88 protein-coding genes, 1 tRNA gene and 1 pseudogene are annotated in these 105932 nt (G+C 58.0%); 50 read left to right on the forward strand and 40 right to left on the reverse strand.

Annotated features, from left to right (window positions below; genetic code table 11):
• Positions 1 to 108 precede the first annotated feature (108 nt).
• Positions 109 to 846, reverse strand: coding sequence for a GntR family transcriptional regulator (locus AFK24_RS21760; protein ID WP_065835193.1), 738 nt, complete (start codon positions 844 to 846; stop codon positions 109 to 111).
• Between the two features lie 230 nt (positions 847 to 1076).
• Between AFK24_RS21760 and lapG the strand changes: the two genes are divergently transcribed.
• Positions 1077 to 1772 (forward strand): cysteine protease LapG, encoded by a 696-nt coding sequence (gene lapG, locus AFK24_RS21765; protein WP_065835194.1) that lies wholly within the window; start codon positions 1077 to 1079, stop codon positions 1770 to 1772.
• 23 nt (positions 1773 to 1795) lie between these two features.
• Positions 1796 to 3742, forward strand: a complete 1947-nt coding sequence (gene lapD, locus AFK24_RS21770) for a cyclic di-GMP receptor LapD (RefSeq protein ID WP_065835195.1) — start codon at positions 1796 to 1798, stop codon at positions 3740 to 3742.
• Here the strand turns inward: lapD and AFK24_RS21775 are convergent, their stop codons facing one another.
• Positions 3743 to 4948 carry an MFS transporter gene (locus AFK24_RS21775; RefSeq protein ID WP_065835196.1) on the reverse strand — a complete coding sequence of 402 codons (1206 nt, stop codon included), beginning with the start codon at positions 4946 to 4948 and terminating at the stop codon, positions 3743 to 3745.
• A gap of 102 nt (positions 4949 to 5050) precedes the next feature.
• Between AFK24_RS21775 and AFK24_RS21780 the strand changes: the two genes are divergently transcribed.
• Positions 5051 to 6010 carry a LysR family transcriptional regulator gene (locus AFK24_RS21780; RefSeq protein ID WP_065835197.1) on the forward strand — a complete coding sequence of 320 codons (960 nt, stop codon included), beginning with the start codon at positions 5051 to 5053 and terminating at the stop codon, positions 6008 to 6010.
• Between the two features lie 109 nt (positions 6011 to 6119).
• On the opposite strand, the gene AFK24_RS21785 is transcribed toward AFK24_RS21780, so the two are convergent.
• The 4 genes from AFK24_RS21785 to AFK24_RS21800 form a co-directional block, all read right to left on the reverse strand.
• Positions 6120 to 6449, reverse strand: coding sequence for a hypothetical protein (locus AFK24_RS21785; RefSeq protein ID WP_065835198.1), 330 nt, complete (start codon positions 6447 to 6449; stop codon positions 6120 to 6122).
• Entirely contained in the window at positions 6446 to 7006 is a 561-nt protein-coding gene (locus tag AFK24_RS21790; RefSeq protein WP_065835199.1) for a thiamine pyrophosphate-binding protein, read from the reverse strand. The genes AFK24_RS21785 and AFK24_RS21790 overlap by 4 nt, the downstream gene beginning before the upstream one ends.
• Complete coding sequence (locus tag AFK24_RS21795; protein WP_065835200.1) at positions 7003 to 8196, reverse strand: PepSY-associated TM helix domain-containing protein; 1194 nt, start codon at positions 8194 to 8196, stop codon at positions 7003 to 7005. Before AFK24_RS21795 ends, AFK24_RS21790 begins: the two co-directional genes overlap by 4 nt.
• A gap of 358 nt (positions 8197 to 8554) precedes the next feature.
• Positions 8555 to 9247, reverse strand: a complete 693-nt coding sequence (locus tag AFK24_RS21800; RefSeq protein ID WP_065835201.1) for an HAD-IA family hydrolase — start codon at positions 9245 to 9247, stop codon at positions 8555 to 8557.
• A 310-nt stretch (positions 9248 to 9557) separates the two neighbouring features.
• On the opposite strand from AFK24_RS21800, the gene AFK24_RS21805 reads away from it, so the two are divergent.
• Positions 9558 to 11045, forward strand: a complete 1488-nt coding sequence (locus AFK24_RS21805; protein ID WP_065835202.1) for a YdgA family protein — start codon at positions 9558 to 9560, stop codon at positions 11043 to 11045.
• 53 nt (positions 11046 to 11098) lie between these two features.
• Here AFK24_RS21805 and AFK24_RS21810 read toward each other — a convergent pair whose 3' ends face one another.
• From AFK24_RS21810 to AFK24_RS21825, 4 genes are all read right to left on the reverse strand, one after another.
• Positions 11099 to 11917, reverse strand: a complete 819-nt coding sequence (locus AFK24_RS21810; RefSeq protein ID WP_065835203.1) for a mechanosensitive ion channel family protein — start codon at positions 11915 to 11917, stop codon at positions 11099 to 11101.
• A 246-nt stretch (positions 11918 to 12163) separates the two neighbouring features.
• Positions 12164 to 13294 carry a mechanosensitive ion channel family protein gene (locus AFK24_RS21815; protein WP_065835204.1) on the reverse strand — a complete coding sequence of 377 codons (1131 nt, stop codon included), beginning with the start codon at positions 13292 to 13294 and terminating at the stop codon, positions 12164 to 12166.
• Positions 13295 to 13427: 133 nt separating this feature from the next.
• The gene (gene cysC / locus AFK24_RS21820) at positions 13428 to 14075 is read right to left on the reverse strand and encodes an adenylyl-sulfate kinase (RefSeq protein ID WP_065835205.1); all 648 of its coding nucleotides are present in this window, start codon (positions 14073 to 14075) and stop codon (positions 13428 to 13430) included.
• Positions 14068 to 14763, reverse strand: coding sequence for a sulfotransferase family 2 domain-containing protein (locus tag AFK24_RS21825; RefSeq protein WP_065835206.1), 696 nt, complete (start codon positions 14761 to 14763; stop codon positions 14068 to 14070). Before AFK24_RS21825 ends, cysC begins: the two co-directional genes overlap by 8 nt.
• 621 nt (positions 14764 to 15384) lie before the next feature.
• Between AFK24_RS21825 and AFK24_RS21835 the strand changes: the two genes are divergently transcribed.
• Together AFK24_RS21835 and AFK24_RS21840 are read left to right on the forward strand one after the other, a co-directional pair.
• A complete protein-coding gene (locus AFK24_RS21835) occupies positions 15385 to 17007 on the forward strand; it encodes an acyl-CoA synthetase (RefSeq protein ID WP_065835208.1) in 1623 nt (540 codons plus the stop codon).
• A 111-nt stretch (positions 17008 to 17118) separates the two neighbouring features.
• Complete coding sequence (locus AFK24_RS21840; RefSeq protein ID WP_065835209.1) at positions 17119 to 17616, forward strand: GNAT family N-acetyltransferase; 498 nt, start codon at positions 17119 to 17121, stop codon at positions 17614 to 17616.
• A 189-nt stretch (positions 17617 to 17805) separates the two neighbouring features.
• On the opposite strand, the gene AFK24_RS21845 is transcribed toward AFK24_RS21840, so the two are convergent.
• From AFK24_RS21845 to AFK24_RS21875, 7 genes are all read right to left on the reverse strand, one after another.
• Positions 17806 to 19152 carry an MFS transporter gene (locus AFK24_RS21845; protein ID WP_080482238.1) on the reverse strand — a complete coding sequence of 449 codons (1347 nt, stop codon included), beginning with the start codon at positions 19150 to 19152 and terminating at the stop codon, positions 17806 to 17808.
• Positions 19153 to 19563: 411 nt separating this feature from the next.
• Entirely contained in the window at positions 19564 to 20328 is a 765-nt protein-coding gene (locus AFK24_RS21850) for a hypothetical protein (protein ID WP_240500427.1), read from the reverse strand.
• A 152-nt stretch (positions 20329 to 20480) separates the two neighbouring features.
• Positions 20481 to 22115: a GMC family oxidoreductase gene (locus AFK24_RS21855; RefSeq protein WP_020293732.1), complete on the reverse strand. Its 1635-nt coding sequence runs from the start codon at positions 22113 to 22115 to the stop codon at positions 20481 to 20483.
• A complete protein-coding gene (locus AFK24_RS21860; RefSeq protein ID WP_240500428.1) occupies positions 22112 to 22654 on the reverse strand; it encodes a sorbitol dehydrogenase family protein in 543 nt (180 codons plus the stop codon). Before AFK24_RS21860 ends, AFK24_RS21855 begins: the two co-directional genes overlap by 4 nt.
• A 16-nt stretch (positions 22655 to 22670) precedes the next feature.
• Entirely contained in the window at positions 22671 to 24068 is a 1398-nt protein-coding gene (locus AFK24_RS21865; protein ID WP_065835211.1) for a c-type cytochrome, read from the reverse strand.
• A 573-nt stretch (positions 24069 to 24641) separates the two neighbouring features.
• Positions 24642 to 25898 carry a M20/M25/M40 family metallo-hydrolase gene (locus AFK24_RS21870; protein ID WP_065835212.1) on the reverse strand — a complete coding sequence of 419 codons (1257 nt, stop codon included), beginning with the start codon at positions 25896 to 25898 and terminating at the stop codon, positions 24642 to 24644.
• Between the two features lie 183 nt (positions 25899 to 26081).
• Positions 26082 to 26158: transfer RNA gene (locus AFK24_RS21875), tRNA-Arg, on the reverse strand.
• Positions 26159 to 26496: 338 nt separating this feature from the next.
• Between AFK24_RS21875 and gabD the strand changes: the two genes are divergently transcribed.
• From gabD to AFK24_RS21890, 3 genes are all read left to right on the forward strand, one after another.
• Positions 26497 to 27939: an NADP-dependent succinate-semialdehyde dehydrogenase gene (gene gabD / locus AFK24_RS21880; protein ID WP_065835213.1), complete on the forward strand. Its 1443-nt coding sequence runs from the start codon at positions 26497 to 26499 to the stop codon at positions 27937 to 27939.
• Positions 27940 to 28077: 138 nt separating this feature from the next.
• Positions 28078 to 29358 (forward strand): 4-aminobutyrate--2-oxoglutarate transaminase, encoded by a 1281-nt coding sequence (gabT, locus tag AFK24_RS21885; protein WP_065835214.1) that lies wholly within the window; start codon positions 28078 to 28080, stop codon positions 29356 to 29358.
• Positions 29359 to 29517: 159 nt separating this feature from the next.
• The gene (locus AFK24_RS21890; protein WP_065835215.1) at positions 29518 to 30891 is read left to right on the forward strand and encodes an HDOD domain-containing protein; all 1374 of its coding nucleotides are present in this window, start codon (positions 29518 to 29520) and stop codon (positions 30889 to 30891) included.
• A 107-nt stretch (positions 30892 to 30998) separates the two neighbouring features.
• On the opposite strand, the gene AFK24_RS21895 is transcribed toward AFK24_RS21890, so the two are convergent.
• The gene (locus AFK24_RS21895) at positions 30999 to 31991 is read right to left on the reverse strand and encodes a GGDEF domain-containing protein (protein ID WP_065835216.1); all 993 of its coding nucleotides are present in this window, start codon (positions 31989 to 31991) and stop codon (positions 30999 to 31001) included.
• A 136-nt stretch (positions 31992 to 32127) separates the two neighbouring features.
• Entirely contained in the window at positions 32128 to 33312 is a 1185-nt protein-coding gene (gene desA, locus AFK24_RS21900; RefSeq protein WP_065835217.1) for a delta-9 fatty acid desaturase DesA, read from the reverse strand.
• Positions 33313 to 33469: 157 nt separating this feature from the next.
• On the opposite strand from desA, the gene dibA reads away from it, so the two are divergent.
• The 6 genes from dibA (at position 33470) to AFK24_RS21930 (ending at position 39753) form a co-directional block, all read left to right on the forward strand.
• On the forward strand, positions 33470 to 35401 hold the full coding sequence (gene dibA / locus AFK24_RS21905) for a phosphodiesterase DibA (protein ID WP_065835218.1): 1932 nt from the start codon (positions 33470 to 33472) through the stop codon (positions 35399 to 35401).
• A gap of 163 nt (positions 35402 to 35564) precedes the next feature.
• Complete coding sequence (gene oscA / locus AFK24_RS21910; RefSeq protein WP_020293745.1) at positions 35565 to 35747, forward strand: sulfur starvation response protein OscA; 183 nt, start codon at positions 35565 to 35567, stop codon at positions 35745 to 35747.
• 142 nt (positions 35748 to 35889) lie between these two features.
• Positions 35890 to 36897 carry a sulfate ABC transporter substrate-binding protein gene (locus AFK24_RS21915; RefSeq protein WP_065835219.1) on the forward strand — a complete coding sequence of 336 codons (1008 nt, stop codon included), beginning with the start codon at positions 35890 to 35892 and terminating at the stop codon, positions 36895 to 36897.
• A gap of 158 nt (positions 36898 to 37055) precedes the next feature.
• Positions 37056 to 37877: a sulfate ABC transporter permease subunit CysT gene (cysT, locus tag AFK24_RS21920; protein WP_065835220.1), complete on the forward strand. Its 822-nt coding sequence runs from the start codon at positions 37056 to 37058 to the stop codon at positions 37875 to 37877.
• A 13-nt stretch (positions 37878 to 37890) separates the two neighbouring features.
• Complete coding sequence (gene cysW / locus AFK24_RS21925) at positions 37891 to 38763, forward strand: sulfate ABC transporter permease subunit CysW (protein WP_065835221.1); 873 nt, start codon at positions 37891 to 37893, stop codon at positions 38761 to 38763.
• Between the two features lie 3 nt (positions 38764 to 38766).
• Positions 38767 to 39753 (forward strand): sulfate/molybdate ABC transporter ATP-binding protein, encoded by a 987-nt coding sequence (locus AFK24_RS21930; protein ID WP_065835222.1) that lies wholly within the window; start codon positions 38767 to 38769, stop codon positions 39751 to 39753.
• A 121-nt stretch (positions 39754 to 39874) separates the two neighbouring features.
• Here the strand turns inward: AFK24_RS21930 and AFK24_RS21935 are convergent, their stop codons facing one another.
• Positions 39875 to 40399 (reverse strand): DUF962 domain-containing protein, encoded by a 525-nt coding sequence (locus tag AFK24_RS21935; protein WP_065835223.1) that lies wholly within the window; start codon positions 40397 to 40399, stop codon positions 39875 to 39877.
• An 85-nt stretch (positions 40400 to 40484) separates the two neighbouring features.
• Between AFK24_RS21935 and AFK24_RS21940 the strand changes: the two genes are divergently transcribed.
• From AFK24_RS21940 to AFK24_RS22005, 14 genes and pseudogenes are all read left to right on the forward strand, one after another.
• On the forward strand, positions 40485 to 41195 hold the full coding sequence (locus AFK24_RS21940) for a Crp/Fnr family transcriptional regulator (RefSeq protein ID WP_065835224.1): 711 nt from the start codon (positions 40485 to 40487) through the stop codon (positions 41193 to 41195).
• A 24-nt stretch (positions 41196 to 41219) separates the two neighbouring features.
• Entirely contained in the window at positions 41220 to 41894 is a 675-nt protein-coding gene (locus AFK24_RS21945) for a response regulator (protein WP_065835225.1), read from the forward strand.
• A 514-nt stretch (positions 41895 to 42408) separates the two neighbouring features.
• Positions 42409 to 43695, forward strand: coding sequence for an MFS transporter (locus AFK24_RS21950; RefSeq protein ID WP_065835226.1), 1287 nt, complete (start codon positions 42409 to 42411; stop codon positions 43693 to 43695).
• 309 nt (positions 43696 to 44004) lie between these two features.
• Positions 44005 to 44586, forward strand: a complete 582-nt coding sequence (locus AFK24_RS21955) for an alpha/beta hydrolase (protein ID WP_065835227.1) — start codon at positions 44005 to 44007, stop codon at positions 44584 to 44586.
• A gap of 130 nt (positions 44587 to 44716) precedes the next feature.
• Positions 44717 to 45667 carry a sigma 54-interacting transcriptional regulator gene (locus AFK24_RS21960; RefSeq protein ID WP_065835228.1) on the forward strand — a complete coding sequence of 317 codons (951 nt, stop codon included), beginning with the start codon at positions 44717 to 44719 and terminating at the stop codon, positions 45665 to 45667.
• Positions 45668 to 46050: 383 nt separating this feature from the next.
• Entirely contained in the window at positions 46051 to 47022 is a 972-nt protein-coding gene (locus AFK24_RS21965; protein WP_139110560.1) for a hypothetical protein, read from the forward strand.
• 136 nt (positions 47023 to 47158) lie between these two features.
• Positions 47159 to 50698 (forward strand): RHS repeat domain-containing protein, encoded by a 3540-nt coding sequence (locus tag AFK24_RS21970; RefSeq protein ID WP_080482241.1) that lies wholly within the window; start codon positions 47159 to 47161, stop codon positions 50696 to 50698.
• The gene (locus tag AFK24_RS21975; protein ID WP_065835231.1) at positions 50695 to 51885 is read left to right on the forward strand and encodes an RHS repeat-associated core domain-containing protein; all 1191 of its coding nucleotides are present in this window, start codon (positions 50695 to 50697) and stop codon (positions 51883 to 51885) included. The genes AFK24_RS21970 and AFK24_RS21975 overlap by 4 nt, the downstream gene beginning before the upstream one ends.
• Before the next feature lie 190 nt (positions 51886 to 52075).
• The gene (locus AFK24_RS21980) at positions 52076 to 52858 is read left to right on the forward strand and encodes a MetQ/NlpA family ABC transporter substrate-binding protein (protein ID WP_065835232.1); all 783 of its coding nucleotides are present in this window, start codon (positions 52076 to 52078) and stop codon (positions 52856 to 52858) included.
• Between the two features lie 314 nt (positions 52859 to 53172).
• The gene (locus AFK24_RS21985; RefSeq protein ID WP_065835233.1) at positions 53173 to 54069 is read left to right on the forward strand and encodes a TauD/TfdA dioxygenase family protein; all 897 of its coding nucleotides are present in this window, start codon (positions 53173 to 53175) and stop codon (positions 54067 to 54069) included.
• A gap of 20 nt (positions 54070 to 54089) precedes the next feature.
• Positions 54090 to 54967, forward strand: a pseudogene (locus AFK24_RS21990) (ABC transporter ATP-binding protein).
• A gap of 52 nt (positions 54968 to 55019) precedes the next feature.
• Positions 55020 to 55886 (forward strand): ABC transporter permease, encoded by an 867-nt coding sequence (locus AFK24_RS21995; RefSeq protein WP_065835235.1) that lies wholly within the window; start codon positions 55020 to 55022, stop codon positions 55884 to 55886.
• A 149-nt stretch (positions 55887 to 56035) separates the two neighbouring features.
• A complete protein-coding gene (locus AFK24_RS22000; RefSeq protein ID WP_065835236.1) occupies positions 56036 to 57055 on the forward strand; it encodes an ABC transporter substrate-binding protein in 1020 nt (339 codons plus the stop codon).
• 297 nt (positions 57056 to 57352) lie between these two features.
• Positions 57353 to 57565 (forward strand): DUF6124 family protein, encoded by a 213-nt coding sequence (locus tag AFK24_RS22005; protein ID WP_065835237.1) that lies wholly within the window; start codon positions 57353 to 57355, stop codon positions 57563 to 57565.
• A gap of 193 nt (positions 57566 to 57758) precedes the next feature.
• On the opposite strand, the gene AFK24_RS22010 is transcribed toward AFK24_RS22005, so the two are convergent.
• The gene (locus AFK24_RS22010; protein WP_065835238.1) at positions 57759 to 58217 is read right to left on the reverse strand and encodes an REP-associated tyrosine transposase; all 459 of its coding nucleotides are present in this window, start codon (positions 58215 to 58217) and stop codon (positions 57759 to 57761) included.
• A 332-nt stretch (positions 58218 to 58549) separates the two neighbouring features.
• Here AFK24_RS22010 and AFK24_RS31245 point away from each other — a divergent pair, with 332 nt between their 5' ends.
• A complete protein-coding gene (locus AFK24_RS31245) occupies positions 58550 to 59731 on the forward strand; it encodes an RHS repeat-associated core domain-containing protein (protein ID WP_065835239.1) in 1182 nt (393 codons plus the stop codon).
• Positions 59732 to 59781: 50 nt separating this feature from the next.
• Here AFK24_RS31245 and AFK24_RS22020 read toward each other — a convergent pair whose 3' ends face one another.
• On the reverse strand, positions 59782 to 60942 hold the full coding sequence (locus AFK24_RS22020; protein ID WP_065835240.1) for an AAA family ATPase: 1161 nt from the start codon (positions 60940 to 60942) through the stop codon (positions 59782 to 59784).
• Between the two features lie 149 nt (positions 60943 to 61091).
• Here AFK24_RS22020 and AFK24_RS22025 point away from each other — a divergent pair, with 149 nt between their 5' ends.
• Genes AFK24_RS22025 through AFK24_RS22035 form a run of 3 tightly spaced genes read left to right on the forward strand, consistent with a single transcriptional unit; the run spans position 61092 to position 66399 of the window.
• Complete coding sequence (locus tag AFK24_RS22025) at positions 61092 to 62228, forward strand: efflux RND transporter periplasmic adaptor subunit (RefSeq protein ID WP_065835241.1); 1137 nt, start codon at positions 61092 to 61094, stop codon at positions 62226 to 62228.
• Positions 62229 to 62239: 11 nt separating this feature from the next.
• Positions 62240 to 63307 (forward strand): efflux RND transporter periplasmic adaptor subunit, encoded by a 1068-nt coding sequence (locus AFK24_RS22030; RefSeq protein WP_065835277.1) that lies wholly within the window; start codon positions 62240 to 62242, stop codon positions 63305 to 63307.
• Positions 63304 to 66399: an efflux RND transporter permease subunit gene (locus AFK24_RS22035; RefSeq protein WP_065835242.1), complete on the forward strand. Its 3096-nt coding sequence runs from the start codon at positions 63304 to 63306 to the stop codon at positions 66397 to 66399. Before AFK24_RS22030 ends, AFK24_RS22035 begins: the two co-directional genes overlap by 4 nt.
• A 49-nt stretch (positions 66400 to 66448) precedes the next feature.
• On the opposite strand, the gene AFK24_RS22040 is transcribed toward AFK24_RS22035, so the two are convergent.
• Positions 66449 to 66925 carry a hypothetical protein gene (locus tag AFK24_RS22040; RefSeq protein ID WP_065835243.1) on the reverse strand — a complete coding sequence of 159 codons (477 nt, stop codon included), beginning with the start codon at positions 66923 to 66925 and terminating at the stop codon, positions 66449 to 66451.
• 538 nt (positions 66926 to 67463) lie between these two features.
• Here AFK24_RS22040 and AFK24_RS22045 point away from each other — a divergent pair.
• Both AFK24_RS22045 and AFK24_RS22050 read left to right on the forward strand, forming a co-directional pair.
• Positions 67464 to 69392 (forward strand): RecQ family ATP-dependent DNA helicase, encoded by a 1929-nt coding sequence (locus AFK24_RS22045; protein ID WP_065835244.1) that lies wholly within the window; start codon positions 67464 to 67466, stop codon positions 69390 to 69392.
• A 141-nt stretch (positions 69393 to 69533) separates the two neighbouring features.
• A complete protein-coding gene (locus AFK24_RS22050; protein ID WP_065835245.1) occupies positions 69534 to 69965 on the forward strand; it encodes an acyl-CoA thioesterase in 432 nt (143 codons plus the stop codon).
• Positions 69966 to 70024: 59 nt separating this feature from the next.
• Here the strand turns inward: AFK24_RS22050 and AFK24_RS22055 are convergent, their stop codons facing one another.
• From AFK24_RS22055 to AFK24_RS22070, 4 genes are all read right to left on the reverse strand, one after another.
• Positions 70025 to 70510 carry a YMGG-like glycine zipper-containing protein gene (locus AFK24_RS22055; RefSeq protein WP_065835246.1) on the reverse strand — a complete coding sequence of 162 codons (486 nt, stop codon included), beginning with the start codon at positions 70508 to 70510 and terminating at the stop codon, positions 70025 to 70027.
• A 901-nt stretch (positions 70511 to 71411) separates the two neighbouring features.
• Entirely contained in the window at positions 71412 to 73742 is a 2331-nt protein-coding gene (locus tag AFK24_RS22060) for an FdhF/YdeP family oxidoreductase (RefSeq protein WP_170826380.1), read from the reverse strand.
• Positions 73743 to 73744: 2 nt separating this feature from the next.
• A complete protein-coding gene (gene fdhD, locus AFK24_RS22065; RefSeq protein WP_065835248.1) occupies positions 73745 to 74584 on the reverse strand; it encodes a formate dehydrogenase accessory sulfurtransferase FdhD in 840 nt (279 codons plus the stop codon).
• A 101-nt stretch (positions 74585 to 74685) separates the two neighbouring features.
• A complete protein-coding gene (locus AFK24_RS22070) occupies positions 74686 to 75573 on the reverse strand; it encodes a LysR family transcriptional regulator (protein ID WP_065835249.1) in 888 nt (295 codons plus the stop codon).
• 148 nt (positions 75574 to 75721) lie between these two features.
• On the opposite strand from AFK24_RS22070, the gene lysM reads away from it, so the two are divergent.
• Positions 75722 to 76171 (forward strand): peptidoglycan-binding protein LysM, encoded by a 450-nt coding sequence (lysM, locus tag AFK24_RS22075; RefSeq protein WP_065835250.1) that lies wholly within the window; start codon positions 75722 to 75724, stop codon positions 76169 to 76171.
• Positions 76172 to 76389: 218 nt separating this feature from the next.
• Here lysM and yrfG read toward each other — a convergent pair whose 3' ends face one another.
• Positions 76390 to 77052 carry a GMP/IMP nucleotidase gene (gene yrfG, locus AFK24_RS22080; protein ID WP_065835251.1) on the reverse strand — a complete coding sequence of 221 codons (663 nt, stop codon included), beginning with the start codon at positions 77050 to 77052 and terminating at the stop codon, positions 76390 to 76392.
• 96 nt (positions 77053 to 77148) lie between these two features.
• Here yrfG and nudE point away from each other — a divergent pair, with 96 nt between their 5' ends.
• Positions 77149 to 77715: an ADP compounds hydrolase NudE gene (nudE, locus tag AFK24_RS22085; protein WP_065835252.1), complete on the forward strand. Its 567-nt coding sequence runs from the start codon at positions 77149 to 77151 to the stop codon at positions 77713 to 77715.
• Positions 77712 to 78554 carry a 3'(2'),5'-bisphosphate nucleotidase CysQ gene (gene cysQ, locus AFK24_RS22090; protein ID WP_065835253.1) on the forward strand — a complete coding sequence of 281 codons (843 nt, stop codon included), beginning with the start codon at positions 77712 to 77714 and terminating at the stop codon, positions 78552 to 78554. The genes nudE and cysQ overlap by 4 nt, the downstream gene beginning before the upstream one ends.
• Before the next feature lie 137 nt (positions 78555 to 78691).
• On the opposite strand, the gene AFK24_RS22095 is transcribed toward cysQ, so the two are convergent.
• The 7 genes from AFK24_RS22095 to rfbB form a co-directional block, all read right to left on the reverse strand.
• Entirely contained in the window at positions 78692 to 79159 is a 468-nt protein-coding gene (locus tag AFK24_RS22095; RefSeq protein WP_065835254.1) for a thioesterase domain-containing protein, read from the reverse strand.
• Complete coding sequence (locus tag AFK24_RS22100; protein ID WP_065835255.1) at positions 79156 to 80532, reverse strand: sigma-54-dependent transcriptional regulator; 1377 nt, start codon at positions 80530 to 80532, stop codon at positions 79156 to 79158. Before AFK24_RS22100 ends, AFK24_RS22095 begins: the two co-directional genes overlap by 4 nt.
• On the reverse strand, positions 80529 to 82343 hold the full coding sequence (locus AFK24_RS22105; RefSeq protein ID WP_065835256.1) for a sensor histidine kinase: 1815 nt from the start codon (positions 82341 to 82343) through the stop codon (positions 80529 to 80531). Before AFK24_RS22105 ends, AFK24_RS22100 begins: the two co-directional genes overlap by 4 nt.
• Before the next feature lie 177 nt (positions 82344 to 82520).
• Entirely contained in the window at positions 82521 to 83414 is an 894-nt protein-coding gene (rfbD, locus tag AFK24_RS22110; RefSeq protein ID WP_065835257.1) for a dTDP-4-dehydrorhamnose reductase, read from the reverse strand.
• Positions 83411 to 83959 carry a dTDP-4-dehydrorhamnose 3,5-epimerase gene (rfbC, locus tag AFK24_RS22115; protein ID WP_065835258.1) on the reverse strand — a complete coding sequence of 183 codons (549 nt, stop codon included), beginning with the start codon at positions 83957 to 83959 and terminating at the stop codon, positions 83411 to 83413. Before rfbC ends, rfbD begins: the two co-directional genes overlap by 4 nt.
• Complete coding sequence (rfbA, locus tag AFK24_RS22120) at positions 83956 to 84831, reverse strand: glucose-1-phosphate thymidylyltransferase RfbA (RefSeq protein WP_065835259.1); 876 nt, start codon at positions 84829 to 84831, stop codon at positions 83956 to 83958. The genes rfbC and rfbA overlap by 4 nt, the downstream gene beginning before the upstream one ends.
• Positions 84828 to 85910: a dTDP-glucose 4,6-dehydratase gene (rfbB, locus tag AFK24_RS22125; protein ID WP_065835260.1), complete on the reverse strand. Its 1083-nt coding sequence runs from the start codon at positions 85908 to 85910 to the stop codon at positions 84828 to 84830. Before rfbB ends, rfbA begins: the two co-directional genes overlap by 4 nt.
• 288 nt (positions 85911 to 86198) lie before the next feature.
• Here rfbB and AFK24_RS22130 point away from each other — a divergent pair, with 288 nt between their 5' ends.
• The 6 genes from AFK24_RS22130 (at position 86199) to AFK24_RS22150 (ending at position 94741) form a co-directional block, all read left to right on the forward strand.
• Entirely contained in the window at positions 86199 to 89111 is a 2913-nt protein-coding gene (locus AFK24_RS22130) for an aminotransferase (protein WP_065835261.1), read from the forward strand.
• 260 nt (positions 89112 to 89371) lie between these two features.
• The gene (aguA, locus tag AFK24_RS22135) at positions 89372 to 90478 is read left to right on the forward strand and encodes an agmatine deiminase (RefSeq protein WP_065835262.1); all 1107 of its coding nucleotides are present in this window, start codon (positions 89372 to 89374) and stop codon (positions 90476 to 90478) included.
• A gap of 639 nt (positions 90479 to 91117) precedes the next feature.
• Positions 91118 to 92389: an OprD family porin gene (locus AFK24_RS22140; protein ID WP_065835263.1), complete on the forward strand. Its 1272-nt coding sequence runs from the start codon at positions 91118 to 91120 to the stop codon at positions 92387 to 92389.
• Between the two features lie 223 nt (positions 92390 to 92612).
• The gene (locus AFK24_RS22145; protein WP_065835264.1) at positions 92613 to 93380 is read left to right on the forward strand and encodes an AraC family transcriptional regulator; all 768 of its coding nucleotides are present in this window, start codon (positions 92613 to 92615) and stop codon (positions 93378 to 93380) included.
• Between the two features lie 186 nt (positions 93381 to 93566).
• Positions 93567 to 93740: a DUF1427 family protein gene (locus AFK24_RS30135; RefSeq protein ID WP_080482243.1), complete on the forward strand. Its 174-nt coding sequence runs from the start codon at positions 93567 to 93569 to the stop codon at positions 93738 to 93740.
• Positions 93741 to 93781: 41 nt separating this feature from the next.
• Entirely contained in the window at positions 93782 to 94741 is a 960-nt protein-coding gene (locus AFK24_RS22150; RefSeq protein ID WP_065835265.1) for a quinone oxidoreductase family protein, read from the forward strand.
• 108 nt (positions 94742 to 94849) lie between these two features.
• Here AFK24_RS22150 and AFK24_RS22155 read toward each other — a convergent pair whose 3' ends face one another.
• Positions 94850 to 96415 carry a PAS domain-containing methyl-accepting chemotaxis protein gene (locus AFK24_RS22155; RefSeq protein ID WP_065835266.1) on the reverse strand — a complete coding sequence of 522 codons (1566 nt, stop codon included), beginning with the start codon at positions 96413 to 96415 and terminating at the stop codon, positions 94850 to 94852.
• A 546-nt stretch (positions 96416 to 96961) separates the two neighbouring features.
• Between AFK24_RS22155 and AFK24_RS22160 the strand changes: the two genes are divergently transcribed.
• From AFK24_RS22160 to AFK24_RS22170, 3 genes are all read left to right on the forward strand, one after another.
• Positions 96962 to 97606: a hydrolase gene (locus AFK24_RS22160; RefSeq protein WP_065835267.1), complete on the forward strand. Its 645-nt coding sequence runs from the start codon at positions 96962 to 96964 to the stop codon at positions 97604 to 97606.
• 493 nt (positions 97607 to 98099) lie between these two features.
• On the forward strand, positions 98100 to 98954 hold the full coding sequence (locus AFK24_RS22165; RefSeq protein ID WP_065835268.1) for a CAP domain-containing protein: 855 nt from the start codon (positions 98100 to 98102) through the stop codon (positions 98952 to 98954).
• Positions 98955 to 98997: 43 nt separating this feature from the next.
• Positions 98998 to 99369, forward strand: coding sequence for a PH domain-containing protein (locus AFK24_RS22170; RefSeq protein WP_065835269.1), 372 nt, complete (start codon positions 98998 to 99000; stop codon positions 99367 to 99369).
• Positions 99370 to 99387: 18 nt separating this feature from the next.
• On the opposite strand, the gene AFK24_RS22175 is transcribed toward AFK24_RS22170, so the two are convergent.
• Positions 99388 to 99774, reverse strand: a complete 387-nt coding sequence (locus AFK24_RS22175; protein WP_065835270.1) for an ester cyclase — start codon at positions 99772 to 99774, stop codon at positions 99388 to 99390.
• Positions 99775 to 99886: 112 nt separating this feature from the next.
• Here AFK24_RS22175 and AFK24_RS22180 point away from each other — a divergent pair, with 112 nt between their 5' ends.
• Entirely contained in the window at positions 99887 to 100174 is a 288-nt protein-coding gene (locus AFK24_RS22180) for a hypothetical protein (protein ID WP_065835271.1), read from the forward strand.
• Between the two features lie 43 nt (positions 100175 to 100217).
• Here AFK24_RS22180 and AFK24_RS22185 read toward each other — a convergent pair whose 3' ends face one another.
• The 3 genes from AFK24_RS22185 to AFK24_RS22195 form a co-directional block, all read right to left on the reverse strand.
• Positions 100218 to 101111 carry a hypothetical protein gene (locus AFK24_RS22185; RefSeq protein ID WP_139110562.1) on the reverse strand — a complete coding sequence of 298 codons (894 nt, stop codon included), beginning with the start codon at positions 101109 to 101111 and terminating at the stop codon, positions 100218 to 100220.
• A gap of 183 nt (positions 101112 to 101294) precedes the next feature.
• Positions 101295 to 101525 carry a DUF6124 family protein gene (locus AFK24_RS22190; RefSeq protein WP_065835278.1) on the reverse strand — a complete coding sequence of 77 codons (231 nt, stop codon included), beginning with the start codon at positions 101523 to 101525 and terminating at the stop codon, positions 101295 to 101297.
• 534 nt (positions 101526 to 102059) lie between these two features.
• A complete protein-coding gene (locus AFK24_RS22195) occupies positions 102060 to 102353 on the reverse strand; it encodes a DUF6124 family protein (RefSeq protein ID WP_065835273.1) in 294 nt (97 codons plus the stop codon).
• A 511-nt stretch (positions 102354 to 102864) separates the two neighbouring features.
• On the opposite strand from AFK24_RS22195, the gene AFK24_RS22200 reads away from it, so the two are divergent.
• Entirely contained in the window at positions 102865 to 103158 is a 294-nt protein-coding gene (locus AFK24_RS22200) for a CopG family ribbon-helix-helix protein (protein WP_240500429.1), read from the forward strand.
• Positions 103159 to 103407: 249 nt separating this feature from the next.
• Positions 103408 to 105060, forward strand: coding sequence for a methyl-accepting chemotaxis protein (locus tag AFK24_RS22205; RefSeq protein ID WP_065835274.1), 1653 nt, complete (start codon positions 103408 to 103410; stop codon positions 105058 to 105060).
• Positions 105061 to 105932: the final 872 nt, after the last annotated feature.

Genomic DNA, 105932 nt, shown 5'->3' on the forward strand with positions numbered 1-105932 from the left:
CAAGATTGAATTCCAGAACCCCTGATCGCTTACGCGTTCAGGGGTTTTGTTTTTCTGCAGACTGAATAACAGTGACGCGATACCAGACGCGCACAAGTCGCACCCACGTCAACTATTACTCTTTTTTTGTTCGGGCAGTTTTACCGGTTCGGCACTCGGCCGGCTACTGAGGTACCGGGTGATGGCTTCCATAGCGCGATTGAGGTGATGCACGAGCGCTTGTACGGTTTGCTCCACCAATTTGTCTTTGGCCAGCTCAAACAGATGCCAGTGATCCTTCTGAGACAGTTTGCCCAGGCCCATCGCTGAAAGATTGAAACGCAGGAATCGCTCTTCCTCATTCAGGCCTTGTTCCACCAAGTTCATTAGTCGTTTGTTGTGTGTCTTGGCATACAGCGCCATATGGAACATTCGATTAAGCCTGCCCATTTCGCTGTAATCGGTTTCGACCTCCAGTTGCTCCACGCAACACCGCGCCAGGGCGAGATCCTCTTCGTCCAGCAAAGGAATCGACTGACGCAGCGCTTCGGATTCCAGCAGGATCCGCAGCGCGTAGGCGTCCATGGCATCTTCATTGATCAACGGTGCGACCACCGCCCCTTTGTGCGTCTCGACGCGCAATAAGGACTGCGCTTCGAGCTGACGCAGTGCTTCGCGTACCGGCATGCGACTGACACCAAACAAGGTCGCCAGCTCCTGTTGACGCAGCGCGATGCCGGCGGGCAAGCGACCATCGAGGATCGCGTTGCGAAGCCTTTCTTCGATAACCGTCCTGGCCAGATGCGCTGGAGGCTGTTCATCGCCCAGAAGTCCGCGCAGTAGGCTTTGTCTATCGAGATTGCGCATAACCATACTTCTTTGAGGGAGCTACGGGATTGGATCCAATTGACACTAGAACAGCTCAACACATTGTCAAACCTTGCCAAGGGATTAGTCGTTCCATGGCGCGCTTGCAACGCGGTTGACCCTGCGTACTGTCGCTTATCTATTGAGAAGATGATCTCACCGCGCCATTGTCTTTCTCCGAACGAAACTGCAACATCAAGCGCAAATGGCCAGCCACACGGAATCACTGCATGGCGGCACGCTCGGCGTTTGATCAACTTGGCTGCGGGCCTTGTATCGCGCTCGTGCTGGTTGCCCTCAGCTTCATCGGCGCGGTTCATGCTGACTGGGATTTTGCCGTCATCAGCCATCGTGCCGAATCCTTGTATGGGCCGCTGGGGGAAGGGCGGGAGCGCATCGACGCCTGGCAGAATCTGTTGGCCACACGCAGCCAGTCCAGCGAGTTGGAACAGTTGAACCTGGTCAATCGGTTCTTTAATCGCCAACTGCATTATCGAGAAGATAGCGAGCTGTGGCACCAGCCGGATTACTGGGCGACGCCGGTGGAATCGCTGATCAAGGGCGCAGGGGACTGTGAGGACTATGCAATTGCCAAATACTTCAGCCTGCGGCGCCTGGGCGTCCCCAGCGAAAAATTGCTGATTACCTATGTGAAGGCGTTAGGCCTGAATCGCGCTCATATGGTGCTGACCTATTACGCCACTCCAGCTGGCGAACCCCTTGTTCTGGACAGTTTGATTGATGTGATAGCGCCCGCAAGCCAGCGCCCAGATCTGCTGCCGGTGTATGCGTTTAACGGCGAAGGTGTATGGCTCCTGGGTGATTCCGGCAATACAAGGGCGGGCGATAGCAAGCGTCTGTCCCGTTGGCAGGATGTATTGAAAAAAATGCGAGCCGAAGGCTTTCCGCCAGAACCTGAACGATAGTCTGCCCGGAGCAAGGAGCGCCGATGTCATTGTTCAAACAGCTATTGATCGCCATATGCCTGTTTTTGATCGTTGCCTTCAGCGGCGGCTTTTTGATCAGCCTGGAAAGCTCACGTAGCCAATACGTCGCCCAGTTGCACTCCCATGCCCAGGATGCGGCGACGGCACTGGCGCTGTCGCTGACTCCGGTCGTCGATGATCCGGCGATGGTCGAATTGATGACTTCAGCGATTTTCGACAGCGGGTATTACACAAGTATCAAGGTCGTGGACGTGGCCAGTGGGCGATCGCTGGTACAGCGCCAGGCTCAACCCAATACCAACGACGTGCCTGCATGGTTTATCAAATTGATTGCGCTGGAACCTGCCGGTGGGAGTGCAATTATCAGTCGCGGTTGGCAGCAGGCGGCACGGGTCGAGGTGGTAAGCCATCCCCTGTTCGCCGTGCAGAAACTCTGGCAAAGCGCGTTGGGCAGCCTGGGTTGGTTATTGATCTGTGGCTTGCTCAGCGCAGTATTGGGCGGCCTGTTGCTCAAACGCCGGCTTCGACCGTTGGACTACCTGGTTGCGCAAGCTAATGCCATCGCCCGTCGTGAGTTCCTGAGTCTGTCAGCGCTGCCCGGCACCCCGGAATTGCGGCGGGTGGTGCAGGCGATGAACCAGATGGTCGACAAGCTGCAAGCGCTGTTTGTCGAGAACACCCAGCGAACCGAGCAGTTGCGTGTCGAGTGCTGGCAAGACAGTCTGACCGGGCTGGGTAACCGGCGTTATTTCGATATGCAGCTCGCGGAGTATCTGACCTGTCGAGAGGATGCCAGCCCAGGTTATCTGCTGTTGTTGCGGGTCAACGATATGGCCGGGTTGAATGAGCGTCTGGGTGGCAATCGCACCGATTCGCTGCTGTTGGCAATCAGCGATCTGCTCGCGCGTCAATGCGCTGGCCATCTTCAAACGCGTCACCTGCTCGCGCGCAATCGGGGTGGTGAATTCGCCGTGCTGGGTCCTGGCATGGGCCGGGAAGATGCGTTGCTGCTGGTTCAAAAGCTGCGAAGCGGCCTCGTCAGCCTGCAGGAAACCGGCGCTTCTGATGTCACACCCATTGCGTCGATTGGCTTGGCGGCATTCAGTCCGGGCGACAGCCCCTCAACCGTGATCGGGCTGGCGGACCAGGCATTGGTCGAGGCGGAAAATCAGCACGATCCGGGTTGGAGCATGGCGCCGCGTAGCGCAGTATCCAACCCAGAAGATGATCATCACGCCTGGTATCGCTTGCTGGATCAGGCGCTGACTCAGCGCAGCTTTCAGTTGTTTTTCCAGCCGGTGGTGGACACTCGTGACGCCACGCAGGTGCTGCATCACAAAGTGCTCGCGCGGTTGCGTGACCCACACGGGCAGTTGCTCCCGGCCGGTCAATTCCTGCCCTGGATCGAACGCTTCGGCTGGTCGTCGAGGCTGGATCTGTTGATGCTTGAGTCTGTTTTTGAACAGCTGGCTCAGCACCACAAACCACTGGCATTGAGCGTCTCGGGCACTACGCTGGAGGCCCCGGCCATCTGTGAGCAAGCCTTCGAGCTGCTGCGTCGACACGCTTCAGCTGCCTCGCGGCTGACCCTTGAAATCGATGCCCGACGCATGTCTGAGCAGGCCGGGTTGCAAGCGCTGACCACGCGCCTGCATGAGTTGGGTTTTGCCTTGGCGGTGCAGCATTTCGGCGGCCGCTTCAGCATGATTGGCGACCTCTCAAGCCTGGGGCTGGCTTACCTGAAAATCGACGGCAGCTATATCCGCAACATTGATGTAGAAGTGCCAAAGCGCCTGTTTATCGAAGCGATGCAGCGCGCCGCCCACAGCATCGATCTGCCGCTGATTGCCGAACGTGTCGAGACCGAGGGCGAGTTGCGCGTCATTCGTGAGATGGGCATTCAGGCGGCGCAGGGTCAACTCTTCGGAGAGCCTGCGCCTTGGCAATGATCAGCTGGAAGTCTCATCCGCCAAGTCCTGAACATCGGTCCCCAGCGCTACGCTGCGTCCGCTCCAGAAGCACAGCATGCCGCCCATGGCGGTCAGTCCGGCGAGGACATAGAACATGGTCGGCGCTGGCGTGTTGATCAGCAAGTAGCCACAAATCACCGGGCTTAATGCGCCACCAAACGCCGCAAGGTTTTGCGCGCCGTAGTAACTGCCGCGCAGGTTCTCGGGCGCGATGGTGTCGACGAACAGATATTCAGCGGGATAGATGATCATTTCACCGAGAGTGAACACGAACATCGCGATGCACCACGCCAGCATGCTGTGGGAAAAACTGAACGCCAGTAGACCGATCACGAACAACGCGGTGCCCGCCACGATCCAGTAAGGCAATTGCTCGCGCTTGAGAAAGCGTCCGATCTGATACTGCAGCAAAATCACCGTCACTGCGTTGCAGGCCAGCATGGCAGAAAGAATCTTCAAGGCATCTGCCGCAGACGTCTGGGTCACCAGCAGAAATTGCGAGAGATACAGGGTGAAGCGCCCATGCACGATGGTGCTCAGCAGGCTGCCACTGGTGAACAGGATAAGCGTGCGATCGTTTTTCAACGTGTGCAGCGTACTGAGAAAACTTTGCGGTTTGACCTCGTCGCTGCGTTGGGTCGGCGGGATGCCAATCATCAAGAACAGGCTGCCGAAGGCGATGGCGCCAGCGATAAAAAACGGCGCCAGCGGCCAATAGCCGGCGATGATCACGCCCAGCATCGGGCCGGTGGCATAGCCGATATTGGTGAGCGTGTAGCGCAGGGAGAAGGCTTTGGCGCGCAGACCAATCGGCAGGTTCTCGCTGATGATGGCTTTGGACCCGATCAGAAACAATGCCGATGCCGTTTCGGTGATTACCAGCGTCAGCGTGGTCAGGTACACGTCGTGGGCGAAGGTCAGCAACGTGAAACCTATCGCGCTGGAAAGCATGGCCACGATCAGCAGTTTGCGTTTTTCCAGACGATCAATGCTGTAACCGCCATACAGCCCGAGCAAGGTTGCCAGGAACACTGCAATGCCCATGAGCAAGCCGACATCCTGTTGATTCAGCCCCAATCGCGTGCTCAGAAACAATGTCAGCAACGGACTGGTAATCGCCCGGCTGACGACGATGGTCAGCGAGCAGATCATCAGGCGGCGGATAACGAGAGAGTAAGTGGCCACGCGAGGTTGATGTCCTTGAGGTGAAGTTGCCAATCACCGTTGGCTATGTTCGTATCGTGGCTCGCAGCCTGTTGAAAAAGGCAACTGAGGTCAATCAGCTTTATGGACACTCCACTTTCCGGTTCTGGAAACTTGCCCCCCAAGCCCGGAAATCGTCCCCCGTTGTCACTCAGCGGACTGGATTTCAAACTCTTGCGGGTGTTCAAGGCGGTGGTCGAGGCCGGCGGTTTCAGCGCCGCGCAAAACGAACTCAACGTTGGCTTGGCCGCCATCAGCAAGCAGATTTCCGATCTTGAGATTCGCCTCGGCATGCGCCTGTGCACCCGTGGTCGGGAAGGCTTTTGCCTGACCGAAGAAGGCAAGCTGGTCTATCAGGCTTCCATTGATTTATTCGCCTCGGTGGACAGTTTTCGCGACCGCCTGAGTTCTGCGCAAAATGAGCTGACCGGAGACCTGAACATCGGGGTGATCGACAACACGTTCCAGGACCCCAACTCGCCGCTGATTGCCGCGTTGCGCGTGCTGCATGACGAAGCGCCCAAGGTCAGATTGCGCCTGCATGCCTCGCCGCTGGATGACATTGAGCGCGGCATCGTTGAAGGACGCCTGATCGTCGGTGTCGTCCCGGTTTATCAGCGTCGCGAAGAGTTCGATTACTTCGATCTTTATCAGGAAACTTCAAACGCCTACTGCGCAATTGGCCATCCGCTTTTCGATGTCGATGAGCGCGAGATTGATGTCGACGTGCTGCGCGGCTGTGAAGTGGTCAACCATCGTTATGCGCTGCATGGCGACAAGGCCAACTTCGTGACCCTGGACAGCCAATCCGCGACAGCTTCCCAGGTCGAAGCGGTGGCAATGCTGGTCATGACCGGGCGCTTTATCGGGTTTTTGCCCGAGCATTTCGCTGCGCACCTGGTCCGTGACGGCGTGTTGCGTGCGTTGCGTCCCGACCTGATCAACATTCGCACCAACCTCAACATGATCCTGCGCCACAACGCCCCGCGCAGCCCCTTGGTCAAGGCGTTCGCCACGGCGCTGGGGATTAACAAGGAACTGTAGGAGTGAACTTGTGTGGGAGCGAGCTTGCTCGCGAATTGGGCGCCTCGATGGTCCAGATCTACCGCGTTATCGTACTTCGCGGGCAAGCCTCCAACAGAGTCAGAACTCCTCAAAGCGCCGGCTTGATCTGCAAATGATCCACTTCCAGAACATGCCCTGCGCCCACATCCATCAGCACGTAGAACTCGCCTTTCGGACGTTTGAAGGTAAACGTGGAGTCAGGGCCGAATTTGCCGGGGATCAGGATGCGTTCGTTGTAATCAATGACATCCACGGTCACGTTGGGCACGCCGTCACCACTGGAAAAACCACCAACACAGCGCACTTGCTGGTCGGGCAGTTCTTCGCAGCTGCACACCAGACCGTGGGCGTAGGCGGTGTTGCCCACGCCGATCAAGCCGACGAGCGCGAGCAGACGCAATGCGTTCAAGCGGATCATGGTTTGTCTCCATTCTTGGCCAACCACTCGATCGTCTTCGGTGAGGCTTCGGTCAGCGGGATTGCTTTCTGATGCACCGAGCCGTCCCAACCCTCCAGGGTTATCCACAACTGATCATCGGCCTGAGTCGTCGTCGGCACCGGCACTTCTGCGCCCAGCCGGTACGGACTGCCTTCAAAAATCGCTCCGGCAGCGCGCAGGCTGCGGGGTTTGCCAACGCGCATGTAGCCGACCTTTACCTGACTGATACACGCCTGGCAGAGCGCAGCGTTGAATTCCTTGACGAAACCCGCCGGGCCGTCCGACTCGGGGCCTTCGTCATGGACTTCAGCGAGCGTCAGACTCCACGGGCCGACCTGAATATCGCCGATCATCCGTTCGCCAAGCCCGGCATCACCGCGAAAAAACGCAGCGTTCTTGAAGTACGCCGGCATGAAACCCAGCGGAATCAACAGCAGCAGGATATTCAGATGAAAGCGCCACTTGAGCCACCAACGTGCGAGTCGAGTGGTGGGCGCGGCAGGCTTTTTCCTGTTGGCGGTGGCGGTCCGGCTCATGAGTTGAGTTCCTTTCTGAGGGCGTTCACCGCTTTCAGGCGCTGCATGTCACGCTCCGGGCGCTTGAGCAATGCGACGGTAGCCAGCGCCGTTCGTTTGCTCCAGATCAGCAAGCCGCTGAGCACCATCATGCTCAGCAGCAGACCGAACACGAACCAGATCATCTTGATCCAGATCCCGCCGAAATCCCCGGTGTGCAGTGGCCGCATCGATTCGGTCAAGAATTCCAGCTTCGAGTTATCTGCAAGCAGGCGCTGGCCAATGATTGCGCCGTTGTAAGGGTTGATCTCGGCGGTCTGGAACATCAACGGATACCAACCGCGGCCACCCACGGTCAGCGGCGCATAGGCGGTGCCGGGAAGCTCGGCGAAGCTGATTTCCAACCCCGGCACTTCACGTTGGGCGACGTTGATTGCCTGATCAAGATTGAAGGTCGGCGGCCGTTCACCGGAAGGCGAAATTGGCACTTCTTCTCGGGCGACAAAGACCGGTACGCCTTCGGAAGAGATGGAAATGCGATTATCGAACAGCAGCGCCTGAATCAGAAACCAGGTACCGGTGATGGAAATCACGGCAATGAACCAGATCGACCAGATTCCTGATAACCGATGAAAGTCTCCCCAGAAAACCCTGGAACCTTGATTGAAACGCAGCTTGGGTTTCAGGAAGCCGCGCCAGAAACGCTTGTAGACCACCAACCCGGTAATCAGCGACAGCAACATCGGCAGGCCCAGAAACGACACCAGATACCAGCCCCAACTGAACCCATTGGTAAAGGGCACCAGCCACCAACCATGCAGCGCCCGGGTGAAGCCGCGGAAGTTGAACGTTGCTGCTTTGCCCTGAATGACGCCCGTATAGGGATTCACGTACAGCGTGGTCAGCGTGCCGTCGGGATTGCTGACGCTGGCGGTCAGCGCGAAATGTGATTCATCCGGGCGCACGATGTTTCTGATCACCAGTTCCGGCCGCGCCTTGTTGACGGCTATTACCGCCTCGCCGAGGGTCAGCAGTGGGGCGTCATCCGAAGGTTTGGACGCGCGCACCTCAGGCTGCGCGAGCCAGACAATCTCCTGGCTGACCACCGCCAGCGTGCCAGTTACGCACACGATCAACACAAAGAACCAGATGGGCAGGGCGAGCCAGCTGTGAACCAGAAACCAGATACGCGAACGCGACTTTTTGGACATGGGGCGCAATCTTGTCTTGAGAGTGACAACCGGTCCGATGGCGGACAAGGTCGTGCCAAATAAATTTTGGGCATACCCCTAAGACGGATGAGATGCGAAAAAAAGACGACGAAGATGCAAGCAAATGTTACGAGGTGCCGTCACACGGCAAATGCGCTCTTTTGCTGCTCTGTCAGGACCGGACTTGTCCGGAAGGGCGTCAATCTGGGCAATGGCAAACTGGCAGCCAGATTGCGTTTGGCTGAACCGGCCTGTTCGGGGACAAGTCCCCTCCTACAGAGCGTGCGGCAATCAGTAGGACCGGCTTTAGCCGGGAGGGCGTTTTCCCCGATAAAGGCGGTCCTCTGAAACCTGGGCGTTAAGCCTTCATCCCCGGCAAACCCCAGACCTCAAGCGGGAAGTCAGCCAGCGATCCCAGCAGCAGGTCGGCATGTTCATACTGCTCGACGGGCATATGTGAATCAGGCACCGCGACGGCATACATGCCGGCGGCTTTGGCGGCGGTTACGCCGAAGGGTGAGTCTTCAAACACCAGGCAATCGGCTGGGTCGATGCCCAGACGACGGGCGGCAACCAGGAAAATATCCGGCGCAGGTTTGGCTGCGCCCACGTCCGGGTCATCGGCGGTGACGACGATCTCGAACAGCTCGAACCAGCTGCGGTGCAGTTCGGTTTTTGCCTTGAAGTAATGGATCGATGAACTGGTGCCCACGGCGATGGGAATATTGTGCTGCGCCAGATGACGCACCAACGCTTCGGCACCGTGCATGGCCGCAGCCTTGGGAAAACGCTCGTCGAGCATCGGCGCGCGGGTGTCGAGAAACTCATCCACCGACAGCGGCAGCTCCAGCTCCTGAATCACGAACCCGGCAAAATCCCGAGCGCCACGGCCGATGGTGTGCTGTTTCACGGCCCAGTCGAATGTGCGGCCATAGCGGCTGGCAATCAGGTGGGTGACCTCGGTGTAAATACCTTCGGTATCCAGCAACAGGCCGTCCATGTCGAAAATTACGGCCTTGATCGGGCCTCGCTCGCTTTGCAGTTCAGTCATGTTCTCGGATCCTGTTTTTTCAAACCTGACGTCAGCCTAACGTCTGTAGGACGGCTATTGCTACCCGCGAATGAATCTGGAGTGGCTGAAACCAAATAGCCATGTCGCTGCCCAACACCTGTCGAAAAGGAGTATTCGTACACATAACAGGGCAACATCGCTGGGCCGCTCCAAGCCGTCGATGATAATCTCTCGCAACTTTTCACCGAGGCGGCATGATTTTGGTTGGCATGTCTAAGGCCATCAAAACCCGCCCTGGTTCAGGGAAGACTTCTTTCAACATCCAGAAACGGACATCCTCGAGTCGAACATGAATAAATCAGCAGGCATCGCAGTAGGCGTCATCGTCGTCGCAGGAGCCCTGGCCACTGGCGGCGCCTGGTACACCGGCACCAGACTTGAAGGCGTACTGCGCGACTCGATCCAGAACGCCAACCAGGAGTTGAAGAATTCGCTGACCGGCAGCAACAGCAGCATGACGATCGAGCTGCTCTCGATTGACCGCCATGTATTCAGCAGCACAGCGCATTACCGTTTTGTTATTCAGGATCCGAACCTGTCCGCCGACGGCACGAATGCCGAGTTCCTGTTCGTCGATCGCATCGAACATGGCCCGTTGCCGTTCTCCCGTCTCAAGTCGCTGAAACTGTTGCCGGTCATGGCGCAGAGCAACTTCGAGATGGAAAAAAGCCCAAGCGCGGAAAAGTGGTTTGCCATGAGCAAAGGCGTCGCGCCGGTCACGGGTTACGCCAGTGTCGGCTACGACCGTGCAGTCAGCGGGGCGCTGAAACTGTCGCCGCTGGAAATGAACGATACGGACGGCACGTTCAGCTTCTCCGGCCTGACTGTCGATGTGGACGCGAGCGCCGATGCCGAGAAGGTCAAACTCACCGGCAACATGGACAACCTCAAGCTGGACGTTACCGGTCCCGACGGCCAGGTCGTCCTGGGTATGCAGGGCCTGACGTTCGACAGCGGCGGCACCAAGGGCAAATCCGGTTTCTACCTGGGCCACAGTAATCTGAAAATCGCCAGCGCCCTGGCTCAGGTTGCCGGTCAGCCGCCCATGCTGTTCAAGGATGTGGTCAACACCAACCTTGCGCAGGAAGACGACGGCAAATTTGCCGCACAGGTCAATTACAACGTCGGCATGATCAACTATCAGGGTAACGACGTGGGCGCCGCGCAGTTGGCGTTCAAAGTCAGCAACTTTGATGTGGTGGCGACGCAAGCGCTGTATCAGCTGTACCAGACCAAAATCCTGCCGCAACAACAGGCCGCTGCCGCTGCGGGCGAACCTCTGCAGTTGGCGCTGCAGCCTGCTGATCAACAGTTGCTGGATGCCGAAATGGCCAAGTTGCTGGTCGGCAAGCCGCATGTCGAGCTTGAGAAGCTGTCGCTCAAAACCGCCAACGGCGAAAGCCATGTGCGGGTTGCTGTCGATCTGGCAGATCCGGGCTCGCTCGATCAGCCTTCGTCCGCTGTCGCCGCGAAAAGCATCGGCCAGCTGGACGCTAAAGTCGTGTTGTCCAAGCCAATGATCCAGGACCTTGCAACGCTGCAGGCGCGCGCTGCGGGCCTGACCGATGCTGCCGCGATTGCCGAGCAAGCCAAGGCTGCCAGCGACATGGTCGGCGGTATGGCCGTGGTGCTGCAACTGGCCAAGGTCGATGGCGACAACGTGGTCTCAGACCTGCATTACGCCAATGACATCGTGGACTTCAACGGCGTCAAAATGACCCCGCAGCAGTTTGTCGCGATGATCATGGGCAAGGTTGGCGGGATGTCCGGTCAATAAACCCCGACGTCAGGGCTGAGCGCGATCAGCATCAGCCCCGACCTCGCCGCGCATCAGCCAGCGGTCTGGAATTTCGAAATGTTGCGCTGCAAGTCGCGGATCACTGCTACAGATTTGTAATACACCGCCCAGTAATGGTCGTTATGGCAATAAGGCCTGACTGAAAGGGTCAAGGCGTCCGCGGAAATGGCCGAAAGATTGATGTCCACTTCCGGGTTGGCCAGCACATCGGGAATGCTGCCGATCTGTTGCTTGAGCGTTGAAATTACAGCGCGCTCGTCCACTGAGGCGGGCAGCGTTGCAGTCAACTCCATGCGCCGGAACGGGTTGCTGGAAAAGTTGACGATATTGCCGGCAAAAACCTTGTTGTTGCCCACCATGGTCAGCACGTTATCCAGCGTGTTGATCGAGGTGACGAACAAGCCGATTTCCATGACCGTTCCTGTCACATCAGCCGCGCTGATCAGGTCGCCGACCTTGAACGGCCGCAGCACGATGATGAACCCGCCTGCCGCCAGATTCGCCAGCAGCCCGGACCACGCCATACCAATGGCCAGGCCCACTGCTGCCAGTAATGCCGCGAGGCTGGTGGTCTCGATGCCGCAATAACTGAGGATCGCAATGACCAGGAAAATGTTCAGCACCACGGTGATGAACGAGCCCAGGTAGCGCAGCACCGTTGGATCGAATTTTTGCCGGGTCAGCGAAGTCCGGACCATATTGACGACAACCCCGATCAACCAGCGTCCCACGATCCAGAGCAGTATCGCGGTCACTATCTTGAGCAGGATTGCCACCCCGTATTGCAGCACCACATCCCATAAAGCAGTGATTTTATCGGTGCCGATATTGATGAGATTCAGATCGTCCATGATGGCGCTCCATGCCAATGTGCCGCATCGGCAGCATCCCCCCAAATGACGCTTGCTCGCTACTGTCACTTCTGACAGGAAGCAAAGTGCTAGCACCGAACACGCTCCTACAAGAACGCCGCAAATTCCGTTGGAGCGAGGCTTGCCCGCGAAGAGGCCGGTACATCCGTCCATTTTTCCGAATTCAAAACACCGTCTTCGCGGGCAAGCCTCGCTCCAACAAGTTCGGGGATTTGCATTCCATTTTTAAACCGGAGGCTGACGCGGCACCTCCGTTGGGGTTTCGTGACCTTCGATTTCCGGACGCACATTGCGCGAGGAAATTTCGGTACGCAGCATCGGCAAGCTTTGCGGGTACTGTTTGGCGATGAACGCGATCAGGCGTTCGCGCATATGGCAACGGGCATCCCAGCTGCGCGAAGAGTCGGCGGAACTCAACAACACCCGCAGCTGCATCGCCTTGGCGTTGGTGTCGGCGACTTGCAGTACGCACACGCGGCCATCCCACAGATGCGGAATGTCTTCACAGATACGCTGCACCTCGGCGCGCAGGTCTTCCACCGGCAACGAATAATCCACCCAGACGAACACCGAGCCAATCAGGCTGGAGGTGGCGCGTGTCCAGTTCTGGAAAGGCTTCTCGATGAAGTACTGCAGCGGCACCACCATGCGGCGTTCGTCCCAGATCTTGATCACCACGTAGGTGCCGCTGATTTCCTCGACGCGGCCCCATTCACCCTCGACGATCACCACATCATCCAGGCGGATGGGCTGGGAAATGGCGATTTGCAGGCCGGCAATCAAATTGCCCAGCACCGGTTTTGCGGCGAAACCCGCCGCCAGTCCGGCCAGACCGGCCGAGGCCAGCAAACTGGTGCCGATCTGCGCCACCGCCGGGAAGCTCATGAGAATCAGCCCGGTGCCGAACAGCAGCACCAGCGCGTTTACGCAGCGCACCAACACGCGGACCTGAGTCTGAATCCGCCGCGCATTGAGGTTATCCTCGATATCCAGCGGATTGTGAATCGCCACCGCTTCGCCCACGGCATTGACGCAACTGAGCACCAGCCAGGTGAAGCCGGCGATGACCAGCAAGCCGTTGACGTGGCGCACTGTCGGGATCATCAGCAGATCGTCGGGTGCCGCAGTCCACACCGTCTGCAAGGCCAGCAGCGGCAGCAGCCACACGGTCGGGTTTGCCGCGCGGTGCAGCAGTTGTTGAGGCAACACGAATGAATTGGCAATGCGCCGCAATACCGTGAATGCCACCCAGCGAATCAACAAGGCGACAAGTACGGCAAAGCACGCGACGATAACGGTTCTGAGCCACGGCAGGGGCAAAAGCTCCAGCCAGCTCTGGGGCAACAAGTGTTCCATCGATGGGTACTCGCAGCAGAAATGACGTTAAGCCGAGCGGAGACCCTGGAGTTGACCTAAAAGCCGTCCGCCGACCTCGATGGCGATAGCTGCCTGCAAAATGTGAGCCCTGCGGCCCGGGATCGTTCCCGACTCAGAATGATTTGCGCGATAGCGTCGTGGTTGCGTCGCGAAACGCAGCTGACGCCAGGTCGCCCAATTGCCCGGCCACAATCTGATCGATAAGGGCTGTGCAATCATCGACGCTGGTATCCACGCTGAACTCCGGCTGCAGCGGCGCTTCATACGGGCTGTCGTAGCCGGTGAAGTTCTTGATCCGGCCTTGCTGCGCGGCGCGATACAGCCCTTTGGTGTCCCGTCGTGCGCATTCGCTGAAGGGCGTGCTGACATGCACTTCAATGAACTCACCGGCTGCCAGAGAGTGCCTGACGGCATCGCGGTCGGCGCGGAAGGGTGAAATCGCACAGACAATCACGATCAGTCCGGCATCCACCATCAGCCTGGCCACCTCGGCAATACGCCGCACGTTTTCGTGGCGATCGGCATCGCTCATGCCCAGATCCCGGCAGATTCCCTGACGCAATCGATCGCCATCCAGCAAGTAACTGTGCAAGCCATTGTGTTGCAGCGTTCGATCCAGCTCGATGCCCAGCGTTGATTTACCGGCGCCAGACAACCCCGTCAGCCAGATGCAACAGGCATGCTGCTGCTTCATGTCTTCACGTTGCATCTGATTCACCAGCAGATTCGGCGCGATGATCAGCGGTTTGCGCTCAGTCATAAGCGAACAACTCATAGTCACGGGCATAGACCTCGCGCACTCGGCGGCGGGTAGCGGGGGAGCAAAACTGAACGAACTGATTGCCGGGGGCCGACGAGCGATTGATATGGGGCAGTTCGGCTTTGACGTGAAGATGAATGCACAACTTGCGGAAATCTTCTTCCAGGGTTTCCTGACGCCCGATGAAGTCCACATTCAGATGGCCCATGGCATCTTGCAGAAAGTAATGTTGGGGCGTGAAATGTATCTGTTTAGTTATATTTTCCGGGCGCAGCCAGTTATCGATGAACTCGTCAAAGTTTTCGTAGCGACTGACCAGCGCATGGGCGGCCTTGTCCCGGTCTTGTGTGTTATTCAACAAGTAACTATAAGCCGACCAGGCGCGTTGTAACGGATCGCGTACAAAGCCGAACTTGAAATAGTTCTGAAAGCGTTCGTTAAACTGCTTTTCGTACCAGTAGAGCGGCATATGACCGGTGGGCGTGCTGCCGAACAAGGCCGTTGCGACGCTGCTGCCCGCACACTTCGGGACATGAATGAACACACACTCCAGCGCGTCGAACTCCGCAGGAAAGCGGTTCTTGCCGGACAATGTCTTGTTCACGACTTGTCGGTCAATGACCGGAAGACGCTCAAGCAATAGTTCGCGCTGCGTCTTTGGAATCAACTTCCAGAGGAGGCGGTTCATAAATAATGACCTGAGGCGATACAGTTAGGAAGTCGCAAGCGTACAACTTACTTAGCCTTGGATGAACGTCTTTTCATACTATTTACATTGACATTGGATTGTTAGCTGATTGTGTTCCTGTTGTAAGCAAGTTGATACTTGGAAGGGTGTCGTAGGAGCGAGGCTTGCCCGCGAAGCTTTTTTTCAAATTTGGAAATGAGCGGACGTACCGGCCTCTTCGCGGGCAAGCCTCGCTCCAACGAGATGTACACTTTTCCGCGCCCAACAAAAAACCCGCCGAGGCGGGTTTTCTTCAAGACCATTCCAACATCCTGTCGGTAAGCCCTCCGGGCCATGGTCGATCATCCTTGATCCTGTGCGCGTCCTGCGCATCAGTTGTTGGATCCAATCTTAGGCTTCCGGGCGAGGTGCGCACAGAGCCAATTGCCATCAGCTCGTGTAAGCCTTTCGCTATAGCGCGAGATGTTTGCGTTGCACAAACGGTCTAAAAGCGCAATTGATCCAAAGGAGCCAGCGCAGCGGATGGCAGGCAAGCTATAACGTGGAGAGCAATCAATTGAAACCACCGGCTCTTCATCTTGCGTGAAGGGTTCAGAGCTAATAATTCGCCAGGGTGCTGACATGTCCATTTATCACCAGGGGCTCGATAAAGGCCCGGCCAACCATATCGCGCTGACGCCGCTGAGCTTTATCGAGCGCACTGCCGCGACCTATCCCGATTATCCAGCAGTGATCCATGGCGCGATTCGTCGCACCTGGGCGCAAACCTACACTCGCTGCCGACAACTGGCTTCGGCCCTGAGCCAGCGCGGCGTAGGAGAAGGCGACACGGTAGCGGTGATGTTGCCGAATATTCCGGCGATGCTCGACGTGCATTTCGGCGTACCCATGCTTGGGGCCGTGCTCAATACCCTGAACGTGCGCCTCGATGCACCGACCATCGCCTTTATGCTCAAGCACGCCCAGGCCAAAGTCTTGATCGCCGACCGCGAGTTTCAAGCGGTGGTACGCGACGCCCTGGCGCTATTGGACAATCCACCGTTGCTGATTGACGTAGACGATCCGGAATACGGCCAGGGTCAGCAGCTCAGTGATCTGGATTACGAAACGCTGCTGGCCGCTGGCGATCCCGAGTTCGAGTGGCAATGGCCGCAGGATGAATGGGCGCCCATCTCGCTCAACTACACATCTGGCACTACCGGCGACCCCAAAGGCGTGGTGTATCACCATCGCGGTGCGTTTTTGAATGCCATTGGAAATCAGATGGCCTGGGGCATGGGTTTGCATCCGGTGTATTTGTGGACCTTGCCGATGTTCCATTGCAACGGCTGGTGCTACCCGTGGACCATCACCGCTCAGGCCGGAACCCATGTGTTTCTGCGCCGGGTCGACCCGCAGAAAATCATCAGCCTGATCCGCGAGCATCGCGTCAGCCATCTGTGCGGCGCGCCGATTGTACTTAACGGTCTGGCGAATTTACCGGATGCTGGCGCTATCAGCTTCGAGCATCCGGTTCATGCGATGACCGCAGGCGCCGCGCCACCGGCCAAAGTCATCGCGTCGGTCGAAGCCATGGGCATCTGCATCACCCACGCGTACGGTCTGACCGAAACCTACGGTCCGGTCACCGTCTGCGCCTGGAAGGCCGAGTGGGACGAATTGGCCGCCGATGATCGCGCCACGGTCAAGGCTCGCCAAGGCGTGCGCTACCCGACCCTGGAAGGTGTGATGGTCGCCTATCCGCTGACCCACCAACCGGTGCCGAAAGATGGCACGACCATCGGCGAGATCTACATGCGCGGCAACACCGTGATGAAGGGTTATCTCGGCAACCCGACAGCCACCGACCAAGCCTTCGATGGCGGTTGGTTTCACTCCGGCGACCTTGCGGTCTGGCACCCGGACGGCTACCTGGAAATCCGTGACCGGCTCAAAGACATCATCATTTCCGGCGGTGAGAACATCTCGACCATCGAAGTCGAAAGCACGCTGTATCGTCATCCCGCCGTCCTTGAAGCGGCCGTCGTCGCCAAACCCGACGAGAAATGGGGCGAGACCCCCTGCGCTTTCATCACCCTCAAATCAGGCCATGAAGCAGTCACCGAAGCGGAAATCATCCAGTTCTGCCGCGAACGCATGGCAGGCTTTAAAGTCCCGAAAACCGTCCTGTTCGCCGCCCTGCCAAAAACCTCGACGGGCAAGATCCAGAAGTATTTATTGAGGGAGTGGGCGAAAGGCGGTTAATACAGATTTTGTTGGAGCCAACTTGTTGGCGAGGCGTCGTGCCTATTCGCGAGCAAGCTCGCTCCCACACTAGTTCACTCCTTGTATCTCGACCAACGGAGAACCAACGCCGTGCAAGCTTCAAACAACATCCAGATTTCCCGCTTCGAGCCAGCCGACCAGCAAGGCGTCATCGATGTCATCGTGCCGATCCAGCGTGAAGAATTCGGCATCGCCATCACTGCCGAAGACCAACCCGACTTGCAGTCCATCCCCGACTTCTATCAGGTGGGCAGCGGGGATTTCTGGGTCGCGAAACACGACCAGCAAATCATCGGCACCATCGGCCTCAAGGATATCGGCGGGCAGCAGGCCGCGTTGCGCAAAATGTTCGTCGCGCAGGCGTTTCGTGGGCGTGAGTTCGGGGTTGCGGCGCTGTTGTTGAATACGCTGCTGGAGGAAGCAAAACCGCGAGGAGTAGAGGAGATCTACCTCGGCACCACCGACAAATTCCTCGCGGCGCACCGCTTTTACGAGAAGCATGGCTTCGTTGAAGTCGCCAAAACCGAACTGCCGAAGAGCTTTCCGGTAATGGCGGTGGACAGCAAGTTTTATGTTTTGCGGCGTTGAAGCCAGCCCCCGTCGCGCACCTGTGGAACCGGATTTATCCGGGAAGGCACAACCGTTGAATTGAAATGCTCGTTGGAGCGAGCGGGCGGCGTTCCGACTTGCCCGCGAATCAGACGCCTCGGTGACCCAGAGCCACCGCGTTATCGTTCTTCGCGGGCAAGCCTCGCTCCAACAAAGACAGCGACCTATCTACTTGCTGTCACTCGCATGCGCCCAGCGCTTGTCGAGGCGCGGGATGCGGATGCGGATCTTGCGTTTGATCTTGGTAAGGTTCGGTTCCCAGACCGGTTCCGGATCCTGCAGGAACGCAGTCATCACGGCGCTCAGCGCGTACAACCCGGTGAATGCCCAGACCACACCCTCCAGGCCAAAGCTGTCCTGGAACATCGCAACGATTGCCGGACCAACCCAGGTCGAAGCGCCAGCACCCAGACTCAATACCGAAAGCGCTGCGGCTTTGTTCTGCGGTGCGAGGGCCGGCGCGAGTGCCGAAAGGGGCACGAAGCAGGCCAGCGTCAACCCGTAGAAGGCGCCGAACACCGAGGCAATCAGGAAGTCATGGGGGAACGCTTGCGGCATGAAGAAGAACAGCGGCGTGCTGATCGTGCTGCCGACTGCGCCCAGCCAAAGGATCGTGTTGCGATAACCGATGCGGGTGCTGATCACGCTGGAGGCGAGGTTGCCGATGATGTTGAACACGAAGACGATCGTCAGCAGGCGCAGCCATTCTTCGAGGCTGAAGCCGACGGTGTGCATGAAGAACCCCGGCATGATCACCAAAAAGCCGAACATCGACGACGTGTTGATCACACGTATCAGACCGGCCAGTGACACCTTGGGCACTTTCCACATGATGGTGATGTTTTTTGCCATCGACACCATGGGTCTTTCGCCCTCGGGTGCCAGACGCTGCATGCCGTGAGCTTCACGCATGCCCACCAGACCGATCACGCCGCCGACCACTACCAGGGCGAAGGACAGCCAGAAAGTTTGCATCGCACCAATCATCGGGATGCTGATGCTTGCCACCAGCGAACCCAGAGTCGGCAAGCCGGCAGCATAAGCCACCCAGAACCAGCCAACGGCCATGCCCATTTTGCGTGAAGGCGTGGCGGCGGCGATCCAGACCAGGAAGCCATAAGCGAACAGCGGATAACCGAAACCGCGCAAGCCGTAGGTTAGCAGGATCATCGAGTAGCTGAGTTCTTGCAGGCCGTAAATCAGGAACAGGACTTCAAAAGCGCTCCAGATGATCAGGCCGAGCAGCATGACGCGCTTGGGGCCCCAGATATTGGAGAGTGCGCCGGCCAGCCAGGAGGAGATGCCGACAGTGATGCCGTAGGTGGTGAACACCATGGCGATTTCATCGGCGGGCATGCCGCGTTCGCTGAGAAAAGGGGAGAGATAACCGAGCTCGACGCCATCGCCGATCATGAAGATCAGCAGGCCAACGAAGCCCCAGAACATGGGATAGGGAATGCCGGTTTTAGCGCAGAATCTGGCGAGTGCAGTGTTCGGAGTGGATTGATCGCTCAATTTTCCGGTCCTTCTTTTTAGGTACAGCACGGCGTTTGGTGACGCCGCATGAATGGCCTCGATGAGGTTGATAGGCAGGATTGACCAACGCGCAGCTTGCAAGTGAGCGAGCAGAAACGGTCGGACTTTTTATCGGATGCAGGATCGCCGGAATACGACTTTATTGACCCATGAATCTATGTTTTTTATAGATTTTCGAGCCCTTTTGCCTTTCTTTTATCCCATGTGGTGGTCATGGTGGCAACCGCATGAACGGGCGCCACCTGTGACCAGATGTCGCACTCGTATGCACATGACGCCCTGTTTTTGGGGGTAAGGCCGTTACAAAAGATTTCGAAATAAAGTGAAGAAAAAATCACATTGAGGGGTAACGCGCGCAGCGCAATCGCGCAAGGCAGACGTCTGCGAGGCTCAACTCAACGGATTGAAGCTGTCTGCGGCACTGCAAAAACGTTGCTTGATCGCCAGGCTGAAATCCGCGCCGTCCTTGCTTGCACGGGCCGACCATTCCCGGCATTTTTCCCGGAAATACACCTTGGCGCCTTTGCGGCATTCCCGATGTTCGATCGACCCGCGCCGATAGTTGGCGCAGACGCTGGTGCCGTCGATGCGATCGTTGATGACCGTCCATTCGGCAGCGTAGGTGCGTTTGCCGTCCCATTGCCAAACGGTGTCCCTTTCAACGTTCTGGGCGACCACGCGTTTGGTTCGCGCAGGCAGTTGCTCGGCCTTGAATCTGGCCATGTATGACGCGGAAACCATGCCCTGAGCGACTTCGTTCTGGCTGGCACGTGGGAACTGGCCATAGCGGCAAGTGGCAACGGCTTCGTCGATGATATTGTCCGGCTTGATGCACTCGGCCAAGGGTTTGGGCGGGAGCAGGGCGTCAGTGGTATAGATCGGCGGAACGGGGCTGGAGACGGCGGAAGGGCCAGGCGCGATCCGAGCTTGAGGGATCAACTGCGCGACCGGGGTATGGCGGTGGAACAGGTAACCACTGACGGCGGCAAACAGCAGCAGCGCGAACACATTGCGGTAGAGGTTGGATGCATTCGTCGGCCGGCGTCTGCGGCCAGGCGACGCTCGTTGATCGTCATCGGCGCTGAAGCGCTCATATGAATCGCGGTCATCCTTGCTGGCATCCATACCGCCGTCCTTGATGTGCAGCGCATCCATTGCGCGTTGCAGGGAGGTTAGATCGAGTGGAGGCTTATTGCTAGCACTGTATTGATGTGTTGGAGCAAGGCTTGCCCGCGAAGGACTTTAACGCGGAGTGCCTGAAAATCCGAGTCGTCCCGTTCGCGGGCAAGCCTCGCTCCAACGGCCACTTAAACCTCCTTCAACAACGCATCCGCAACCCGCAGGCTCAACGCGGCGCCGGTCAGCGTCGGGTTCACGCAGGACGACGACGGCATGACGCTGGTGCCGGCGATGAACAGGTTGTGGTGATCGTGAGTGCGGCAGTCACGGTCGACGACGGAGTTTTTCGGATCGTCACCCATGATCGTCGTGCCCATGATGTGCTGGCGATTCTGGAAGCCGACGTCGGTACTGAGGATGTCGGCATCGAGCAGTTTGGCGAACTGCTTGAAGTCCTCCAGCGCCTTCTCTTTGCCCGCGTGCCAGTAGTCCGGAACGCTGTAGTAGATCTCCGGCACCGGCAAGCCAATCGCATCGAATTTGGTCTTGCTCGGCGTGACACGGTTTTCCGGCAGCGGCAGGGTTTCGAAGTCCACCGCCCAGTTCAGCGAGCGCGCCGATTGCAGACGAATCTGCTCGTCGAGTTTCGAACCCAGCACGCCTTTGGAAATCAGCGTCGAGGTGATCTGCGACGTCGGCACCGTGTTGCGCACCTTGATCTTGTAGCCGGGGTAATCCTTGCGGAACGCGCCGTCGCGGCTGTTCAGATATACGAGCAGTTGCGTCGGGCCTTCGCCGGGCCACATGTCTTCCTTGGTCATCACGTTCATGCTGATGCCGGTGTGGTCCATCAGATTGCGACCGACCTGATCCGACGAGTTGGCGATGCCGTTCGGGTATTTGTCGGACGTGGACATCAGCAACAGCTTCGGCGATTCGATGCCGTAGGCGGCCAGCACGAAATAGCGCGCGGTCAGTTTGTGCTGGGACTTGTCCGGTCGCATGTACCAGATCGCGGTGATCTTGCCGTCGTCGCCCGCCTCGACTTTATAGACCACCGAATTCTCCAGCACTTTCGTGCCATGACGTTCGGCTTCGTCAATGTGCATGGAGCCATCGTACTTGGCGGCAATCGGGCACACCGGGTTGCAGTTGTTGTTGCCTGCGCACGGCGGACGCTTGCCGTAAGGGCGAGTGGCGCGGCCGTTGGGTTCGAGGATCGGGTTATAGCCGCCCTTGCTCAGCAGCTCCGACAGGCGCTTGAACATGTAACTTGGCTTGAGCCCTTCCATCGGGTACGGAATCGAGCGCGGCGGATACGCCGCGCCGCCTTGCCCGCTTTCATCCTGGCCATCCACGCCCGACACGCCCAGCTCGGTTTCGGCGCGGGCGTAAAACGGTTCCAGCTCGTCGTAGCTGATCGGCCAGTCGCGGCCCCGGCCGTACAAGGAGTTCAGGCGGAAGTCGTTGGGCAGCATGCGCCACAGCGACGAGCCGAAGTGCCAGGTCGTGCCGCCGACCACGCGCAAGTACGAGGTGTTGTACTTCACCGGGCCGACTTGTTGCAGGTAATCGCCATAGGTTGACGGCGCGTGCGGCAGGCTTGGATAGGGCGAGCCGGCACCTTGCAGCTTGGCGTTGGCCAGGGACAATTTGATCGGCGCATTGCGGAAGGTTTCGACCACGTCGCGTCGATTAACCCGTGGACCGGCTTCCAGCACGATCACTGATTTGCCCGCTTTGGACAGCTCACTGGCGATCAAACCGCCCATGACGCCGGAGCCGATGATGACCACGTCGGCGTCGAAATCAGCGTTGCTCATAGTCTGGAATCCTTTGTATCAGCTGGTTTGGCGCCCCATGTAGCCGGGCCACCACCGTAAGTGGGGATGATCAGCGTGCCGTGGGTCGGTTGGTACATCATGGCTTCGGAGTAGCTGATCATTTCTGCGTCAGCCGCTTCGCCGACGATGCCCAGGTACCAGGCGGAAATGATGCTGACGGCCGTGGCCCGTAACGACGGATCGGCGTCGGGTAGCGCCAGATACTCATCGACGTGTTTGAGCTGCTTATAGGCGATCAACCGCTTCAGAGTCGTCACGTTCCCGGCAAAGTTCGGAGCGCGCCGGGCCAGAGCCGCGTAATAGCGCGCCGCCAGAACCGGGTTGGCTGGACGGCTGACCAAAAACTGCGAAAGCGCGATGAAATCGGCGGTCGTCGCGTCTGCGGCCAGCACCGATTGCCAAGGCAGGACACTGCCCACCAGCGTCATCAGGCCCAGCGTTACCGAGCCGCGCAGCAGGTTGCGGCGGGACAAGCCCATCGGCGTTTCAGATTCAGTCGCGGTCTGCTTGTTGCTCATTGAAGTATCCATTTGCTCAAGCTCCCTTGCGGCGGCGGGTGATCATCCACACCACCAGGCCGATCAGCAGGCACACGAGGATGATTGCCGGGATCGTGAATTTGGCCAACACCGCGAGCGGCGCCTTGGGGCCGCCTTCGCGACTCTGGGCGACGTCGGCAGCCGTGACCTTCAACTCTGAATTGCCATAGCGCGACAGCACGTAGTTGCTGACGTCGGCGATCTGCTGGTCATTGAGGCGATCAGTGAACAGCGCGTCCGGCCCGAACGCCGGCATGTCCACAGCCACGCCATCCACCGTGCGATGCACGCCGTATACGATGGCGGCGATCAGATTGTCCGCACGCGTGGTCGCGGTATTGTTGAACAGCGACGGATACTCTTTGGTGCCCTGACCATTGGCTTGATGGCAGTTGGCGCAAGTGCCGCTGAAGATGTGCCAGCCCGGATTGTCTTCCGGCTTGGTGCCGCGCAAGGTCAGCTCATCGGTGGAGGCCACGCCGAATTCGTGACGGGCTTTGTTCTCGCCGGATTTGACCGCTGGCGTTTGCTGCAGATAGGCCGCGATCGCCTTCAAATCGCTATCGCCCAGATACTGCAGGCTGTGCTCGATCGCCTCGGCCATCGGGCCAGCCGCTTGTGCCTTGCCAGCCACGTGACCGGTGCGCAGGTAAGCGACGATTTCATCGTTGGACCAGGCGCCGATGCCGCTGACCTTGTCCGAGCTGATGTTCGGCGCGTACCAACTGCCCAGCGAACCGCCGCCCAGAGGCTTGCCGTTGTCGGCGCCCATCAGGAAATTGCGCGGTGTGTGGCAGGTGTCGCAGTGGGCGAGGGCGTTGACCAGATAATCGCCACGGTTCACTTCAGCGGACTTGCTCGCGTCCGGCTTGAAGCGCGTGTCGCTGTGGAACAGCAGATTCCAGCCGATCATCGAAGCGCGAATGTTGAACGGGAATGCCAGCTTAGTCTTCGGCGAAGGTGTGTCGACTGGCTGCACTTCCTTCATGAAATAGTCGTACAGCGCGGCAATGTCGCTGTCAGTCATTTTCGCGTAGGACGTGTACGGCATAGCCGGATACAGATGAGTGCCATCCGCCGCCACGCCATCACGCACCGCGCGGGCGAACTGCTCATTGGAGTAGTTGCCGATACCAGCCGTTTTGGACGGGGTAATGTTCGTCGAAAAAATCACCCCCATCGGCGAACTGAGCGAATAGCCGCCAGCAAACGGCTTGCCTTCGGGCGCTGTGTGGCAGGCAACACAGTCGGCGGCAACCGCCAGACGTTTACCGGCAGAAGCCGTGGCCTCCAGTTCCTGGCCAAAGACCGATCCCGCCATGCAGACGAGCAGGCACAGCAATCCAGCAAAGGCCTTGGGCAGGCCTCGTCCTTCACGAGCGTAACGTGACATTTGTTTACCTTAGGCAGTTGCGGCCTGGCTTTTTCGAGGTTCGGATTCGGCTAACGCGCTTGGTCAGAACCAATGGCCACGGTGGCATCGGCTCAGCGCATGCGACAGGGTGTCGCACAAAACGGGTGGAATGTTTCACATCACGAAACATTCGGCAACATCTAAAGCAGGCAAAATGCTATCGGAGTTATGAGTCAGGGAAGGCTCTAGACCGGGCCTCCTGGCTGAAGCCCGCAGCCCGCTTGGCCTAGATGTACGATGACTGAAGAATTCGAATGGATGGGGGGTTTGAACATTTGTGCCATTTATTTTAAGGGAGAGCCGTGGGAGACAGGTTGTTGGCGGGGTGATGGTTCTACACAGGCGGATAAATCGCCTCGCGAATAAATTCGCTCCTACAAGATCGGCGCAAATTCCGTTGGAGCGCGGCTTGCCCGCGAAGAGGCCGCAACATCCGCCTGCTTCTCTGAACTCGCCAGCGCGTCGCGCCAACCCGCTCCAATAATGAGCAGCCCAAATGCTATGGTCAGCGTCTGCGCACTACCCACGATTCCCTGTGCAGACGCCGCGCAATCACTGTTTAGGTGTGCCGCGAGAAAGCTCCATGATCATGCGCGTCAGCAGGTAAATCCGTGGCGAGACGCTTTCAACTTCTGCGTATTCTTCGGGCGTATGAATGTTGCCGCCGACGATGCCGAAACCGTCCAGCGTAGGCACGCCGACACTGGCGGCCAGGCTTGCATCGGCTGCGCCGCCACTGCCTTCGATGGTCAGCGTGCGGCCCAGTTCGCCATAAATGCCTTGGGCGATAGCCACCAACTTGTCGCTTTCGGCGGTTTGCGGCATGGGTGGCAGGCCACGAATCAGCTTCGTCGACACTTCGGTTTCCGGGATCAGTTTGTCTGCCGATACTCGCGCGAGATCCTTCTCGATCCGGTCGAACTCTTCCGGCACCGCTGCACGTACATCGGCCTTGGCGGTGGCTTGATCAGGAATGATGTTGGTGCGGTCACCGGAATTGATGGTGGTGAAGTTGATGGTGGTTTTTTTCTCAGGATCGCCCAGTTTGCCCAGTTGCAGGATCTGATGCGCCGCTTCCATCGCCGCGTTACGGCCCAGTTCCGGTGCGACACCCGCGTGGGAGGCTTTGCCCTTCACGTCGACGACTGCCGTGGCACTGCCTTTACGCCAGACAACCAGGCCATCGGCTGGGCGGCCTGGCTCCAGGTTCAACGTCACATCGTGTTGCTTGGCGGTTTTCTTGATCAGGTCGGTCGCAGCGTCCGAGCCGGTTTCTTCGCTGGCGTCCAGCAGGAAGGTGATCTGCGCGTAGTCGGTAAAATTCAGATTTTTCAGAATCTGCAACGCGTAGATGCCGGCAACGATGCCGCCCTTATCGTCCATCACGCCCGGACCATAAGCGCGTCCGTCCTTGATGTGGAAAGGACGGGCAGCGGCCGAGCCTTCCTTGAACACCGTATCCATGTGCGCCATGAGCAATATTTTCGCTTTACCCGTGCCCTTGAGCGTGGCGATCACGTGGTTGCTCTTGTCCGGGGCAGTATTGGGCACAGTCTCAATGGTCGCACCGAGCTTTTTCAATTCCTCGACGACAATGGCGCTCACCTTGCTCAGACCCGGCTCGTAACCGGACCCGGAATCGATATTCACCAGTTGCTCCAACAGCTTCAGCGCGGGCTCCTTGGATTGCTCGGCGCCAGCCTGAACCAGTTTGTCGGGCGTCGCCGCCTGAGCAAGGGAGCCACCACCAAACGTGACAGCAAGCGCCAGAGCGGAGGCGAGGGCAGAGCGCGAAAATATCAACGGCATGAGTCGTTCCTTGAATGGGCTGGATTGATCCAAAACACCCTAACGATTCTTGCGACGTTGCGCATCTGAAAAGTGCAGCCTGCCAATTGGACGCAAAGCCAAACCCCGGAAACAAGAAAGCCCGCACGGGGCGGGCTTCTTGGGGTGTTTTGAGACAGTCTGAGACAGCTCAAAACAGGTAGGTGGTGCACCAGACGGGATTCGAACCCATGACCACTGCCTTCGGAGGGCAGTACTCTATCCAGCTGAGCTACTGGTGCAATGCGGCCGCCATGATACTCATCTGATTGGCATGCGTCCATGCTGGCGAGAGGCTGTTGTTGATTTCGCACGTTTTTGGGGCTGTGGATGACGTTGATCAGAAAATCGAGAGGATTTTGGCAAATACGTTCTTTTTTTCGAACAGCCTATTGTCCTTTACCCCAGCAGTCCCTAGGATTCGTTTGAGATTTCAAACGCTCTTGTCCGGTTCTCCCGCACTTTTGGCGACCCTTCGTTGCGGAGCCCGGCGAATATTTCCTGACGGCAGTCTCGTTCGAGGCGCCTTTGCACAACAATAATTGCTCCGCCCTTGCGCGGTGCTGTTTAGGAGGCCGACATGCAGCTTAAAGACTCGAAACTGTTCCGCCAACAAGCCTATATCAATGGTGTCTGGCTGGACGCGGACAGTGGTCAGACGATCAAGGTCAACAACCCGGCTGACAACGAAATTCTCGGCACTGTGCCAAAAATGGGCGCTGCTGAAACCCGTCGTGCCATCGAAGCTGCTGACAAGGCGCTGCCGGCCTGGCGTGCGCTGACCGCCAAAGAGCGCGGCAACAAGCTGCGTCGCTGGTACGAGCTGATGATCGAGAACCAGGACGACCTCGCGCGCCTGATGACGCTCGAACAAGGCAAGCCGCTGGCCGAGGCCAAGGGTGAGATCGCTTACGCGGCGTCCTTTATCGAGTGGTTCGCTGAAGAAGCCAAGCGAGTGTATGGCGATGTGATTCCGGGCCATCAGCCGGACAAACGTCTGATCGTGCTCAAGCAGCCGATTGGCGTGACGGCGGCGATTACGCCGTGGAACTTCCCGGCAGCAATGATCACCCGTAAAGCCGGCCCGGCGCTGGCCGCTGGCTGCACCATGGTCCTCAAGCCTGCGTCGCAAACCCCTTATTCGGCATTGGCCCTGGCTGAACTGGCCGAGCGCGCGGGCATCCCGGCTGGCGTGTTCAGCGTGGTGACCGGCAGCGCTGGCGATATCGGCAGCGAGCTGACCAGCAACCCAATCGTGCGCAAATTGTCGTTCACCGGCTCGACCGAAATTGGTCGTCAGTTGATGGCTGAGTGCGCCAAGGACATCAAGAAGGTGTCGCTGGAATTGGGTGGCAACGCGCCCTTTATCGTGTTCGACGACGCGGACCTGGATAAGGCCGTTGAAGGCGCGATCATTTCCAAGTATCGCAACAACGGCCAGACCTGCGTCTGCGCCAACCGCATCTATGTGCAGGACGCCGTTTACGACGCGTTCGCCGAGAAGCTGAAAACCGCTGTGGGCAAGCTGAAGATCGGTAACGGTCTGGAAGAGGGCACCACGACCGGTCCGCTGATCGACGAAAAAGCCGTGAACAAGGTCAAGGAACACATCGCCGACGCCGTTGGCAAGGGCGCGAAAGTGCTGCTGGGCGGCAACAGCATGCAAGGCAATTTCTTCGAGCCGACCATTCTGGTCAACGTGTCGAAAGACGCGGCGGTCGCCAAAGAAGAAACCTTCGGCCCGCTGGCGCCGCTGTTCCGCTTTAAAGACGAAGCTGAAGTGATTGCGATGGCCAACGACACCGAGTTCGGTCTGGCGTCGTACTTCTACGCTCGTGACATGAGCCGCGTGTTCCGTGTTGCTGAAGCGCTGGAATACGGCATGGTGGGTATCAACACCGGCCTGATCTCCAACGAAGTCGCGCCGTTTGGCGGGATCAAGTCGTCGGGCCTGGGCCGTGAAGGCTCCAAGTACGGCATCGAAGATTATCTGGAAATCAAATACCTGTGCCTGAGCGTTTAACGCCCGCGCAGTAGCTTCACACGCAATTCCACCCGGTAGCCGGAAGTTGCAGCAGTCGATCATCGTATGCTGCTGCAACTCACCCCGACTGCTTAATCCTTGACCAACGCCGACCGATGAGCGGCGAATGAGGAAACCATGAGTCAAACAAACGCAGAATTGATGAAACGCCGCGAAGCCGCTGTTCCACGCGGTGTTGGCCAGATCCACCCGATCTTCGCCGCTTCGGCCAAAAACGCTACTGTGACTGACGTTGAAGGTCGCGAATTCATCGACTTCGCTGGCGGCATCGCGGTACTGAACACCGGTCACCTGCACCCGAAAATCATTGCCGCCGTGCAAGAGCAACTGACCAAGCTGACTCACACCTGCTTCCAGGTTCTGGCTTACGAGCCGTACGTTGAGCTGTGCGAAAAGATCAACGCCAAGGTGCCAGGTGATTTCGAGAAGAAAACCCTGTTGGTGACCACCGGCTCCGAAGCGGTTGAAAACGCCGTGAAGATCGCCCGTGCCGCCACTGGCCGTACCGGCGTGATCGCGTTCACTGGCGCTTACCATGGCCGCACCATGATGACCCTGGGTCTGACCGGCAAAGTCGTGCCTTACTCGGCCGGCATGGGCCTGATGCCAGGCGGTATCTTCCGCGCAATCTATCCATGTGAACTGCATGGCGTGAGCGTCGATGATTCCATCGCCAGCATCGAGCGCATCTTCAAGAACGACGCCGAGCCGCGCGACATCGCTGCGATCATCATCGAGCCGGTTCAGGGCGAAGGTGGTTTCTATGTGGCGCCAAAGGCGTTCATGGCTCGCCTGCGCGAACTGTGCGACAAGCACGGGATCCTGCTGATCGCTGACGAAGTGCAGACCGGCGCCGGGCGTACCGGTACGTTCTTCGCCATGGAACAGATGGGCGTCAGCGCCGACCTGACCACCTTCGCCAAATCCATCGCTGGCGGTTTCCCGTTGGCCGGTGTGTGCGGTAAGGCTGAATACATGGACGCCATCGCTCCGGGCGGTCTGGGCGGCACATACGCCGGTAGCCCGGTGGCTTGCGCGGCTGCGCTGGCGGTATTGCAAGTGTTTGAAGAAGAACACCTGCTGGATCGCTGCAAGGCAGTGGGCGAGCGTCTGGTGACGGGCCTCAAGGCGATTCAGGCCAAGTACCCGGTGATCGGTGAAGTCCGTGCGCTGGGCGCGATGATCGCGCTGGAGCTCTTCGAAAACGGCGACACCCACAAGCCGAATGCTGCGGCTGTGGCGCAGGTTGTGGCCAAGGCCCGCGACAAGGGTCTGATCCTGCTGTCTTGCGGCACCTACGGCAACGTTTTGCGCGTCCTGGTACCGCTGACTTCGCCGGACGAGCAACTGGATAAAGGCCTGGCGATTCTTGAAGAGTGCTTCGCTGAACTGGCGTGAGTACGCCGGGGTCGTATTGATTAAAATATGACCAAATGGACAAAAAAGACCCGCTTCGGCGGGTTTTTTTGCGTTTTTAGGGGGCAAATATCGCTTTTGGGGTATATCTCCAAACGGATGCATTGGCTAAGGTGAACGCATCGATGTCGGAGACTGCTGATGACAGCTGTAGATTTACCCGCGGTACCTCGCGTCTTGATTGCCGAATCCGATCCATGGGTTCGTGAAACGCTGAGTGAATTGCTCCTGAGTGTGCGCGCTGATATCGACCTTGAGATCTGCACCGATGGCAAACAGGCTGCCGAGTGGATGAAAAAGCAGCTGCCTGATCTGGTCATTGCTGCCAGAGAGCTCCCGGTAATCGACGGTTTGAGCCTGTTGCGCGGTGTCCGCGGGTTACAGCGCAAGCCAGTCATTCCTTTTATCCTGATCAGTAATCGCAGTGACAGCGCCAGTGTCCGTGAGGCCGTGCCGCTTGCGCCGACTGCTTACCTGACCAAACCCTTGAATACTGAAGGCCTGCGCCAGCGCCTTGAACGCCTGTTGCTGGGGTGTCCGGTACCGAATGCGGTTCCGGCGCTGATTCCCGGTATGACACTTGCCAGGTTTCTGGAGCAACGTCGTGACACCACCGACGGTGCGCCTTTGTTCGTGGATGTCGCGACGGCGATCAAACTCAGCAAGGGCGCTTCACGCATCGATACCACTTTGCTGGAGCAGGAGCTGCGCAACGACCCGCATATCACCGCGGTGCTCATCGCGGCGGCCAATAGCGCGGCGCAGCATCTGGGCACGCCTGTGCAGACACTGCCAGCTGCCTTGGCGGTGTTGGGTGGGGCGCAGAGCGCCGACATCGTTTCCGGCCTGGAAAAAAAGCGTACGTCGGTGTTGACCAATGACGAGCTGTTGGCCAAGGCCAGTGAGCTGTGGACGTTATCGCAGCGTACTGCTGAATACGGACGCACTCTGGCGCGCATGCTTGAGGTAGATGCAGAACGCTGTTTTTGCGCTGGCTTATTACAGACGCTGGGTGATCTGGCTGTGGTGGGTTGCCTGCAGGAATGGTTGCAAGCTGGCGGGGAGCTGGATGATGAGCAGATCAGCCAATCACTGGAGCAGTATTCGGCAGCCTTCGGTTCTGCCTTGCGCACTCGCTGGCGTTTGCCGCTTGAGCTGCGAGAACTGATTGCGGCGGTTTATCAATACAACACCGGCGTTTACACCCGCGAAGTATTGATCATGAACCTGGCAGGCCAAATGGCGCGGCTCGGCAACGATGACAGCGTCACGCCCTTGCTCAAGACCAAGCCCGCCAGGTTGCTGAAGATGAACGTCGCAGATTTGCAGCGCCTGCGCAAGAAACTGACGGGCGTCACCGATCCAAGCCTGCTGAAGCCGACTGCCGGGTTGCTGGGGGAGGTTGTGCCGGAGGCCGAAGCGGAAGCGGAAACTGATGATGCTCCAGATGTGCTGGATCTGGCGCCGGAGTCGGAATCTATCGAAGGAGATCCGGAGAAGCCTTCGCAGGGCTAGATTCCGTAGGAGCGTGGCTTGCCCGCGAAGAACGATAACGCGGTGAGTCTGGTCGACCGAGGCGCCTGATTTCGCGGGCAAGCCACGCTCCAACAGTTTGACGTCTGCTATACCAACACGATCTGATTCTTGCCCTGGCGTTTGGCCTGGTACATGGCGGCGTCGGCGCGGCCGTACAGTGCTTCGAGGCTTTGATCGGCGTCGCCCAGGTTGGTCAGACCCTGGCTGGCGGTGATGCCAAATGTCACGCCGTCACGCTGGAAGCTCAAGCGCTGGATTTCCCGTTGCAGGCGCTCGGCGATCTGTTTGGCCATGTCGGGGGCGCAGCCGGGGAAAACTGCCGCGAACTCCTCACCGCCAATGCGCCCGAACAGATCACCACGGCGCAACGTTCCTCGACCGCACTCGGCGATGCGCTGCAACACCAGATCGCCTTCCTGGTGGCCGTAAGTGTCATTGACCAGCTTGAAGTCATCGATATCCAGCAACAGGAACGCCAATGGCGTGCCGTTCAGGCGCGCCTGTTCGAATTCGCGCTGGGCGCATTCGAAGAAATGTCGACGGTTGCTGCTCTGAGTGAGCACATCGGTGGTTGCCAGACGCTGTAATTCGCTCTCCAGCTGCTTCTTTTCGGTGATGTCTTCGGCGATGCCGACCACGATCAAGCGATGCCCGGCGTCCGCCTGATGGCTGACGAAACACTTGTCGCTGAGCCAGCGTATTTCGCCATCGGCGCGGATGATGCGGTATTCGCGATCTTCGATGGAGCCTTTTTCGATCACCTCGTTGAGGCTGCGTTCGGCGTAATTCAGGTCATCCGGGTAGATGCTGTCACGCCATTCGCCGTAATCGGCCAGCAGCAAACCTGCCGAGCGCCCGAAAATCCGCTCATAGGCCGGACTGACATAAATCATTTGCTGAGTCGCCCAGTCGAACGCCCACAAGACCGCGTTGACGCTGACCAACAGCGAACTGAATAGCTGTTCTCGTTCACTCAGGCGCGCGACCTCTGCCTGGGCATGCATCAACGCCAGCAGTGTTTCGGCTGCGGCGGGCATGTCGACAGTAGAGGCGGGGGGAGCGGGGTTCTGGTTGTCCATGGCACTGCATCTCAAGAAGAAGTGCGGCGCACAGCCACAACATTTCCCACGAAGGTTATGGGCTGATGTTCAGAGTGATTTTAAGGGGTGAAGTTCCGCAAAGGCGCGCCCGAGAAGGGCGCGCCGATCAACGGTGTCAGGCGTGGGCAGGACGTAGCGAGTAGGTTTTGAGCTGATCTGCGAAGTCGCGCAGCGAAGCAATGCCGCTGGCTTCGGCCTCGTGGATCCAATCCTTGATCGCTGCAAGCATGTCATGCCCATTGCTGCTGGTCTTGAGCCAGATCTGCTGCAGGGCCAGGCGTTTTTCGTAGATCACTTTCAGCGCCTGGCTGTGCTCCAGCATGGACTGGATATGCAGGTGATGCTTGTCATCCAGCAGACTGGTTTCCCGAGACAACAGCGCTTTGGCACGATGGAATTGATGACGCACCGACGCGTCGGCCTTGGCCAGTTCCTGCGCCACCAGCGGGCCGATAACCAGCTTGCGGTACTGGGCCATGATCTGGAAGCGGTTGTTGAGAATCGCCATCGCGGTGTCCATGTCCATGCTGCCTTTGCCTTCGACCCGATGGGCGATGGGTGCAACGCGCTGTACTTTGGCCAGACGCAGGGCGCTGAACACTTTGATCCACGCCCAGCCCATGTCGAATTCCCACTTCTTGACCGACAGTTTGGCCGAGTTGGGATAGGTGTGATGGTTGTTGTGCAGCTCTTCGCCGCCAATGATGATGCCCCACGGCACCAGATTGGTCGCCGCATCACGGCATTCGAAGTTGCGATAACCCACCGCGTGGCCAAGGCCGTTGACCACACCAGCAGCCCAGAACGGAATCCACATCATCTGGATCGCCCAGACGGTGATGCCCAGCGCGCCGAACAGCATCAGGTCGATAACGGCCATGATCGCGATGCCCAACAGTGGGAAACGGGTATAAAGATTGCGTTCGATCCAGTCTTCCGGGCAGTTTTTCCCGTAGATGCGCAAGGTGTCCGGGTTTTCCGCTTCGGCGCGATACAACTCGGCACCTTTGCGCAGGACGGTAGACAAGCCTTTGATGACCGGGCTGTGCGGGTCATCGACCGTTTCGCATTTGGCGTGATGCTTGCGATGGATAGCGGTCCATTCGCGGGTGTTCTGCGCCGTGGTCAGCCACAGCCAGAAACGAAAGAAATGTTTGAGACCTGCATTCAGCTCCAGCGAGCGGTGGGCCGAGTAGCGATGCAGATAAACCGTGACGCCGACGATAGTCACATGGGTTATCGCCAGAGTGACTGCCACCAACTGCCAGACGGAAAGATCGAGCAGACCGTTGTACCACATAGGCTGTGTTGCCCTCGAAGTGACGCGCGTGAAGAAAAAAGTAACAGTGCGCATTATCACTTAGCCGTCAGATAAAACCAGTCGACCTTTCAGATAAGAGTCGCCAGATGTTTCTTACCCTATAATCCCACCCTTTCGTAAGGCTTTTCGTTTTCTTATGACTGAATCTTCCCGAGACGCCCTGTGTGCGGCCCTGTTGTACGGACTGGTGTCCGTCCTGTGGCTGGCATTCTGCAACTATCTGCTGCCCGATATCATCGAGAATCCAGCGCAATTGGCGTTAGCGCAGCAGATAAGCGGTTATGTGTGGGTGTTGCTCAGTGCCATTCTGGTTTTTGTGGCGCGTGGCCGACTGCTGACATTCATGCGCAGTGACGACAGGGTGCACCGTCAAAGCGAAGATCATGACCGCTTGCGCCTGGCGGCGGCGGTATTCGACAGCACCAACGAAGGCGTCGTGGTCACCAATAGCGAGGGGCTCATCGTTCACGTCAATCGCGCCTTCATGCAGATTACCGGCTACCAGCTGGACGAAGTGCTGGGCATGAATCCGAGCAAGTTCAAATCAGGCCGGCATGGCCCGGAGTTCTATCGGCAGATGTACCGCTCGATTCTCAGTGCCGGGCAGTGGAGCGGCGAGATCTGGAACCGGCGCAAAAGCGGCGAGATATACCCGCAATGGCAGAGCATCCGCAGCATCAAGGGCGACAACGGCGAGATAAAACATTTTGTTGCAGTTTTTTCCGACATCACCGCCATCAAGCGCTCGGAGCATGAGCTGCTGCAATTGGCGCATTACGATGCGTTGACGGGGTTGCCGAACCGCCTGCTGTTCATCGACCGCACCGGCCAGGCGCTGGCATCCGCTCGTTCCAGCAAACGCGGGTGCGCACTGCTGCTGATCGATCTCGATCATTTCAAGCACATCAACGACAGCCTGGGGCATAACGTCGGTGACGAAATCCTCAAGGCTGTGGGCGAGCGTCTCGAAGGTTTCTTCGATAAAACCCTGACTCTGGCACGTCTGGGCGGTGATGAATTCGGCTTGTTGATCGAAAACTGTCAGCAAGTGGTCCAGGCCGCCAACTATGCGCAGCAGATAATCGACGGCTTCAAGGCGCCGTTCATCGTCAATGAGCAGCAGTTATTCATCAGCGCGAGTATTGGCATCAGTTTATTCCCCAGCGATGCGCTGAGCGCCGAGCAATTATTGCGTAACGCTGATTCCGCACTGTTCAAGGCCAAGAGCGACGGCCGTGAAGGTTATGCGTTGTACACCGAAGAGCTCACAGCCCACGCTCAGCAGCGAGTGCAACTGGCCAGTGAGCTGCGCCGCGCCATCGAGAATGATGAGCTGCGCGTCTTCTATCAGCCAATCCATGATCTGCAGGACAGCTGCATTATCGGCGTCGAAGCGTTGGTACGTTGGCAACATCCGAATCGCGGCCTGGTGCCGCCGGGGGAATTCATCCCGATCGCCGAGCAAAGCGGTTTGATCGCAGACATTGATGCCTGGGTGCTGAAGACCTCCTGCTATCAGATGACCCGCTGGCTGGCGGCGGGCGTCGCGATTTCCTTTGTGGCGGTCAACGTCTCCAGCCGGTTGTTCAGTCGCGGCGACCTGGAGCGCCAGGTAGCGAAGGTTCTGGCTGAAACCGGTCTGGACCCGGTCCATCTGGAGTTGGAAGTGACCGAAAGCGCGGTTATGGAAGATCCGGAGCAAGCCATTGAGCAGATGCATCGGCTGCGCGGCCTGGGCCTGAGCCTGTCCATCGATGATTTCGGCACCGGATATTCATCGCTGCTGCGACTCAAGCGGATGCCCGTGCAAAAGCTGAAAATCGATCAGGGCTTCGTTGCCGGGCTGCCCAGCGATGAAGACGACATCGCCATTGTCCGGGTGATCATCGCCCTGGCGAAAAGCATGGGCATGCGGGTGTTGGCCGAAGGCATCGAGCATGCCGAGCAAGCCAGTTTCTTGCTGGACAACGGTTGTCAGCTAGGCCAGGGCTACTGGTTTGCGCGCCCTATGCCTGCCGAGCAGATCGATTGGCTGCGCGCTCCGGGCTTTCGCGAGCCCATCATCTAGTCGGCCAACGTCTCGGTTTCTAACCTAAATTCATTTTGGTTATATATAGATTCTTAAATAGTCTTTTTAAGAATAACCGCGCGTCTCTAGTATTGCCTCCATGCCACAAGCAGTCCGGACCCAGAACCGGTACTGCAGGCCTCTCAATTCAAGGAGCACGATCATGAGCGCATCTCTGCGTAGCGTTGACGGTCAGGACGAAGCGGCGATTCTGCGCGAGATTCAGAGTGCGCTGCGCGACCTGCGTTTCGGAGCGGTTGAAATCACTGTTCACAATGCACAAGTCGTGCAGATCGAGCGTAAAGAGAAATTCCGGTTGCAGAATCCGGGTACCAAACCGAGCTGAGATACGGGATTCCTGTAGGACCGGCTTCAGCCGGGAGGAAGGTCGGGTGGATGCTTGCTCCCGGCTGAAGCCGGTCCTACAAAGACACGATCATCAAAAACTAGAAAAACCAACACAACCAGAATTTCCAGGAGCTTGATCCATGTCCATTCGCCGTTATGCGCTGGCCGCACTCGCCAGTGCCGTGTTTGCCGGTTCCGCTGTTGCCAAGGATTACGAGCTGCTCAACGTGTCGTACGATCCGACGCGGGAGCTGTATCAGGACTACAACGCCGAGTTCATCAGCTTCTGGAAAAAGGCTCATCCGGACGACAAGGTCGACATCAAGCAATCCCATGGCGGTTCGGGCAAGCAGGCTCGCTCGGTGATCGACGGCCTGCGCGCTGACGTAGTGACCCTGGCTCTGGCCGGTGATATTGATGAGGTCGCCAAACTGGGCAAAGGCTTGCCGGAAAACTGGCAGACCCGCCTGCCGGATGCGAGTACGCCTTACACGTCAACCATCGTTTTCCTGGTGCGCAAGGGCAATCCCAAAGGCATCAAGGACTGGAATGACCTGATCAAGAAAGACGTTTCGGTCATTACGCCAAACCCGAAAACCTCTGGCGGTGCGCGCTGGAACTTCCTCGCGGCCTACGGCTATGGCCTGAAGACCGGCGGCAGCGAAGCCAAGGCTCAGGAATACGTGAAAGAACTGTTCAAACACGTCCCTGTGTTGGACACCGGCGCTCGCGGTTCGACCATCACTTTCGTCAACAACGGTCAGGGCGATGTGCTGCTGGCGTGGGAAAACGAAGCGTTCCTGGCGCTGAAAGAAGACGGCGGCGCGGACAAGTTCGACATCGTCGTACCTTCGCTGTCGATTCTGGCTGAGCCGCCTGTCGCTGTTGTCGACAAGAACGCCGAAAAGAAAGGCAACACCGAAATCGCAACTGAATACCTGAAGCACCTATACAGCAAGGAAGGCCAGGAAATCGCCGCAAAGAACTTCTACCGTCCGCGTAACGCTGAAGTCGCTGCCAAATATGAAAAGCAGTTCCCGAAACTGAACCTGCTGACTATCGACAAAGACTTCGGCGGCTGGAAAACTGCTCAGCCCAAGTTTTTCAACGATGGCGGTGTGTTCGACCAGATCTACCAGGCACAGTGATGTAGCTCAGACACCTGTAGGACTGGCTTTAGCCGGGAGGACGCTCTCGCCGGCTAAAGCCGCTCCTACGGTAGATCGCGTTATGTCAGCGAGCGTTTTTTAGCTGAACCATGAACCCGCATTCGTTTGCGGGTTCCGTGTATCAACCAAGGACTTTTATGTCGCGACGTACTTCCCCCGTCATACCCGGCTTCGGGCTGACGCTGGGTTACACCTTGGTGTACCTCAGTCTGATTGTGTTAATCCCGCTGGCAGCAATGTTCATCCATGCCGCGCAGCTGACCTGGGATCAATTCTGGGCAATCATCACTGCGCCGCGGGTGCTCGCTGCTCTCAAACTGAGCTTTGGCACGGCGTTTTATGCGGCGGTTATCAATGGTCTGATCGGCGTATTGCTGGCTTGGGTGTTGGTGCGTTACACCTTCCCCGGTCGCAAGATCATCGACGCGATGATTGATTTGCCGTTCGCCTTGCCCACCGCCGTAGCCGGTATCGCCTTGACGGCGTTGTACACGCCGACCGGGCTCGTCGGGCAATTCGCCGCGGACCTGGGTTTCAAGATTGCCTACACGCCGCTGGGTATCACCCTTGCGCTGACCTTCGTCACGCTGCCGTTCGTGGTACGCACCGTGCAACCGGTGCTGGCTGACATCCCCCGGGAAGTCGAAGAAGCCGCCGCATGCCTGGGCGCGCGTCCGTTGCAGGTGTTTCGCTACATCCTCGTTCCCGCGTTGCTGCCCGCCTGGCTGACCGGTTTCGCCCTGGCGTTTGCCCGTGGCGTCGGTGAGTACGGCTCGGTGATCTTCATCGCCGGCAACATGCCGATGAAAACCGAAATCCTGCCGCTGCTGATCATGGTCAAGCTCGACCAGTACGATTACACCGGTGCGACGGCTATCGGCGTGATGATGCTGGTGGTTTCCTTCATTCTGCTGCTGCTGATCAACTTGCTGCAGCGACGCATTGAAACCCCATCCTGAGGAGGCGCTGAGCATGTCCTATTCATCTGTTGCAGCCGCCGCCTCCGCCAATGCCGCCCGTCGTGGCAGCGCGCTGTCGCGGCGTATCCTGATTGGCCTGTGCTGGCTGGTGTTCATTCTGTTCCTGGGTTTGCCGCTGTTCATCGTGGTTTCCCAGGGTTTGAAAAACGGTCTGGGCGCGTTTTTCACTGCGATTCTCGAACCGGATGCCTTGTCGGCCCTGAAGCTGACGGTCATCGCCGTATTGATTTCGGTGCCGCTCAACGTGGTGTTCGGCGTCAGTGCGGCCTGGTGCGTGAGCAAATACTCATTCCGTGGCAAAAGCATGCTGGTGACGCTGATCGACTTGCCGTTCTCGGTCTCGCCGGTCATCGCCGGTCTGGTCTATGTGTTGATGTTTGGCGCTCAGGGCCTGTTCGGGCCGTGGTTGCAGGATCACGACATCCAGATCGTGTTCGCGCTGCCCGGCATCGTGCTCGCGACCATCTTCGTCACCGTGCCTTTCGTGGCCCGTGAACTGATCCCGCTGATGCAGGAGCAGGGCACGCAAGAAGAGGAGGCCGCGCGTCTGCTCGGCGCCAACGGCTGGCAGATGTTCTGGCACGTCACGGTGCCGAACATCAAATGGGGCCTGATCTACGGCGTGGTGCTCTGTACTGCACGGGCCATGGGTGAGTTCGGCGCGGTGTCGGTGGTTTCCGGGCACATTCGCGGCGTCACCAATACCCTGCCGCTGCACGTCGAAATCCTCTACAACGAATACAACCACGTCGCAGCCTTTGCGGTGGCGAGCCTGTTGCTGATCCTGGCGCTGTTCATCCTGCTGCTCAAGCAGTGGAGCGAAGCGCGCATTAACCGTCTGCGCCAAAGTGCGGCGGAGGAATAATTCATGTCGATCGAAGTCCGTAATGTCAGCAAGAATTTCAACGCCTTCAAGGCCCTGAACAGCATCAATCTGGACATCCAGAGTGGCGAGCTGGTGGCGTTGCTCGGCCCGTCCGGCTGCGGCAAGACCACCTTGCTGCGCATCATTGCCGGTCTGGAAACCCCGGATCAGGGCAGCATCGTCTTCCACGGCGAAGACGTCTCCGGCCATGACGTGCGTGATCGTAACGTCGGGTTTGTGTTCCAGCATTACGCGCTGTTCCGGCACATGACGGTGTTCGATAACGTCGCGTTCGGCCTGCGCATGAAACCCAAGAATCAGCGCCCTAACGAAACTCAGATCGCGGTCAAGGTTCATGAGTTGCTGAACATGGTGCAACTGGACTGGCTGGCGGATCGCTATCCGGAGCAGTTGTCGGGTGGGCAGCGTCAGCGGATTGCCCTGGCGCGCGCGCTGGCGGTCGAGCCCAAAGTGTTGCTGCTCGACGAGCCGTTCGGCGCGCTGGATGCCAAGGTGCGTAAAGAGCTGCGCCGCTGGCTGGCGCGTCTGCATGAAGACATCAACCTGACGTCGGTTTTCGTGACACACGACCAGGAAGAAGCCATGGAAGTGGCGGATCGCATCGTGGTGATGAACAAAGGCGTGATCGAGCAGATCGGCTCGCCGGGCGAAGTCTACGAGAACCCGGCCAGTGATTTCGTCTACCACTTCCTAGGCGACTCCAATCGCCTGCATCTGGGGGAAGATCAGGTGTTGTTCCGCCCGCACGAAGTGTCGTTGTCACGGCATGAACTGGAAGACCACCACGCCGCACTGGTGCGCGACATCCGACCGCTGGGCGCCACGACTCGGGTAACCCTGAAAGTGGAAGGCCAGAGCGAGCTGATCGAAGCCGAAGTGGTCAAGGATCACGACAGCCTGGTCGGCCTGACGCGGGGCGAAACGCTGTTCTTCAAGCCGAAGGTCTGGCAGAAAGTGGCGGATATTTAAACCCCACATTTGTTGGAGCGAGGCTTGCCCGCGAACGGATTTATCAGTCGACATCTGTATCGCCTGATCTGACGCTTTCGCGGGCAAGCCTCGCTCCCACGGGTTCTCGATTCCACTCGCATCAAACTATCGGCTTCAAGTTCCGCTTGTGCACCACCCCAACCCTTTTCTCAATCGCATGCTGCAACGGCTTGCGCAGCCCCAGCAGAAACGCCAGCTCGGCCACGACAAACAGCGGGCCGATGATCAAGCCGGTCACGTCATCGATAAACGCCGGTTTGCGGCCTTCGTAATAGTGGCCGATGAACTGGATGATCCAGCCCACCAGAAACATCCCGACGCCCGCGCTCAGCCAGATCAAGGTCGACTGTTGCGCCAGATGTGCGCCTAACCAAACGCATAGTCCCAGCAAGGCCGCCATCAACACGCCAAACGGGCCATCCAGACGCAGATAGAAGATCACCGATGCCAGGCTCACCAGCGCTGCCGGCGACAGCCAAAAACCGCCCAACATCCAGCCAGGCCGCGACAACAGGACCGCGACCGCCAGAACAATCAGCGGAATACCGATGAAGTGGCTGACAATATTTCGCGAATCGCGGTGGTAGGACGCGTATTGGCTAAGGTGATCGACGAGGTTTTTCATTATTTTTCCTCTTTGGCTGACGCTCGGAGTTTGCTACGGTTTCGGCCATAAAAAATATTTGCCGTCACAGGGAGCAAGCGAAAACATGTCAAACGGAGCTGCATGGCGGTCGCGATTGATGACCGATTATTGGTTCGCTAATCTTCCCGCCGATTTGCAGGATAGCCTGTTGGACGCCTCAAGGCAGCGTCGCCGAACCCCGGGCAAATTGTTCTTCGAAAAAGACGATGCGCCTTGTGGCTTTTACGTATTGCTCGAAGGTGGGTTTCGCGTGGGCAGCGTCGTCGATCAGCGCCTGGCCCCGCGCCTGGAAGAGGTCCGCATGCCTTACTGGTTTGGCGAGGTGTCGTTGTTTGACGGCCTGCCGCGCGCCCATGACGTGTATTCCCTGGGCAACAGCATCTTCCTGCACATTCCCCAGGCGGCGCTTGTCGAGATACTGGCAAAAAAACCGGCGTATTGGCGCTTTTTTGCAGAGTTGCTCAGCCAGAAACTGGGTCTGTCGCTGCTGCATTCCGAGCGCATCAAGCTGCTGCCCGCCAAGGCGCGAGTCGCGTGGCGGCTGCTGTTGTTGTCCGAAGGTTACGGCCCCATGAGCCATGCTCGGCGCTTGATCGCGCTGGATGATATTCAGTCGATGCGCACGGCCAGTTTGTCGCGTCCGGCGCTGCTTGAAGTGCTTCAGGAACTGCACACGCGTAAGATTCTGCGGCTCGATGCGGACCGGGTAGAAATCTTCGATGTGGTGAAATTACGCAAGGCGGCCAACTTCAGGCGTGCCAAATCGTTATGCTGACGGTACAGACCAACGAGGTGAGTCATGCGGCTGCTGTTAGTGGAATACGACGCCAATACGGCGAACAACCTGGCTGAAGGCTTCTCCAAATCGGGTTTTACCCTGGATGTGGCGCTCAATGGCCTGGACGGCCGTCACTTTGTCGAAGAGCAAACCTACGACCTGATCATCCTCGACGTGATGCTGCCAGGCCTCAATGGCTGGCAATTGCTGAAACTGATACGTCAGCGCGGCACCACGCCGGTGTTGTTCCTGACCGCCGCCGACGCCATTGAAGATCGCCTGCGCGGCCTTGAGCTGGGCGCCGACGATTATCTGCTCAAGCCGTTCACCTTTGATGAGTTGCTGGTTCGCGTACGCACCTTGTTGCGACGCGGGCCGACCGGCGATGCCGCGAGCTACAGCATTGCCGACCTTGAAATCGACATCACCCGACAGCGCGTCAGTCGGGGCGGGCAGCGGATTTCCCTGAGTGATAACGAATTCGCCCTGCTGCAATTGCTCGCCAGTCGGCAAGGCGATGTCCTTTCCCGCACCCTTATCGCAGCCCAGATATTCGCTGGCGACACCCGCCCCATCGACGTCGCCGTCCACCGCCTGCGCTCGAAGATCGACGAGCGCTACCTGCCCAAACTGATCCATACCGTGGGTGACGTGGGCTATCAGTTGGCAGTGCTGGAAGCGTTTGATTTGCGCTAGCGCAGGTTCTGTTGGAGTGAGGCTTGCCCGCGAACCAGGCACCGCAGTGGGCGAGACGTTCCGCGTTATCGTTCTTCGCGGGCAAGCCACGCTCCCACATTCATGACCGCCTAGTCATTAGTTGTCGTATGACACTGCCATTAACTCCTTCCCCTTCGTAAAACGCCAAACCCCCTATAGCCAATAGTCGTATCCCCGTTTTATCCGGTTGACATTGTTACAGGATGTGTCTTTAAATCGGTTAAGTCGTACGACGACTAGGCGAAATCGACTTTCGTCCACCATAAAAATAATACAAACGGTAACAACGTCATGAACGCCTCTTTCTACACCCTCGGGTGGGATTTTCCCTGCAGCGACTCTTTCATCGCCCATTCGGCGCTGTCGACTCGCGCGCTGCAATCGGTCACTCATAACTGAACACAACCGCCGCCCGGTATTCACCGGGAGACGCTCGCCACCACTCCAAAAACAACAGGGTGAAGAGATGAAAATCAAAGGAATACGCTGGTGGATGGTCGGGTTGGTCACGGCCGGCCTGATCGTCAATTACCTCGCGCGCAACACGTTGTCCGTGGCTGCGCCGACGCTGATGAGCGAGTTGAGCATCAGTACCGAGCAGTACTCGCATATCGTCGTGGCGTGGCAGGTTTGTTACGCGCTGATGCAACCGGTGGCGGGCTACATCATTGATGCCATCGGCACCAAGATGGGCTTCGCGATTTTCGCCGTGGCCTGGTCGGCCGCCTGTGCGGCGGCCGCCTTTGCCACGGGTTGGCAGAGCTTGGCGATCTTTCGCGGGATGCTCGGTCTGACCGAAGCCGCAGGCTTGCCGGCTGGCGTCAAAGCCACTACCGAATGGTTCCCGGCCAAAGAGCGCTCGGTGGCCATCGGCTGGTTCAACATCGGTTCGTCCGTGGGTGCGCTGCTGGCGCCGCCGCTGGTGGTCTGGGCAATTCTGCAAAGTGGCTGGGAGTTGGCGTTTCTGATCGTCGGCGGGCTGGGCATTCTGTGGAGCGGTCTGTGGTTGCTGCTCTACAAACATCCTCGCGATCAACATCGCATGAGCGATACCGAACGTGACTACATCCTCAGCGGCCAGGAATCGCACCTCAAGGACGTGCCGACTCAGAAAGGCAGCTGGAAAAAGATCATCACCAGCCGCAATTTCTACGCAATCGCCTCGGCGCGCATCCTCTCCGAGCCTGCCTGGCAGACGTTCAATGCCTGGATTCCGCTCTATCTGATGACCGAGCGGCACATGAACATCAAGGAAATCGCCATGTTCGCCTGGCTGCCGTTCCTGGCGGCAGACATTGGCTGCGTATTGGGTGGCTACTTGAGCCCGTTCTTCCACAAGTACTGCAAAGTCTCGTTGTTCACCTCGCGCAAGCTGGTGCTGCTGTTCGGTGCGTCCTGCATGATCGGCCCGGCCTGCATCGGCCTGGTGGACAGCCCGTACACCGCCATCGCCTTGCTGTGTGTCGGTGGCTTTGCGCACCAGACGCTTTCCGGCGCGTTGTATTCGATCACGTCCGACTCATTCGGCAAAAACGAAGTGGCAACCGCGACCGGCATGGGCGGCATGTTCGGCTATCTCGGCGCAGCGGCGTTCACCCTGGTGTTCGGCGTGCTGGTGACCAAGATCGGCTACAGCCCGCTGTTCGTGGTGCTGGCGATCTTCGATGTGGTGGCTGCGATTGTGGTGTGGAACGTTGCCCGGGAATTGCCGAAGCAGCCTGATCCGGTTGCTGTCGAACCAGGAACCCTACCTGTTGGAGCGAGGCTTGCCCGCGAATAGGTCAGTACATTCGTCGATTTATCAAACTCAAAACATTGTTTTCGCGGGCAAGCCTCGCTCCAACGGAGAATCCTGGTCGTTCGTTTTTTTGTAACACAACGAGTCTATCTTCAACCGTGCCCGCAAAAACACGCGGGCACGAACACCACGATTTCATAGGGGGCGCGCCTTAGGCAGGGAGCGACCCCTTTTTTTTATCTTCTCATATTCGATCCAGTGCTTAATAAATAGCTTCTTATTCCTTAACGAATATATGTCCCTTCCTTATACTTGGCCTCATGACCGCACCCCATGCAGGAGGCTGACCCCATGCACAACGAGTCGATTCGCTATCTGATCGTGCCAGGCTGGCAAGGGTCCGCCGATGATCATTGGCAAACCCACTGGCAGAACAGCCTGCCTAACAGCACGCGCGTCGAGCAGGCTGATTGGCTCAAGCCGCGTCGCGAGGACTGGGTTGGCGAATTGCAGCGCAGTATTGCCGCCGACAGCACGCCGGTGATTTTGATTGCGCACAGCCTGGGGTGCGTAACCGTTGCCCATTGGGCGCGCCTGGCGCCGTTGGAGTCCTTGCGTCAGGTGCGCGGGGCGTTGCTGGTCGCGCCAGCGGATGTCGAGCGGCCCAACTGCTCGCCGGCGCTGCGTAATTTCGCGCCGATTCCGAAGGACTTGCTGCCGTTCCCGACGCAGATCGTCACCTCCGACAATGACGCGGCGGTCAGCACGCAACGGGCCATGGAAATGGCTCGGGACTGGGGTGCGGATATCGGCATTCTCAGTGAAGCAGGGCATATCAACGTCAAATCCGGTCATCGACGTTGGGAACAAGGCTTCGCCTATCTGTATCGCTTGCAGAGCCGAATGGAACATCACGCTCTGCGCCGCGCATGAACTCACCAGACGCGATGAACGTCGCGTTTTCCTTTTCCTTATGTCGTCAATTTTCTCAGCCGGGCCCTATGGCCCGGATATTCATTTTTTAACGCGTGAGCCGTCGCAAGGCTCGGGCGGGAGTTTTGCCATGAGCCTCAAAGAACCCTTCGGTCAGCCGTTATTGACCTTTCCCGATGCCGAAAAAAGCCCGCTGAGCATTCGCGCCAAGGCGCTGGTATTCGTTGACCCACGCTCGCGGCAGTTGCGTGAGGAAATGGAACAGCTGGCGCCGCGCTCGCTGCCAGTACTGATCCGTGGCGAATCCGGCACGGGCAAGGAATTGCTGGCGCGCCACATTCATCGCGGCAGTGATCGCACCGGCCTGTTCGTGTCGGTCAATTGCGGCGCGATCAGCCCGACCTACGCCGATGCCGAGCTGTTCGGTTATGCCGCCGGCGCCCACAGCGGTTCAGTCAGCAGCCGTGCCGGCTGGTTCGGCTCGGCCAACGGCGGCACGCTTTACCTGGATGAAATCGGCGATTTGCCGCTGCCGATCCAGACCAAGCTGCTCGCCGCCCTTGAGAACCACGAAGTCACTCGCGTCGGCGCCCAGCAGCCCAGCCCGGTGGACGTGCGCTTGGTCGCGGCCACCAGCATTGATCTGGCCAAGGCCGTGGCTGCCGGTAAATTCCACGAGCGGCTGTTTCACTACCTGAGTGAAGGCCATCTGGAACTGCCCTCGCTGCGCGAACAGCCGGGCAACATCCTGCCGCTTGCCGAATATTTTCTCGGCATCTACAGCAATCGCCTGAACCTCGACGTACCGCTGATCAGTGACGCGGCGCAGCACGTGCTCGAAGCCCATGGCTGGCCTGGCAACACCCGCGAGCTGGAAAACGTCATCCACTTCGCCTTGCTGGTCAGCAGCGGTGACGAGATCCTGCCGGAGCATTTGAACCTGCCGGAAAGCGTCGATCCGCTGGTGGAAATAGAGCGGCTTGTAGGAAAGCTTCTTGTTGATGCAAAGGTTGAGCAACTCTTTGCGGTGCAGCGGCTGCTGGCGACGGTCAAATCCAGACTGGAAATCGAAGCACGCTGACTTAACTCCCTGATTTTTCGACGCCACATCCTTTGCAGGGATGTGGCGTTTTTATTTGGGCACAAAAACGCGCTGAGGGTTTCTTTCATAACCGAAGGATAAATCCTACGATTCGCGACTTGTTATTCCCGCTATAAAATCGAAAATGGTCTATTGAAGTTGCAGTAAGTGTGCTGATTTTGTGGGTGTTTATTACTTTTGATTGCATGTGCTGGACAGGCGAAAATAACTGAACCAGTCTGTTGTCGAGAAACTAAATAATCAGTTTCTTTCAGGGGTAACTTGCTTGGCCCTTTTTTATTAAATTCCAAAGCGGATATCCGCAGCCGGATCAATTCAATTTGTTGAGGCCCCCCTCTTGTGCGGGCATCAGAGGTATTGTCATGACTGCAACATGGAGTCAAACAGAAACATTTTCCATTGAAAGTGCAACAGGTAATAACAGTCTTTACGCGAATGGCCGTCAGTCGATTAAAGTACGTATCGCCGTAAAAGTTATTGATGTAAATAATAAGCCAGTGACCCTCACGGACCGTGAACGATCAACGATCACCCTGGTGAATTATCATGGCGGCAAGGAAATCAAGTATCGCGATGCTCGTATGACTTCGCCGGTTGATTCGCAGTTTGGTGATTGGGACTGGTCGCTGGCGAATATCGGTAACTTTAGTTATTTTCCGGCTCAGGGAGCGTCGACGCCTGTGCAAAGCGACGGTTCGGGCACACAGGTGTCGGGTACTTATTATCTCGATGTCTATGTACGTTCAGTGAGTCAAACGCCCATTACATTGGGGGTGCGAATCCAGCGGGACGATGGCGAAACATTTGACTCTCTTACCCGTTCCGGCGGTAGCCTGGAGCTGAAGCCGGTCGTCCCTCCCGTCTACGACCTATCGAAGTATCAACTGGAGAAGGTGATAATCAAGCCGTGGCCGAGAAATCTCACCAAACTTTCCGGGCTGGTTGCGCTTTCCTATCATCGATTTGTTTTTGTCACAGGGGGAGAAAGCTTGCAGTTCAAGTCTGTCAGTTTGTCCCCTGATGGGCTTTACGCTCATCCTCTGGGCGACGTACTTGTTGCATCAGTCGTTGGGTTTACCGAGCCGGGGAGTAGTCAGATCTCTCACGGATACCCACATGCTCTTTTGCCGTCCAGGCTGGAACTGTCCCCTGCGCGAGGGGAGTTTTACTTTGTTGAAATAGGGTTGGTGGATAAACCTGCTGTTGAAATATACAGGGCTGCTTCAAAGAAAGTTAATCTATCGTGCTTGATCACTGCGTTGGATGTCTACGGTAACCTGCATCAGGTTAACATGCGCTTCGATCCTGATAATTGGCTGCTTGAGCTTATTTGATAGAGGTGTCNACCTGCATCAGGTTAACATGCGCTTCGATCCTGATAATTGGCTGCTTGAGCTTATTTGATAGAGGTGTCGCGCCCGATAATCGGGCGCGACACCTACAGATTGATCCGATAGAGTTGTCTCTTCTATGAAGCATATTTATTCAAATGCCTATAACTTTTTAAGCTTTGTTACCGCCGGCGTCGATCCTCGTACCGGCACATACAGTTGTAATATCTCTTTGTCCTCGCTAATGGCCAATGCCTTGAGTGGTCCATCGGTACCGCTGTCGATAGTGTTCAGCCCTCTGAACACAGCGAACGCGGGATTCGGCATGGGGTGGACGCTGCCTCTTTCGAGGTATAGCAGCACTACGCGTGAGCTGGTTTTGTCGAACGGTGCGCGTTATCGGGCGAATTTGGCCTCGGATTTATTCGTCATCATCGATAAAAAAGTTTGTGACCTGAAAACAACCCGAGTCGGCGATGAGTTATTCGTCGAGCACAAGTCCGGTATCGTCGAAGTATTGACCCGCCAAGGGGCGAACGGGGATGCGTGGCTGGTCTCGAAAATATACTCTCCCGAAGGTCGGGCGGTCAGTCTGGTCTACAGACTTGTTGGCGGACAACAATTGTTACGCGAGATTCGCGACGAAACATATACGTTACTGACAGTGGATGTCCCGACCGGCTCTTCGCTGGCCTCCAGTATTACGTTGTGGCCGGAGAGTCCGTCCCGGAAGTTGGTTTTCATGCTGCAGCTGCAGAATAACGAACTGACAAAAATCAGCGTGTTATTGGATAACAACAGTCGGGCGTCGTGGCGCCTGACCTATGGGACCGTAGATGGGCTGCGCTTGATCACGCGGCTGGAGCAACCGACTGGCGGCATTGAGCGGATTGAATATCAGGCATCAGCCTTGAGCCTGCCAGCGGATGCGCCTGTCAGCGCCCTGCCTGCTGTGTCTTCGCACACCAGTTTTGCAGGCTCCGACCAGCTGCCAGTTACACGGGAATATAAATACTCGTTAAACAACTATCTGGGTTATGGCTCCAGCGCCAAATGGCGGGATGACGGAGATAATCTGTATCAGGCGACGGGCAATTATGAGTACGAGTCCACGGAAGACCTGATTCTGGGCGCTGGAACCAGCAAACAGACAGTACGGAGCACCAGGCGAGTCTACAACCGGTTCCATCTTCCCGTTGAGGAGACGGTCAATCAGAACGGAAAGACCGTCCGTAGCCGCACTGAATATCATAAAAAACCAGGTCTTAAGTTCGATGACCAGCCTGCCAACTTTCAGTTGCCTTTGAAGGTAGAAATTTCCTGCTTCGATACGGCTGCTCCTGACGTCGTCCGTCACGAAACCACGCTTACCGAATACGATGATTTCGGTAACCTTCTCAAGAAGGTTTCACCAACCGGTATTACTGAAGTTTTCACGTATTACCCGCTGGGCGAATCCGATGGTTGTCCTGCCGATTCGTTTGGGGCAGTGCGATGGCTTAAACAGAAAACCTTGATCCCCGCGCCTGATCTGGCTCCAGCGCCCACGTTGGTAAGTCGCTATCGCTACATCCAATTGCCCTCTGCCAACCCGGAAAGAGACGCCTTCCTCGCATTGGAAAAAGAGTCGGTTTTTCAGGATGGCCAGGATGCACCGGTCATGACCATCGCGCGGCAATATGAGACCGATCGCGACAGCATTTTTTTCGGTCGGGCGACGCGAAAAACCGAAACGGTGCAGGGCGTTGAATCGGTGTTTGATTACCGATATGAGCGGGTAGATGACGCCGTATGCACGCAGACGACGCTGACCGCGGCAGATGGTACCAGCGCCAGCAGGTCCACTTGGCAAAACCTGTTCACCGGTATCGAAGAGAAAACCGTTGGGCAGTTGGGCGTTGCGAGCGAGGTAACTCATGACCGCCTCGGTCGTAAAACTATTGAAATGCTCGCGCCACAGACCTCCGCCCAGGCGATGAGAACTCACGGCTATCAGTTGGCTGACAAAGTGGACGATCCAGTGGAAACGCGGACGGTCGCCGCCAACGGTGCCTTGATGCTGACGCGGCTTGATGGCATGAGCCGTAGATCAACGGTTAAAGTCCAGGATGTCGACGCCGATGGGCAGCCGATGCGCGACGTCTACAGCGCCCGATACGATGCGCTTGGTCAGTTGATCGAGGAGACCAATACCGATTGGCTGGGCGGCAAACCTCATGCGCTGTCTAGTCGGTATACCTACGACGATTGGGGCAATCGCAGTGCCCATAAAGGACCGGATGGCGTGTTGAACCATGACCGGCACGATCCGATTGCGCTTACACAGACCCTGGGCAGCGATCAGGCGGGTCTGACCATTATTAGCAAAAATGCGTTTGGCAAAAACGATACAGTCGAGCGTATTGATCGCACCGGCAAGTCCTGCGGAATCACTGCGTACCGCTATGACGGGCTGGGACGATGTGTACAACAAACCGACCCTCTGGGGAATATCACCCGTTTTGAATACGACTTCGCAGATCGTCTGGTGCTTACCCAATTGCCTGACGGCTCGCGTATCACAAAAGCCTTCGTTGCGCACAGCACCGAAGACCTGGCCACGCACATTTGGGTCAACGACTATCTGGTCGGGCAGCGAACTTATGACGGGCTGCTGCGGGTCACCGATATCACCGTGGGCGGGCGTACCGAAAGGTTTACCTACACCGGTTCCCAACCGAATCCGGCCACGCATGTCACTGCCAGCGGCAAGGTCATTGCGTACAAGTACGACCCGGCCCTCAACAATCAAGTTATCGAGCGAGGCGTGGAGGGCAGTAGCAACCTGTCTGCACAATTTCGCTATGACAACCGCCACGCCAGGTTGATTCAGGCAGCAAGTCCGGGCAATCAACAGCAGCGCAACTATTCCCCTTCTGGCAAGCTCGCGAGCGACAGCCTGAGCGAGGAGGGTCAGATTTCACTTGCAACCGTCCAACGCAACTCGCTCAACGGTTTGCCCATGCTTTACGTCAATGCATCAGGCGTAAAACAGATGATTCGCTATGACGCGCTGTGCCGAATCGCCCAAGTAGAACAGGGCACGGTCAAAGCCGACTATGCCTACGATCAGCAAGGACGTGTCTGCAGGATCGACACTCTCGATGCGCAAAGCCAACGCAAACTCGTCACGGAGCTGGAATACGACGACTTTGGTCGTGAAGTGCGCCGAGTGCTGACGGTGGATTCGAATCAGCCCGAGGAGCTGTCGCAGCAATTCAACGAGAGTGACAAATTGATCCGACGCTCGCTACGACGCGGCAGCTCCCTGGTGCGTGATGAAGTGTTTGCGTATGACGTGCGTGGGCGACTTGAGCGCTACCAGTGTGATGGAGAACATCTGCCGGTGGATTGCTGCGGCAAAGCCATTCTCCGCCAAACCTATACGTTCGATGAGCTGGACAACATTCGCCAGCTGAAAACGGAGTTTGCGCAAGGCGAAAACGTCTCGACTTACGAATACGAATATTCAGACAAAACCCAACTCAGTCGCGTTCGCCATAGTCATCCGGATTACGCCATGCAGGAAGCGACATTCACTTACGACCGAGACGGCAATCAGCTCAACGACGAGCATGGCCGTCGCATGATTTATGACGATCTGGGTAGGCTGGCCTCGGTCGCGCAGGAGCAGGCATGAATCAATTAATCAACTATCGCTATGACGCTTTGGATCGATTGATCGGAATCGATCCGGCGGGAGCTTCCGGCATCACGCGCGTTTATCGCAACGGCCGTGTCGCCACCCAGCATGAGGCAGGGCAACAACACAGCCTGATGGAAGCGGCTGGTCATGTACTGGCTCAATCGACTTACTCAGGCGAAACGGTTGTGAATACACTGCTGGGTAGCGACCAGCGACGCAGCATTTTGCAGTCGGTCACTGGCGACGAAATCAAGCGCAGTGTCTACACGCCGTATGGAAGCAGCTCAGCGGATGGAGGCGTGCAAAGTCTGCTGGGTTTCAACGGCGAGTTACCGGACCCGGTGACCGGTTGTTATTTGCTGGGTAACGGATATCGCGCCTACAACCCGGTACTGATGCGCTTCAACAGCCCCGACAGCATGAGCCCATTTGACTCTGGCGGTATCAACCCTTACGCCTACTGCCTGGGCGATCCGATCAACATGAGCGACCCGACCGGGCATTTCTCATGGAAATCGATTTTGAGCATCGCGATTGCCGTTGCCACTATCGCAATCACTGCAGTTACGCTGGGTATTGGCACGCCTCTGACCGGGCCGCTCATCTTTGCGGCGGTTCTCGATATCGGCTCAAATGTCCTCAGTATTGCCAGCACCCTCTCGACGGAGTTGGCTCCAGACTCGAAGGCGGGAAGCGTCCTGGGTCAGTTCGGTCTCGCGCTGTCGGCATTGTCGCTCTCGGTTCCCTATGCTGCGAAATTTGCAGCTTCGCGCAGCACTCGAGCGGCGGCCGGGTTTTTCGATGCGGGTCCTGTGTCGGTTACACGGCAGGGCGCTTTCAGAGGGCAGCCGAAAAACCTCAGCAGGGCGGCGAAGCTGGGCAAAGGCGCGAGGAACACGGTCGCGCTACAAAACCGTTTGGCGCAGGTTCAGGAAGCTTTCAAATACGTGAAGTATGTCGGCTACGCTGTCAAAGGCGCTGACTTTGTGGAGAGCTCAGTCCTTCCGTACTTCAAACCGCCCGCTTCAGATGGCACGGATCAGACACCCTCCACGGTAAACGCGTTTTCAGACGGCGGCGAAGTACAGCGGGGTGTGCAGGGTCAAGGACCGGTCGGCATGAAGGTTAGTGAGTTTCTCGCTGCGGATGATGGCGGCAACCAGGCAATCCGGGAGTTCTGATCGCGGTTCCGGGCGGTGAATAAATCATGGGAATAAACAATAAAAGCATAAGCACCCACCAAAAAATTATTGTATTGGAATAAGAAATATCGGTAATGTCCGCTCCACGCCCCCGATGCCATCCGCGCCGGGGGCAACTCATTGATGAGCCGTTGTTCCGACAACCTCGATTTCCCCCTAAGGACATTGCATGAAAAAGACGTTTTTGTTGACCGCTCTGGCGGCTGCGCTTTCGATCGGCCTGGCTCACGCGGGCGAAAAACTGGTGGTCGGCGCGACGCCGGTTCCCCACGCTGAAATTCTTGAGCTGATCAAGCCTCAACTGGCCAAAGAAGGCGTGGACCTGGAAATCAAGGTCTTCACCGACTACGTACAGCCTAACGTTCAACTCAACGAAAAACGCCTGGACGCCAACTACTTCCAGACCAAGCCTTATCTGGATGGCTTCAACAAAGGCAAGGGCGCAACTCTGGTTACCGGCGTTGGCGTTCACGTTGAACCGTTCGGCGGCTACTCCAGCAAGTGGAAGTCCCTGGCTGAGCTGCCGGAAGGCGCAACTGTCGCCATTCCTAACGAAGGCAGCAACGCCGGTCGCGCACTGCTGCTGTTGCAGAAAGGCGGTCTGATCACGTTGAAAGATCCGACCAACGCTCTGGCAACGCCGAAAGACATCGCCACCAACCCGAAAAAACTCAAGTTCCGCGAGCTGGAATCCGCTTTGCTGCCGCGCGTTCTGAAAGAGGTCGACCTGGACCTGATCAACACCAACTACGCGCTTGAAGCCAAGCTGAGCCCGAAGAAAGACGCATTGATCATCGAAGGCGCTGACTCGCCGTACGTCAACTATCTGGTGACCCGTACCGATAACGCCCACACCGACGCGATCGAGAAACTGTCCAAGGCGTTGACCAGCCAGCAAGTCAAAGACTTCATCAACAAGAAGTACGACGGCGCGGTTGTGCCAGCGTTCTGATTGACGCTGTAAATCTGTAATACCCAACGCCGGCACTGGCAGCAGTGTCGGCGTTTTGTTTTGCAGATAAACCGGTTCTTTGGAGCGAGGCTTGCGTAGGACCGGCTTTAGCCGGGAGGGTAATTGACGCTCTCGCGACTAAAGTCGCTCCTACGGTCGCTCCGACGGCCCACTCGCGGGCAAACCTCGCCAACGGTTCGCGGCGCCATCTAGCTCAATCCGAACTATCCATATGCGATAACGATATTTAAATTTCGATTCTTATACCTATAAAGTCATGACTCTTAACCACCAGTCTTCTGGAGTCGGAGTTCATGTCAGCATCCTCCCTAGCGTCATCGCCCGTCCAAGCCGATTCTCAACAGTTTGAGGTGCGTCCGTTCGCTGCAAAAGTGGGGGCGGAAATCGTTGGGCTGGATCTGTCCCGGCCGCTCAATGACGCCGACTTCGCTCGCGTTCATCAGGCGCATCTGGATCACCACGTTGTCGTGTTCCGCGATCAGCAGATTACGCCGCAGCAACAGATCGATTTCAGCCGCCGCTTTGGCGTCCTGCAAATCCATGTGCTCAAGCAGTTCCTGCTGGCCAACCACCCGGAAATTCTCATCGTTTCCAATATCGTTGAAGACGGTCAGCCGATTGGTCTGGGCGATGCCGGCAAATATTGGCATTCGGACCTGTCCTACAAAGAATTGCCGAGCCTCGGATCGATGCTGCACGCCCAGGAGCTGCCAAGCGAAGGCGGCGACACCTTGTTCGCCGATATGCACCTGGCCTGGGACACGCTGCCGCAACATTTGCGCGATGCCGTCGAAGGTCGCTCTGCGGTCCACAACTACACCGCGCGCTACAGCGAAGGCGATAACGCCGCCAGCTGGCGCCCGAAACTGACGCCTGAGCAATTGGCCCAAGTGGTCGAAGTCACCCATCCGATTGTGCGTACTCACCCGGAAAACGGCCGCAAGGCGTTGTTCGTCAGTGAAGGTTTCACCACACGTATCGTCGGCCTGCCGGAAGACGAAAGCCGGGCACTGCTGAACGAAATCTACGCCCACAGCGTGCGTCCCGAGCATGTCTATCGCCATCAGTGGCAGCCGCATGATCTGGTGTTCTGGGACAACCGTTCGCTGATCCACCTGGCTGCCGGTTGCCCGCCACAGCTGCGCCGCAAACTCTTTCGCACGACCATTCAGGGCGATGCGCCGTTCTGATTCCGGGAGCTTTTCCATGAATGCTGTTCTGCAAAGCCACACGGCTAGCGAAAGCTCGATCGCGCCACAGGTCAACCAGCCCGCCGCTGAAGCCCTGTTGCAAGTCCAGAACGTTAGCCTTGAATACCGCACCCCCGAACGCGTGGTGCGGGCGACTCATCAGGTGAGCTTCGAGGTTGATCCGGCTGACCGCTTCGTCCTGCTTGGCCCTTCGGGTTGTGGGAAATCGACACTGCTTAAAGCCGTCGCGGGTTTTATCAAACCCAGCGAGGGGCAAATTCGCCTGGCCGGAACCGAAGTCAGCGAACCTGGCCCGGACCGCATCGTGGTGTTTCAGGAGTTCGACCAGCTACCACCCTGGAAAACCGTAATCCAGAACGTGATGTTCCCGCTGCTGGCCTCGCGCACGTTGAAGCGCAAGGAAGCTGAAGAGCGCGCGCATTATTACCTGGCGAAAGTCGGCCTGAGCGCCTTCGCCGACGCCTATCCGCACACCTTGTCCGGCGGTATGAAAGCCCGCGTGGCGATTGCCCGTGCGTTGGCGATGCAACCGAAAATCCTGCTGATGGACGAACCTTTCGCGGCGCTCGACGCATTGACTCGCCGCAAGATGCAGGAAGAGCTGCTGGAGCTGTGGGAAGAAGTGCGCTTTACCCTGCTGTTCGTGACGCATTCCATTGAAGAAGCGTTGGTGGTCGGCAACCGTATCCTGCTGCTGTCGCCGCATCCCGGTCGCGTGCGGGCGGAAATCAACAGCCATCAATACGACCTGAAAAGCCTCGGCGGCGTCGGTTTCCAGAACACCGCCCAGCGCATTCATCGCTTGCTGTTCGATGAAGGCGAGACCGAATCGGTGGATCGTGAATTGAGCTTTCAGGACATTCGGATCGCTTACTGAATACGTCACTTTCCTACGGAATCGCGTTTTGCTTCACTCAGAGAACCAAACCATGAGCCTTGCATCCCCCATTCGTGACGAGTACGAAGTCACGCTCGAGCCGTTCACCCAGGAAGAACTGGCCCGTGAAATTCCGCTGGCGCAACGCATCTGGCAACTGAGCTGGGTGCGCAAGAGCGTGATCCTGATCCTGCTGGCCGTGATCTGGGAAGTCGCCGCGCGGATCCAGAACAACGATTTGCTGCTGCCCAGTTTCCTGCAAACCGCAGCGGCGTTTTACGACGGCATCATCACCGGTGAATTGCTCTGCAAAGTGTGGATTTCCCTCACCGTGCTGGTTCAGGGCTACGTGATCGGCATTGTGCTGGCCTTCGCCCTGACCACCTTGGCGGTTTCCACCCAATTGGGCCGCGACCTGCTCAGCACCTTGACCGCCATGTTCAACCCGTTGCCGGCCATCGCGTTGCTGCCGTTGTCCTTGCTGTGGTTTGGCCTGGGTCAGAACAGCCTGATTTTCGTGCTGGTGCATTCGGTGTTGTGGGCATTGGCGCTGAACACGTATGCGGGCTTTCTCGGGGTCTCCGAAACCCAGCGCATGGCCGGTCGCAACTACGGTCTCAAAGGCCTGCGTTTCGTCTGGTACATCCTGATTCCGGCGGCGCTGCCGTCGATCCTGGCCGGTCTGAAAATCGGTTGGGCCTTCGCCTGGCGCACTTTGATCGCTGCCGAGCTGGTGTTCGGTGCGTCGTCCGGTAAGGGCGGCCTGGGCTGGTACATCTTCCAGAACCGCAACGAGCTGTACACCGACAAGGTTTTCGCCGGGCTGGCTGCGGTGATCCTGATCGGCCTGTTGGTGGAAAACCTGCTGTTTGCCAACATCGAACGCCTGACCGTCAAACGTTGGGGCATGCAGCGCTGACTTGATTGAAATTCCTACATCTGTTGGAGCGAGGCTTGCCCGCGAAGGCGTCGGGTCAGTCGATAAAAGAGTTGGCTGACCCGGCCTATTCGCGGGCAAGCCTCGCTCCAACGGATATCAACAAAACATCTGAATTTTTGCGAGGTTACATGGCCACTCCTTTCCAGCGTCCGGTGCTGACCGCATTGGCAGCAACACTCGGTTTGTTCGGCGCACTGCTCAGCAGCGGTGCTCAAGCCGAAGGCAAGATCAGCATCGCCCAGCAGTTCGGCATCGGCTACCTGATCCTCGACGTGGTGCGCGATCAACAGCTGATCGAAAAGCACGGCAAGGAGCAGGGCGTTGACATCAAGGTCGACTGGAACAGCATTTCCGGCGCCACTGCGATGAACGAAGCCTTGTTGGCTGGCGCGCTGGACGTGGTATCCGCGGGCGTGCCGCCGATGCTGACCATCTGGGACCGCACCAAAGGCAAACAGAACGTCAAGGCCATCGCTTCGCTCGGTTCGATGCCCAACTACTTGCTGACCAACAATCCCAACGTGAAAACCCTCAAGGATTTCACCGAGAAGGATCGCATCGCTGTGCCAGCCGCAGGCGTGGGCTTCCAGTCGCGTACCTTGCAGATCGAAACCGCCAAGCAGTTCGGTAATGACAACTTCAAGAAATTCGACAACATCTCCGTGAGCCTGGCGCATCCGGACGCCACCTCGGCGCTGATCGCTGGCGGTTCGGAAATCAACTCGCACTTCTCCAGCCCGCCGTTCCAGTACCAGGAACTGGAAAACCCCAGCGTGCATAAAGTGTTGAGTTCCTACGACGTGCTGGGCGGTCAAGCGACGTTCAACGTGCTGTACACCACTCAGAAATTCCATGACGAAAACCCGAAAACCTACAAAGCGTTCTATGACGCGCTGGTTGAAGCCGAGAAGATCATCAAGGCCGACAAGCCCGCTGCCGCCAAGACCTACATCAAGGTCGAGCAGTCCAAGCTGCCGCTGGCGCTGGTCGAGAAAATCGTCGCCGATCCGGAAATCGACTTCACCGTTGTGCCGCAGCGCACCTTCATCTACGCCGAGAAACTGCAGGAACTGGGCGTGCTGAAAAACAAGGCGGCGAGCTGGAAGGATTACTTCTTCGAAGAAGCGCATGGTGGTGCGGGTAGCTAACTTACCAAGGCCCGATATTTTTTCACTGTAGGAGCGAATTCATTCGCGAAGAGGACGGTACATTCGATAGTAATTTGTCGGCTGGAATACCGCCTCGCGAATGAATTCGCTCCTACGAGTCCGCGGTACCCACCAAATTCCTACGTCCTACAGACCTTTCCTGCATCCATTTCCCTATCCGCTGAGGGAAGTTTCCGAGAAAATCCCGAGCCCTTGCGCCCGTCAATTGCGGGCATTAGTCTGCGTCCAGTCACTCAAAAGCGGTGATGAGGCTTAGCGGGTACAAGGGAAATAATAATGCTCAAGGCAACATCAGATTCAGCACCATTCTCACTCGAAACATCCTTGCTGCACGTCGCTGAATTGCTCAGCTGCGCCGCCGCTACCGCCTACGAAACCGGCGACTGCCTCGACGGCCCGAAACGCGACCTGGCGTTCTCGGTGGTGCATCTGATCAGCATGGCTAAAACCGAACTGGAACGCTCGCTGGATCACGTTGAAGAGCGTTGAGATTGCCGGCGCAACCTGAGTCAAAATCCGCTAGCCCCATTCGCGGGCAAGCCTCGCTCCAACGGAGCACGTGTTACTTCAGTTACTTGCGCTGACAAAAATACTCACTGATAAGTCTCATACTTCGCCCCGCCTCTCCGATCCGTTGGAGCGAGGCTTGCCCGCGAAGGCTCAATCCGGGGCGCCGTTGAAACTAAATCCAGACCGCATTCCAGAGTGGATAATCCCCCGCTCGCGTGACCAATCCGGCTCGCACAGGGTTCAGTACGATGTACCGCGCGATGTTTTTCAAGTCATCTTCCTTGCGCAGCGCTCGGTCATGAAAACCGCGCTGCCAGATACTTCCCGTTCGGTTTAACGCTTTATTTACCTCGTGATTACTTTTGGATTTGACGCGAGCGACGAGCGTACTCAGTGACGTTTCTTTCAATTCGATCAGCCAATGGAAATGGTCGGGCATCACTACCCAGGCCAACGACCCGGCAAGGTCATCACGAGAAGACTGTTCAAATTGCGTTGCAAGCAATATCCCGATTCGCCAATCGGAAAAAAATGGCTGGCGATCTTTGGTAACAGAAGTCAGCAGGTAGATTCGACCGTATTCGCTGTAACGGCCTTTACGCGTCAGGTGCGTTTGATAGGGCTTGTGCATTCCATTGCCTTGAACTGATATGAAATTCAAAAGCTAGCCGAGGTTGATCGTAGCGCGGGAAAGTTGCGTGGCGGGATGTGTCGATGTTGATTGTTATGTCTGCACGTTGTGCGGCGATTGTTCCGACGCCTTCGCGGGCAAGCCTCGCTCCTACGAAATATGGGATCGGCTGGGGATTATTTGTGAGCTGAAGTATCACGGCTCCGTTGGAGCGAGCGGGCGGCGATCCGACTTGCCCGCGAACAGTCCAAAAACCTAGTAGTTCTGCTAGTACCTTCCTCGCCCCATGACGCGCAAACTTGGGCGACCTATGCAGCGACGCGAGATATTCAATGGCTGACCCAATCGAACTTTGCCGCTATCAATACGATGCGCTGGATCGTCTGGCCACGCGCTCGCCGCTGTCCGAGGCCATAGCGCGACGGTTTTACAAAGGCGATAGCTTGGCAACGGAGCTTCAGGGCACTGAGCACCACACCATTCTGCGCATAGGCAATCAACTCCTCGCGCACAAAAACCAGTCGGGAATCACGTTGCTCGGCACTGATCAACAAAACAGCGTGCTGCACGCCGACGACACTGCTATTGCTTATGCTCCCTATGGTCATCGAGAGAACATCGACGTACTGCCGGGCCTGCCCGGTTTCAACGGCGAACAGCCTGACCCCGTCACCGGCCACTATCTGCTGGGCAACGGCTATCGCGCTTATAACCCGGTGTTGATGCGTTTCAATAGCCCGGACAGTTTGAGTCCGTTTGGTAAGGGTGGATTGAATGCTTATGCGTATTGCGTCGGGGATCCAGTGAATCGGAGTGACCCGACGGGGCATTTTGCCTGGTTGACGGCTCTGGCTGGACTGGCAGGAGTTTCAGCCCTAGGAACCGGTATTGCAGCAGTCGCGACACACCGATCAGCGCCTGAGACGAGCAAGATTCTTGCTGGTGTTGCTGGCGGGTTGTTGGTGGGAGCTTTGGGGCTTGGGGCTGCGGCGGGGTTTCAGATGGTAGGGAATAAAGTTGCGTCGTCGTTTAAGCACGGACTTAGCGGGAAGGGAGCAATTGGCCTTGGGCCAGGGAATAAGGCGAGCGGTTTTCGGCCTATGACCGCAACATTCGGCGAGATGCCCCCCCATATAAAGGCACGCATCATGAGCTATGCATCCGGTAAGGATGCTGCTGCCTTGGGAGGCGTGTCATCAGACTTCTCTAGTGTAGCTATGGAGAGTTCGATGGCTCGGTTTCGCGCTCTGAAATATGCCGACCTTCCGCATCAGGAATGGCTCGGGAAACTGGACAAGATTTATTTTGGCGAGGTTGATGGTATAGCGCCTATGTTTCTTCAGCGAAACGGAATAGCTTTTTCTGATATACGCGCTGAGCTCATCAGGCCTTCTCGCTTTTTAGGTAATCGATTCTGGTTATTTCCCCAATACTTAAAATATGGTCCCGCTGAGCTAGTAGATCCGAGGGTGATGGCGATGCAGTTGCATGCTGCGGCCGGTGGCGGCTTTTGATTTGTTCGCACGCCACAGAGCAAGGTTAAAGCTATCGAGGCTATCCAGACTCAATCCGGCCAATGCCAAGCCGGCGCATCCAGCATCCCTTGCCCGACAATCCCCGTCTGCCCCAGCACCTTTTCCAGTTCAATGGCGTTGCATTCCGGGTCTTGCCCAAGTGCGGCGATGAGGCGCGAGGCGTGGGAGACCACCCACATCTGGCAATTATGCGACGCCTTGATGATCAATCGGGCCAGTGCCGGAAGTAGATCCGGATGCAGGCTGGTTTCCGGTTCGTTGAGGACCATCATCGTGGGTGGGCGTGGGGTGAGCAGGGCGGCGATCAACAGCAGATAGCGCAAGGTGCCGTCTGACAGTTCGGCTGCCGACAGTGGCCGCAGTAAACCTTCCTGATAGAACAGCACCGCGAACTGGCCGCCGGGTACGGCGTCGATTTTCAGGCTTGCACCGGGGAAGGCATCGCTGATGGCGGCATGCAGCGCCTGGGAATCACCGATTTCCAGAATGGTCTGCAGCGCAGCGGCCAGGTCGCGGCCGTCGTGATGCAGCACCGGCGTGCGGGTGCCCAATTGCGGGCGACGCACTGGCGCGTCGGCGTCGCTGCGAAAGTGATCATAAAAGCGCCAGCCGCGAATGGTTTCACGCAGCTGCAAGACTTCCGGGCAGGTGCGCATGCTGCCGACCTGATCGAACAGGCTGTCGAACGCCGGCGTGTGCTGCGCCAGGACATCCCAGTCCCGGCCGTCGCGAGCGCGGATCATCGGGCCGCTGCGTTGCACCAGCAGGCTCGCCGGACGAAACAGCGGTCCGGCCCAGATGCATTCCTTTTTGATCTCTGGGTCCAGGGCAAACGCGCTGAGGATTCTATCCGGCAGGCCCAGGGAAATGGCGTAGCTGAAATCTTCCCCGGCAAATCCGAGCCGCAGGCGTCTGACGTGCTGCCGTGGCCCGCCTTGTACTTCTACTTCGCCATTGCGCATGCGCCGGGACAGTTTCTCCGGCCCGGCCCAGAACGTGGAATCCAGGCCGCCTTCACGCGCCAATGCGTTGATCACCCCGCCTTGCGCCGTTTCGGCGAGCAAACGCAACGCGCGGTACAGATTAGACTTGCCACTGCCATTGGGGCCGGTAATGACATTCAGGCGCGCCAGCGGGACGATCAGCGTGTTGATCGAGCGGTAATTGGCGACGGCGAGAGTTTTGAGCATTGATGCTCCTTGCGGCATAAAAATGCCCACTATCAGTGCGTCACGAGTTTATCTGCTCAAGGAACCCTCGGCTACGTGCAGAGTCGCATACTCACAGCGCCACCACGTCGTGTTCAGGGGCGCATCCGGTATTCGCAAAAGGAGTCTGCATGCCTGCTTTCCCGTTAAGACAGGCCCCTTCGCGGCTGGCTATTCTCGGACTGGCGACATTGTTCGTGCTGCTGGGCGGCTGCGGCGAAGACAAGCCGCCGGAGCCGCAATTGCCAAGGGTGCGCGTGCAGCAGGTTCAAACGATGGATTTTGCCGCCAAGGTTGCGCTGACCGGCGATATTCAGGCGCGGGTGCAGACCCAGCTTTCGTTCCGGGTCGGCGGCAAGATCATCCAGCGCATGGTGGATGTCGGCGACCGGGTTTCCGCGCGTCAGGTTTTGGCAAAGCTTGATCCCAAGGATTTGCAGACCAATGTCGATTCGGCCACTGCCGAGGTTGCGGCGCAGCAGGCGCGGGTGACGCAGACCAGCGCCGCGTTCGTGCGTCAGGAAAAACTGCTGCCCAAGGGTTATACCAGTCGCAGCGAATACGATTCGGCGCAAGCGGCCTTGCGCAGCAGCCAGAGCGCGCTGAAAGCCGCTCAGGCGCAACTGGCCAACGCCCGGGAACAACTGGGTTACACCGCCCTGATTGCCGATGTGCCGGGCGTGATTACCTCGCGCCAGGCGGAAGTCGGGCAAGTGGTACAGGCCACCATGCCGATTTTCGGCCTGGCGCGCGATGGCGAGCGCGATGCGGTCTTCAATGTGTATGAGTCGCTGTTCGTTGAGCCGCCCACCAACCAACCGGTGCAGGTGACGTTGCTCGACAATCCGCAAATCAAGGCCAGCGGCAAGGTGCGCGAAGTGACGCCTGCGGTGTCTGCTGAAACTGGCACGCTGCAAGTGAAAATCGCCCTGAGCCAGCTGCCGTCCGGAATGGACCTGGGGTCGGTGGTCAGTGTGGCGTTGAGCGCGCCGGGCAAGGCCAGCGTTGAATTGCCATGGGCGGCGCTGACCAAAGGCCTGGGTGAGCAATTGGGCCAGCCAGCGGTGTGGGTGGTGGACGATCAGGGCAAAGTGCAACTGCGTGGCGTGACGGTCGGGCGTTATCTGACGGCCAAGGTGATCATTACCGACGGGCTGCAAGGCGGCGAAAAAGTCGTGGTCGCGGGTGGGCAGTTGTTGCATCCAGACATGCACGTCGAAGTGGCTGACACCGAGCAGCAGAAAACTGCCGACGGAGCTCAACCATGAACAGCCCAGCCATGAAGCGTCTGTCATCCATCTTATTGGTCGGCCTGTTGGGCGGCTGTGCCAAGGAAGAGCCGGCGCCGGAACCGATACGTCCGGTGTTGTTCGTCGAGGCCCAATCCCTGACCGAAGAGAGCCTGGGGCGCTTTGCCGGAAATATCGAAGCGCGCTACGAAAGCACGCTGGGCTTCCGTGTCGGCGGACGCATTGCCCGGCGCAACGTCGATGTCGGCAGTGAAGTGGAGAAGGGCGCCTTGCTCGCCACGCTTGACCCCACCGATCAACAGAACAACGTGCGTGCCAGTCAGGGCGATCTGGCCCGGATCGAGGCGCAGTGGATCAACACCCAGGCCAATGCCCGTCGCCAGCAGGAGTTGTTCGACCGTGGCGTGGGTGCCCAAGCCCAATTGGACATTGCGATGACCGATCTGAAAACCACCGGCTCGTCCCTCGCACAGGCGCGCGCGGCGTTGCGTCAGGCGCAGGATCAGCTCAGCTACAGCGAGCTGCGCACCGATCACGCCGCTGTGGTCACACGCTGGCAAGTCGAAGCCGGCCAGGTGGTGACCGCCGGACAGGAAGTCGTCACCCTGGCGCGCCCGGACATCAAGGAAGCGGTGATTGATTTGCCCGCGACCTTGGCCGAACAGCTGCCGCCGGACGTCGAATTCAAGGTCGCCAGCCAGCTTGACCCGATCATCAGCACCACTGCCACGTTGCGGGAAATCGAACCCCAGGCCGAGCGCTCGACCCGCACTCGTCGCGCGCGCCTGACTTTGACCGATACCCCCGCTGCGTTTCGCCTTGGCACGGCAATCAGCGTCAGCCTCAGTTCGACCATCGCTTCGCGTACCGAACTGCCGATCAATGCGCTGCAGGAGGTCGACGGCAAAGCGCAAATCTGGATCGTCGACATGCAGAACCAGACCGTCAGCCCCCGCGCAGTCAATGTCATGAGTCGCAGCGACGACTCGTTTGTGCTGAGCAACGGCGTCAAGCCTGGCGAACGGGTGGTCAGTGCTGGCGTCAACAGCCTCAAACCCGGTCAGAAAGTCAAAGTCGATAAGGAAAGCCCGCGATGAAAGGGAATTTCAACCTGTCCGAATGGGCCATCAAGCACCAGTCATTCGTCTGGTACCTGATGTTCGTCGCGCTGCTGATGGGGGTTTTTTCGTACATCAATCTGGGCCGCGAAGAAGACCCGTCCTTCACCATCAAGACCATGGTTGTACAAACCCGCTGGCCGGGCGCGACGGTGGACGAAACTCTGGAACAAGTCACCGACCGCATCGAGAAAAAGCTCGAAGAGCTGGACTCGCTGGACTACGTGAAAAGCTACACGCGTCCCGGCGAGTCGACCATTCTGGTCAATTTGCGCGACACCACTGACGCCAAGGCGATTCCGGAAATCTGGTATCAGGTGCGCAAAAAGATCGACGACATCCGCAGCCAATTCCCCCAAGGCATGCAGGGCCCGTTTTTCAATGACGAATTCGGCGATGTGTACGGCTCGATCTATGCCTTCACCGCCGACGGTTTTTCCATGCGTCAGCTGCGCGATTATGTGGAGCAAGTCAGGACCGAAATTCGCGAAGTGCCGGGGCTCGGCAAGGTCGAGATGATCGGCCAGCAGGACGAAGTGCTGTACCTGAATTTCTCTACTCGCAAACTGGCAGCGCTGGGCCTGGACCAACGCCAGGTGGTGCAAAGCCTGCAATCGCAAAACGCCGTGACGCCAGCGGGCGTGATCGAAGCCGGACCGGAGCGGATCTCCGTGCGTACCTCCGGGCAGTTCGCCTCGGAGAAGGATCTGGCTGCGGTCAATCTGCGCCTCAACGACCGTTTTTATCGCCTCAGTGACATTGCGGAAATCTCTCGCGGCTACACCGATCCGCCAAAGCCGCTGTTCCGCTTCAACGGCAAACCCGCCATCGGCCTGGCGATTGCCATGAAGAAGGGCGGCAATATCCAGGACTTCGGCAAAGCCCTGCACGAACGCATGACCGATGCCACGGCGGACTTGCCAGTTGGGGTCGGCGTGCACAACGTGTCGGATCAGGCTGAAGTGGTTGAGAAAGCTGTCGGCGGCTTCACTAGCGCGCTGTTCGAAGCCGTGGTGATCGTGCTGATTGTCAGCTTCGTCAGCCTCGGCGTGCGCGCGGGTCTGGTGGTGGCGTGTTCGATCCCGCTGGTGCTGGCGATGGTCTTCGTGTTCATGGAGTACAGCGGCATCACCATGCAGCGTATTTCCCTTGGCGCGCTGATCATCGCCCTCGGCCTGCTGGTGGACGACGCGATGATCACCGTGGAGATGATGGTCACGCGCCTGGAGCTGGGCGAGACCAAGGAGCAGGCGGCAACCTTTGCCTACACCTCGACGGCCTTTCCGATGCTCACCGGTACGCTGGTGACCGTGGCCGGCTTTGTGCCCATTGGACTCAACGCCAGTTCGGCGGGGGAATATACCTTCACGCTGTTCGCGGTGATTGCCGTAGCGATGCTGGTTTCGTGGGTCGTCGCCGTGCTGTTCGCGCCGGTGATCGGCGTGCATATCCTCAGCACCAACCTCAAGAAAAAGCCCGAGAAAGAAGGCCGGATTGCGCGAGGATTCAACAGCAGCATGCTTTGGGCGATGCGTCATCGCTGGCTGACCATCATCATTACCGTGCTGTTGTTCGTTGGCGCGGTGTTCTCCATGCAGTTTGTGCAGAACCAGTTTTTCCCGTCCTCGGATCGTCCGGAAATCCTCGTCGACCTCAACCTGCCGCAGAATGCCTCGATCAACGAAACCATCAAGGCCGTCGACCGTTTCGAAGCGACGCTCAAGGATGATCCGGACATCGTGCGCTGGAGCACCTACATCGGCCAGGGCGCCTTGCGTTTCTATCTGCCGCTGGACCAGCAACTGGAAAACCCTTTCTACGCGCAGCTGGTAATCGTCAGCAAGGGGCTGGAAGAGCGCGGCGGCCTGACCGAACGCCTGAACAAACGCCTGCGTGACGAGTTCGTCGGCATCGGCAGTTACGTGCAGCCGCTGGAAATGGGTCCGCCGGTGGGGCGTCCGCTGCAATACCGCGTCAGCGGCGAAAACATCGACAAGGTGCGTCAGCACGCCATCGAGCTGGCCACGTTGCTGGACAACAATCCTCACGTCGGCGAGATGATCTACGACTGGAACGAGCCAGGCAAAGTCCTGCGCATCGATATCAATCAGGACAAGGCGCGCCAGCTTGGCTTGTCTTCCGAAGATGTCGCGCAACTGATGAACAGCGTGGTCAGCGGCTCGGCGGTGACTCAGGTACGCGATGATATTTACCTGATCAACGTCGTGGGTCGTGCAGAAGACGCCGAACGCGGATCGCCGGAAACCCTGCAAAACCTGCAGATCGTCACGCCCGGCGGCACGTCGATTCCGTTGCTGGCGTTTGCCACCGTGCGTTATGAAATGGAGCAGCCACTGGTGTGGCGCCGCGACCGCAAGCCGACCATCACTGTGAAAGCCGCTGTGGCCGATGACATGCAGCCCACTGATCTGGTCAAGGAACTCAAGCCGGAGATCGACAAGTTCAGCGCGGGCTTGCCCGTTGGCTACAAAGTCGCCACGGGCGGCACTGTGGAAGAGAGTGGCAAGGCGCAAGGCCCAATCGCCAGCGTCGTGCCGTTGATGATCTTCCTGATGGCGACGTTCCTGATGATCCAGCTGCACAGCGTGCAGAAGATGTTCCTGGTGGCCAGCGTCGCGCCTTTGGGTTTGATTGGCGTGGTGTTGGCGCTGATTCCCACGGGAACGCCCATGGGCTTTGTGGCGATTCTCGGGATTCTGGCGCTGATCGGCATCATCATCCGCAACTCGGTGATTCTGGTCACGCAGATCAATATCTACGAGCGCGACGGCTATCTGCCGTGGGATGCAGTGGCTCAGGCCACCCAGCACCGACGGCGACCAATCCTGTTGACCGCAGCTGCCGCGAGCCTGGGCATGATCCCGATTGCCCGGGAAGTGTTCTGGGGGCCGATGGCCTACGCGATGATCGGCGGCATCATCATCGCCACCTTGCTGACATTGTTGTTTTTGCCGGCGCTGTATGTGGCGTGGTATCGGATCAAGGAGCCTTCGGATAAGGATCGCAATCAAGCCAAATCCGATGAAACCGCTCCACAGCCATCGAGCTAAACAGCGAATGCCCGATCCTTCAGGGACCGGGCATTGGTTGGGCGGTTGATTAAGCCTTGGTTTCTTCGAACAACTTGAAGTTGGCAAATCGAACCGCTGCCATTGCGGGCGCAGCCGGTGGAGCTTGCTGGCCTTTGATCAGCGCCGGACTTGGTAAGGACGCCAGCAGAAAACAGTGTTTAAGCGGCTGCTGAAAGTACACTCGCACGCTGTACGTCTGCCATTCAGATGAGGCCAGGCCCGAGACTGGAGATACCTGAGCGGCCCCATCGCTATTGAATCCGCCGACGCTGACCGTGAACATCGCTTGGTCGACGTCCGGTTGTGCACTGCGCACTTCAAACTCCAGGCGCATGGTCTTGCCGGGCATTTCAGGAAAGGTTTGTTGCAGTGAGGCGCTGATCGGCAGATGAATGCTGTTACCGTCGCCATGGGGCTTGAACTGCGGATCGAAGGGTTCGGGGCCCTGGGTCCAGTGCTCCAGTTTTTTAATGAAATTTCCGTTCTTTATGTACTGATTAGCCATGATCATTTTCCTTTTCGATCATCTAGATAACGACTGCGGTTAGGTGAGACGTTTTTAACAACCGGTTCAGTCTACGCCTGGTATTTTCTGTGCGTAACTGTCAGAAGTGACAGTGCCGGGCGGACGTAATACGGGCTGCTCGGGGATGTCAAGCGACGCAATGTTATCGTGCAGCCAACACCGGCTCTGTTGGAGCGAGGCTTGCCCGCGAATCTTTGTAGGACCGGCTTTAGCCGGGAGGCAATTGAGCGGCTCGCGACTGAAGTCGCTCCTACGGTCGCTCCTGCGGTCGATTCGCGGGCAAGCCNCCGGCTTTAGCCGGGAGGCAATTGAGCGGCTCGCGACTGAAGTCGCTCCTACGGTCGCTCCTGCGGTCGATTCGCGGGCAAGCCTCGCTCCAACGGACTGTTTGCCGAAGGTCAGATGGTTAACTGTCTGTACCCTTCAGTCCAATTTCAGTAACGGTTTACTCCTTCCACGGGTACAACCTGCGGGCTATGGTTTCACACCCAATAGCCGTCAATGGAGTGGCCGCTTTATGTACAAGACGCTTGAGCAGGTTTTCGGTTATCCACAGTTTCGCGCCGGTCAGGAAGCGGCGATCAGCGCCGTGTTGGCAGGGCGTTCGGCTGCGGCGATTTTCCCCACCGGGTCCGGAAAATCCCTGTGCTATCAGTTACCGGCCTTATTGCTGCCGCACCTGACGCTGGTAGTCTCGCCGTTGCTGGCGCTGATTCAGGATCAGCTGGCATTCCTGCAACGTCACGGCATCGCGGCGGCAAGTATCGATTCGGCGCAGAGCCGCGATGAGGTGGCGCAGGTCATGGCGCGGGCGCGGTCCGGCGAGCTGAAAATCCTGATGATTTCGGTGGAGCGTCTGAAGAACGAGCGTTTTCGCCACTTCATCACCCAAGTGCCGATTTCCCTGCTGGTGGTGGACGAGGCGCACTGTATTTCCGAATGGGGTCACAACTTCCGCCCGGACTACCTCAAGCTGCCGGACTACCAGCGCGAGTTCAATATCCCACAAGCCTTGTTGCTGACCGCCACAGCGACACCGCAAGTGATCGCCGACATGCAGAGCAAATTCGCCATCGCCCCGGATGATGTGGTGACGACAGGCTTTTATCGGGCCAATCTGAATCTGTGGGTCGAGCCGGTGAAAGGCGCGGACAAGCGTCGACGTCTGGTGGAATGGCTGAGCCCCAAGGCGGGCGAGCCGACCATCGTTTACGTCACCCTGCAAAAAACCGCTGAATACATCGCCACGCATCTACGCCAGAACGGCCTGGAGGCCAGCGCTTATCACGCCGGTTTGCCCCACGATCAGCGTGAGTCGATCCAGAAGCGTTTCATGGGTGGCCAACTCAATTGCATCGTCGCGACCATCGCCTTCGGCATGGGCATCGACAAAAGTGACATCCGCAACGTGGTGCACTTCGATCTGCCCAAATCCATCGAAAACTACAGCCAGGAAATCGGCCGCGCCGGACGTGATGGCGCGCCGTCCGATTGTCTGGTGCTGGCCAATCGCGACAGCCTCAACGTGCTGGAAAACTTCGTCTACGGCGATACGCCGGAGCACGACGGGATTCGCGGCGTGCTCGAAGATGTGCTTGATGCGATTCCCCAAGGGCAGTGGGAATTTCTCCTGGGACCGCTGGCCGATCAAAGCAACATTCGCCAGTTGCCACTGAAGACGCTATTGGTGCAACTGGAGCTGCGCGGGCTGATCGCACCGCGTTATTCGTATTTTGCCGAATATCGCTTCAAGTTTCTGCTTGAGCCTGAAGCCTTGGTGCAGCGTTTTGAAGGCGAGCGTCAGCAGTTCGTGCAGGCGTTGATCGACACCTCTACGCGGGCGCGCACCTGGGCGACGGTCAACTTCGACACTTTGTATCAACAGCATCAGGCCGAGCGCGGGCGTGTGGTGACGGCGCTGGATTACTTTCATGAGAAGGGCTGGATCGAGCTGGAGAGCAAACAGGTCACCGAGGTGTACAGCGTGCTGGTCAGCGATTTTGATGCCGACGCCCTGAGCACCGAGTTGCACGATTACTTCACCAATCACGAAGCCACCGAAGTGGCGCGAATTCACGCCATGCTCGATCTGTTTGCCAGTGAGCAATGCCTGAGCCAGCGTCTCGCGGATTATTTCGGTGACCACAATGCGCCGCAGCGTTGCGGGCATTGCTCGGTGTGTGCGGGTGACATCGCCCGACTGCCCGAGCCGCCAGCTTTGCCTGAGTTGGCAACGAAAGACTTCCAGCAGCTGTGCGGCGAGTTCATACGCAAGCACGAGGAATACAAGGATGCCGCGCCTGGTGTTGAATGCCTGACGCGCTTTCTGTGCGGCATCAGCGTGCCGTTGTTCACTAAACTCAAGGCCCGCGCCATCGGCGGTTTTGCTGCGTTGGAGGATTATCCGTATGCGCAGGTGAGGGAGTGGGTAAAGGCCAATGGTTGATCGAATTTGACCTGTGGGACCGGCTTTAGCCGGGAAAGCGGCATCACTCACCCAGAGAAATCTGCAGACTGTCTCGGCCTCTTCGCGGGCAAGCCTCGCTCCAACGGTTCTGTGAAAAGACAAAATGACAACGGGAACTCTATGACCGATATGACCCCGCAACGCACCGACTATCGCCACTTCCAGCCCATCACCACTCGCTGGCACGACAACGACATCTATGGCCACGTGAACAACGTGACCTACTACAGCTTCTTCGACTCTACGGTGAATACCTACCTGATCGAACGCGGCGGGCTGGATATTCATGACGGTGCGGTGGTGGGGTTTGTGGTGAGTTCTTCGTGCGATTACTTCGCCTCGATTGCCTACCCGGATCTGATCGAAGTCGGATTGCGCGTGGCGAAACTCGGTAATAGCTCGGTGCAATATGAGCTGGCGGTATTCAAGGTGGGAGAGGATGACGCGTGTGCGGCGGGCCGCTTTGTTCATGTGTTCGTGGATCGGGCGTCGAATCTGCCGGTAACGCTTCCTGCTGAGCTGCGCGAGGCTTTGCAGGTATTGGCCGTCTGAATGCAACACGGGCCGCTTCAAAGGCGGCCCGTGCTGGATATAACGCGTTAACTGATCAATTAACGGTGACGATAGTCGCGATGGTTTTTGCGATGACCGTAAGCGTGACCGCGCGGACCATGGCCACGATCATAGTGGCGGCGATCATCGCCACGGTAGCGACGATCCGAACGCTCGTCGTTACGGCTTTCGTTGCCCATATAGTTACCCAGCGCACCACCTGCGCCGCCACCTGCGGCTGCGCCGACCAGGCTGCCGGTGTTACCACCGACGCTACGGCCGATCACGTTACCGCCTGCTGCGCCCAGACCGCCACCGATGGCGGCTTCTGTACGGTTACGACGGTCCGCACCCACGGCCGCGCCACCTGCGCCGCCCAGGCCAGCGCCAATCGCTGCACCTGTGCTGCCGCCTATTTGTTGGCCGACGACTGAACCGAGTACCCCACCCAATGCTCCGCCCACACCGGATTCGAGCGTACCGCCTGCAGAGGCGAAACCACTGGCCAGAGTGAGTGACAACAACAGAATCGAGGAATACTTCATGTAAGGAACCTCATAGGGATGACGGCGCGATCCTGAGGTCAAGTGAAGAGTGTGGCAATGTAATTCCGACGAGTAACACGACTGACACACATATCGCTAAGTTACTGTTTTCACTAAGGAACTTAAAGTCGTTTTGACAGTCTGAGGTTACTTGATCAAGGCCCGTTTCTCGCGAAACGGGCCTTTTTTTGGAACTCGCCATGGTTCGTTGGGGCAAGACTTGCCCACGAAGGTTATCCCTCAACGGGGAAAGGTAGGACCGGACTTGTCCGGGAAGGCGTCTGCGCAGGCACCGGGCCGGGTCAGGCTAAATGATGCTGGCCAATTCAACGCCATCGGGGACAAGTCCCCTCCTACCGGGTTGTGTATGACTCGGTAGGACCAGACTTGTCCGGGAAGGCGTCGGCGCTGGCGCCGGATTGGGTCAGGGGCAATGATGCTGGGCAATCTGACGTCATCGGGGACAAGTCCCCTCCTACCGGGTTGTGCATGGGATTCGGTAGGACCGGACTTGTCCGGGAAGGCATAGGCGCTGGCACCGGGTTGGGTCAGGGTCAATGATGTTGGTCAATCTGACGCCATCGGGGACAAGTCCCCTCCTACCGGGTTTCATGGATTCGGTAGGACCGGACTTGTCCGGGAAGGCGTCGGCGCTGGCACCGGGTTGGGTCAGGGTCAATGATGTTGGTCAATCTGACGCCATCGGGGACAAGTCCCCTCCTACCGGGTTGTGTATGACTCGGTAGGACCGGACTTGTCCGGGAAGGCGTCGGCGCTGGCACCGGGTTGGGTCAGGGCCAATGATGCTGGGTAATCTGATGCCATCGGGGACAAGTCCCCTCCTACCGGGTTGTGTATGGCTCGGTAGGACCGGACTTGTCCGGGAAGGCGTGGAGTTCAATCAAACAATCCGCGCCGACTCACTGGCCCGTTCAAGACGAATCGCCACAAACTTCGAGGTCGGCGTGCTGCTGCCGTCGCCGATGCTTTCCAGCGGTACCAGCGGGTTAACTTCCGGGTAATAGGCAGCCGCTTGTCCAGCCGGAATGTCGAAGGCCAGCAGAGTGAAGCCTTTGACGCGACGCTCGCGGTTGTCGCCCCAGATCGAGATCAGGTCGGCCTTTTGTCCCGGCTGGAAGCCCAGACGGATGATGTCGGCTTCGTTGACGAACAACACGTCGCGCTGACCTTTGACGCCGCGATAACGGTCGTCCAGGCCATAAATCGTGGTGTTGTACTGATCGTGGGAGCGCATCGATTGCATGATCAGGTCCGGAATCTGTCCGGTTGAACGCACGCTTTCATGCACCAGATCCAGCGGCAGCACGTTGGCCTTGAAGTTGGCGCGCGTGGTTGGCGTGTTCCAGCGACGCGAACCCGCCGCGTTACCGAGGTAGAAACCGCCCGGATTTTTCACTCGCTCATTGAAGTCCTTGAAGCCCGGAATCGTGTCGGCGATCAGGTCGCGAATACGGCTGTAATCTTCCACCAGCCACAGCCAGTCCACCGGTTGCTTGCCCAGCGTCGCGTTGGCGATACCGGCAATAATGGCCGGCTCTGATTTCATGAGCGAAGACAATGGGTCCAGCTGGCCGTTGGAGCCGTGGACCATGCTGAACGAATCTTCCACGGTGACCGCTTGCGGGCCGTTGGCCTGCTTGTCGATGTCGGTGCGGCCATAGCACGGCAGAATCAGCGCTTCCTTGCCGTGGGTAAGGTGGCTGCGGTTGAGCTTGGTGCTGATCTGTACCGTCAGGTCGCAATTGCCCAGCGCGGCAACGGTGCGCGTGCTGTCCGGTGTGGCCTGGGCAAAGTTGCCGCCCAGACCGATGAAGACTTTGGCGCGGCCTTCAGCCATGGCGTGAATCGCTTCCACCACGTTGTGGCCGTTTTCACGCGGGACCTTGAACTGGAAACGCTTTTCCAGTGCATCCAGGAAGAACGCCGGTGGGCGCTCGTTGATGCCCATGGTGCGGTCGCCCTGCACGTTACTGTGGCCGCGCACCGGGCACAGACCTGCGCCGGGACGGCCAATGTTGCCGCGCAGCAGCATCAGGTTGGCGACTTCCTGGATGGTCGGCACCGAATGGCGATGCTGGGTGATGCCCATCGCCCAGCACATGATCACGTTCTTGCCTTTGGCGTACATGCGCGCCGCTTGCTCGATGTCGCTCAAGGGTAGGCCGGACTGTTCGACAATCGATTCCCACGAAGTGTCGTCGATGGCCGCGAGGTAATCGAGCACGCCGTGCGTGTGTTCGTTGAGGAAGGCGTGATCAAAGACCAGCGGCGCATTGGCGGCCTGGGCTTCGCGCTCCCATTGCAGCAGGAACTTGGCCATGCCGCGCAGCAACGCCATGTCGCCGCCCAGATCCGGACGGAAGTAAGCGGTGTTGGTCGGACGGTCACCGTTGGTGAGCATCTCGATCGGGTGCTGCGGATTCTGGAAACGTTCCAGGCCACGTTCTTTGAGCGGGTTGACGCAGACCACTTGAGCGCCGCGTTTTACCGCTTCGCGCAGGGGTTCGAGCATGCGTGGGTGGTTGGTACCCGGGTTTTGGCCGAGGACGAAAATCGCATCGGCGTGTTCGAAGTCATCGAAGGTTACCGTGCCTTTGCCGACGCCCACGCTTTGCGACAACGCTACGCCACTGGCTTCGTGGCACATGTTCGAGCAGTCGGGGAAGTTGTTGGTGCCGAAGGCGCGCACGAACAGCTGATACAGATACGCGGCTTCGTTGCTCGCCCGACCCGAGGTATAGAACTCGGCCATGTTCGGGCTTGGCAGCGCTTTCAGGTGTTTGGCGATCAGGGCGAACGCGTTGTCCCAGCTGATCGGCTTGTAGCGATCACTTTCGGCGTCGTAGGTCATCGGCTCGGTCAGGCGGCCTTGATATTCAAGCCAGTAATCACTTTGCTCGCGCAATGCGCTGACGCTGTAGCGGGCGAAGAACGAAGCATCGACGCGGCGTTTGGTGGCTTCCCAGTTGACTGCCTTGGCGCCGTTCTCGCAGAACTTGACCATGCCGCTTTCCGGCGAATCACCCCACGCGCAACCCGGGCAGTCGAAACCGCCATTCTGGTTGGTCTTGAGCATCATGCGCAGGTTTTTCAGGGCGTTGTCGCTGGACAGCCAGTGATGAGTCACGCTGATCAATGCGCCCCAACCGCCGGCCGCACCTTTGTACGGCTTGTAGCGCGGGACCGGTTTGTTGTCGGCTTCTTTATGCATGCTCACGCTTGATTCTCCATCGCAGGGCTGTAGACCCGCGGCGCACTGTGCTGCGGCAGGTGAATTAGATTCAGGTTATGACGGCGCGCCCATTGCAGGGCCAGGCCGGTGGGTGACGACAGGCTGACCAGCGTCTGAATGCCAGCGCGCAGGACTTTCTGGATCAGCTCCAGGCTGCAACGACTGGTGACAATAGCGGTGCCGCCCGCCATGGGGATTTCCCGACGGACCAGCGCGCCGATCAATTTATCCAGCGCGTTGTGGCGACCAATGTCTTCCCGGCCCAGCAGCAGCTGGCCGTGGTTGTCCATGAAAACCGCCGCGTGCACGGCGCCGCAATGCTGGCCAAGGGGCTGGAACTCGCCGATGCGCTGGCGCAGGCCGTCCAGCCATTCAATGGGCGGCAACGGCGCGCCGGGTAATACGTTCAATTCGGGTAAGGCTTGCTCTACCGCTTCCACGCCGCACAAACCGCAGCCGCTGGTGCCGGCCATTTGGCGGCGCTGCTGCTTGAGGTTCCAGAACGCACGGCTGGCGATTTCAACTTCGGCCTGTTGCGCCGATCCGCAGCCACTGAGTTTGATGTCATAGATTTCGTCGGGCGAAGCGACGATGCCGCTGGCCAGACTGAAACCGACGACGAAATCTTCAAGATCGGTAGGGCTGACCAACATGACGGCCTGGCTGATGCCGTTGAAGGCAATCGCCAAAGCGACTTCTTCGGCCAGCTCGGTGCGTGCTGATTCTTCGCGCGCAAGGTTCGAGTAGTTGTAGGACTGGCTTGCGTCGGGCGCGGGCGAGTGTTGAGCGGGCGCCGTGCTGACCTTGCGCTTGGCGTGCATGGGAAAGTACCGGCAGAGTGACATCTAGAATGTCCCTAGCGTAGGCCTCTCGTCCGATAACGTCTAATCGCTTGTTCTGATGCTCCGATAGATGACGTCGATCAATGCTCTTCGTTGATTTTCTGGTATAGCGCCAGGCACGCTTCGGCCAGTGCCGAACGCGGGGCGCTGCGGCGCATGATCAAGCCCAGCCGCGCGAGGGTGCGGGCGTCGTCGATGGGGTGCAGGCGCAGGTGTTCGGTGAGGTTTTCCAGCCCGCCGTCCAGCGGCATGATCGCGCAGCAGAAGCCGCCGTGCACCGCTTGCAGCAATTGATGGACGGCATCGGTCTGCAATAACGGATGAGGTTGCAGGCCGCGACTGTGGAAGTTGTGATCGATGGACTGGCGAAAATGCATACCGCTGGTCAGCAGGCCCAGCGGCAATTCGATCAGGTCCGCCCAACTCAGAGCGGGTGTCTTGAAGTTGTAATACCGTTGGTCGTAAAGCAAGCCCATGCGGGTTTCGGCCAACTCCAGCGCATCGAAGCGTTCGGTGTCCAGGCGTTCCAGATACGAAACACCCAGATCGATCCGATTGCTCGCCAGCTGTTCGAGGATCTGCTCGGAACTCAGCGCCGACAGCTCGAAACGCAGGTTCGGGTGTGTTTCATGCAGGCGTTGCAGCAGTGGCAGCGGGTCGAAGCTCGACAACGGCACCACGCCCAGCCGCAGCGTACCTACCAGATTCCCGCGACAGGCGGCGGCCTCGGCCTGCAAGCCGTCGTAGGCCGCCAGTACCGTGCGCGCCCAGGCCAGCACGCGCTCGCCGGGTGCAGTGAAACCTTCAAAGCGCTGGCCGCGATTGACCAGTGGCAGATCCAGTTCTTCTTCAAGGTTGCGCAGGCGCATGGACAAGGTGGGCTGGGTGATATTGCACCGGGCGGCGGCCTGGCCGAAGTGTCGGGTTTCGTCCAGGGCAATCAGGAATTTTAGTTGTTTGATGTCCATCGGCGCTCCACTGCGCAATGCAAGCGGCTGATTCTAGCCTGTCGGGCCGTCAGATGGGCGGATGGCAATTAGTCGGAACAAACGGCGAAGGAGCTGGTTCGAACTATCGTTATCTATTCACACCAACGATAAGCATGGAGAAGCATCGATGAGCATTTTTAGTTTCTTGAAAGAAGCCGGCGAAAAGATTCTGGACGCGATCACGCCAGGCGATGCCAACGCTTCCGATGAAGCGTTGAAAAAACACATCTCCGCAGTAGGTCTGGGCAATCCGAACATTCAGACCACAGTTGAAGGCAGTACTGTGACTGTCACCGGTGAGGCGGCCAGCCAGGAAGAGAAAGAGAAGATTCTGCTGACGCTGGGCAACATCAGCGGCGTGGAAAAAGTCGACGACCAGATGACCATCGCCGCTGGCGCTGTGACAGTTATTGCGGCCAGGTTCGTCACGGTCAAGTCGGGCGACACCCTGAGTGCCATCTCCAAGCGTGAGTATGGCGACCCGAACAAGTATCAGAAAATCTTCGAGGCCAATAAGCCGATGCTCAAGCATCCGGACAAGATCTATCCGGGGCAGGAGTTGCGGATTCCTGAGTAAGGTTTAGCCACGGCAGGCCTTTGGAGCAAGGCTTGCTGTAGGACCGGCTTTAGCCGGGAGGGCAATTGACGCCTTCGCGACTAAAGTCGCTCCTACGGCCGATTCGCGGGCAAGCCTCNCTTTAGCCGGGAGGGCAATTGACGCCTTCGCGACTAAAGTCGCTCCTACGGCCGATTCGCGGGCAAGCCTCGCTCCAACGAGATGGCATTCGGTGCTTGTTACAACCCCGTTATCAACTCCCGATAATCCTTCAGCGCGTCAAATTCCTCGGTGTCCTTCGGCCCTTTCTGGCTGTTGGGTTCGCTGACGGCCAATAAATGGGCGATGCCGAAGTTTCGGGCGCTGCGCAGGATGGGCAGCGTGTCGTCGATAAACAGGCTGCGCGCCGGGTCGAAGGCGATATCGGCTTGAAGCGCATCCCAGAACTGCGGGTTTTCCTTGGGGAAGCCATAGTCATGAGAACTGATCAGCCGCTCGAAATACGGCGCCAGCTCGATGCGCTCCATCTTCAGCGACAACGAATCGCGGTGCGCGTTGGTGATCATGATCACGCGCTTGCCGGCCTGTTTGATGGCGGCCAGAAACGTCTCGGCATCCTGGCGCAGGGCAATCAGGTGCGCGGTTTCCAGTTTCAGCTCGCGGATCGACAGCTTCAGCTCCGCGCTCCAGAAGTCCAGGCAGTACCAATTGAGCGTGCCGGCGTTATTTTCAAACAGCGGTTTCATCTCCAGCAGCGCCATTGCGTGGCTGATGCCGTGTAACTCGGCATAGCGCGCAGGCAAGTGCTGCAGCCAGAAATGTTCGTCGTAATGCAGGTCCAGCAGCGTGCCGTCCATATCCAGCAGAACGGTGTCGATGTCGCGCCAAGGCATAGAAGGCATTCGGGCCTCTCGGGTTCATGAATTGCATAAGCATATCCGACACAGACAATCGGAAAAGCCACGGTATAGTACGCCGTCAACGCAAAGGAGCCCGTCATGCGCCAGAAACCCACCGTACTTGCCCGCGAGATCGTCGCCAGTAGCCGCTTGTTCCGCGTCGAAGAGCTGCAGTTGCGCTTTGCCAACGGCGTCGAGCGTACCTACGAACGTCTGGTCGGTCGAGGCACCAGCTACGGCGCGGTCATGATCGTTGCGATGCTGGATGCCGATCATGCGGTATTGATCGAAGAGTATTGCGGCGGCACCGATGAATACGAGTTGTCGTTGCCCAAGGGCCTGATCGAGCCGGGCGAAGACGTCTTGGCCGCAGCCAACCGCGAGCTCAAGGAAGAAGCCGGTTATGGCGCGCATCAGCTGGAACACCTGACCGAGCTGTCGTTGTCGCCGGGCTATATGAGCCAGAAAATCCAGGTGGTGCTGGCCACCGATCTTTACGAAGAGCGTCTGGAAGGCGATGAGCCCGAGCCAATGCGTGTCGACAAGGTCAACCTGCGCGAGCTGTCGAGTCTGATCGAGCACCCGCAGTTCAGCGAGGGTCGAGCCCTGGCTGCGCTGTACCTGGTGCGCGACCTGCTGACCCAGCGAGGATTGTTCCTGCCATGATCAACACTCTCGATAATTTGCCGCATCCGCTGCTCGCACCGGTCATCAAGCTGGCCCGACTGGCGGGTGAAGTCATCCTGCCGTACTGGCGCGCCAACGTCACCGTGACCTCCAAGTCCGACGATTCGCCGGTCACCGCCGCCGACCTGGCTGCGCACCATTTGCTGGTCGAAGGCTTGCAGGCGCTGGCACCGGACATTCACGTGTTGTCCGAAGAGGGCGCCGACATCCCGCTGAGCGAGCGTGCGAGTTGGGAGCGCTGGTGGCTGGTCGATCCGCTGGATGGCACCAAGGAATTTATTTCCGGCAGCGAAGAGTTCACCGTCAACGTCGCGCTGATCGAGCGCGGTCGCGTGGTGTTCGGTGTGGTGTCGATGCCCACCAACAACCGCTGCTACTTTGGCGGCGCGGGTCTGGGCGCGTGGCGCAGCGACGATGACGACCACATCTCGCCGATCAGCGTGCGTACCGAGCCGGGTGAAGGTCACGACTTCACGGTGGTCGCCAGCCGCCGCCACACCAGCGCCGAACAGGAACGTCTGCTGGCCGGACTGTCCGCTGCGATGGGCCATCTGCAGTTGACCAATATCGGCAGCTCGCTGAAGTTCTGTCTAGTGGCCGAAGGCGCTGCCGACTGTTATCCACGCCTGGCCCCGACTTCGCAATGGGACACGGCTGCTGCCCAAGGTGTGCTGGAAGGTGCCGGCGGGGAAGTGGTGGAATTATCCGGCGAGGCGTTCAGTTATCCGGCGCGGGAATCACTGCTCAACCCGTTCTTCGTGGCGCTGCCCGCCGAGGCCGCGTGGCGGGAGAAACTGCTGGATCTGGCGAGATCATAAGCAAACCGTTGGAGCGAGGCTTGCCCGCGAATCGGCCGTAGGAGCGACTGTAGGAGCGACTTTAGTCGCGAGCCACTCAAAATTGCCCTCCCGGCTAAAGCCGCTCCTACACCAAGCCTCCAACAGGGCGGTGGTTACTACCGATGCAACACAAACTGCCCGACAAACCTCACCGCTTCGGCTTCGCTGTCTGGTGCACAGATACGCGTTGGTAACGTCAGGCGCGCGCGGCCGCGTCGTTGGTAGGTGGCGAGGAATTTGTCCCAGAGCGCAGCATCCGGCGCGTCGCAAATCGCTACCGCATCGCCGCGTACCGGCAGCGGATAACTGATCTGTCCGTCCTGGATCACGATGTGCCCGTCGCGGATACCGACTTCGCGCAGACGCAGGTGCAGCCAGCCCCAGCCCGCCAGCACCGCGCCGCAATACAGGCTGCCGCCGAACATCGTGCTCTTGTGATTGATATTCGGCTCAAGGGGCAGGTGCAGGCGCAATTGCCGGTTTTGCCAGCTCAGGACTTTCACGCCCATCTCCCGGGTCAGCGGGATGTCGTGGTGCAGCACGTGTTCCAGGTAATCAGCCTGATCAAGAGAGTCGTGGTTCATTCCGCATCCTCGGTGTTGCTGCCACTGTCGCCAAAACTCAGACCGTGTTTGCGCAGCTTGTCGTGCAAGGTTTTGCGCGGCAGGCCGAGGGCTTCGGCGAGGCTCCGTACCGAGCTGTGCGGACGCGCCAGTTCGGCGGCAATCAGCGCCCGCTCGAAGCTCTCGACCTGCTCGCTCAGGCCGCCGCCGCTGGCGGGCATGGTCGGCACATCGTTGCCCTCCAGCGCCAGTTCCAGACCCAGCGCGAAACGCTCGGCGGCGTTTTGCAGCTCGCGCACATTGCCCGGCCAGGTATGACGCAACAGCAGGGCGCGATGTCCCGGTTGCAGTTCATGCCTGGGCAGGCCATGGCGCATGCTCGCCGCATCGGCGTAGTGCTGGAATAACATCAGCGCATCCTCGCCCCGTTCGCGCAGTGGCGGAATGCGCAGCGGCGCGACGTTCAGACGGTAATACAAGTCGGCCCGGAAGCGGCCCTGGTCGGCCGCCTGCCGTAAATCTTCCTTGGTCGCGGCGATCACCCGGATATCCAGCGCGATCTGCTGATTGCCGCCCAGGCGTTCGACGACACGTTCCTGCAGCAGGCGCAGCAGCTTGACCTGCACGTCCAAACTCATGCTTTCGATTTCATCGAGGAACAGCGTGCCACCGTTGGCGAACTCGAACTTGCCGATCCGGCGTTTTTGCGCGCCGGTGAAAGCGCCCGGTTCGTGGCCGAACAGTTCGCTCTCGACCACGGATTCGGCCAACGCCCCGGCATTGATCGCCACAAACGGCCCGCTGCGGCGGTTGGACAAATCATGCAGCGCCCGGGCGACCACTTCTTTGCCTGCGCCGGTTTCGCCAAGGATCAGCACGTCGGCCCTGGTGGCCGCCAGCGCGCCGATCTGTTCACGCAGGCGCAGCATGGGCGCGGACTGGCCAACCAGTCGCGTACTTAATTGCTGGCGATCGCTCAAAGCCAGACGCAGGCTGCGGTTGTCCAGCACCAGACGCCGCAACGCCAGGGCGCGGCGCACGCTGTCGAGCAGGGCATCGCTGGCGAAGGGTTTCTCCAGAAAATCATAGGCCCCGGCACGCATGGCCTGCACCGCCAGCGGCACATCGCCGTGACCGGTAATCAGCAAAACGGGCAGTTCCGGGTCCTGACTGTGCAGTTGGCTCAGCAGTTCAAGGCCGTCCATGCCCGGCATGCGGATATCGCTGACCACCACGCCGGGCCAGTCACGACCGACGCGACCCGCCAGACCATTGGCTTCGGTCAGGGTCAATACCTTGAGGCCCGCCAGATCCAGCGTCTGGCTCAAGGCCTGGCGCAGGTGCGGGTCGTCGTCGATCAGCACTACCTGGATCTGGCTGTCGATGGCGGTCATGCGGAAAGATCCTCGGGCGGTTGAAGGCTGACGCCGGACGCGCCGGCACGCAGGCGCAAGGTTAGCAAGGCGCCGCCGCTGGGATGATTGGCGAACAACAACTCACCGCCCAGCGCGCGCATCAGCGTATCGCAGATTGCCAGACCAAGGCCCAGCCCCTGCGTACGCGTCTTCGTGGTGAAAAAGGGTTCGCGGGCGTGGGCCAGTGCTTCCTGGGAAAACCCCGGGCCGTTATCGCGAATGAACAGGTTGACGCCTTCCGGAGTTTGTTCGGCACTTAACCAGAGTTTGCGCGGCGGACCTTTTTCGGTCAGGGCGTCCAGCGCGTTGGCCAGCAGGTTACCCAATACCTGGCGCAAACGGGTTTCCCCGGCCTGAACCCACAGCGTGGCGTCCGGCAAATCGCGGATCAGTTCCACTTCCATGGCGCGTCGGCGTTTGGCCAGCAGCGCCAGCGCGTCATCCAGCGCCGGTTGCAGGGCAACGCTTTCCGGCGCGTGGCGATCACGTCGGGCGAAAGCGCGCAGGTGGGCAATGATCGAGGCCATGCGCCCGGTCAGTTCGCTGATCAGTTTGAGGTTGCCCCGCGCGTCATCGGTGCGCCCGTGGTCGAGCAGCACTTCGGCGTTTTCCGCGTAGCTGCGAATGGCCGCCAGGGGTTGATTGAGTTCATGGCTGATGCTGGCGGACATGGTGCCCAGCGCTGACAGTTTGCTGGCCTGCACCAGTTCATCCTGAGCGCGCACCAGTTCCTGCTGCGCTTGTTCGCGCTCCAGCACTTCCTGTTTGAGCCGACTGTTGAGGCCTTCCAGATCGCTGGTGCGCTCGATCACTCGTACTTCCAGCTCGCGGCGAGCCTTGGCTTCAAAGGCGATGCGGTCCAGATAATGGCGACGGCGCTGGATCATGATGCCCAACAGCAACATCACCACCAACAAGGTCGCGCCGCCGACTGCGACCACCGTGCGTACCGGTCGGTCGATCAAGGCGCGCGGGGCGAGGATATTGACGCTCCAGCCGGTTTCATCGATGTGCTGGGTCTGCGTCAGCCAGGCCTTTTCGTTGAGCAGCAATGGACGCGGATCGCGGGTTGGATAAGGCTGGATGGCGACGATCGCCTGTTTTTCCTCTTCGCTCAGGGCGCGGGTGGCACGGAAACGCCATTCCGGATTCGAGGTCAGAATGACCACGCCGTTGTGGTCGGTGAGCAGCAATTGTTCGGGCGTCTTGCCCCACAAGGTTTCGGTGTGGTCCAGATCGACCTTCACCACCAGCGCGCCGATGACCTGGTTTTCGTTGCGCACCGCCGAGGCGAAAAAGTACCCACGTTTGCCCGAGGTGGTGCCCAGTCCGAAGAAGCGCCCGAGATTGCCGGCCATCGCGTCGTTGAAATAAGGCCGGAAGGCAAAGTTGCGGCCAAGGAAACTGTCGCGCTTGTCCCAATTCGACGCGGCCAGCGTGGTGCCATCCGGGCCCATGAGGTACATGACTTCAGCGCCGGTCTGACGACAGATTTCCTGGAGCAGCAGATTGGCGGCGTTGATCGTCGGGGCATCCTGAGGCGCCGCCAATGCCGCGCGCAAGGCAGGTAGCTGGCTGAGAATCTGCGGCAAGGTTTCGTAACGGTGCAGCGTGCCCAACAGGTTGGCCACGTACAGATCCAGCGTCTGGCGGTTCTGGCTGATCAGCTCGTTACGGTAATAGCGCTCGGCCAGATGCTCCAGCGGCCACAACAAAGGCGCCAGCAAGATCGCCAAAAGCGCCAGGCTGCGCCAGCGGGGACGGGGCGGAAGTTTGGAGGTGGTGATCATGATGAATGCGCCAGACAATGGGAGCGCCTGGCCTGTGCAGACGTCGTAGGAGCGGATTTATCCGCGAGGGCAATGGTGTAGATGTTACATCTGCGTCAGATGTACCAATGGCCTCGCGGATAAATCCGCTCCTACGGACCCGAAAGCAGCAGGCATGTGCCGGAACCGGCATTATGCCTAACGCTGCTCGCTCAGGCACTCCAGCAATGCGCTGTGCCAGTCGGTTTGTTGCACACCCCATTCGCGTTGCAGTCGGCTGCAATCCAGTCGCGAGTTGAGCGGGCGCGGGGCGGGGGTTGGGTAGGCAGAGGACGGGATGGGGTGCAGCGTCGCGCATTTCTTGCCGTTTTTGATCAGTTCCTGACCAATCGCCTCGGCAAAACCGAACCACGAGGTCTCACCGCTGGCGGTCAGGTGATACGTGCCCCAAGCGCCGGGATTGCCATTACGCCAGCGTTCGATCAACTGCCGCGTGCTCTGGGCGATGGTGCCCGCCCAGGTCGGTGCGCCGATCTGATCGGCGACGACGTTCAATTCGTCGCGTTCCTGCAACAAGCGCTGCATGGTCAGCAGAAAGTTGCGCCCGACGGCGGAGTACACCCAGCTGGTGCGCAAAATCAAATGCTGCCCGCCGATGGCGCTGATCGCCTGTTCGCCGGTCCATTTGCTGGCACCGTAGATGCTCAGGGGATTGGCTTCATCTTCTTCTGTATAGGGCGATTGCTTGCTGCCATCGAACACGTAATCGGTGGAGTAATGAATCAGCGGGATGCCCAGCTCTTCGGCCTGCTGGGCAAAAACGCCCGCTGACATCGAGTTGATCTGAAACGCCGCCGTCGCATCGGTTTCCGCCTGATCGACTGCGGTGTAGGCGGCCGCATTGATGATCAGGTCTGGTTGCACGGCCTGAACCCGATCAATCACCGCCAATGGATCGTTCAGGTCCAGCTGGTCACGGCCCAGCACCACCAGTTCGCCCAGGTCCGCCAGGCTTTTCTGCAAGGCTTGGGAGACTTGGCCATGTTGGCCGGAAATCAGGATTTTCAGCGGTTTTTCGGCGCGATCGGTCATGGGAAAAGATCAGCCTCCTTCAGACTTTTTGCATTCTGGTCCTTGGCCGACATCTGCGGCTGCTTGCCGTCCAGCTCCCAGTCGATACCAAGGTCCGGGTCATCCCAGCGGATGCAGCGTTCTGCGGCCGGGGTGTAGTAATCGGTGGTCTTGTACAGAAATTCTGCGTAGTCGCTGAGCACCACGAAACCATGGGCAAAACCCGGCGGCACCCACAACTGGCGGAAATTCTCGGCGGACAGCTTCACGCCGACCCACTTGCCGAAGGTCGGCGAACTGCGGCGGATGTCCACGGCAATATCCAGCACTTCACCCGCCGTCACACGCACCAGTTTTCCCTGGGCGTGTTCGATCTGGTAATGCAGGCCGCGCAATACGCCCTTGGCGGAGCGTGAGTGGTTGTCCTGCACGAATTGGGTGTCCAGGCCGGTGGCGTCTTCGAACGCCTTGGCATTGAAACTTTCATAGAAGAACCCCCGTTCATCACCGAACACACGCGGCTCGATGATGATGACTTCAGGCACTTCACACGCAATCACATTCACTGATTTTCCCCCGCAAGCTTGAACAGGTATTGGCCGTAACCGGTCTTGCCGAAATAGTCGGCGCGGGCAAGCAGATGGGCGCGATCCACCCAGCCGTTCTGATAAGCGATTTCTTCGAGGCAGGCGACTTTCAGGCCCTGGCGATGTTCGATGGTCTGCACGTATTGCGACGCATCGAGCAGGCTGTCGTGGGTGCCGGTGTCGAGCCAGGCAAAACCGCGCCCGAAACGTTCGACGCGCAGGTCGCCGCGTTCCAGATAGGCGTTGTTCACGTCAGTGATTTCCAGCTCGCCGCGTGGCGATGGCTTGACGTCCTTGGCGATCTGGATCACTTCGTTGTCGTAGAAATACAAGCCGGTCACCGCGTAGCTTGACTTCGGATGCTTGGGTTTCTCTTCGATGGACAGCGCGCGGCCCTCGTCGTCGAAATCGATCACGCCAAAGCGCTCCGGGTCCTTGACCCAATAGCCGAACACCGTCGCGCCTTCGGTGTGGGCCGCGGCTTTTTGCAGCTGCTCGCTGAAGTGCTGACCGTGGAAGATGTTGTCGCCCAAGATCAGGCACACCGAGTCGTCGCCGATGAATTCTTCGCCAATCAAAAACGCCTGGGCCAGGCCATCGGGTTTAGGTTGCTCGGCGTAGTGGAAATTGACCCCGAACTGACGGCCGTCACCCAGCAGATTGCGGTACTGCGGCAAATCCTGAGGCGTGGAAATGATCAGGATTTCGCGAATACCGGTCAGCATCAGCACCGAGATCGGGTAATAGATCATTGGTTTGTCGTAGATGGGCAACAGCTGTTTGGAGACGCCCAGAGTGATGGGGTGCAGGCGTGTGCCCGACCCGCCTGCCAGAACGATTCCCTTGGTCATGCGATCAGATCCTTATGGTTGGTGAAGCCCAGTCGTTGGCCCTGATAGCTGCCGTCCTGCACTCTGCGGCACCATTCCAGGTTGTCGAGATACCATTGCACGGTTTTGCGCAGCCCTGATTCGAACGTCTCCTGCGGCGTCCAGCCCAACTCGCGCTCGATCTTGCCGGCATCGATGGCATAGCGTAGATCGTGGCCCGGACGATCCAATACGTAGGTAATCAGGTCGGCAAAATTCGTCACGCCAGCGGGGTGCTCTGGCGCCAGCTCTTCGAGCAGGGCGCAAATGCTGCGCACCACGTCGATATTCTTCTGTTCGTTGTGGCCGCCAATGTTGTAGGTCTCGCCGACCACACCTTCAGTCACGACCTTGAGCAGCGCCCGGGCGTGATCCTCGACAAACAGCCAGTCGCGCACTTGCAGGCCGTTGCCATACACCGGCAGCGGCTTGCCGGCGAGGGCGTTGAGGGTCACCAGCGGGATCAGCTTCTCAGGGAAGTGAAACGGGCCGTAGTTGTTCGAGCAATTGGTGACCACCACCGGCAAGCCGTAGGTGCGATGCCAGGCGCGGACCAGATGATCGGACGCCGCCTTGCTGGCCGAATAGGGCGAGCTGGGCGCATAGGGCGTGGTTTCGGTGAACAGGTCATCGACGCCGTGCAGGTCGCCATACACTTCGTCGGTGGAAATATGATGGAAGCGAAACGCTGCGCGCTCGGCTTCCGGCAGCTTGAGCCAGTAACCGCGCACAGCTTCCAGCAGGCTGTAAGTGCCGACGATATTGGTCTGAATGAATTCCGCGGGACCGTCGATGGAGCGGTCGACATGGGATTCCGCAGCCAGATGCATGATGGCGTGCGGCGCAAAGCGCTCAAGCACGGCACTGACCTGGGCCTGATCGCAGATGTCGGCCTGCACGAACTCATAGCGGGTATTGGTCGCGATGCTGGCCAGCGATTCGAGATTGCCGGCATAGGTCAATTTGTCGAAATTAAGCACATCGTGTTCGGTGTTCTGGATCAGATGACGGATCAGCGCCGAGCCGATAAAGCCCGCACCGCCAGTTACAAGTATTCGCATGAGCTGGCCTTCTTCCTTGTTGGTCGTAAGACGTATGGAGCATAGCTTGTGGGCGTGAGCAGGCCCGCGCAAGCAGCATCAAGCAAGAATGGTCGCTTGGGTCATGAAAAGAATTGATTGGCCCCCGGCGCTTGCGTCATAAAACCGGCGATGGCGATTCTACGGCGTCCTTATTGGTGTCGTTAATCCGACGCAACTATAGTTGTGGGTCAAAGCACTCAAGCCACGCCTGATTCGCCCTCGTCGGCCGGGCCAGGCAGCCCGCTCCAACACTATTTGAGGTTGTTCATGCCCCTCGCCACGTTGATTCGCCGTTCCAGCCTGCCATGTCCGGAAATCACCACAGAGCAGGCGTTGCAACTGCTCGATCAACATTACGGCCTGAGCGGCACGTTGAAGGCGTTGGGCAGTCAGCAGGACCGCAATTTCCTGCTCGACACCGGCAGTCGCCGCTACGTCCTGAAAATCTGCCACGGCGCGTATTCGCCTGCCGAATTGCAGGCTCAACACGCAGCGCTGGGGCATCTGGCGGCACACTCGCAGGTTCGCGTGCCGGGCGTGGTCAGCAGCAAAAATGCCGAGCAGCTGCTGTCGCTGGAAATCGACGCAAAGCCTGTGCATGTGCGCCTGCTGGAGTTTATCGACGGGCAGTCACTCAGCCATCTGGCGCATCTGCCGACTGAAGTCGTGGTCGGCCTTGGCGAACTGTGCGCTCAGGTTGATCAAGCGCTGGCATGCTTCGAACATCCGGGGCTGGAGCGCATCCTGCAATGGGATCCTCGGCATGCGATGGCGCTGATCAAGCACTTGTTACCCGTGATTGAAGACGCCGATAACCGCGCCTGTATCGCCGAAGCGGCCGAGCAGGCGCAGGATCGTTTGCTACCTCTGATTGGCGCATTGCCGTTGCAGGCCGTGCATCTGGATATCACTGAATACAACGTGGTCTGGGCTCGTGACGCACAGCGTCAATGGCAGTTGCAGGGTTTGATCGACTTCGGCGATCTGGTCACGACCTGGCGCATTGCGGACCTTTCCGTTACGTGCGCGGCGCTGCTGCACCACGCTGACGGCGATCCGCTGTATATCCTGCCGGCGATTCGCGCCTACCACGCGATCAATCCCTTGCAGCGTGAAGAGTTGCAGGCACTTTGGCCGCTGATCGTCGCACGTTCGGCGGTGTTGGTCCTCAGCAGTGAACAGCAGGCCAGGGTCGAACCGGACAACGCGTACATTCAGGCCAATATCGACAGCGAATGGGGCATCTTCGATCTCGCCACTTCCGTGCCGATTGCCCTGATGGAAGCGGCGATTCTCGCGGCGCTGGGCATGGCGACGGCCAAGGCCCCAGAGCCGATTTATTTCCCGTTGCTGCCGAGCATGATCGGCCGGGAATTCCGCCTGGTGGATCTGGGCGTGCTGAGCGAGCATTTCGTCGCTGGCAATTGGCAGCAGGATGGCATCGACGAGCAAATGTTGATGCAGGCCGCGCAGGCAACAGGTCAGGCGTCGAGCCGTTTCGGGGAGTATCGCCTGTCGCGCACTCTGGTTGACAGTGCGAAGCAGCCCGAAACCTGCGCCTTGCACGTGGAATTGAGCCTGCCGCATGACATCCCGTTGCATGCGCCATTCAACTGCAGCGTGCGCAGGACCGCCGATGCCGCGCTGTTGCTGGTTGGCGATGAGATGAGCCTGCGTGTGTGGGGTGTTGCTTCGGGCCTTGCATCCGGACAAAAGCTGGCCGCTGGTGACGAAATCGGTCAAAGCGCCGGTTCGTTGATCGTGCAGCTTTGTTCGGTGCCCGAACTGAGCCCGCCATTATTCGCCACGCCATCCTGGGTCGATGCGTGGCGTGCGTTGTGCCCGTCGCCTTCGACGTTGCTGGGTTTCCCCTGCGATGCGCCGCCGCTGCCGGATTCGACGGGGTTGCTGGCGCGTCGCGATGCCAGCTTTGCCCGCTCGCAAAAGCATTATTACCAGTCGCCGCCGCACATCGAGCGCGGCTGGCGCAATCATCTGATCGACATGCAAGGCCGTTCCTATCTGGACATGCTCAACAACGTTGCGGTCCTCGGCCATGGCCATCCGCGCATGGCGGCCGAAGCGGGTCGGCAATGGTCGCTGCTCAACACCAATTCGCGCTTTCATTACGCTGCCATCGCCGAATTTTCCGAACGCCTGCTGGAACTGGCGCCGGAAGGCATGGATCGAGTGTTTCTGGTCAACAGCGGTACCGAAGCCTGCGACCTGGCGATTCGTCTGGCCTGGGCGTTCAGTGGTGGGCGCGACATGCTCTGCGTGCTGGAGGCCTACCACGGCTGGTCAGTGGCGGCGGATGCGGTTTCCACGTCCATCGCGGATAACCCGCAAGCCTTGAGCACCCGGCCGGACTGGGTACATCCGGTCACGGCACCGAACAGCTATCGCGGTGAGTTTCGCGGCCCGGACAGCGCACCGCACTATGTACGCAGTGTCGAGCAGGTTTTGCAGCAGTTGGCTGCGCAACAGCGGCAGGTGGCGGGTTTTATCTGCGAGCCGGTTTACGGCAACGCCGGAGGGATTTCCTTGCCGCCAGGTTACTTGCAGCAGGTTTACCAGAAGGTCCGGGAGCAGGGCGGCGTGTGCATCGCCGATGAGGTGCAGGTCGGTTATGGCCGGTTGGGCCGTTACTTCTGGGGTTTCGAAGAGCAGGGCGTTGTTCCGGACATCATCACCATGGCCAAAGGCATGGGCAACGGCCAGCCGCTGGGCGCGGTGATCACCTGCCGGGAAATCGCCGAGGCGCTGGAAGCCGAGGGTTATTTCTTCTCGTCAGCCGGAGGAAGCCCGGTCAGCTGTCGCATCGGCATGGCGGTGCTCGATGTGATGAAAGAGGAAAAGCTGTGGGAAAACGCTGAAATTGTCGGCGGACATTTCAAGGCGCGGCTGGAGGCTCTGATCGATCAGCATCCGTTGGTGGGCGCGGTACACGGCATGGGTTTCTATCTGGGCGTCGAACTGGTGCGTGATCGCCAGACCCTGGAACCGGCCACCGAAGAAACCGCCTATTTATGTGAGCGCCTGCGGGAACTGGGCGTTTTCATGCAGCCCACCGGCGACTACCTGAACATCCTCAAAATCAAACCGCCGATGGTCACCACCCGGCAAAGTGTGGATTTCTTTGTGGATATGGTGTCGAAGGTGCTGGCAGAGCTGGCCTAGAACCCGTTGGAGCGAGCCTTGCCCGCGAATCAAGGCGATACGGTCCGTCAGACAAACCGTGTAAATACCTTCGCGGGCAAGCCTCACTCCAACGTTTTTTGTCAGATTAATATCTGATTAATCCTGTGATTTTGTTAGCTGATGACGGGATAAACACTTTTAAACCCGATTTTTATCCGCTATAAAGGCGTCCAGATTGTCATGGCACGCCTGCTATGGTGAGAAGCCCTTTCTACGACGGTTCGCTGGAGTCCTGAATTATGACAACGCTCAATAGCACGCCACGCGCCGACGGCTTTTACATGCCGGCCGAATGGGCGCCGCAGACCCAGACCTGGATGGTCTGGCCCGAGCGCCCGGACAACTGGCGCCTGGGCGGCAAACCGGTGCAGACCGCTCACGTCGCGGTGGCCAAAGCCATCGCGCGTTTCGAGCCGGTGACCGTTGCCGTTTCCGCCGCGCAATACGATAACGCCCGCGCGCGACTCGATGTGCCGAACATTCGCGTCGTGGAAATCAGCAGCGACGACGCCTGGGTGCGCGACACCGGCCCGACCTTCGTCATCAATGACCACGGCCAGGTGCGCGGCGTGGACTGGGACTTCAACGCCTGGGGCGGTTTCGACGGCGGGTTGTATTCGCCATGGAACCGGGACTCCCAGCTGGCGAGCAAGGTTCTGGAAATCGAGCGCTGCCCGCGTTACCAGACCAAGGGTTTCGTGCTTGAAGGCGGCTCGATCCACGTTGATGGCGAGGGCACGCTGATCACCACCGAAGAGTGCCTGCTCAATCGCAATCGCAACCCGCACCTGTCCCGCGCAGAGATCGAAACCGTGCTCAGCGACAACCTGGCGGTCGACAAGATCATCTGGTTGCCGGACGGCCTGTTTAACGACGAAACGGATGGACACGTCGATAACTTCTGCTGCTATGTGCGCCCCGGCGAAGTGCTACTGGCCTGGACAGATGATCCTAAAGACCCCAACTATTCACGCTGCCACGCGGCATTGAGTATTTTGGAAAACAATCGGGATGCCCAAGGTCGGGCATTCATCGTGCACAAGATGCCGATTCCCGGCCCATTGTTCGCCACGCATGAAGAATGCGCAGGCGTTGATCAGGTGCACGGCAGTCAGGAACGCAACCCTTCGGTGCGTCTGGCCGGTTCCTATGTGAATTTCCTGATCGTGAACGGCGGGATTATCGCCCCAAGCTTCGACGATCCACTGGACGAAACAGCACGAAAAATCCTGCAAACGTTGTTCCCCGAGCATGAAGTGGTGATGGTTCCAGGCCGCGAGTTACTGTTGGGCGGCGGCAATATTCACTGCCTGACCCAGCAGCAACCGGCCCCGCATCGGGTCTGAATTGTAGGACGATATTTCAGTTCGGACACACAGTTGGTCCCGATCTTGCTCTCACTAGCCCATCACCCGATGGGCTTTTTTATGGGTCGCGGTTTGCTGGTCTATGCTTTTGGATAGATCTGTAACGAAGTGTTTAATCGTTTGCCGCGTCTCTCGTCTGTCATATAGCACCCGTACATTTAGCTCCTCACGACTTACAGAGGTTGTCCCTATGAACGCAGCTCTAGAGCACCACGCTCGCGGTTTGTCTGCTAGTAGCGAGGCTCGCCAGGTAATGGCGGATTGGTTAAGGACGACCAACATCCGAACGCCTCAACGACCGGATGTACGCAAAATGCTTCTACAGCGTTACCCGATCGGGTTGCTGGAAGAAGCGGAGCTGGAAGCGTTGATCAACGTGCATCGAGACTCCAACAGCTCGTTCTAGAGCGGTCGGATGTATAGAAGGTGTTACATGAAAATTGACACCTTTTAAGCCTGCGTCTAGGATTTGCGTCCTCCGCCCGTGGCCTAATGCCATGCATCAGTAGTCCACTGCGATGATTGCGCCGGCCTTTCGGAGCCTGTTTTTCGGAAGGCCAAACGACTGAACAAGTCGTCGCCACGGCGCGTGATCAATCCGCAGAAAGGGAATTATCGATGCTCACTACACGTATCAGCTTGCTCGCACTGGGTCTGATCAGTGCTGGACAGGTCATGGCCAACGGTCAGGCCGACTCGAAGGGTTTTGTTGAGGACAGCAGCCTCAACCTGTTCCTGCGCAACGCGTACATCAATCGCGATTACAAAAATGGCCGCGAAGACAAGGCCGAGTGGGGCCAAGGCTTCACCGCCAACTTCGCCTCGGGTTTCACTCAGGGCACGGTCGGCGTGGGCGTCGATGCGTTCGCTCTGTACGGTTTGCGTCTGGATGGCGGCAAGGGTCGCAGCGGCGCGGGCGGTATCGACTTCTTCAAGCAGGGCGACAGCGGCGCAGCGGCGGATGATCTGTCGCGTTTTGGCGGTGCAGTAAAAGCGCGCATCTCCAACACCGTGATCAAGTACGGCGACCAGATGCCTGAGTTCCCGGTGCTGAGCTACGACAACTCGCGCCTGCTGCCGGAAAGCTACACCGGCACGCTGATCACCTCCAAAGAGATCGATGGCCTGGTCGTCAACGTGGGTCGCTTCACCCAGCAGACACGTAAAAGTGCCGAAGGTCGCGACAGTGGCGATCTGAAAAGCATCAACGTCTACGGCGCCAGCTACAAATTCACCGACGCGTTCAGCGCAGCGTTCTACGCCTCCGACGACGAAGACACGCTGAAAAAACAGTACCTGAACCTGAACTACGTATTTGCCCTGCAGCCTGACCAGTCGCTGACCTTCGATTTCAATGGCTACAAGACTGAACTGGACAAGGAAATCGCCGACAGCGGCGAGCGCGACAACAAGATCTGGAGCCTGGCGGCGACCTGGGCAGTGGGCATCCACTCGTTCACCATCGCCCATCAGCGCAGCACCGGCGACACCGGCTACAACTACGGCGGCTATCGCAACGCTGGCGGTTTCGGTGACGGTGGTAACACCATCTACCTGGCGAACTCGTACTGGTCCGACTTCAACGGCAAGGACGAGCGTTCCTGGCAGGCGGGTTACGGCGTGAACCTGTCGACTGTTGTCACTCCGGGCCTGAGCTATAAAGTGGCTTACGTGCGCGGCGACAACATCGACGACGGCACCAATCGCGGCAGCGGCGAAGAGCGCGAAATCTTCAGCCAACTGACCTACGTGGTCCAGAGCGGCCCGGCGAAAGATTTGTCCGTGCGCCTGCGCAACTCGTTCCTGCGCGTGTCCGACAACGCCAGCAACTACAACAGCGAAGGCAACGAAACGCGGATCTTCGTGGATTATCCGATCAGCGTTTTCTGATTGTCAGCACACCACTCGTAGGACCGGCTTTAGCCGGGAGGAGGCCGGTACATTCGCGGCGGTTGCGTCATCAGACCTTCCGCCCTCCCGGCTGAAGCCGGTCCTACAGTCCTGTGTGCTGGCCGACATCGTCGCGAAGACCTTTCCGCGGGCAAGCCTCGCTCCAACAATTGGTGCTGGCTGAGCTACCATGTGCCATCCCAGCACCTGACCCGGTCACCCCATGGCCCTCGCGACGCCTCCTGATCTTTCCGATATTGCCGTGCCCGTGCAACCGCTGGCGCGTACCTATCCGCGTGGGCGGTATATCGAGCCGCATGAGCACGTCTGGGGTCAGGTGTTGTACGCCACGTCCGGCGTGATGTGGGTCGAAACGCCGCTGGAAGCGTTGGTCGTTCCGCCGCAGCGGGCTGTGTGGCTGCCGCCCGGCGTGGTACATGGCATTCGCGTTGTCACCGACCTGGAAATGCGCAATATCTACCTGCGCCCGGCAATTGCCGAAACCCTCGAAAGCACGGTGCAGGTTTTCGAAGTCGGTCGCTTGCTGCGGGAATTGATCCTCGGCCTTGTCGCCCAGGATCACGAACAGGCGTCGGAGTATTACGACGCATTGGTCGGACTGGCGCTGCTGGAACTCAAGCGCGCCAAACGATCCCTCCTGAAAATCCCCATGCCTGATCAATCCGACCGCCGCCTGATGAACCTGTGTCAGGCGGTCATGAGCGAGCCGTCGCTGGCGATTGCGTTCGAGCAGCACGCGGAAAACGCTGGAGCCAGCGTTCGCACGCTGGCCCGTTTGTTTCAAAGCGCACTGGGCATGGGTTTCGCCGAGTGGCGTCGACAAGTGCAACTGGCCACCGCCGTGGCGGAAATCATCCAGGGCGTGCCGGTCAGCACCATCGCCCGCTCACTGGGCTACTCGCCCAGCAGCTTCAGCGACATGTTCCGCCGGGAACTGGGCGTGGCGCCGTCCAAATACCCGCTCATATGAAATCCGTAGGACCGGCTTCAGCCGGGAGCAGGCCAGTCCATTGGCAGCAGATGCCTCGTCGGACCTCCCGCTCCCGCGGCTAAAGCCCGCTCCTACGGGATTTGGCCGATATTCCGAAGTCCTTGGCCGATAGCTTTTCCCTGCCGCTCGTAAACTTTGTGCATTCCAGTTTGCCCGGAGTTCACCATGAGCTATCTCATTTCCATCGTTATTGGTATCGCCGTCGGCCTGCTCTACGGCGCGCTTGATTTCCGTTCACCTGCGCCGCCCGCCGTGGCGTTGGTCGGTCTGACCGGCATGTTGCTGGGCGAAAAAATATGGCCCATGGGCAAGCAATTGTTTGCCAGCTGGGTGTCCTGATTTCTCGAATCGCGCCGCAAAAACTTCACGAGAGGCCTTCCATGAAAGCACTGCAATTTTCCCGAACCGGCGACCTTGCCGCGCTGCAATACGTCGAACTGCCCAAGCCGGTGGCGGGCCAGGATGAAGTGTTGATCCAGGTGAAAGCCGCGGGCCTGAATCCCAGCGACGTCAAAAATGTGCTCGGTCGTTTTCCGTACACCACGCTGCCGCGCGTGCCGGGGCGTGATTTCGCCGGGGTCGTGGTGGAAGGTCCGTCGGCGCTGCTCGGCCAGGAAGTCTGGGGCACTGGCAAAGAGCCGGGCTTCTTTCGTGACGGCTCCCATGCTGAGTTCCTCACCTTGCCGGCCAAGGGCGTGGCCCTCAAACCCAAACATTTGAGCTTCAGCCAGGCCGCCAGCCTTGGCGTGCCATACACCACCGCATGGGACGCGTTGCAACGCAGCCTGGTCGGCGCCGATACGCGTTTGCTGGTGATCGGTGCCAACGGCGCGGTCGGCAGTGCCGCCCTGGCGCTGGGCAAGATTCTTGGCGCCCAAGTCCTCGGCGCGGTACGTCGCCCCGAACAGCTCAAGACGCTGCAGGATCAGGGCTTCGACGCGATTTTGCTGGACCAGGCTGAGGAACTGGCCGGACAAGTCACCCGGATTTACAAGGGCGGCGCCGACGTCATTTTCGACACCACCGGTTTCTGGCTCCCCGCCGCAGTGAGTGCGTTGGCGCCGTTCGGCCGCATCGCCATCATCGCCGCCCCGGTAGACGGCCACGTGCAACTGCCCGCGCTGGCCCTGTATCGCAAGGGCGGCTCGGTGGTCGGCATCAACTCGTTGCTGTACGACTGCCAGGCCTGCGCGAAAATGCTCGACCAGTTCGGCCGATTTTTCGACGAAGGCAGCTTGCCGCTGCCCACCGGCCTGCTCGAGTCACCGCTCAGCGAAGGCCTGGCACGCTACGCCGAGGTCAACCAGGGCGCGGGGGATAAGGTGATTCTGTTGCCGTGAGCCCCGTTGGAGCGAGGCTTGCCCGCGAAGAACGATAACGCGGTCTGTCTGGTCCACCGAGGCGCCTAATTCGCGGGCAAGCCTCGCTCCAACGGGCGGCCTTTTGCCTTAACGATTAAACCGTTCAACCAGCGCACGTAAACCGCGTGACGCCGCTTCAAGCTCAGTGCCGCGCGACACGGCGGCGCTGGCGTTGCTGGCGGATCGTTCGAAGGTCTCGGCGACGTTGTTGATCTGCCGGGAAATGTCCTCGGCCACATGCGCCTGTTCTTCCGAAGCGGTCGCCATTTGATGACCCATGCTGCTGATCCGGCCGATCACTTCGCGAATACCTTGCAACGCGTCCTGCGCTTCGATCACCTGAGCAACGCCTTTGTCAGCCTCGCTGATACCCAACTGCGCAATGCTGACCGCGTCGTCGGCACCCTTTTTCAAGGACGCGATGACGGCCTGGATTTGCTGGGTCGACTCACGCGTCTTGCCCGCCAATGCCCGAACTTCATCGGCAACCACCGCAAAGCCACGACCTTGTTCGCCAGCCCGGGCAGCTTCGATGGCGGCGTTGAGCGCGAGCAGGTTGGTCTGATCGGCAATCGCTTGAATAACACCGGCCGCCGACATGATCTGCTGGGTTTCATTGGCCAGGTTATCGACGGCGCTACTGATATTGGTGACCGTGCCCGCCAGCCGCTGGATCGCCTCGCGGGAAGTGCCAGCGACTCTGCTGCCTTGCTCGGCAAGCTCGTTGGCCGTGGCGGCTTCGGATGCAGTGTGCTGCACATGCCTGGCGACTTCGTTGATCGAGGCCGCCATTTCAGTCATGGCCGCTGCGGTCATGTCCGTCTCGGCACGTTGTTCCAGCAGGGAGCGCTCGGTTTTCGAGGAGAGCTGAGTGGAGTGACCTGCCGCTTCAGAAACCTGATTGGCCAGATCGCTCAGGCGGGTCAACGCGGTTTTGAGGCGTGCGTCCTCGCTGAGCAGAATCATCTCCACCCGCGCCTGAGAGCCATAAGCGTCGCTGTAAGTCAGCGCGCTTACCGGGTCGGTAAATGCATTCGGAGCACTGGCAATAATGCTGGTCAGCTGTCGCTCGCCGCGCAGATAAGCCCAGGCACCCAAAGCCACGAACAGCCCGGCGATCACCACTTGAGCAACGACGCCAGGGAAGAAATTATTCACCGCCAGCGCAACGATCGCGGCAACCAAAGGCACCGCAATAACGCTGGCAAACGCGCCCAGATGACGAGCGCCGGTTACCGCGCTTTTACCTCCACGCAAGCGCGCATACAAGGCTTCGGCGCGGGCGATTTCCTCGCGAGTCGGCTTGACCCGCACGGACTCATAACCGATCAGCCGACCGTTCTCCAGAATCGGCGTCACGTACGCGCTGACCCAGTAGAAATCGCCGTTCTTGCAGCGATTCTTGACGATGCCCATCCAACTTTTGCCCGCCTTCAAATAGCCCCACATCACGCCGAAAACATCTTTGGGCATGTCCGGGTGGCGAACCAGGTTGTGCGGGCTACCGATGAGTTCTGCCTGGGAATAACCACTGATTCTCGCGAACTCATCGTTGCAGTAAGTGATTTTGCCGCTGGTATCTGTCGCTGAAATCAAACGTTGTTCGGCAGGAAAGGTTTGCTCGGTTTGAGTCACATGCTTGGCCATCTTCAACGTCCATAAAGGTATATCGAGAACCTGTGGAATCCATTCGATATCAATGGCTTCTGCGTCGCAGGAATTTCAGTTTTAAAGGAATACGTTTAAAAACATATATTTGCAGATTTTTCCGGAGGATGCTCCATGTTGACTTCAAACAGGGCATTTTGCTGATTCTTTAGACGCTTGAGGTGAGGGTCACAAGTAACAGTGAGGTGGAGTATAGGTAGCACTTGGCCGTTATCAAATCTCCACCAGACCTGTGCCGAATTCATTTAGCGCCTGAAACTGTCCTATCGGCTCGACTTTAAGGTTCTTCAGCCGGGATGATGAACGGTGAAGCCACGCACCCGCCAAGAAGCCACTCGCACGCGTCCCACGTTGCATTGAGTACGTTTAACGCAGTGTCCCTAAAATAGAAACAATGAATCCGTATTTTAGGTAATTGTCTCGATTAGGTGCTGGCAGTATCTTTGTTCCAACGCCGCAGAACACAGCCAAACGCTGAAACGCGGCAACCGAACTCAGCGACTCAATCTAACGTTTAAAGGGAATAAAACCATGTCGATCCGCGAACTGCTCAACCCAACCAACTCCGCTCTGATCCTCATCGACCACCAGCCGCAAATGGCTTTCGGTGTTCAGTCGATTGACCGCCAGACGCTGAAGAACAACACCGTTGGCCTGGCCAAGGCTGCCAAACTGTTCAACGTGCCGACCATCCTCACCTCGGTTGAAACCAAAAGCTTCAGCGGCTACATCTGGCCAGAACTGCTCGGTGTATTCCCGGATCAACAGCCCATCGAACGTACTTCCATGAACTCCTGGGAAGACAAAAAGCTGGTCGAAGCGGTCAAAGCGACCGGCCGCAAAAAACTGATCATCGCCGCGCTGTGGACCGAAGTCTGCCTGACCTTCCCGGCACTGGAAGCCATGGAAGAAGGCTACGAGGTGTACATCGTCACCGACGCCTCCGGCGGCACCACCAAAGAAGCCCACGACATGTCCGTGCAGCGCATGATCCAGGCTGGCGCCGTACCCGTGACCTGGCAACAAGTGCTGCTCGAATACCAACGCGACTGGGCGCACAAAGAAACCTACGAAGCGGTCATGGAACTGGTCCTCGAACACAGCGGCGCATACGGCATGGGCGTCGACTACGCCTACACCATGGTCCACGGCGCGCCGCAGCGTAAGGTCGTCTGATCCGCTAACCCCTGACCAAATCGCCCCCGAACAGCAATGTTCGGGGGCGATTTGCGTTGCAGCGCCTTCCCGGATGAATCCGGTCTCAAGGGGAATGTGGGATTTACCTGTAGGAGGGAATTCATTCCCGAAGGCGGCAGTCAGGTAGACACGGATTTACCGGCCTAACCACCGCCTTCCCTGATGAATCCGGTCTCAAGGGAAATGTGGGATTTACCTGTAGGAGGGAATTCATTCCCGAAGGCGGCGGTCCGGTAGACATGGATTTACCGGCCTAACCACCGCCTTCCGGGATGAATCCGGTACCACGGCTTCAACAACCTCCGTTGGAGCGAGCGGGCGGCATTCCGACTTGCCCACGAATCGATTCATCAACCACCCAATAATCTCCCGCCCGTCGTGCAACTTGTGCCAAAACCCGCAGTCATACGCCCGCCATAATTCACCCGCTTACGAATCACCTTCCTCGCCGTCCCATCAGAGCTGCCGCCCCATGCGCCCAACCGCTCGTTCTTATCTCCTGCTCTGCCTGATTCCCCTGCTCGCGCTATTCGCCGGCTCAGCCCAGGCCAGCGCAGAAACCCAGCTCGCACAAGCCATCAACGACTACCGCGCCCAACCCTCGCGCTGCGCCAGCAACACACCCCGCGGCCTGTCGCCGTTGGCGCTGAAGTCGAAACTCGCACTGCCCATCGGCTTCGGCGGCGATCTGCGCGAGACACTCAAAGCGTCTGGCTATCGAGCGGTGTCGGTGCGAACCATCCGTTTGGTCGGCGCGCCTGATGCAGACGCCGCTTTCGACATGCTCCAGCGCCGATATTGCGCGGCGCTGCTCGACACCGATTTCGCAGACATCGGCATCACCCGCGCAGCGAACGAATGGCGCGTGGTGCTCGCCAAACCCCTGCTCGATGGTCGTCTGGAAGACAAGCAAACCGCTGGCAAAACCTTGCTCGCCCAGGTCAACGCCGCCCGCGCTCAACCGCGCATGTGCGGCCGTAAGCCCTACGCCGCCGCACGGCCACTGGCGTGGAACGCTGCACTGGAAACCGCCGCGCAACAACACAGCCTGGCCATGGCCAATGAAAGCTACTTCGCTCACATCGATCCCAACGGCGACCTGCCCGAAGACCGCGCCCGAGCCGCTGGCTACGGCGGCCGTCAAGTCGGCGAAAACATTGCCAGCGGCCAAGGCTCGGCAACCACCGCGATGCAAGGCTGGCTCGCCAGCCCCGGCCACTGCGCCAACCTCATGAACCCGATGTTCACCCAAGTCGGCGCGGCATACGGCACCAACTCCCGCAGCCATGCCGGGATTTACTGGACGATGGTATTCGGCGCGCCTTGATGGGTATGCTCGGCGCAGGATTTTCATAAGCGAGGACGGATCAATGCTGGATTTCAACAACAAGGGCTTTTTCAAACTCAAACAAAACAGCGAATACGCCGAGCGCGTCCAATCGCTGCTGCTGGAAGACGAAGAAGTCATCGACGCCTACAAATCCATGCGCGACGGCGTGGTGTTCACCAACAAACGAATCATCTCGGTCAACGTGCAAGGCATCACCGGCAGCAAAAAAGACTTCACCTCGCTGCCCTACAAAAACATCGTCGCCTACTCTATAGAAACGTCCGGAACCTTCGACCTCGACTCCGAACTGGAAATCTACTTCTCGTCCCTGGGCAAAGTGAAATTCGAATTCACCGGCAGAACCTCGATTGTCGAAATATCCAAGCACATCTCCCGCTACCTGCTGAACTGACCGCCCGCTGTCGAAGCTCTACAGCTGAGCCTCGATAGCCGCCTTGTCGACAATCGACCAGACGCGCGCGATCTTCCCGTCGCGAAATTGATAGAAGACATTCTCGGTAAAACGCACCCGCTTCCCGTTCACCACCAGCCCCAGAAATTCACCCTGCGGGCTGCAATCGAAACCGAGGCGGGCAGCAATATGGTTGGCGTCAGCGACCAGCAGCAGGATGTTGAACTGCAAATCCGGGATCTGCCGAAAGTCGTTCTCCAGCATCTCCCGATAACCTGAAAGCCCGAACGGCCGGTCGTTGTGATAAGCGTCTTCGTGAACGAAGTTGCCGAGGGCCGGCCAGTTTTGGGCGTTCAGGCAGGCGATGTAGGCTTTGTAGATGTCGGAAATATCGTGTGTTGCCATGGCGACTGCCTCAGGATTTGTATAAGGCGGGCGATAAAATAAACAGGTGATCGAAGAGAGAGCCTAGCTATAGAAGGCCCATCACGCATTTAGGAAAAAGGGATTACGGCAGATGAAAGGATTTCTCGTGTCAACGCTGCTTGTTGCCAGCGTATCGACTCAGGCCGCTGAGCCAAATCGCGGGCTGCTGGGGAGCAGCATCAACCAGCTGAGCCGAGCGTTCGTGTGTGACACATTCCAAAACGACCTGACAGGTGTCGGCAAAGCCATAAAAGCCCAATGCGCCAATCAGGCAGCTGCCGAGTTCGCAGCAGTGCCTGAGCGCAAGACGCTACGGGAATGCATCAAGCCCGGGAATGTGATTGATGATGATGTGAGGAAGTGTATGAAGGGGATGTGAGCGGTCGCCCGTTCTTCTGGACGACCATTGCCATTGGCCATGATCAGGTTTGATCAGTCGGCGTCATGTTCGTCTTGCGCGGAATAATGATTTTTTCATTTGGTATCTCTAGCTTGATCAGCTTGTTATTTTCCAAATAAGAAACCAGGGATGATCTTCCAAATCCACGAAAAATCACGGTTATATTTTCGATTTTCTTGAATTTTTCTGCTGTTGTTTCAGTTGATTTGGTAGTGAGCAATGAGTAGTAGGGTTCTTGTATATACGCTGTAGTGAGATCTATGCGTATATTTGCTGCCCGCATGGCCGAATCGAGAAGCTGCCCCGTCACGCCACCCATGGCAATGGGTAAGAAAATGATGATGAACATCATGATGGATCGGTCTTTTTTAAGGCTGCTACCGTGCATCACTTCCAGATGTTTTTCTTTGTAATCAATATTGCCTTGGGTAGCCGAGTTTGTGCTCTTGATCATCCTGCCCATGTCTTCGTATATTGAATAAAACATATAGAGCGCGATTGATAAGAGTGTAAGTGTCAAGTATACGGTTTTGTCGCTACGCCCGAATGCTATCAGCATCGGTACGAGTACTGGTGTGAAGAGAAAGTATTTCCACTGGAATTTTTTCAGTTGGTATTTTGGTTTCGCCTCCTTGCCAGTTTTGTTTTTGGCAAGCTTACCTAAGCTCCAGAATACGATGTTAAGCAGGGGCCGTAGCACAGGGCTGCAAAGTACTCCCATCGCAGTCAAGGACGCGACAAATAGAATATAGACAAAGCCAAAACAACCCGCAGTGATCAAAAATAAAAAGCCGTCCCCTAAGGTAATACCTTGCGGAAAATGTCCATTTTTCAAAGAGTAAAGGCCTATACATAAACCTCCAATAAAAATCCCTATTTTTGCAATGAAAGCCATGCCCTTGGCTGTGAAGTCCATGGTTTTTTCATTTATTAAAAACTTTGAAAACATCTGTCAATCCATTAGGTTTTTGGAAGGTGGCTAGCCTGGTTTTATTTAAAACTCACATCGGCCTCAGAGAAGCTCGACCATGTACTGTACCGCAGGCGGTCTCCAGCAGCGAAGACGGACCAGCAATCGTCTATGAAGATTCCGAAACGATTAATCTTGGGTCATACCGCGGGTATTTCCTTTCATACCCTCAACCGCCGCCTCAACCAAAATCTGAGCCGCCTCAATCTGATGCATCACAGACCGCGCGAGTGCCCGGAATTCCTTGGTGCTGTTGTCCGCAGATTCATAAGCGGTGGCGGCCGCGCAGGTGAGGTATTCCGAGGCGGTTATGAGGGCGTCTTCGACTTTTACGCCTGGCTTTGTGGTGAGCAAGCTCATGCCGATTCCAAATGGTTCGGGCTTTGGAGCTGTGTGTCCGGGTAGCTGCGATGTGGATCTGAGCATGGTGACTCCTTGGTTTAGTTGAGCCATAACTCATCGCGACTAAACGATGGGTGGCGGCTGAGCGCGGGTTAGTCGACCGGGAACCAAGCAAACCCAGCGCACCCGAAGGTGCCCCGTGCACAGCCGCCATAAATCGCCATGCCGATCTTGTGGATACGGTCATGAAGGTGGACACGCTTTGCTGGTAGATCGGGCGACTAAACCCGGTCGTTGATTTCAACGACAGGCAGGAAATTAGCCGCAGCGTCAGGCATCCACAAGCGGTGCAGAGGATATCCACTAAATTCAGAATCGTCTTACAGAAGGGCGGATTTATTGCTGAAGGATGTTTCTGGGTTGCGAGGATTTTGGGGTGGTTTTCTGATGGGGGGTTGGGTTTTGGCCAGATTTGAGCAGCAAGAAAGGGCGCTCGTCTTGATACATCTGAACAAGACGAGCGAGCTGATATCTAGCCAAAACGCTGCGTTATTACGCTCTACTCTTATCTTCCAGCCCGGCAACCGACGCCTCAACCAGCACGCGAGCCGCTTCTATCTGATGTAACACCGAACGAGCCAGCGGCCGGAATTCCAGCGTGATGTTATCGGCTGTTTCATATGCGGTAGCAGCTGCGCAGCTCAGGTATTCGGACGCCAGAACCAACGCATCTTCAACCTTGATGTCGGGCCTGACCGCGAACAGGCTGAGGTTACCAAGGTTGGTATTGGTCAGCGGGTCTGGAGTGAGGGGTGTTTGAGGTGGATGAGGCGTCGATCTGATCATGGTGAATCTCCCTGATTGGTTGAGCCGACGCCCTCTGCTGTCAATCAGAATGGGCGGCGGCTGCACGCGGGTTGACAGACCAGGAATCAAGGAACCCGGCGCACACGAATGTGCCCCACGACAGCCGCCATAACACAGCCTGCGGATACAAGATCTGCTGACGGCTTGGCGAGTGTTGCGCCTCGATTGATACGGTCTGTCAAAACCGGTCGCTGTGATCAGCGACCCGACGAGCGTATTCCGCGGTCATACGAGGCACAAGACGGTGCAGAGGATATTCGAAAATTTCAGAAGAGTCTTACAGGGCGGTAGGTTTGTTGCTGAAGGATGTTTCTGATGGTTCGTTGCTAGCGGGTGGGGTTTCGGGGGCAAGGACAACTCACAAGCAAATGCTTCATAGCAGATCAACCTGAAACGGAATTGATCGTGAAGCGTCGCGGGACTGCATGTCAATTTGGATGAGTCCGTGAAGGTGTAAGGTGCCCAACAAACGTTCACGACTGAGGCTGCCATGACCGGGATATCCCTGAACCTGCCGGAAGACCTTTCCAACGCTCTCGCCGATCTGGCCAAGACGAATGGCCAAAGTATCAGCTACTTGGCGATGGAGGTTCTTCGCGACTACATCGAGCATGAAAAGACTTTAATTGCACAAATCGAAATGGCGGTAGAAGAGGACAACCAATGTGAATTCGCCACCGATGAACAGGTAGCCGCGATGCGCGCCCGTCGAGGCAGGCCTTGGTGTGGGGGGCGATTTAACGAATGTCCCGTTATGGGAACCGATCAAATACAATTTAGTTAAATATAGAGCGCTTCTTATTCTCAATCTTATTTGTATAGCAATGGTACAACCAGGAGTAGAGGATGTATTCGAATAGATGCCAGCAGATCACACAGACAATTCGATTGAGTCGTTTGTATTTTGGATTATAGATTTATTATCAAAACTGGATTTAACACTTGAAATGTTGACACCGCACGCCGCATAGTGCCAATGCGCCACATTCTTGGTTGTGCCACAAAAATACTGAAAAATCAGAGGAGTATCTGCATGTTAACTTCCTTGCCGGTAAGGACAAAGTTGGTATTAGGTTTTGGCATGATGGTATTGATCATTTTTCTGATTTCTACGTTATCAGTCATTAGCTTAAATGAATCGAATCTGCGCTTCTCAAGCTATGTCGATGGCTTGGATAAGCGCATGGGTTTGATGAATGATTTGCTGCTCGCTGCGCAGCAACGTGCTATTTCAGCACGCAATCTTGTACTGGTTACCTCTGCAGCTGACCGACAGGCTGAGGCCGTCACCATAAACACCGAACATCAGAAAGTTAAAAGCCTTTTGTCAGAACTAGTAGCTGGAGTAAATGCATTGGCTCCATCCGCTAATAGTGATAGTGCCCGTAAATTGGTTGCTGAGATTGAGAAAATTGAGAAAATCTATGGCCCTGTCGCCTTAGAGATTACGCGGCTAGCCATGAGTGGCGATAATAGCGCAGCCATTAATATGATGAATAACGAATGCTTGCCACTCCTAAAAAAGCTGGTGGCCAGCGTCAATGACTACAAGGAGTTTAATTCAAAGGTTGCACTAGCTAGTGTAAGTGACTCGCAGGTCGAGTATCAAAATAATCGCGATTTTCTGATGTTTTTCTGCGCAATAGCAATTGCCATAGGGGTGGTGCTGACGATTCTAATAGTTCGTGGATTATCACGTGCTCTTGGTGCAGAGCCCACCATCTTGTCGACAATCGCTCAGCGCGTTGCCAGTGGCGATTTGCGCCCGATTCTCGAAGCGAAAATGTCAGTGGCCGGTAGTGTGCTGTCCTCCTTAAGTGAAATGCAGTCACGCCTGAGCTTGCTTATTAGTCAGGTTAATACTTCATCGGCAGTTATCTCTACTGCTGCTGTGGATCTTTCCGCTGCGACAGAGCAGACCCGCATCGGCGTAGAAAACCAGAGAATTGAAATCGACCAAGTCGCGACCGCGATCCACGAAATGGTAGCAACCACCCTTGAAGTTGCGCGCAATTCCGAAGAAGCAGCCCATGCGGCACTCAGCGCTAACCTTCAAGCGCAGACCGGCGGCACCATGGCAAAAGACGCAATAACCCAAATAAAACGTCTGGCATCTGAGGTGTCTAAATCTGCCGCCGCCATGGCACAACTCAAAATAGAGAGCTTGAACATAGGTGGTGTATTGCAAGTAATCACGTCAGTCGCTGATCAAACCAACTTGTTGGCGCTAAATGCCGCTATCGAAGCTGCTAGGGCGGGCGATGCTGGTCGAGGATTTGCGGTGGTAGCAGATGAGGTGAGAACTCTTGCCAAACGGACTCAGGGCGCAACCCTGGAGATTGGAACTTTGACCGCCAATCTGCAAAAAATAGCTGAAGAAGCTGCTGGGATGATGGAAGTCTGTCGCGGTTTGACTGATGAAACCGTCATACAGGTTTCAAATACCGGAAATTCGGTTGAAACCATCGTGGCGATGATTGACAACATCCAACAGATGGTAAGGCAAATCGCAACTGCAGGTGAGGAACAGAGTTGTGTAGCAGAAGAAATTAACCGTAGTGTTACTTCAGTTCGCAATATTGCGGATGATTCAGCTTTATCCTGTGAGAGAACTGCCAGCTCAAGTAATAACTTGGCAGCACTAGGAACCGTACTACAGCAGCAAATAGGTCATTTCAAGGTTTGATGAGTTTATTTAAGATAGCGTCTGGCGGATTGAGGCGCGCGGATCTCCATCGCCATCGGTACTGCTTCTTATGGACGATGGCTGGGCCGGAGGAAACCTTTCATCCCAACCAAATCCATCAGAACGGGCTGTTCACCTTCTCGACCACGTACACGCGGCATCGCTGCCAATGAGGGCTCAACGGGCTTCGGTCTGGCGGTGGCTCAAGGCGCGCATCCGTATCAAGAAATCGCAAGCACCTTGATACCCAAGTTAGAGAGGCCAAAACGAAAAAACCCGCCAGAAGGCGGGTTTTTCGGGGGTTTCAGAGATTTTGAAAGCTTTCCCTGGAACCTTGTATGGTGCGGCACCAGACGAACGGTATGTTTCGGCGAGAGTAGGTTTTTCGGGCATCTGGAGTTCGCTGGAAAATTCGGCGTACCCCAACTAGTAACTATAAACAAATCAGCTAGTTATGGCGTTCGGTGGAATCGAACTCGGGATTTTTTAGATGTCAGCGCGTTGTCGGTCTGCAAGTAATTCAGAGCCGCATACGAATGGTAAACCTCCTGAATTTGAACGTTGTCGATCATCTCTTTTCGTAGAGAATAGGCAGTAATCCGCCCAAAGCTGCCGTGGCGACAGGCAGCAGACGGCCGATTCTGTTGAAAAAATCGGTTTTTTAGAACTGCCGAAAGATTGGCCGGCGAAACCGCCTTTTAGCACGCTTCTACGTGAAATCTCGGCCTGAAAACCTCCGCAAATATTAAGGATTTCAATCTACGACGCTTACTTCTCTTCCGTAGAAACCGAGGTCGATTTTTTCAACAGAATCGGCCAGAAGCAGCCGGTGGACGGAGCGATAGCTAATGAGTAGCTATGCTTGGTTTACT

This window comes from Pseudomonas syringae (assembly GCF_001698815.1).
GTDB classification, from domain to species: Bacteria; Pseudomonadota; Gammaproteobacteria; order Pseudomonadales; family Pseudomonadaceae; genus Aquipseudomonas; species Aquipseudomonas syringae_A.

Bases quoted from the DNA above. Each gene is read 5' to 3' on its own strand.
- AFK24_RS21760 (WP_065835193.1), bottom strand. From the start codon at position 846: ATGCGCAATCTCGATAGACAAAGCCTACTGCGCGGACTTCTGGGCGAT.
- lapG (WP_065835194.1), top strand. From the start codon at position 1,077: ATGGCGGCACGCTCGGCGTTTGATCAACTTGGCTGCGGGCCTTGTATC.
- lapD (WP_065835195.1), top strand. From the start codon at position 1,796: ATGTCATTGTTCAAACAGCTATTGATCGCCATATGCCTGTTTTTGATC.
- AFK24_RS21780 (WP_065835197.1), top strand. From the start codon at position 5,051: ATGGACACTCCACTTTCCGGTTCTGGAAACTTGCCCCCCAAGCCCGGA.
- AFK24_RS21785 (WP_065835198.1), bottom strand. From the start codon at position 6,449: ATGATCCGCTTGAACGCATTGCGTCTGCTCGCGCTCGTCGGCTTGATC.
- AFK24_RS21790 (WP_065835199.1), bottom strand. From the start codon at position 7,006: ATGAGCCGGACCGCCACCGCCAACAGGAAAAAGCCTGCCGCGCCCACC.
- AFK24_RS21795 (WP_065835200.1), bottom strand. From the start codon at position 8,196: ATGTCCAAAAAGTCGCGTTCGCGTATCTGGTTTCTGGTTCACAGCTGG.
- AFK24_RS21800 (WP_065835201.1), bottom strand. From the start codon at position 9,247: ATGACTGAACTGCAAAGCGAGCGAGGCCCGATCAAGGCCGTAATTTTC.
- AFK24_RS21805 (WP_065835202.1), top strand. From the start codon at position 9,558: ATGAATAAATCAGCAGGCATCGCAGTAGGCGTCATCGTCGTCGCAGGA.
- AFK24_RS21810 (WP_065835203.1), bottom strand. From the start codon at position 11,917: ATGGACGATCTGAATCTCATCAATATCGGCACCGATAAAATCACTGCT.
- AFK24_RS21815 (WP_065835204.1), bottom strand. From the start codon at position 13,294: ATGGAACACTTGTTGCCCCAGAGCTGGCTGGAGCTTTTGCCCCTGCCG.
- cysC (WP_065835205.1), bottom strand. From the start codon at position 14,075: ATGACTGAGCGCAAACCGCTGATCATCGCGCCGAATCTGCTGGTGAAT.
- AFK24_RS21825 (WP_065835206.1), bottom strand. From the start codon at position 14,763: ATGAACCGCCTCCTCTGGAAGTTGATTCCAAAGACGCAGCGCGAACTA.
- AFK24_RS21835 (WP_065835208.1), top strand. From the start codon at position 15,385: ATGTCCATTTATCACCAGGGGCTCGATAAAGGCCCGGCCAACCATATC.
- AFK24_RS21850 (WP_240500427.1), bottom strand. From the start codon at position 20,328: ATGGATGCGCTGCACATCAAGGACGGCGGTATGGATGCCAGCAAGGAT.
- AFK24_RS21855 (WP_020293732.1), bottom strand. From the start codon at position 22,115: ATGAGCAACGCTGATTTCGACGCCGACGTGGTCATCATCGGCTCCGGC.
- AFK24_RS21860 (WP_240500428.1), bottom strand. From the start codon at position 22,654: ATGAGCAACAAGCAGACCGCGACTGAATCTGAAACGCCGATGGGCTTG.
- AFK24_RS21865 (WP_065835211.1), bottom strand. From the start codon at position 24,068: ATGTCACGTTACGCTCGTGAAGGACGAGGCCTGCCCAAGGCCTTTGCT.
- AFK24_RS21870 (WP_065835212.1), bottom strand. From the start codon at position 25,898: ATGCCGTTGATATTTTCGCGCTCTGCCCTCGCCTCCGCTCTGGCGCTT.
- gabD (WP_065835213.1), top strand. From the start codon at position 26,497: ATGCAGCTTAAAGACTCGAAACTGTTCCGCCAACAAGCCTATATCAAT.
- gabT (WP_065835214.1), top strand. From the start codon at position 28,078: ATGAGTCAAACAAACGCAGAATTGATGAAACGCCGCGAAGCCGCTGTT.
- AFK24_RS21890 (WP_065835215.1), top strand. From the start codon at position 29,518: ATGACAGCTGTAGATTTACCCGCGGTACCTCGCGTCTTGATTGCCGAA.
- AFK24_RS21895 (WP_065835216.1), bottom strand. From the start codon at position 31,991: ATGGACAACCAGAACCCCGCTCCCCCCGCCTCTACTGTCGACATGCCC.
- desA (WP_065835217.1), bottom strand. From the start codon at position 33,312: ATGTGGTACAACGGTCTGCTCGATCTTTCCGTCTGGCAGTTGGTGGCA.
- dibA (WP_065835218.1), top strand. From the start codon at position 33,470: ATGACTGAATCTTCCCGAGACGCCCTGTGTGCGGCCCTGTTGTACGGA.
- oscA (WP_020293745.1), top strand. From the start codon at position 35,565: ATGAGCGCATCTCTGCGTAGCGTTGACGGTCAGGACGAAGCGGCGATT.
- AFK24_RS21915 (WP_065835219.1), top strand. From the start codon at position 35,890: ATGTCCATTCGCCGTTATGCGCTGGCCGCACTCGCCAGTGCCGTGTTT.
- cysT (WP_065835220.1), top strand. From the start codon at position 37,056: ATGTCGCGACGTACTTCCCCCGTCATACCCGGCTTCGGGCTGACGCTG.
- cysW (WP_065835221.1), top strand. From the start codon at position 37,891: ATGTCCTATTCATCTGTTGCAGCCGCCGCCTCCGCCAATGCCGCCCGT.
- AFK24_RS21930 (WP_065835222.1), top strand. From the start codon at position 38,767: ATGTCGATCGAAGTCCGTAATGTCAGCAAGAATTTCAACGCCTTCAAG.
- AFK24_RS21935 (WP_065835223.1), bottom strand. From the start codon at position 40,399: ATGAAAAACCTCGTCGATCACCTTAGCCAATACGCGTCCTACCACCGC.
- AFK24_RS21940 (WP_065835224.1), top strand. From the start codon at position 40,485: ATGTCAAACGGAGCTGCATGGCGGTCGCGATTGATGACCGATTATTGG.
- AFK24_RS21945 (WP_065835225.1), top strand. From the start codon at position 41,220: ATGCGGCTGCTGTTAGTGGAATACGACGCCAATACGGCGAACAACCTG.
- AFK24_RS21950 (WP_065835226.1), top strand. From the start codon at position 42,409: ATGGTCGGGTTGGTCACGGCCGGCCTGATCGTCAATTACCTCGCGCGC.
- AFK24_RS21955 (WP_065835227.1), top strand. From the start codon at position 44,005: ATGCACAACGAGTCGATTCGCTATCTGATCGTGCCAGGCTGGCAAGGG.
- AFK24_RS21960 (WP_065835228.1), top strand. From the start codon at position 44,717: ATGAGCCTCAAAGAACCCTTCGGTCAGCCGTTATTGACCTTTCCCGAT.
- AFK24_RS21965 (WP_139110560.1), top strand. From the start codon at position 46,051: ATGACTGCAACATGGAGTCAAACAGAAACATTTTCCATTGAAAGTGCA.
- AFK24_RS21970 (WP_080482241.1), top strand. From the start codon at position 47,159: ATGAAGCATATTTATTCAAATGCCTATAACTTTTTAAGCTTTGTTACC.
- AFK24_RS21975 (WP_065835231.1), top strand. From the start codon at position 50,695: ATGAATCAATTAATCAACTATCGCTATGACGCTTTGGATCGATTGATC.
- AFK24_RS21980 (WP_065835232.1), top strand. From the start codon at position 52,076: ATGAAAAAGACGTTTTTGTTGACCGCTCTGGCGGCTGCGCTTTCGATC.
- AFK24_RS21985 (WP_065835233.1), top strand. From the start codon at position 53,173: ATGTCAGCATCCTCCCTAGCGTCATCGCCCGTCCAAGCCGATTCTCAA.
- AFK24_RS21995 (WP_065835235.1), top strand. From the start codon at position 55,020: ATGAGCCTTGCATCCCCCATTCGTGACGAGTACGAAGTCACGCTCGAG.
- AFK24_RS22000 (WP_065835236.1), top strand. From the start codon at position 56,036: ATGGCCACTCCTTTCCAGCGTCCGGTGCTGACCGCATTGGCAGCAACA.
- AFK24_RS22005 (WP_065835237.1), top strand. From the start codon at position 57,353: ATGCTCAAGGCAACATCAGATTCAGCACCATTCTCACTCGAAACATCC.
- AFK24_RS22010 (WP_065835238.1), bottom strand. From the start codon at position 58,217: ATGCACAAGCCCTATCAAACGCACCTGACGCGTAAAGGCCGTTACAGC.
- AFK24_RS31245 (WP_065835239.1), top strand. From the start codon at position 58,550: ATGGCTGACCCAATCGAACTTTGCCGCTATCAATACGATGCGCTGGAT.
- AFK24_RS22020 (WP_065835240.1), bottom strand. From the start codon at position 60,942: ATGCTCAAAACTCTCGCCGTCGCCAATTACCGCTCGATCAACACGCTG.
- AFK24_RS22025 (WP_065835241.1), top strand. From the start codon at position 61,092: ATGCCTGCTTTCCCGTTAAGACAGGCCCCTTCGCGGCTGGCTATTCTC.
- AFK24_RS22030 (WP_065835277.1), top strand. From the start codon at position 62,240: ATGAAGCGTCTGTCATCCATCTTATTGGTCGGCCTGTTGGGCGGCTGT.
- AFK24_RS22035 (WP_065835242.1), top strand. From the start codon at position 63,304: ATGAAAGGGAATTTCAACCTGTCCGAATGGGCCATCAAGCACCAGTCA.
- AFK24_RS22040 (WP_065835243.1), bottom strand. From the start codon at position 66,925: ATGGCTAATCAGTACATAAAGAACGGAAATTTCATTAAAAAACTGGAG.
- AFK24_RS22045 (WP_065835244.1), top strand. From the start codon at position 67,464: ATGTACAAGACGCTTGAGCAGGTTTTCGGTTATCCACAGTTTCGCGCC.
- AFK24_RS22050 (WP_065835245.1), top strand. From the start codon at position 69,534: ATGACCGATATGACCCCGCAACGCACCGACTATCGCCACTTCCAGCCC.
- AFK24_RS22055 (WP_065835246.1), bottom strand. From the start codon at position 70,510: ATGAAGTATTCCTCGATTCTGTTGTTGTCACTCACTCTGGCCAGTGGT.
- AFK24_RS22060 (WP_170826380.1), bottom strand. From the start codon at position 73,742: ATGCATAAAGAAGCCGACAACAAACCGGTCCCGCGCTACAAGCCGTAC.
- fdhD (WP_065835248.1), bottom strand. From the start codon at position 74,584: ATGCACGCCAAGCGCAAGGTCAGCACGGCGCCCGCTCAACACTCGCCC.
- AFK24_RS22070 (WP_065835249.1), bottom strand. From the start codon at position 75,573: ATGGACATCAAACAACTAAAATTCCTGATTGCCCTGGACGAAACCCGA.
- lysM (WP_065835250.1), top strand. From the start codon at position 75,722: ATGAGCATTTTTAGTTTCTTGAAAGAAGCCGGCGAAAAGATTCTGGAC.
- yrfG (WP_065835251.1), bottom strand. From the start codon at position 77,052: ATGCCTTCTATGCCTTGGCGCGACATCGACACCGTTCTGCTGGATATG.
- nudE (WP_065835252.1), top strand. From the start codon at position 77,149: ATGCGCCAGAAACCCACCGTACTTGCCCGCGAGATCGTCGCCAGTAGC.
- cysQ (WP_065835253.1), top strand. From the start codon at position 77,712: ATGATCAACACTCTCGATAATTTGCCGCATCCGCTGCTCGCACCGGTC.
- AFK24_RS22095 (WP_065835254.1), bottom strand. From the start codon at position 79,159: ATGAACCACGACTCTCTTGATCAGGCTGATTACCTGGAACACGTGCTG.
- AFK24_RS22100 (WP_065835255.1), bottom strand. From the start codon at position 80,532: ATGACCGCCATCGACAGCCAGATCCAGGTAGTGCTGATCGACGACGAC.
- AFK24_RS22105 (WP_065835256.1), bottom strand. From the start codon at position 82,343: ATGATCACCACCTCCAAACTTCCGCCCCGTCCCCGCTGGCGCAGCCTG.
- rfbD (WP_065835257.1), bottom strand. From the start codon at position 83,414: ATGACCGATCGCGCCGAAAAACCGCTGAAAATCCTGATTTCCGGCCAA.
- rfbA (WP_065835259.1), bottom strand. From the start codon at position 84,831: ATGACCAAGGGAATCGTTCTGGCAGGCGGGTCGGGCACACGCCTGCAC.
- rfbB (WP_065835260.1), bottom strand. From the start codon at position 85,910: ATGCGAATACTTGTAACTGGCGGTGCGGGCTTTATCGGCTCGGCGCTG.
- AFK24_RS22130 (WP_065835261.1), top strand. From the start codon at position 86,199: ATGCCCCTCGCCACGTTGATTCGCCGTTCCAGCCTGCCATGTCCGGAA.
- aguA (WP_065835262.1), top strand. From the start codon at position 89,372: ATGACAACGCTCAATAGCACGCCACGCGCCGACGGCTTTTACATGCCG.
- AFK24_RS22140 (WP_065835263.1), top strand. From the start codon at position 91,118: ATGCTCACTACACGTATCAGCTTGCTCGCACTGGGTCTGATCAGTGCT.
- AFK24_RS22145 (WP_065835264.1), top strand. From the start codon at position 92,613: ATGGCCCTCGCGACGCCTCCTGATCTTTCCGATATTGCCGTGCCCGTG.
- AFK24_RS30135 (WP_080482243.1), top strand. From the start codon at position 93,567: ATGAGCTATCTCATTTCCATCGTTATTGGTATCGCCGTCGGCCTGCTC.
- AFK24_RS22150 (WP_065835265.1), top strand. From the start codon at position 93,782: ATGAAAGCACTGCAATTTTCCCGAACCGGCGACCTTGCCGCGCTGCAA.
- AFK24_RS22160 (WP_065835267.1), top strand. From the start codon at position 96,962: ATGTCGATCCGCGAACTGCTCAACCCAACCAACTCCGCTCTGATCCTC.
- AFK24_RS22165 (WP_065835268.1), top strand. From the start codon at position 98,100: ATGCGCCCAACCGCTCGTTCTTATCTCCTGCTCTGCCTGATTCCCCTG.
- AFK24_RS22170 (WP_065835269.1), top strand. From the start codon at position 98,998: ATGCTGGATTTCAACAACAAGGGCTTTTTCAAACTCAAACAAAACAGC.
- AFK24_RS22175 (WP_065835270.1), bottom strand. From the start codon at position 99,774: ATGGCAACACACGATATTTCCGACATCTACAAAGCCTACATCGCCTGC.
- AFK24_RS22180 (WP_065835271.1), top strand. From the start codon at position 99,887: ATGAAAGGATTTCTCGTGTCAACGCTGCTTGTTGCCAGCGTATCGACT.
- AFK24_RS22185 (WP_139110562.1), bottom strand. From the start codon at position 101,111: ATGGACTTCACAGCCAAGGGCATGGCTTTCATTGCAAAAATAGGGATT.
- AFK24_RS22190 (WP_065835278.1), bottom strand. From the start codon at position 101,525: ATGAGCTTGCTCACCACAAAGCCAGGCGTAAAAGTCGAAGACGCCCTC.
- AFK24_RS22195 (WP_065835273.1), bottom strand. From the start codon at position 102,353: ATGATCAGATCGACGCCTCATCCACCTCAAACACCCCTCACTCCAGAC.
- AFK24_RS22200 (WP_240500429.1), top strand. From the start codon at position 102,865: ATGACCGGGATATCCCTGAACCTGCCGGAAGACCTTTCCAACGCTCTC.
- AFK24_RS22205 (WP_065835274.1), top strand. From the start codon at position 103,408: ATGTTAACTTCCTTGCCGGTAAGGACAAAGTTGGTATTAGGTTTTGGC.